The organism is Lentzea sp. NEAU-D7 (assembly GCF_026242055.1).
GTDB lineage: Bacteria > Actinomycetota > Actinomycetes > Mycobacteriales > Pseudonocardiaceae > Lentzea.
Window position 1 is genome coordinate 1 of sequence record NZ_JAPJDL010000019.1, and the last position, 112037, is coordinate 112037.

General features: G+C 69.0%; 112 protein-coding genes, 1 tRNA gene, 1 pseudogene and 2 riboswitches (1 of these 116 running past the window's edge). Of the genes and pseudogenes, 65 read left to right on the forward strand and 49 right to left on the reverse strand.

The window, feature by feature from the left end:
- Positions 1-230 precede the first annotated feature (230 nt).
- A complete protein-coding gene (locus tag ORI60_RS31640; protein WP_266041669.1) occupies positions 231-1181 on the forward strand; it encodes an AraC family transcriptional regulator in 951 nt (316 codons plus the stop codon).
- Here ORI60_RS31640 and ORI60_RS31645 read toward each other — a convergent pair.
- Genes ORI60_RS31645 through ORI60_RS31655 form a run of 3 tightly spaced genes read right to left on the reverse strand, consistent with a single transcriptional unit; the run spans position 1178 to position 4901 of the window.
- On the reverse strand, positions 1178-3205 hold the full coding sequence (locus tag ORI60_RS31645; RefSeq protein ID WP_266041670.1) for a 3-hydroxyacyl-CoA dehydrogenase NAD-binding domain-containing protein: 2028 nt from the start codon (positions 3203-3205) through the stop codon (positions 1178-1180). The two genes, ORI60_RS31640 and ORI60_RS31645, sit on opposite strands and share 4 nt — an antisense overlap.
- A 3-nt stretch (positions 3206-3208) precedes the next feature.
- Positions 3209-4411 (reverse strand): acetyl-CoA C-acetyltransferase, encoded by a 1203-nt coding sequence (locus ORI60_RS31650; protein ID WP_093597132.1) that lies wholly within the window; start codon positions 4409-4411, stop codon positions 3209-3211.
- A 55-nt stretch (positions 4412-4466) separates the two neighbouring features.
- The gene (locus ORI60_RS31655) at positions 4467-4901 is read right to left on the reverse strand and encodes a GNAT family N-acetyltransferase (protein ID WP_266041671.1); all 435 of its coding nucleotides are present in this window, start codon (positions 4899-4901) and stop codon (positions 4467-4469) included.
- A gap of 106 nt (positions 4902-5007) precedes the next feature.
- Here ORI60_RS31655 and ORI60_RS31660 point away from each other — a divergent pair, with 106 nt between their 5' ends.
- The 8 genes from ORI60_RS31660 to glyA all read left to right on the forward strand — a co-directional run bounded on the left by ORI60_RS31660 (position 5008) and on the right by glyA (position 12037).
- Positions 5008-6144: an acyl-CoA dehydrogenase family protein gene (locus ORI60_RS31660; protein ID WP_266041672.1), complete on the forward strand. Its 1137-nt coding sequence runs from the start codon at positions 5008-5010 to the stop codon at positions 6142-6144.
- Positions 6141-7280 (forward strand): CaiB/BaiF CoA transferase family protein, encoded by a 1140-nt coding sequence (locus ORI60_RS31665; protein WP_266041673.1) that lies wholly within the window; start codon positions 6141-6143, stop codon positions 7278-7280. The genes ORI60_RS31660 and ORI60_RS31665 overlap by 4 nt, the downstream gene beginning before the upstream one ends.
- Before the next feature lie 336 nt (positions 7281-7616).
- Positions 7617-7796, forward strand: a complete 180-nt coding sequence (locus ORI60_RS31670; RefSeq protein ID WP_266041674.1) for a hypothetical protein — start codon at positions 7617-7619, stop codon at positions 7794-7796.
- A gap of 164 nt (positions 7797-7960) precedes the next feature.
- Complete coding sequence (locus ORI60_RS31675) at positions 7961-8452, forward strand: transcriptional regulator (RefSeq protein ID WP_090012227.1); 492 nt, start codon at positions 7961-7963, stop codon at positions 8450-8452.
- A gap of 213 nt (positions 8453-8665) precedes the next feature.
- A complete protein-coding gene (locus ORI60_RS31680) occupies positions 8666-9019 on the forward strand; it encodes a hypothetical protein (protein ID WP_266041675.1) in 354 nt (117 codons plus the stop codon).
- A gap of 14 nt (positions 9020-9033) precedes the next feature.
- Entirely contained in the window at positions 9034-9336 is a 303-nt protein-coding gene (locus tag ORI60_RS31685) for a DUF3817 domain-containing protein (RefSeq protein WP_266041676.1), read from the forward strand.
- Positions 9337-9381: 45 nt separating this feature from the next.
- Positions 9382-9472, forward strand: a riboswitch (glycine riboswitch).
- A riboswitch (glycine riboswitch) is annotated at positions 9473-9567 on the forward strand. It abuts the riboswitch before it with no gap.
- A 96-nt stretch (positions 9568-9663) separates the two neighbouring features.
- On the forward strand, positions 9664-10758 hold the full coding sequence (gene gcvT / locus ORI60_RS31690; protein WP_266041677.1) for a glycine cleavage system aminomethyltransferase GcvT: 1095 nt from the start codon (positions 9664-9666) through the stop codon (positions 10756-10758).
- A gap of 13 nt (positions 10759-10771) precedes the next feature.
- Positions 10772-12037, forward strand: coding sequence for a serine hydroxymethyltransferase (gene glyA / locus ORI60_RS31695; RefSeq protein WP_266041678.1), 1266 nt, complete (start codon positions 10772-10774; stop codon positions 12035-12037).
- A 164-nt stretch (positions 12038-12201) separates the two neighbouring features.
- Here glyA and ORI60_RS31700 read toward each other — a convergent pair whose 3' ends face one another.
- Positions 12202-12894: a hypothetical protein gene (locus ORI60_RS31700; protein ID WP_266041679.1), complete on the reverse strand. Its 693-nt coding sequence runs from the start codon at positions 12892-12894 to the stop codon at positions 12202-12204.
- Positions 12895-13033: 139 nt separating this feature from the next.
- Here ORI60_RS31700 and ORI60_RS31705 point away from each other — a divergent pair, with 139 nt between their 5' ends.
- The 3 genes from ORI60_RS31705 to ORI60_RS31715 all read left to right on the forward strand — a co-directional run bounded on the left by ORI60_RS31705 (position 13034) and on the right by ORI60_RS31715 (position 18034).
- Positions 13034-14260 (forward strand): SAM-dependent methyltransferase, encoded by a 1227-nt coding sequence (locus ORI60_RS31705; RefSeq protein ID WP_266041862.1) that lies wholly within the window; start codon positions 13034-13036, stop codon positions 14258-14260.
- Entirely contained in the window at positions 14257-15027 is a 771-nt protein-coding gene (locus ORI60_RS31710) for a DUF1295 domain-containing protein (RefSeq protein ID WP_416234524.1), read from the forward strand. Before ORI60_RS31705 ends, ORI60_RS31710 begins: the two co-directional genes overlap by 4 nt.
- A gap of 958 nt (positions 15028-15985) precedes the next feature.
- Complete coding sequence (locus ORI60_RS31715; RefSeq protein WP_266041680.1) at positions 15986-18034, forward strand: S9 family peptidase; 2049 nt, start codon at positions 15986-15988, stop codon at positions 18032-18034.
- Positions 18035-18101: 67 nt separating this feature from the next.
- Here the strand turns inward: ORI60_RS31715 and ORI60_RS31720 are convergent, their stop codons facing one another.
- The 4 genes from ORI60_RS31720 to ORI60_RS31735 all read right to left on the reverse strand — a co-directional run bounded on the left by ORI60_RS31720 (position 18102) and on the right by ORI60_RS31735 (position 21836).
- Positions 18102-18917 (reverse strand): spermidine synthase, encoded by an 816-nt coding sequence (locus ORI60_RS31720; protein ID WP_266041864.1) that lies wholly within the window; start codon positions 18915-18917, stop codon positions 18102-18104.
- Between the two features lie 29 nt (positions 18918-18946).
- Positions 18947-19342, reverse strand: coding sequence for an adenosylmethionine decarboxylase (gene speD / locus ORI60_RS31725; protein ID WP_030476957.1), 396 nt, complete (start codon positions 19340-19342; stop codon positions 18947-18949).
- Between the two features lie 34 nt (positions 19343-19376).
- Positions 19377-20450, reverse strand: coding sequence for a type III PLP-dependent enzyme (locus ORI60_RS31730; RefSeq protein ID WP_323055962.1), 1074 nt, complete (start codon positions 20448-20450; stop codon positions 19377-19379).
- Positions 20451-20651: 201 nt separating this feature from the next.
- Complete coding sequence (locus ORI60_RS31735) at positions 20652-21836, reverse strand: metallophosphoesterase (protein WP_323055963.1); 1185 nt, start codon at positions 21834-21836, stop codon at positions 20652-20654.
- An 89-nt stretch (positions 21837-21925) separates the two neighbouring features.
- Here ORI60_RS31735 and ORI60_RS31740 point away from each other — a divergent pair, with 89 nt between their 5' ends.
- The 3 genes from ORI60_RS31740 to pabB all read left to right on the forward strand — a co-directional run bounded on the left by ORI60_RS31740 (position 21926) and on the right by pabB (position 25350).
- Positions 21926-22423, forward strand: coding sequence for a SigE family RNA polymerase sigma factor (locus ORI60_RS31740; protein ID WP_266041682.1), 498 nt, complete (start codon positions 21926-21928; stop codon positions 22421-22423).
- The gene (locus tag ORI60_RS31745) at positions 22420-23271 is read left to right on the forward strand and encodes a hypothetical protein (RefSeq protein ID WP_266041683.1); all 852 of its coding nucleotides are present in this window, start codon (positions 22420-22422) and stop codon (positions 23269-23271) included. The genes ORI60_RS31740 and ORI60_RS31745 overlap by 4 nt, the downstream gene beginning before the upstream one ends.
- A gap of 93 nt (positions 23272-23364) precedes the next feature.
- Complete coding sequence (pabB, locus tag ORI60_RS31750; RefSeq protein ID WP_266041684.1) at positions 23365-25350, forward strand: aminodeoxychorismate synthase component I; 1986 nt, start codon at positions 23365-23367, stop codon at positions 25348-25350.
- A 110-nt stretch (positions 25351-25460) separates the two neighbouring features.
- Here pabB and ORI60_RS31755 read toward each other — a convergent pair whose 3' ends face one another.
- Positions 25461-25802 (reverse strand): histone-like nucleoid-structuring protein Lsr2, encoded by a 342-nt coding sequence (locus tag ORI60_RS31755; protein WP_030476951.1) that lies wholly within the window; start codon positions 25800-25802, stop codon positions 25461-25463.
- A 324-nt stretch (positions 25803-26126) separates the two neighbouring features.
- Here ORI60_RS31755 and ORI60_RS31760 point away from each other — a divergent pair, with 324 nt between their 5' ends.
- From ORI60_RS31760 to ORI60_RS31785, 6 genes are all read left to right on the forward strand, one after another.
- A complete protein-coding gene (locus ORI60_RS31760) occupies positions 26127-26408 on the forward strand; it encodes a metal-sensitive transcriptional regulator (protein WP_090067635.1) in 282 nt (93 codons plus the stop codon).
- A 52-nt stretch (positions 26409-26460) separates the two neighbouring features.
- A tRNA-Leu gene (locus tag ORI60_RS31765) sits at positions 26461-26534 on the forward strand.
- A gap of 293 nt (positions 26535-26827) precedes the next feature.
- Positions 26828-28414, forward strand: a complete 1587-nt coding sequence (locus ORI60_RS31770) for a LamG domain-containing protein (RefSeq protein WP_266041685.1) — start codon at positions 26828-26830, stop codon at positions 28412-28414.
- A gap of 256 nt (positions 28415-28670) precedes the next feature.
- Positions 28671-29432 carry a cellulose-binding domain-containing protein gene (locus tag ORI60_RS31775; RefSeq protein ID WP_266041686.1) on the forward strand — a complete coding sequence of 254 codons (762 nt, stop codon included), beginning with the start codon at positions 28671-28673 and terminating at the stop codon, positions 29430-29432.
- A gap of 78 nt (positions 29433-29510) precedes the next feature.
- Complete coding sequence (locus tag ORI60_RS31780) at positions 29511-30125, forward strand: ClpP family protease (RefSeq protein WP_266041687.1); 615 nt, start codon at positions 29511-29513, stop codon at positions 30123-30125.
- The gene (locus ORI60_RS31785; RefSeq protein WP_266041688.1) at positions 30122-30712 is read left to right on the forward strand and encodes a ClpP family protease; all 591 of its coding nucleotides are present in this window, start codon (positions 30122-30124) and stop codon (positions 30710-30712) included. Before ORI60_RS31780 ends, ORI60_RS31785 begins: the two co-directional genes overlap by 4 nt.
- 39 nt (positions 30713-30751) lie before the next feature.
- Here ORI60_RS31785 and ORI60_RS31790 read toward each other — a convergent pair whose 3' ends face one another.
- Positions 30752-31120, reverse strand: coding sequence for a helix-turn-helix domain-containing protein (locus ORI60_RS31790; protein WP_266041689.1), 369 nt, complete (start codon positions 31118-31120; stop codon positions 30752-30754).
- A gap of 127 nt (positions 31121-31247) precedes the next feature.
- Here ORI60_RS31790 and ORI60_RS31795 point away from each other — a divergent pair, with 127 nt between their 5' ends.
- Positions 31248-32039: an SDR family NAD(P)-dependent oxidoreductase gene (locus tag ORI60_RS31795; protein ID WP_266041690.1), complete on the forward strand. Its 792-nt coding sequence runs from the start codon at positions 31248-31250 to the stop codon at positions 32037-32039.
- Between the two features lie 10 nt (positions 32040-32049).
- Complete coding sequence (locus ORI60_RS31800) at positions 32050-32640, forward strand: TetR/AcrR family transcriptional regulator (RefSeq protein WP_266041691.1); 591 nt, start codon at positions 32050-32052, stop codon at positions 32638-32640.
- Here the strand turns inward: ORI60_RS31800 and ORI60_RS31805 are convergent.
- The 3 genes from ORI60_RS31805 to ORI60_RS31815 are packed head-to-tail and all read right to left on the reverse strand — an operon-like array spanning position 32637 to position 35588.
- A complete protein-coding gene (locus ORI60_RS31805) occupies positions 32637-34133 on the reverse strand; it encodes a tripartite tricarboxylate transporter permease (RefSeq protein WP_266041692.1) in 1497 nt (498 codons plus the stop codon). The two genes, ORI60_RS31800 and ORI60_RS31805, sit on opposite strands and share 4 nt — an antisense overlap.
- Complete coding sequence (locus ORI60_RS31810) at positions 34126-34617, reverse strand: tripartite tricarboxylate transporter TctB family protein (protein ID WP_266041693.1); 492 nt, start codon at positions 34615-34617, stop codon at positions 34126-34128. The genes ORI60_RS31805 and ORI60_RS31810 overlap by 8 nt, the downstream gene beginning before the upstream one ends.
- Complete coding sequence (locus ORI60_RS31815) at positions 34614-35588, reverse strand: Bug family tripartite tricarboxylate transporter substrate binding protein (protein WP_266041694.1); 975 nt, start codon at positions 35586-35588, stop codon at positions 34614-34616. Before ORI60_RS31815 ends, ORI60_RS31810 begins: the two co-directional genes overlap by 4 nt.
- Positions 35589-35729: 141 nt before the next feature.
- Here ORI60_RS31815 and ORI60_RS31820 point away from each other — a divergent pair, with 141 nt between their 5' ends.
- The 6 genes from ORI60_RS31820 to ORI60_RS31845 all read left to right on the forward strand — a co-directional run bounded on the left by ORI60_RS31820 (position 35730) and on the right by ORI60_RS31845 (position 40550).
- Complete coding sequence (locus tag ORI60_RS31820; protein WP_266041695.1) at positions 35730-37301, forward strand: ATP-binding protein; 1572 nt, start codon at positions 35730-35732, stop codon at positions 37299-37301.
- Positions 37298-37969: a response regulator gene (locus ORI60_RS31825; RefSeq protein ID WP_266041696.1), complete on the forward strand. Its 672-nt coding sequence runs from the start codon at positions 37298-37300 to the stop codon at positions 37967-37969. The genes ORI60_RS31820 and ORI60_RS31825 overlap by 4 nt, the downstream gene beginning before the upstream one ends.
- Positions 37970-38229: 260 nt before the next feature.
- Positions 38230-38757, forward strand: a complete 528-nt coding sequence (locus ORI60_RS31830) for a DUF4232 domain-containing protein (protein WP_266041697.1) — start codon at positions 38230-38232, stop codon at positions 38755-38757.
- Positions 38754-39245 carry a GNAT family N-acetyltransferase gene (locus tag ORI60_RS31835; protein WP_266041698.1) on the forward strand — a complete coding sequence of 164 codons (492 nt, stop codon included), beginning with the start codon at positions 38754-38756 and terminating at the stop codon, positions 39243-39245. Before ORI60_RS31830 ends, ORI60_RS31835 begins: the two co-directional genes overlap by 4 nt.
- Before the next feature lie 68 nt (positions 39246-39313).
- Positions 39314-39922: a LysE family translocator gene (locus tag ORI60_RS31840; protein WP_266041699.1), complete on the forward strand. Its 609-nt coding sequence runs from the start codon at positions 39314-39316 to the stop codon at positions 39920-39922.
- Between the two features lie 19 nt (positions 39923-39941).
- Positions 39942-40550, forward strand: coding sequence for a LysE family translocator (locus tag ORI60_RS31845; RefSeq protein WP_266041700.1), 609 nt, complete (start codon positions 39942-39944; stop codon positions 40548-40550).
- Here the strand turns inward: ORI60_RS31845 and ORI60_RS31850 are convergent.
- The 4 genes and pseudogenes from ORI60_RS31850 to ORI60_RS31870 all read right to left on the reverse strand — a co-directional run bounded on the left by ORI60_RS31850 (position 40547) and on the right by ORI60_RS31870 (position 47647).
- Positions 40547-42706: an ATP-binding protein gene (locus ORI60_RS31850; protein WP_266041701.1), complete on the reverse strand. Its 2160-nt coding sequence runs from the start codon at positions 42704-42706 to the stop codon at positions 40547-40549. The two genes, ORI60_RS31845 and ORI60_RS31850, sit on opposite strands and share 4 nt — an antisense overlap.
- Positions 42707-42873: 167 nt before the next feature.
- Positions 42874-45323, reverse strand: a pseudogene (locus tag ORI60_RS31860) (bifunctional lysylphosphatidylglycerol flippase/synthetase MprF).
- On the reverse strand, positions 45320-46618 hold the full coding sequence (locus tag ORI60_RS31865; RefSeq protein WP_266041704.1) for an alpha/beta hydrolase: 1299 nt from the start codon (positions 46616-46618) through the stop codon (positions 45320-45322). The pseudogene ORI60_RS31860 and the gene ORI60_RS31865 overlap by 4 nt, the downstream one beginning before the upstream one ends.
- Positions 46619-46708: 90 nt before the next feature.
- Positions 46709-47647, reverse strand: coding sequence for a maleylacetate reductase (locus ORI60_RS31870; protein ID WP_266041705.1), 939 nt, complete (start codon positions 47645-47647; stop codon positions 46709-46711).
- Positions 47648-47748: 101 nt separating this feature from the next.
- Here ORI60_RS31870 and ORI60_RS31875 point away from each other — a divergent pair, with 101 nt between their 5' ends.
- Together ORI60_RS31875 and recQ are read left to right on the forward strand one after the other, a co-directional pair.
- Positions 47749-49599, forward strand: coding sequence for a Xaa-Pro dipeptidyl-peptidase (locus ORI60_RS31875; protein WP_266041706.1), 1851 nt, complete (start codon positions 47749-47751; stop codon positions 49597-49599).
- Positions 49600-49638: 39 nt separating this feature from the next.
- The gene (gene recQ / locus ORI60_RS31880; protein ID WP_266041707.1) at positions 49639-51633 is read left to right on the forward strand and encodes a DNA helicase RecQ; all 1995 of its coding nucleotides are present in this window, start codon (positions 49639-49641) and stop codon (positions 51631-51633) included.
- 5 nt (positions 51634-51638) lie between these two features.
- Here recQ and ORI60_RS31885 read toward each other — a convergent pair whose 3' ends face one another.
- The 4 genes from ORI60_RS31885 to ORI60_RS31900 all read right to left on the reverse strand — a co-directional run bounded on the left by ORI60_RS31885 (position 51639) and on the right by ORI60_RS31900 (position 55302).
- Positions 51639-52217: a hypothetical protein gene (locus tag ORI60_RS31885; RefSeq protein WP_266041708.1), complete on the reverse strand. Its 579-nt coding sequence runs from the start codon at positions 52215-52217 to the stop codon at positions 51639-51641.
- Between the two features lie 166 nt (positions 52218-52383).
- The gene (locus ORI60_RS31890; RefSeq protein WP_266041709.1) at positions 52384-54399 is read right to left on the reverse strand and encodes an NACHT domain-containing protein; all 2016 of its coding nucleotides are present in this window, start codon (positions 54397-54399) and stop codon (positions 52384-52386) included.
- Between the two features lie 147 nt (positions 54400-54546).
- Positions 54547-54741: an antitoxin gene (locus ORI60_RS31895; RefSeq protein ID WP_191302704.1), complete on the reverse strand. Its 195-nt coding sequence runs from the start codon at positions 54739-54741 to the stop codon at positions 54547-54549.
- Positions 54742-54795: 54 nt separating this feature from the next.
- On the reverse strand, positions 54796-55302 hold the full coding sequence (locus ORI60_RS31900; protein WP_266041710.1) for an FtsX-like permease family protein: 507 nt from the start codon (positions 55300-55302) through the stop codon (positions 54796-54798).
- Positions 55303-55431: 129 nt separating this feature from the next.
- Here ORI60_RS31900 and ORI60_RS31905 point away from each other — a divergent pair, with 129 nt between their 5' ends.
- Positions 55432-55797 (forward strand): hypothetical protein, encoded by a 366-nt coding sequence (locus tag ORI60_RS31905; protein WP_266041711.1) that lies wholly within the window; start codon positions 55432-55434, stop codon positions 55795-55797.
- 50 nt (positions 55798-55847) lie between these two features.
- Positions 55848-56543, forward strand: a complete 696-nt coding sequence (locus ORI60_RS31910) for a peptidylprolyl isomerase (protein WP_266041712.1) — start codon at positions 55848-55850, stop codon at positions 56541-56543.
- On the opposite strand, the gene ORI60_RS31915 is transcribed toward ORI60_RS31910, so the two are convergent.
- Complete coding sequence (locus ORI60_RS31915; protein ID WP_266041713.1) at positions 56503-57414, reverse strand: AraC family transcriptional regulator; 912 nt, start codon at positions 57412-57414, stop codon at positions 56503-56505. The two genes, ORI60_RS31910 and ORI60_RS31915, sit on opposite strands and share 41 nt — an antisense overlap.
- 73 nt (positions 57415-57487) lie before the next feature.
- Here ORI60_RS31915 and ORI60_RS31920 point away from each other — a divergent pair, with 73 nt between their 5' ends.
- Positions 57488-58174: an alpha/beta hydrolase gene (locus ORI60_RS31920; RefSeq protein WP_266041714.1), complete on the forward strand. Its 687-nt coding sequence runs from the start codon at positions 57488-57490 to the stop codon at positions 58172-58174.
- Here the strand turns inward: ORI60_RS31920 and ORI60_RS31925 are convergent.
- From ORI60_RS31925 to ORI60_RS31950, 6 genes are all read right to left on the reverse strand, one after another.
- Positions 58163-58711, reverse strand: coding sequence for a TetR/AcrR family transcriptional regulator (locus ORI60_RS31925; protein ID WP_266041715.1), 549 nt, complete (start codon positions 58709-58711; stop codon positions 58163-58165). The genes ORI60_RS31920 and ORI60_RS31925 overlap by 12 nt on opposite strands.
- Before the next feature lie 103 nt (positions 58712-58814).
- On the reverse strand, positions 58815-59975 hold the full coding sequence (locus ORI60_RS31930; protein WP_266041716.1) for an acyl-CoA dehydrogenase family protein: 1161 nt from the start codon (positions 59973-59975) through the stop codon (positions 58815-58817).
- 1 nt (position 59976) lies between these two features.
- Positions 59977-61062, reverse strand: a complete 1086-nt coding sequence (locus tag ORI60_RS31935) for a CaiB/BaiF CoA transferase family protein (protein ID WP_266041717.1) — start codon at positions 61060-61062, stop codon at positions 59977-59979.
- Positions 61059-62177: a Glu/Leu/Phe/Val family dehydrogenase gene (locus tag ORI60_RS31940; RefSeq protein ID WP_266041718.1), complete on the reverse strand. Its 1119-nt coding sequence runs from the start codon at positions 62175-62177 to the stop codon at positions 61059-61061. The genes ORI60_RS31935 and ORI60_RS31940 overlap by 4 nt, the downstream gene beginning before the upstream one ends.
- Positions 62178-62185: 8 nt before the next feature.
- Positions 62186-63283 carry an NAD(P)/FAD-dependent oxidoreductase gene (locus tag ORI60_RS31945; protein WP_416234527.1) on the reverse strand — a complete coding sequence of 366 codons (1098 nt, stop codon included), beginning with the start codon at positions 63281-63283 and terminating at the stop codon, positions 62186-62188.
- A gap of 43 nt (positions 63284-63326) precedes the next feature.
- Entirely contained in the window at positions 63327-64811 is a 1485-nt protein-coding gene (locus ORI60_RS31950; protein ID WP_266041720.1) for an aldehyde dehydrogenase family protein, read from the reverse strand.
- Between the two features lie 81 nt (positions 64812-64892).
- Here ORI60_RS31950 and ORI60_RS31955 point away from each other — a divergent pair, with 81 nt between their 5' ends.
- Entirely contained in the window at positions 64893-65810 is a 918-nt protein-coding gene (locus ORI60_RS31955; protein WP_266041721.1) for a LysR family transcriptional regulator, read from the forward strand.
- 40 nt (positions 65811-65850) lie between these two features.
- On the forward strand, positions 65851-66024 hold the full coding sequence (locus ORI60_RS31960) for a hypothetical protein (RefSeq protein WP_266041722.1): 174 nt from the start codon (positions 65851-65853) through the stop codon (positions 66022-66024).
- Between the two features lie 3 nt (positions 66025-66027).
- Here ORI60_RS31960 and ORI60_RS31965 read toward each other — a convergent pair whose 3' ends face one another.
- The 4 genes from ORI60_RS31965 to ORI60_RS31980 form a co-directional block, all read right to left on the reverse strand.
- Positions 66028-66513, reverse strand: coding sequence for a DUF664 domain-containing protein (locus ORI60_RS31965; protein WP_266041723.1), 486 nt, complete (start codon positions 66511-66513; stop codon positions 66028-66030).
- Entirely contained in the window at positions 66510-66680 is a 171-nt protein-coding gene (locus ORI60_RS31970) for a DUF397 domain-containing protein (RefSeq protein ID WP_266041724.1), read from the reverse strand. Before ORI60_RS31970 ends, ORI60_RS31965 begins: the two co-directional genes overlap by 4 nt.
- Before the next feature lie 13 nt (positions 66681-66693).
- Positions 66694-67527, reverse strand: coding sequence for a helix-turn-helix domain-containing protein (locus ORI60_RS31975; RefSeq protein ID WP_266041725.1), 834 nt, complete (start codon positions 67525-67527; stop codon positions 66694-66696).
- A 278-nt stretch (positions 67528-67805) separates the two neighbouring features.
- Positions 67806-69392: a thiamine pyrophosphate-binding protein gene (locus ORI60_RS31980; protein WP_266041726.1), complete on the reverse strand. Its 1587-nt coding sequence runs from the start codon at positions 69390-69392 to the stop codon at positions 67806-67808.
- A 460-nt stretch (positions 69393-69852) separates the two neighbouring features.
- On the opposite strand from ORI60_RS31980, the gene ORI60_RS31985 reads away from it, so the two are divergent.
- The 4 genes from ORI60_RS31985 (at position 69853) to ORI60_RS32000 (ending at position 72491) form a co-directional block, all read left to right on the forward strand.
- Entirely contained in the window at positions 69853-70209 is a 357-nt protein-coding gene (locus ORI60_RS31985; protein WP_266041866.1) for a PLDc N-terminal domain-containing protein, read from the forward strand.
- Positions 70210-70265: 56 nt separating this feature from the next.
- Positions 70266-70811, forward strand: coding sequence for a hypothetical protein (locus ORI60_RS31990; protein WP_266041727.1), 546 nt, complete (start codon positions 70266-70268; stop codon positions 70809-70811).
- Between the two features lie 204 nt (positions 70812-71015).
- Positions 71016-71837, forward strand: coding sequence for a hypothetical protein (locus tag ORI60_RS31995; protein ID WP_266041728.1), 822 nt, complete (start codon positions 71016-71018; stop codon positions 71835-71837).
- A 42-nt stretch (positions 71838-71879) separates the two neighbouring features.
- Positions 71880-72491, forward strand: a complete 612-nt coding sequence (locus ORI60_RS32000) for an ANTAR domain-containing response regulator (protein WP_266041729.1) — start codon at positions 71880-71882, stop codon at positions 72489-72491.
- Here ORI60_RS32000 and ORI60_RS32005 read toward each other — a convergent pair whose 3' ends face one another.
- Positions 72492-73895 carry a hypothetical protein gene (locus ORI60_RS32005; RefSeq protein WP_266041730.1) on the reverse strand — a complete coding sequence of 468 codons (1404 nt, stop codon included), beginning with the start codon at positions 73893-73895 and terminating at the stop codon, positions 72492-72494. It lies immediately after the preceding gene.
- Between the two features lie 450 nt (positions 73896-74345).
- On the opposite strand from ORI60_RS32005, the gene ORI60_RS32010 reads away from it, so the two are divergent.
- The 5 genes from ORI60_RS32010 to ORI60_RS32030 all read left to right on the forward strand — a co-directional run bounded on the left by ORI60_RS32010 (position 74346) and on the right by ORI60_RS32030 (position 79803).
- Complete coding sequence (locus ORI60_RS32010) at positions 74346-75575, forward strand: branched-chain amino acid ABC transporter substrate-binding protein (RefSeq protein ID WP_266041731.1); 1230 nt, start codon at positions 74346-74348, stop codon at positions 75573-75575.
- Positions 75576-75651: 76 nt separating this feature from the next.
- Entirely contained in the window at positions 75652-76566 is a 915-nt protein-coding gene (locus tag ORI60_RS32015) for a branched-chain amino acid ABC transporter permease (RefSeq protein ID WP_266041732.1), read from the forward strand.
- Positions 76563-78275 (forward strand): branched-chain amino acid ABC transporter permease, encoded by a 1713-nt coding sequence (locus ORI60_RS32020; protein ID WP_266041733.1) that lies wholly within the window; start codon positions 76563-76565, stop codon positions 78273-78275. The genes ORI60_RS32015 and ORI60_RS32020 overlap by 4 nt, the downstream gene beginning before the upstream one ends.
- Positions 78272-79090, forward strand: a complete 819-nt coding sequence (locus tag ORI60_RS32025; RefSeq protein WP_266041734.1) for an ABC transporter ATP-binding protein — start codon at positions 78272-78274, stop codon at positions 79088-79090. The genes ORI60_RS32020 and ORI60_RS32025 overlap by 4 nt, the downstream gene beginning before the upstream one ends.
- Entirely contained in the window at positions 79087-79803 is a 717-nt protein-coding gene (locus tag ORI60_RS32030; RefSeq protein WP_266041735.1) for an ABC transporter ATP-binding protein, read from the forward strand. Before ORI60_RS32025 ends, ORI60_RS32030 begins: the two co-directional genes overlap by 4 nt.
- Before the next feature lie 55 nt (positions 79804-79858).
- Here the strand turns inward: ORI60_RS32030 and ORI60_RS32035 are convergent, their stop codons facing one another.
- Both ORI60_RS32035 and ORI60_RS32040 read right to left on the reverse strand, forming a co-directional pair.
- Positions 79859-81031, reverse strand: coding sequence for a lipase family protein (locus ORI60_RS32035; RefSeq protein ID WP_266041736.1), 1173 nt, complete (start codon positions 81029-81031; stop codon positions 79859-79861).
- Between the two features lie 76 nt (positions 81032-81107).
- A complete protein-coding gene (locus tag ORI60_RS32040) occupies positions 81108-81467 on the reverse strand; it encodes a hotdog fold thioesterase (protein ID WP_266041867.1) in 360 nt (119 codons plus the stop codon).
- On the opposite strand from ORI60_RS32040, the gene polA reads away from it, so the two are divergent.
- From polA to ORI60_RS32060, 4 genes are all read left to right on the forward strand, one after another.
- Entirely contained in the window at positions 81466-84246 is a 2781-nt protein-coding gene (polA, locus tag ORI60_RS32045; RefSeq protein WP_416234528.1) for a DNA polymerase I, read from the forward strand. The genes ORI60_RS32040 and polA overlap by 2 nt on opposite strands.
- A 32-nt stretch (positions 84247-84278) precedes the next feature.
- Entirely contained in the window at positions 84279-84410 is a 132-nt protein-coding gene (locus ORI60_RS32050) for a hypothetical protein (protein ID WP_266041738.1), read from the forward strand.
- A gap of 41 nt (positions 84411-84451) precedes the next feature.
- Positions 84452-85096: a SecDF P1 head subdomain-containing protein gene (locus tag ORI60_RS32055; RefSeq protein ID WP_266041739.1), complete on the forward strand. Its 645-nt coding sequence runs from the start codon at positions 84452-84454 to the stop codon at positions 85094-85096.
- A gap of 331 nt (positions 85097-85427) precedes the next feature.
- Complete coding sequence (locus ORI60_RS32060; RefSeq protein ID WP_266041740.1) at positions 85428-86324, forward strand: Hsp70 family protein; 897 nt, start codon at positions 85428-85430, stop codon at positions 86322-86324.
- Here ORI60_RS32060 and ORI60_RS32065 read toward each other — a convergent pair.
- Together ORI60_RS32065 and ORI60_RS32070 are read right to left on the reverse strand one after the other, a co-directional pair.
- Positions 86305-87522, reverse strand: a complete 1218-nt coding sequence (locus tag ORI60_RS32065) for an aminotransferase class V-fold PLP-dependent enzyme (RefSeq protein ID WP_266041741.1) — start codon at positions 87520-87522, stop codon at positions 86305-86307. The two genes, ORI60_RS32060 and ORI60_RS32065, sit on opposite strands and share 20 nt — an antisense overlap.
- The gene (locus ORI60_RS32070; RefSeq protein ID WP_266041742.1) at positions 87509-87955 is read right to left on the reverse strand and encodes a DUF1453 domain-containing protein; all 447 of its coding nucleotides are present in this window, start codon (positions 87953-87955) and stop codon (positions 87509-87511) included. The genes ORI60_RS32065 and ORI60_RS32070 overlap by 14 nt, the downstream gene beginning before the upstream one ends.
- A 63-nt stretch (positions 87956-88018) precedes the next feature.
- Here ORI60_RS32070 and ORI60_RS32075 point away from each other — a divergent pair, with 63 nt between their 5' ends.
- Complete coding sequence (locus tag ORI60_RS32075; protein WP_266041743.1) at positions 88019-88621, forward strand: TetR/AcrR family transcriptional regulator; 603 nt, start codon at positions 88019-88021, stop codon at positions 88619-88621.
- On the opposite strand, the gene ORI60_RS32080 is transcribed toward ORI60_RS32075, so the two are convergent.
- On the reverse strand, positions 88578-88847 hold the full coding sequence (locus ORI60_RS32080; RefSeq protein WP_266041744.1) for a class I SAM-dependent methyltransferase: 270 nt from the start codon (positions 88845-88847) through the stop codon (positions 88578-88580). The two genes, ORI60_RS32075 and ORI60_RS32080, sit on opposite strands and share 44 nt — an antisense overlap.
- 21 nt (positions 88848-88868) lie before the next feature.
- Here ORI60_RS32080 and ORI60_RS32085 point away from each other — a divergent pair, with 21 nt between their 5' ends.
- Positions 88869-89345 (forward strand): Lrp/AsnC family transcriptional regulator, encoded by a 477-nt coding sequence (locus tag ORI60_RS32085; RefSeq protein ID WP_266041745.1) that lies wholly within the window; start codon positions 88869-88871, stop codon positions 89343-89345.
- On the opposite strand, the gene ORI60_RS32090 is transcribed toward ORI60_RS32085, so the two are convergent.
- Both ORI60_RS32090 and ORI60_RS32095 read right to left on the reverse strand, forming a co-directional pair.
- A complete protein-coding gene (locus ORI60_RS32090; RefSeq protein ID WP_266041746.1) occupies positions 89346-90806 on the reverse strand; it encodes an alkaline phosphatase family protein in 1461 nt (486 codons plus the stop codon). It lies immediately after the preceding gene.
- Positions 90807-90892: 86 nt separating this feature from the next.
- Entirely contained in the window at positions 90893-91339 is a 447-nt protein-coding gene (locus ORI60_RS32095; RefSeq protein WP_266041747.1) for a winged helix-turn-helix transcriptional regulator, read from the reverse strand.
- Between the two features lie 77 nt (positions 91340-91416).
- Between ORI60_RS32095 and ORI60_RS32100 the strand changes: the two genes are divergently transcribed.
- The 3 genes from ORI60_RS32100 (at position 91417) to ORI60_RS32110 (ending at position 94025) form a co-directional block, all read left to right on the forward strand.
- Entirely contained in the window at positions 91417-91929 is a 513-nt protein-coding gene (locus ORI60_RS32100; protein WP_266041748.1) for a GNAT family N-acetyltransferase, read from the forward strand.
- A gap of 24 nt (positions 91930-91953) precedes the next feature.
- Complete coding sequence (locus ORI60_RS32105) at positions 91954-92421, forward strand: hypothetical protein (RefSeq protein ID WP_266041749.1); 468 nt, start codon at positions 91954-91956, stop codon at positions 92419-92421.
- 131 nt (positions 92422-92552) lie between these two features.
- Entirely contained in the window at positions 92553-94025 is a 1473-nt protein-coding gene (locus ORI60_RS32110; protein ID WP_266041750.1) for a hypothetical protein, read from the forward strand.
- 60 nt (positions 94026-94085) lie between these two features.
- On the opposite strand, the gene ORI60_RS32115 is transcribed toward ORI60_RS32110, so the two are convergent.
- On the reverse strand, positions 94086-94583 hold the full coding sequence (locus ORI60_RS32115) for a hypothetical protein (protein ID WP_266041751.1): 498 nt from the start codon (positions 94581-94583) through the stop codon (positions 94086-94088).
- Between the two features lie 45 nt (positions 94584-94628).
- A complete protein-coding gene (locus ORI60_RS32120; RefSeq protein WP_266041752.1) occupies positions 94629-95543 on the reverse strand; it encodes a nucleoside hydrolase in 915 nt (304 codons plus the stop codon).
- Positions 95544-95612: 69 nt separating this feature from the next.
- Between ORI60_RS32120 and ORI60_RS32125 the strand changes: the two genes are divergently transcribed.
- The 6 genes from ORI60_RS32125 (at position 95613) to ORI60_RS32150 (ending at position 100224) form a co-directional block, all read left to right on the forward strand.
- On the forward strand, positions 95613-96878 hold the full coding sequence (locus ORI60_RS32125) for a Gfo/Idh/MocA family protein (protein WP_266041753.1): 1266 nt from the start codon (positions 95613-95615) through the stop codon (positions 96876-96878).
- Between the two features lie 183 nt (positions 96879-97061).
- Positions 97062-98108, forward strand: a complete 1047-nt coding sequence (locus ORI60_RS32130) for a Gfo/Idh/MocA family protein (protein ID WP_266041754.1) — start codon at positions 97062-97064, stop codon at positions 98106-98108.
- A 37-nt stretch (positions 98109-98145) separates the two neighbouring features.
- Positions 98146-98661 carry a hypothetical protein gene (locus tag ORI60_RS32135; RefSeq protein WP_266041755.1) on the forward strand — a complete coding sequence of 172 codons (516 nt, stop codon included), beginning with the start codon at positions 98146-98148 and terminating at the stop codon, positions 98659-98661.
- Positions 98662-98831: 170 nt separating this feature from the next.
- Positions 98832-99035, forward strand: a complete 204-nt coding sequence (locus ORI60_RS32140) for a cold-shock protein (protein ID WP_030476842.1) — start codon at positions 98832-98834, stop codon at positions 99033-99035.
- Between the two features lie 107 nt (positions 99036-99142).
- Positions 99143-99715, forward strand: coding sequence for an AAA family ATPase (locus ORI60_RS32145; RefSeq protein WP_266041756.1), 573 nt, complete (start codon positions 99143-99145; stop codon positions 99713-99715).
- Positions 99712-100224, forward strand: coding sequence for a hypothetical protein (locus tag ORI60_RS32150; protein ID WP_266041757.1), 513 nt, complete (start codon positions 99712-99714; stop codon positions 100222-100224). Before ORI60_RS32145 ends, ORI60_RS32150 begins: the two co-directional genes overlap by 4 nt.
- 3 nt (positions 100225-100227) lie before the next feature.
- Here the strand turns inward: ORI60_RS32150 and ORI60_RS32155 are convergent, their stop codons facing one another.
- From ORI60_RS32155 to ORI60_RS32175, 5 genes are all read right to left on the reverse strand, one after another.
- A complete protein-coding gene (locus ORI60_RS32155; protein WP_266041758.1) occupies positions 100228-100803 on the reverse strand; it encodes a TetR/AcrR family transcriptional regulator in 576 nt (191 codons plus the stop codon).
- A complete protein-coding gene (locus ORI60_RS32160) occupies positions 100800-102716 on the reverse strand; it encodes a YhgE/Pip family protein (protein ID WP_266041759.1) in 1917 nt (638 codons plus the stop codon). The genes ORI60_RS32155 and ORI60_RS32160 overlap by 4 nt, the downstream gene beginning before the upstream one ends.
- The gene (locus ORI60_RS32165; protein WP_266041760.1) at positions 102713-103342 is read right to left on the reverse strand and encodes a hypothetical protein; all 630 of its coding nucleotides are present in this window, start codon (positions 103340-103342) and stop codon (positions 102713-102715) included. The genes ORI60_RS32160 and ORI60_RS32165 overlap by 4 nt, the downstream gene beginning before the upstream one ends.
- Before the next feature lie 78 nt (positions 103343-103420).
- Complete coding sequence (locus ORI60_RS32170) at positions 103421-104341, reverse strand: GNAT family N-acetyltransferase (protein ID WP_266041761.1); 921 nt, start codon at positions 104339-104341, stop codon at positions 103421-103423.
- Between the two features lie 11 nt (positions 104342-104352).
- Positions 104353-105186, reverse strand: a complete 834-nt coding sequence (locus tag ORI60_RS32175; protein ID WP_266041762.1) for a class I SAM-dependent methyltransferase — start codon at positions 105184-105186, stop codon at positions 104353-104355.
- Between the two features lie 179 nt (positions 105187-105365).
- Here ORI60_RS32175 and rpsA point away from each other — a divergent pair, with 179 nt between their 5' ends.
- The 3 genes from rpsA to coaE all read left to right on the forward strand — a co-directional run bounded on the left by rpsA (position 105366) and on the right by coaE (position 109208).
- Complete coding sequence (rpsA, locus tag ORI60_RS32180; RefSeq protein ID WP_053737214.1) at positions 105366-106856, forward strand: 30S ribosomal protein S1; 1491 nt, start codon at positions 105366-105368, stop codon at positions 106854-106856.
- 563 nt (positions 106857-107419) lie between these two features.
- Positions 107420-108037: a hypothetical protein gene (locus ORI60_RS32185; RefSeq protein ID WP_266041763.1), complete on the forward strand. Its 618-nt coding sequence runs from the start codon at positions 107420-107422 to the stop codon at positions 108035-108037.
- Between the two features lie 22 nt (positions 108038-108059).
- Positions 108060-109208, forward strand: coding sequence for a dephospho-CoA kinase (coaE, locus tag ORI60_RS32190; protein WP_266041764.1), 1149 nt, complete (start codon positions 108060-108062; stop codon positions 109206-109208).
- Here coaE and ORI60_RS32195 read toward each other — a convergent pair.
- Both ORI60_RS32195 and ORI60_RS32200 read right to left on the reverse strand, forming a co-directional pair.
- Positions 109184-109525 carry a hypothetical protein gene (locus tag ORI60_RS32195; RefSeq protein WP_266041765.1) on the reverse strand — a complete coding sequence of 114 codons (342 nt, stop codon included), beginning with the start codon at positions 109523-109525 and terminating at the stop codon, positions 109184-109186. The two genes, coaE and ORI60_RS32195, sit on opposite strands and share 25 nt — an antisense overlap.
- Before the next feature lie 265 nt (positions 109526-109790).
- Positions 109791-110300, reverse strand: coding sequence for a DUF402 domain-containing protein (locus ORI60_RS32200; RefSeq protein ID WP_266041766.1), 510 nt, complete (start codon positions 110298-110300; stop codon positions 109791-109793).
- A gap of 50 nt (positions 110301-110350) precedes the next feature.
- On the opposite strand from ORI60_RS32200, the gene ORI60_RS32205 reads away from it, so the two are divergent.
- Positions 110351-111457 (forward strand): DUF5685 family protein, encoded by a 1107-nt coding sequence (locus ORI60_RS32205; RefSeq protein ID WP_266041767.1) that lies wholly within the window; start codon positions 110351-110353, stop codon positions 111455-111457.
- A gap of 66 nt (positions 111458-111523) precedes the next feature.
- On the forward strand, positions 111524-112037 hold the 5' end (the start) of the coding sequence (uvrB, locus tag ORI60_RS32210; RefSeq protein ID WP_323055964.1) for an excinuclease ABC subunit UvrB. Its footprint extends 1649 nt past the window's final position; the window shows 514 of its 2163 coding nt (coding positions 1-514); its start codon is at positions 111524-111526; its stop codon lies off the right edge, out of view.

Consider the following 112037-nt stretch of genomic DNA (forward strand, 5'->3'; position numbering starts at 1 on the left):
GTGCGCATGTTCAGCTGACGCCACGCGCCGTCCGCGTCACCGTTGCGCGCGGACTTCCTGCCCTCCGACTTCGCCCTGGTGAGGTTCACCCCGGCCGAGGCGGGGCCCGGGGGGGGGGGCCCCCCCCCGCGCGCCCCCCCCCCCCCCCCCGCGGGGGCCCCCGGCGGGGGCCCCCCGCCCCCCCCCCCCCCCCCCCCCCCCCCCCCCGCCGGTGGCGTTTACTGTGGGTCGTGCACACCAGGACCGTGGCGATCCACTACGTGCGTGCGGCGCTTCGCGCGTGCCCGGAGCCGTCCGCCGTCCTGCTCGGTGCGGGCATCCCCCAGAGCCTTCTCGCGGACGACCGTGCGCGCGTCACGCCCGCTCAGTACACGAAGTTCATCCAGACGCTCTGGGAAGTCCTCGACGACGAGTTCATGGGCTTCGGGCCGCGGCCGTCCAAGCGCGGCACGTTCGCGATGATGTGCCTGCTGGCCGTGCACTGCCCGGACCTCGAGTCGGCGCTCAAGCGCGGCCTCGCCTTCTACGCGCTCTTCGACGAGCCGCTGGAGCTGTCGCTCGACGGCGGCCGCTTCACGCTGCACGTTCCCAGCGACCCCGACCACTTCCTCACCGAGTCGCTCCTCGTGCTGTGGCACCGCTTCTCGTCGTGGCTCATCGGCCGCCGCATCCCGTTGCAGAGCGCCGAGTTCGGCTATCCGGAACCGGCGCACGCCGCCGAGTACCACCTCATCTTCGGGTGCCCGCTGCGGTTCGGCGCGCGCGCCACCACGATCGAGTTCGACCCGAAGTTCCTGCGCATGCCCGTGGTGCAGGACGAGGCGGCGCTGAAGCGGTTCCTGCGGCACTCGCCGGCGGACCTGCTGTCCCGCCGCGACCACGGCGCGGACACCTCGGGACACGTGCGGCGGTTGCTCGGGCGCGGGGTGACCGGGCTGGAGGCCGTGGCGGCCCAGCTGGGGGTGTCGGCGCCGACGTTGCGCCGCAGGCTCGCGGCCGAGGGGACGTCGTTCCGCGAGGTGCGCGAGCAGCTGCTGCGCGACCAGGCGGTGGCCTCGCTGGTGCGGGGCGGGGAGTCGGTCGAGGAACTGGCGCTGCGCCTCGGGTTCTCCGAGGCGAGCGCCTTCCACCGGGCCTTCAAACGCTGGACCGGGTCCTCACCCGGCTCCTACCGCGCCTAGAACTTGTCGCGCTCCCGCAGCGAGGCGGGCGGGCGGAACCGCTCCCCGTACGTGTCGGCGAGGTAGTCCGCGCGTTCCACGAACGCCTGCACGCCATAGGAGTTGATGAACTGCAGCGTGCCACCGCTCCACGGCGCGAAGCCGAACCCGAAGATCGAGCCGATGTTCGCGTCCGCCACGGACGTCAGCACGCCCTCGTCCAGGCACCGCACGGTCTCCAGCGACTGCACGAACAGCAGCCGGTCGCGCACGTCCTGTTCGGACACCCCGGCGTCGGCCTTCGCGTACCGGGTCGTCAGCTCGGGCCACAGGAACTTCCTGCCGCCCTCGGGGTACTCGTAGAAGCCCGCTCCGGTCGACTTCCCGCTGCGGCCCAGCGACACCATCTCGCGGATCAGGTCGTAGGCCGGGCTCTCCGACACCAGGGACGGGTCGTCGGCGAGCGTCTGGTCGTGGATCTTGAGCTGCAGCGACAGGGTCACCTCGTCCGACACCGCCAGCGGGCCGACGGCCATGCCGGACTTCTTCGCCACGTTCTCGATCACCGCCGGCGCCACGCCCTCGGCCAGCATCGTGATCGCCTCGATCACGTACGTGCCGAACGTCCGGGAGGTGTAGAAGCCGCGCGAGTCGTTGACCACGATCGGCGTCTTCCCGATCTGCCGCACGTAGTCGAGCGCGCGCTGCAGCGTCTCCTCGGACGTCTTCTCACCGCGGATGATCTCCACGAGCCGCATCTTCGGCACGGGAGAGAAGAAGTGCAGGCCGATGAACCGCTCGGGCGCCGTCACCGCCGACGCGAGGCCGGTGATCGGCAGCGTCGAGGTGTTGGACGCGATCACCGCGTCCGGCAACGCCTTCTCCTCGGCCGCGGGCAGCACCTTGTTCTTGAGCTCGCGGTTCTCGAAGACGGCCTCGATGATCAGGTCGCAGCCCGCGAGGTCGTCGTCGGAGTCGGTCGGCGTGATGCCCTCCAGGCCCTGAGCACCCTTCTGCGCACCTTCGAGGCTGACGTCCTTCAGGACCACCTCGATGCCGGCCTTCGCGGACACCTCGGCGATTCCGGCGCCCATCATGCCCGCGCCCAGCACGCCGAGCTTGGCCACGCGACGTCCCGTGGCGGAGGCGCGGCCGTTGACCTCGTTGAGGTTGAACCAGAACGCCGTGATCATGTTCTTGGAGACCTGGCCGGACGCCAGTTCCACGAAGTAGCGGCCCTCGATCTTCAGCGCCGTGTCGAAGTCGACGTAGGCACCCTCGACGGCCGTCGCCATGATCTTCTCCGGCGCCGGGTACACGCCGTGCGACTTCTTGCTCAGCACGGCCGGAGCCGCCGCGAGCAGGCCGTAGCTGGTGGGGTCGCCGAACTTCAGGTCCGGCACGCCCGCGCCCTGCACGTCCCACGGCTGCGTCGGCGCCGGGTTCTCCTTGATCCAGGCGCGGGCCTCGGAGATCAGCTCCTCGCGCGTGTCCACGACCTGGTGCACGATTCCGGCCTGCAGCGCGCGTTCCGGCCGCAGCTGCTTGCCTTCCATGAGCAACGGCAACGCCTTCTGCACGCCCAGCAGGCGCACCATGCGCGTGACGCCACCGCCGCCGGGCAGCAGGCCCAGCGTCGCCTCGGGCAGGCCGACGCGGATGCTGTTGTCGTTCAACAGGATCCGGCGGTGCGCGGCCAGCGCGATCTCGAACCCGCCGCCGAGCGCGGTCCCGTTGATCGCCGCCACGACCGGCTTGCCGAGCTTCTCCAGGCGGCGCAACTGCGACTTGAGCTCCTCGACGCCGTCGAGTGCCTGCGAGGCGTTCTCCGGCGTGATCGCGATGAGCACGTTGAGGTCGCCGCCGGCGAAGAACGTCTTCTTGGCGGACGTGATGATCACACCGGTGATGTCGTCGCCCTCGAGCTTCGAGACCGCGTCGCCCATCAGCTCGCGGTACTCGTCGTTCATCACGTTGGCGGAGCCGGACATGTCCATCGTCAGGGTGACGATGCCGTCCGCGTCCTTGTCGTAGTGGAACGGCATGCCTCAGACCCTCTCGATGATCGTCGCGATACCCATGCCGCCGCCCACGCACAACGTGGCCAGGCCGCGGCGCAGGTCCCGGCGCTCCAGCTCGTCCAGCAGCGTGCCCAGGATCATGCAGCCGGTGGCGCCGAGCGGGTGGCCCAGCGCGATCGCGCCGCCGTTGACGTTGACCTTGTCCTCGGGGATGTCCATGTCGCGCAGGAACTTCAGCACGACCGAGGAGAACGCCTCGTTGACCTCGAACAGGTCGATGTCCTCGACCGAGAGCCCTGCCTTGTCCAGCGCCTTGCGCGCGGACGGAGCCGGTCCGGTGAGCATGATCGTCGGCTCGGTGCCCACGACGGCGACGGACACGATCCGGGCGCGGGGCGTCAGGCCGAGGGCCTTGCCCGTCGCCGCCGAACCGATCAGCATCGCCGCGGCGCCGTCGACGATCTGCGACGAGTTGCCGGGCGTGTGCACGTGGCTGATGCGCTCGACGGTGGGGTAGCGGTCGATGGCGACGGTGTCGTAGCCGAGGTCGCCGTGGAACTGGAAGCTGGGCTTCAACCGGCCCAGGGACTCCACAGTGGACTCCGGACGGATCGTCTCGTCCTCCTTGAGCACCACCGTGCCGTTCTGGTCGACGACCGGCACGACGGACCGCTCGAACCGGCCGTCCTTCTGCGCCTCGAACGCGCGTGCGTGCGACCGGGCGGCCCACGCGTCGACGTCCGTGCGGGAGAAGCCCTCCAGCGTCGCGATCAGGTCGGCCGACACGCCCTGCGGCACGAACGACAGGTCGAAGTTCGTCTGCGGGTCGATCGCCCACGCGCCGCCGTCGGAGCCCATCGGCACGCGCGACATCGACTCGACGCCGCCCGCCACCACCAGGTCCTCGAACCCGGACGCGACCTTGGCCGCGGCGAGGTTCACCGACTCGAGGCCCGACGCGCAGAACCGGTTGAGCTGCACCCCGGCCGGGCGCTGGTCCCATCCGGCGGCCAGCACCGCGGTCCGGGCGATGTCGCCGCCCTGCTCACCGAGCGGGGACACCACGCCGAACACGACGTCGTCCACCGCGGAGGTGTCGAGGGAGTTGCGTTCGGACAGCGCGCGCAGCACACCGGCGGCCAGATCGACGGGTTTCACGCTGTGCAGCGACCCGCGCTTTCCCTTGCCGCGCGGCGTGCGCACCGCGTCGAAGATCAAGGCTTCGCTCATGACACCACGCTAGGCCCGCGTGTCGGAGCTGGCCATGACCGCGAAGGGTGACCGATTAGCTCACCAGGAACTCCATGTGCTCGGGTTCCTCGGCGTCCACGAACCCGAGACGCTCGTAAAGGCGTCGCGCCGGCAGGTTGTGGTCGTGCACTCGCAGCCGCACGACCTTCCAGCCCTCCTCGACCGCCCACGTCAGCACCGTCCTGACCAGGGCTTCCCCGATCCCCTGGCCGCGATGGCAGTCACGCACCCACATCGAGTAGAGGTAGAGGCCCTCGGGTTTCGCGGTGGCGGCGACCAGGGCGGCCGGTCGAGGGGCGAGCGCGACGAGCTTCAGGCCTTCCGCCGCGCGCGAACGCCACTCGTCCTCGCTGAACGACCGCTCGCGGGCCAGTGTGGAGCCGAACTCCTCGGGGTCGCTGGCCAGTGCGTCGAGCCGGATGTCGCGCCAGAGCTCCCAGTCGTCCGGCGTGACCTGGTGGATCTGCATACCCGTCAGTCTGTACGACCGGGGTGGGAATTTCGCTCAGTTTTTCCGGGCTGCGCAGGCGCGGCGGTCATGGCGTGGATCACCACCCGGTGGTTTCGTGGACCGCATGGCAGAGCGTCGATCGCGGTGGATGGACAGTGACCTGGACCAGCTGCGCCAGCTGGCACGCACGTTCTTCGAAAAGGAGGTCACACCGCACGTCGAGCGCTTCGCCGAGCAGAAGCAGGTCGACCGCGAACTGTGGCGCAAGGCCGGTGAGCTCGGCCTGCTGTGCCTGAGCATCCCCGAGGAGTACGGGGGTGGTGGCGGCACCTTCGCGCATGAGGCCGTGTTGCTGGAGGAACAGGCACGCGCGGGCGACAGCGCGTGGGGCAACAGCGTCCACAGCGGCATCGTGGCCCACTACCTCAACTCCTACGGCTCCGAGGAGCAGAAGCAGCGCTGGCTGCCCAAGCTCGCGTCCGGCGATTACGTCGGCGCGATCGCGATGACCGAACCCGGCGCGGGCTCCGACCTGCAGGGCATCCGGACCAAGGCGATCAGGGACGGCGACGAGTACGTCATCAACGGCTCGAAGACGTTCATCACCAACGGCGTGCACGCCGACCTGGTGATCGTCGTGGCCAAGACCGACCCGGCGCAGGGCGCGCAGGGCATCTCGCTGCTCGTCGTGGAGAACGACATCCGGCGCGGCCGCGTGCTCGACAAGGTCGGCATGAAGGGTCAGGACACCGCCGAGCTGTTCTTCGACGACGTCCGCGTGCCGGTCACGAACCTCCTCGGCGACCAGGAGGGCCTCGGGTTCATCCAGCTCATGCAGCAGCTGCCGCAGGAACGCCTGATCATCGGCGTCTGCTGCATCGCGGGCATCGAGGCGGCCGTCGACGTGACGCTGAAGTACGTGAAGGAGCGCACGGCGTTCGGCAAGGAGCTGATGAAGTTCCAGAACACCCGCTTCAAGCTCGCCGAGTGCGCCACCGAGGCGGCTGTGACCAGGGCGTTCATCGACGAGTGCGTGGAGAAGCACCTGAACGGTGAACTGGACATCCCGACCGCCGCGATGGCGAAGTGGTGGGCCAGCGACCGGTTGGGCAAGGTCGTCGACGAGTGCGTGCAGCTCTTCGGCGGCTACGGCTACATGAACGAGTACCCGATCGCGCGTGCCTGGTCCGACGCCCGCGTCCAGCGGATCTACGGCGGCACGAACGAGATCATGAAGGAAATCATCGCGAGGTCCCTGTGACTGCTTCTTCTGGGAAGGGGCCTCTCGCAGGCCTTCGCGTCGTCGAGCTCGCCGGCCTCGCGCCCGCGCCGTTCGGCTGCATGGTGCTCGCCGACCTCGGCGCGGACGTGATCCAGGTGCACAAGCCGGGGAGCGTGCCGACGATCCCCGGCGACTTCCTCGGCCGCAACCGGCGCTCGATCGCGATCGACACCCGCAGGCCTGAGGGCGCCGAGCTGGTGCTGCAGCTGGTGGAGCGCTCGGACGTGCTGATCGAGGGCTTCCGGCCGGGCGTCACCGAACGGCTGGGCATCGGCCCCGCGCAGTGCCTCGCCCGCAACCCGCGCCTTGTCTACGGGCGCATGACCGGCTGGGGCCAGGACGGGCCTCTCGCCGACCGCGCCGGCCACGACATCAACTACATCGCCGTCGCGGGTGCGCTGGAGCCCCTCGGCCGGGCCGGCGGGCCGCCGTCGTTCCCGATCAACCTGCTCGGCGACTTCGGCGGGGGAGGGCTGCTGCTGGCTCTCGGCGTGCTCGCCGCGCTGTACGAACGCGAGAGGTCCGGACGTGGCCAGGTCGTGGACGCGGCCATGGTCGACGGGGCGGCGTTGCTGACGACGTTCCTGCACGGGATGCGGTCCGCGGGCATGTGGGCGGGCGGGCGCGGCGAGAACATGCTCGACGGTGGGGTGCCGTTCTACGACGTGTACGAGGCCGCGGACGGGAAGTACGTGGCGATCGGCGCGCTGGAGGAGAAGTTCTACGCGGACCTCGTGCGCGTGCTGGGGCTGGAGGACGCACCCTCGCGCAACGATCCGGCGAACTGGCCCGAGCTGCGGGAACGCATCGCGGCGGCGGTGAAGACCAGGCCGCGGGACGAGTGGGCCGACCTCGCGCGGGACACGGACGCCTGCCTGGCGCCGGTGCTGAGCCCTGAGGAGGCGGCACGGCATCCGTACAACGAGGCGCGCTCCACTTTCGTGGACGTGTCCGGTTCGCCCCATCCGGCGCCGGCGCCTCGCTTCGACCGCACTCCCGCGGCCGTTCCCACGGCGCCGGTTTCCGCCGGGGCCGACACCGGGGAAGTGCTTGCCGGCATGGGTGTGGCGGACGCCCGCATTAGTGAACTGCGGCGGTCTGGAGTAATTGGATGAATGTTCGGGTGCGCATTAATAACGCCACGAGGGCGTGACGGTGCGTGATGGGGGACGATCGGCATCCGGGTGAGGGCCGGTGCAACAGTCTCTCTTCCAAGCTGTGGGATGCGAGGGCTTCGTGTTCACCTCGTGCCCAGGACATCGGCGCTGCTGACACCCTTCTTTAGCCGCCATTCGGGTGACGTTGGCCGTCGTGCAGGCGTGCGTCGCCGGTGGATCCCGGGAGGAGTTTGGCGTGGTCGTTGTTCATCGCAAGGGTGAATGAGGGACCATGACGGGTGACACGGGCGGTCCGCCGCTCGACCGGTGAACCACACGGACGGAGAGGTACCTGTGAACCTCAAGAAGGTGCTAGTGCTGGCGGGCGTCGCGCTGGTGCTGTTCCTCCTGATCACCCAGCCCGAGCAGTCCGCCTCGGCGGTGCAGCAGGTGCTCGGCTGGCTGCGTCAGGGCGCGGAGTCGATCATCACCTTCGTCAGGAGCCTCTTCGGCACGGCCACCCCGCTCAGCTAGTGACAGCCGGTGATCCTCGGCCGTTCGCGTTGAGCCGGATGGGTGGAATGAGGCCAATCACGCACTGGTAACGGGTGTTCCGGGGATTCAGGGTCTGGCGATTGTCAGACCTACCGAATACCTTCCGCTGCAATGGCCGATCCCCGACCGACGAGGAGGCACATATGGTCGAGGACTCCGGGGTCCACGAGCTGTTGCAGCAGTGGGCGGCTGAACGGTCTGATGACGCAGAGATGCAGGAGGTGAACCGGATCAAGAACGCATGGCTCGCGGAGGCTCCCCCCTCGGCGCCAGGCATCCCCGTGCAGCGGGGAGGCAGGAGCGGGTCGCGTGGCTTGGTCAAGGTCGACTCGGCGGATCCGGCCTACGTGGCCGCGATGCGCAAGCGGGCGCCGGAGGCACCCGAGGCACTGCTCGCCGCCGCGGCGAGCTACTGGCAGCTGGTGGGCGACGTCGCCGAGGCCGAGCAGTGGTGGGACGCGGGCATCAGCCCGTTGGACCAGCGCGCGCTCGACTACCGCGCGGCCGGCCTGTCTCCTGCCGACCTCGGTCGGCGCCTGGGACCGATGACGGTTCTCCAGCACCTTCGCCGCGGTTCCGCCGCAGCCTGGTGCGTCGCACGTCTGCAGAGGCAGCGCCGGGACGGCGTGGCGTAGCGGGGAACGGGCTGTCGGAGGCGGCAGCCCTGCATCCACCCAAGAGCAGGCACGCGCGCTCGCGGAGCGCGCTCGCCGTGTTCGTTCGCCGCGCTTGACCGGGGGCGACCCCCCGGACCCCTGTTGTTCCCATCCCCTCACGGGTGGCCTCCTGCCAGGAGGCCTCACCCAAGTAGTGTGGAGGTCGTGCGCGGCCTCCTTACTCCCCAGCGTGTGCTGATCGCGTTCGCCTGTCTGGCGGCGCTGGTCGCCTGTTGCGGGCTCGCGTGGTGGCAGTGGCAGCGCTTCGAGTCCGCCAGCGGCACGTTCCAGAACCTCGGTTACGTGCTCCAGTGGCCGCTCTTCGGCCTCTTCCCCCTCTTCATGGTGTGGCGCTTCCGCCGTTTGACGCGCCAGAACCGTGACGCGGATCTCGCACCGGAGCCGGTTGCGCCCGCTCCTGCCCCGGTGGCTACCGTTGACGCCGTCAAACCCGCGCCTGTCGAGCACTTCGACGATGAAGAAGACGCGGAGCTCGCGGCCTACAACCGCATGCTCGCGGACCTCAACGCGCGGGACGGTCGTTGAGCGAAGGCGGGCAGATGAAGGGTGCGTTGACCCGGTTCAGGGTCATGGCTTACGTGGTCGGAGTCTTCCTGCTGCTCCTGGTCGTGGCGATGGTGCTCAAGTACGCCGCGGACATGGGTGGCGCGATGAAGGTCGTCGGCCCGATCCACGGCTTCCTCTACGCCATCTACCTGGTGATTTCCGTCGACCTGGCGCTGAAGCTGCGCTGGTCGATCAAGGGCACCCTGCTGGTGCTGATCGCCGGCACGATCCCGTTCCTGTCCTTCTGGGCGGAGCGCAAGGTGGTCGAGAAGACTGCTCAGGGCGTCCCGCTGTGACGTTTGGCCTGCTAGCGTCTGGGGCTGACAACTGAACACGGCCGTCGATGTCGCGCGGAAGAGACCCCTGCAGAAGGGGCGCCGAAGGAGCAATCCCTCCCCGGAATCTCTCAGGCACAGATACCGCACGACGAAGGCAACTCTGGAAAGCAGGCTCATCAGCAGCCTCGCCCACGGTGCAAGTCGCGCTCAGCGCGGCGAAGCTCTCAGGCTCATGACAGAGGGGGAGGCTCGCTCTAGTGAGGAGTCTCCGATGGACCGTGTCATTCTTCTGATGCCTCAGCCGGCCGCGTCCGGCTCTTCGGCGCACCCTGGAGGAGCGTTCTGATGTCCCGCCTCACGCCTCTGAACGCCGAGCACGAGCAGCTCGGCGCGATGTTCACCGACTTCGCGGGCTGGCGGATGCCGCTGCGCTACTCGTCCGAGCTCGCGGAGCACCACGCGGTGCGCAAGACCGCGGGCCTGTTCGACCTCACGCACATGGGTGAGATCGTCCTGACCGGACCGCAGGCCGGTGAGGCCCTCGACTACGCGCTGGTCGGCCACATCTCGGCACTCGCCGTCGGCAAGGCCCGCTACACGATGATCACCCAGGCCGACGGCGGCGTGATCGACGACCTGATCGTGTACCGCCTGGGCGACCAGGAGTTCATGGTCGTCGCGAACGCCTCGAACGCCCTGGTCGTCGCCGAGGCTCTGGTCGAGCGCGCCGCCGGCTTCGACACCGTCGTCGCCGACAGGTCGACCGACTACGCGTTGATCGCCATCCAGGGTCCGAAGTCGGTCGAGATCCTCTCCGGCTTGACCGACACCGACCTGTCGACGGTCAAGTACTACGCCTCGTACCCGTCCACCGTGGCCGGTGTCGACGCGCTGCTCGCCCGCACCGGGTACACCGGCGAGGAGGGCTTCGAACTCTTCGTCGCACCTGCCGACGCACCCGCGGTCTGGGCGGCGCTGCTGTCCGCCGGCGAGGCGCACGAGCTCAAGCCGTGCGGCCTCGGCTGCCGCGACACGTTGCGTCTCGAAGCCGGGATGCCCTTGTACGGCAACGAGCTCACGACGTCGCTCACGCCCTACAACGCGAACCTGGGCCGCGTGGTGAAGCTCGACAAGCCCGGCGACTTCGTGGGCCGCGAGGCGCTGACCAAGGTCGCCGAGTCCGGGGTGGACTCGGTCCTCGTCGGACTGAAGACCCCCGAGCGTCGCGCTCCGCGCCACGGCTACGCGGTGCTCGACGGCGACGAGGTCGTGGGCGAGGTGACGTCGGGCGCGCTGTCCCCGACCCTCGGCTACTCCGTCGCCATGGCCTACGTGTCGAAGGCCAGTGCCGAGCCCGGCACCTCACTGCTGGTGGACGTCCGCGGCAAGAAGCAGCCGGTCGAGGTCGTCGCACTTCCGTTCTACAAGCGCGCCAAGTAGGGAGATCCTCCAGATGTCCGACCAGTTCAACGCTTCCCTCGCGGAGTACGACCCCGAGGTGGCCGAGGCCGTTGCGGCCGAGCTGGCACGCCAGCAGGGCACGCTCGAGATGATCGCCTCGGAGAACTTCACGCCCGTCTCGGTGCTGCAGGCCCAGGGCTCCGTCCTCACCAACAAGTACGCGGAGGGCTACCCCGGCCGCCGCTACTACGGCGGCTGCGAGCACGTGGACGTCGTCGAGCGCCTCGCCATCGAGCGCATCAAGTCGCTCTTCGGCGCCGGTTTCGCGAACGTCCAGCCGCACTCGGGTGCGCAGGCCAACGCGGCCGCGATGTTCGCACTGCTCCAGCCCGGCGACACGATCCTGGGCCTGGACCTCGCGCACGGCGGCCACCTGACGCACGGCATGCGCATCAACTTCTCCGGCAAGCTCTACAACGTCGTGCCGTACCACGTCGCGGACTCCGACGGCCGCGTCGACATGGCCGAGGTCGAGCGCCTGGCGCAGGAGCACCGGCCGAAGCTGATCGTCGCCGGCTGGTCCGCCTACCCGCGCCAGCTGGACTTCGCCGAGTTCCGCCGCATCGCGGACTCGGTCGAGGCCTACCTGATGGTCGACATGGCGCACTTCGCCGGCCTGGTGGCCGCGGGCCTGCACCCGTCGCCCGTGCCGCACGCGCACGTCACGACGACCACGACGCACAAGACCCTCGGCGGTCCCCGCGGCGGCGTGATCCTGTCGAACGAGGCGGACATCGCCAAGAAGATCAACTCTGCGGTGTTCCCCGGCCAGCAGGGCGGCCCGCTGGAGCACGTGATCGCGGCCAAGGCGGTGGCGTTCAAGCACGCCGCCTCGCCGGAGTTCGCGGACCGCCAGCGCCGCACGCTCGAGGGCGCGCGGATCCTGGCCGAGCGCCTGTCGCAGGCGGACGTCGCCGCGGCCGGCGTCAAGGTGCTGACCGGCGGCACGGACGTGCACCTGGTCCTCGTCGACCTGGTCGGCTCGGAGCTGGACGGCAAGCAGGCCGAGGACGTGCTGCACCAGATCGGCATCACGGTCAACCGCAACGCCGTTCCGAACGACCCGCGTCCGCCGATGGTCACGTCCGGTCTGCGGATCGGCACGCCGGCGCTCGCGACCCGCGGGTTCGGCGAGGTGGACTTCACCGAGGTCGCCGACGTGATCGCGGAGGCCCTGAAGCCGGGCGCGGCGATCGACGAGCTGCGTGCGCGCGTCGAGGTGCTGGCGGCGAAGCACCCGCTGTACTCCACGCTCTGACGCTCAACCACAAGGGGCGCCACCGGAGATCCGGTGGCGCCCCTTGCGTTGTGCGACCCGAGAGCGAAACGACGGGAACCCCGGCCCCTTCCCCAGGGCCGGGGTTTCACCGTGTCAGGGTGTTGTGTGTTTCAGATGGACCGTCCTATTGGGATGCTCGGGGGTTACGCAGCGGGCGCCGTGACGCCGGGGGGCAGGCATTCCACGTTGCGCTTGCCGTCGGGCTGGATCACGAACCAGGTACCGCCGACGCCCTGGCCCTTCCAGGCGCCCGGCTTCGGGTCCTGCGAGTACGTGTAGAGAGCCCAGCCGTCGATGGCGACCTGCTTCTTGCCGTCAGCGCGGGTGATCAGCGACACCAGCTTCGCGTCGACGCCCTCGACCTGCGGGATCGTGTCGGCCAGCAGCGGCGGCCAGGTGACGGCGCACTGGTTGTTGCAGTTCGACTTGCCTTCGGGCTTCGGGGTGTCCTTGTCGAAGCGGTAAAGGGTGCGGCCGTCGCCGTCCTGGACCACGAGGCCCATCTTGTCGACGGGCTTGCCGACCAGCTTCAACGTACTCACAGGGGCTGCTGCCGGGGGCTGCGCTGCCGGGGGCTGCGCGGCCGGAACTTCCGGGGCCTGCTGCTGGACAGGGGCTTCGGGGGCCTGCGCGGGCTCCTGGAGTACCGGGGGCTGACCCACGTCGCCGTAGTCACCGAGGACGCCCAGGTCGGTTTCGGTTTGTGCCACCGGCTTGGAGTTCGTGCCACTGCCAGTGGCGCTCCAGACACCCAGACCCAGCACAACTGCCAGTCCCGCGGCGAGCCCGATGGCAATGCGGTTACGTCGGATCACACTCATGTCCTCCTCGTCCATCCGTTCGCTCTATCCAGGCCATACGGCCGGGGTTGCGTCTCGGTTCAGAAACGAACCGAACCTCATCCCGTCTCGAACGTCTGGCGGAGTCAGGTCACGCAGGAGGTGCAGGGTGGTCGTCGCAGGTCAGCTGGCGGGAATGGCCGAACGAGTGCTGGGTGCACCGTTGCCGATCGGATTTCGGGCGTGGGACGGAAGTGTGGCCGGGCCGCAGGACGGGACGGTGCTCGTCATCCGATCGCGTGACGCGCTGCGGCGGCTCGTCTGGAGCCCGAACGAACTGGGGCTCGCCCGCGCGTACGTGAGCGGCGAGCTCGACGTGGAGGGTGATCTCGCGACCGGTCTCTCGCAGATCTGGGGACTCGTGCGCCAGGGCGTCACCCGGCGGCCGCGGCTCTCGGAGGTGGCGAAGCTCGCGTGGCGGTTGAAGGTCCTGGGACCCAACCCGGACGCGCCGAAGGAGGAAGCCCGGCTGCGGGGCGCGCTGCACACGAAGAGCCGCGACCGCGACGCCATTTCGCACCACTACGATCTGAGCAACGACTTCTACCGGCTCGTGCTCGACCCGAGCATGGCCTACTCGTGCGCGTACTTCACGTCCGAGGACGAGCCGCTCGCGCAGGCGCAGCACAACAAGCTGGACCTCGTGTGCCGCAAGCTCGGCCTGGAGCCGGGCATGCGCCTGCTCGACGTCGGCTGCGGGTGGGGTTCGATGATCATCCACGCCGCGAAGCACTACGGCGTGCACGCGACCGGCGTGACGATCTCCGCGCAGCAGCGCGCGCACATCCTCGAGCGGATCGAGGCCGAAGGCCTGACCGGCCGGGTCGAGGTGCGGCTGCAGGACTACCGCGAGGTGCGCGACGAGCCGTTCGACGCGATCTCCACGATCGAGATGGGCGAGCACGTCGGCGAGAGCAACTACCCCGAGTACGCCTCGACGCTGCACCGGCTGCTCAAGCCGGAGGGCCGCCTGCTGCTGCAGCAGATGTCGCGCGGACGCAACGCGCCGGGCGGCGGTGCGTTCATCGAGTCGTACGTCGCGCCGGACATGCACATGCGGCCGGTCAGCCGGACGACGGGCTTCCTCGAAGACGCCGGCCTGGAGATCCGCGACGTGCACGCGTTGCGCGAGCACTACGTGTGGACAGTGAGGGCGTGGGCGCAGACCCTGGAGGAGCGCTGGGACGAGGTCGTCGCCCTGGTCGGCGAAGGCCAGGCACGCGTGTGGCGGCTGTACCTCGCGGGCGGCGCGCTGACGTTCGAGGAGGGCCGGATGGGCGTGGACCAGATCCTCGCGGTGCGCAGGAGCGAGAACGGCCGCAGCGGCATGCCGCGGGTACGTCGTGAGCTGGTGGCCCGGTGAGCTTCCTGATCAGCTTCGTCGTGGTGCTGGCGCTGCTCAGCGCCCTGTTCCTGTACGCGGACTCCCGCAAGCGCTACGACCTGATCGACTCGGTGTGGGGCCCCGGCTTCGCCGTGATCGCGGTGATCACGCTGCTGTTCGCGGAAGGCGAACCAACCCGGCAGTGGGTGGTCACGGTCCTCACCGTCGTGTGGGGCGTACGCCTGGGCGTGCACATCCACTCGCGCAACCGGGGCAAGGACGAAGACCCGCGTTACCAGGAAATCCTGAAGCGTGCCAAGGGAAACCCGCGCCTGCGGATGTACCGCGTCTACCTCCTCCAGGCCGTGCTGATGTGGATCGTGTCGCTGCCGGTCCAGGCCGCACAGCACCTTTCGGCCCCGTTCGGAGTGCTGGATTGGCTGGGCACTGGCGTGTGGATGGTCGGCTTCGTCTTCGAGGCCGTAGGTGACTGGCAGCTCTCCCGGTTCCGCGCGGACCCGGCGAACAAGGGCGCCGTGATGGACCGCGGCTTGTGGCGCTACACAAGGCATCCGAACTACTTCGGCGACTCCGTCGTGTGGTGGGGCCTGTACCTGTTCGCGCTGCACTCGTGGCTCGCCGCGCTCACGATCATCGGCCCGGTGGTCATGACGTGGCTGCTCGCGAAGGGCAGCGGCAAACCGTTGCTGGAGAAGGACATCGTGTCGCGCCGTCCCGGCTACGCCGAGTACGTGCGGCGCACCAGCGGCTTCTTCCCGCTGCCTCCGAAGAGTCGCGTGGGGTAGGGCTGCTGGGGCGCGGTGGCTGGAAGTTGAGGTTCCGGCACTTCGCTGCGTGCCGCGGAGCCCGTAGCCCTTTGCGGACCGTGTCGGCGGTCTCTCCGGCCTGACGGGTGGCCTCCATGGTGTCTCTGCGGCATCTCGCCACGGCGTCGGCGGGCAGCTCGCCCTGTGTCCGCCTGGCGGCGTGCTGACGCCTCGCAACGGCTGCGGCATGCACCCTGCCTCGTGTCCGCCAGGCGGTGTGCCGGTGCGTTGCGTCGGCAGGGTTCGCCCGGCAGAGGCCGGGCGCCTTGCGTGGCGTCGGTGGGCGGCCTGCCACGGTGTCCCTGCGGCGTGCGGAGACCTCGCCATGGGCCTCGGCAGGCAGCTTGCCTTGTGTCCGTCTGGCGGCGTGTTGGCGCCTCGCAACGGCCGCGGCATGCAACCTGCCTCGCGTCCGCCGGGTGGGGTGCCGGTGCCTCGCTCCGGCGCCGGCAGGCGGCCCGCCTCGCACCCACCCGGCAGTGGCCGGGCGCCTCGCGACTGCCTCAGCAGGCGCCAGCCTCACGTCCACCCGGCGGTGTCGGTGCCTTGCTGCGGCTTCGGCTGGCAGCTGGCCTCGTGTCCGCCTGCCGGTGTGCTGGTGCCTAACCGCAGCCTGGGCATGCGGTCTGTCTCGCGCCCGCCCGGCGGTGTGTCGGCGGCTCCGCCAGGCAGCCTGCTCCGTGCCCACCCGGCGGCGTGTCGGCGGCTCCGCCAGGCAGCCTGCTCCGCACCCACCCGGCGGCGTGCCGACGCCTCGCCCCGCCCGAAGCACGCCGCCTGTCCCGCACCCACCCGGACAGCCTGCCGGGCAGCCCGGCCGCGCCCTCCGCGGGCGGCGCGAAGAGCGCCGTGCCCGGCGCCCCGACGGCGGCTGTCGTTCGAAGCAGTGCACGTCACAGCGCCCGTGCGGCACGCGTGCGCGGGTTAATGTTGGAGCGTGGGCAACGACATCTCCTTCCCGCGCCAACAGGCGCGCACCCAGCGGTTCACCGTCGGCGCACCGAGGACCTTCGCGGTGTCGGCGGACGGCGCACGTGTCTTCTTCCTGCGCCCGGCCACGGCCACGAGCCGTGCGAACGGGCTCTGGGAGCTGAACACGGCCACCGGCGTCGAACGGCTGCTCGTCGATCCGGCGACGCTGCTGTCCGATCCGGAGGATCTGCCGGCGGAGGAGAAGGCGCGCCGCGAGCGCACGCGTGAGTCCGGTGCGGGCATCGTCGGTTACGCGCTCTCCCGTGATGCGTCGGTGGCCTCGTTCGCGTTGTCCGGTCGCCTGTTCGTCGCCGACCTGGTGAGCGGTACCGCCCGTGAGCTGCCGACCCGGGGTGGCGTCGTCGACCCGCGCGTCGACCCGACCGGCCAGCGCGTGGCGTACGTCACGAGCGGCACGCTGCGCGTGGTCGAGCTGGGCTCCGGTGAGGACTACGCCGTCGCCGAGCCGGACGGTGAGGACGTGACGTTCGGCCTCGCCGAGTTCATCGCGGCCGAGGAGATGTCGCGCTACCGCGGCTACTGGTGGGAGCCGGACGGCAACCGCCTCATCGCCGCACGCGTGAACAACGCGCCGGTGCAGCGCTGGTACATCGCCGACCCGGCGAACCCCGGCACCGCCGCGACCGAGATCGCCTACCCGGCGGCGGGCACGGCCAACGCCACGGTGTCGCTGCACGTGGTGTCGCTCGACAGCACGTTCGTCCCGGTGCTGCTGGAGTTCGACTACCTCAACGACGTGCACTGGTCGTCCGGCGGCGCGCCGCTGATCACGACGCAGACCCGCGACCAGCGCACCCGCCGGATCTACGCGCTGTCCCCCGACACCGGCGCCGTCACCGAGCTCGCGGTCGAGACCGACCCGACGTGGCTCGAGGTCAGCGACGGCGCTCCGGCGTGGACCCCGGACGGCCGTCTCGTGCGGATCGTCGGCCAGGGCGACGAGTACGCGCTCCAGGTGGGCGACGACGTCCTCACCCACGGCCTGCAGGTGCGCCGCGTGCTCGACATCACCGACGACTCGATTCTGGTGGCCGCCTCCGCCGCCGACCCGACGCAGACGCACGTCTACTCGGTCGGCGAGCACGTCGAACAGCTGTCCTCTGAGGACGGTGTGCACTCCGCTGTTCGTGGCGGTGGCAAGGTTGTCCTCGTATCGGCCACTTTGGACTGGTTCGGCGCGCGGGTGCGGGTAGGTGACCACGTCATCGAGTCGTGGGCGGACACGCCGGTCCTCAAGGCGTCCCCGCGCATGCTGACGCTCGGCGAACGTTCGATCCGCGCCGCGCTCCTGCTGCCCACCGGCCACGTCCCGGGCACCAAGCTCCCGGTGCTGATGGACCCGTACGGCGGCCCGCACGCCCAGCGCGTCGTGTCCGCCCAGAACGCCTTCCTGGCCTCGCAGTGGCTGGCGGACCAGGGCTTCGCGGTCCTCGTCGCCGACGGCCGCGGCACGCCGGGCCGGGGCCTCGCCTGGGAGCGCGCGATCGCGTTCGACTTCGCCGGCGCCACCCTGGAGGACCAGGTGGACGCGCTCCACGCGGCCGCCGCGGTCGAACCGGACCTCGACCTCACCCGAGTGGCGATCCGGGGCTGGTCCTACGGCGGCTACCTGAGCGCCCTGGCAGTCCTGCGCCGCCCGGACGTCTTCCACGCGGGCATCGCCGGCGCCCCGGTGACCGACTGGCGCCTCTACGACACCCACTACACCGAGCGCTACCTGGGCCACCCGGACGACAGGCCCGAGGTCTACGACTCGAACTCCCTCATCGCCGACGCGGACAAGCTCTCCCGCCCGCTGATGATCATCCACGGCCTGGCCGACGACAACGTGGTGGCCGCCCACACCTTGCGCCTGTCCAGCGCCCTGCTCGCCGCCGGCCGCCCGCACACGGTGCTGCCGCTCTCGGGCGTCACGCACATGACCCCGCAGGAGCAGGTGGCGGAGAACCTGCTCCTGCTCCAGGTCGAGTTCCTCAAGCAGTCGCTCGCCTGACATCGGCGGAGAACAGCGGAAGGGGCGCCTCCCGCAACGGGAAGCGCCCCTTCCGGGAAGCCTTCGATCAGGCCAGCGAGTGCCGCACCCGGTAGGGCGGGATGCTGTTGCCCACCAGCGCCAGGTCGTCGATCGACTCCGGCTGGTACCCGGCCGTCTTCAGCCGCTCGACCATCAACGCCGTCGGGTCCTCGACCACGTCCGCGCGGCCGAACAGGTACGCCCACTCGTGCTCGTCCGAGCCGTAGTAGGCGACGGTGTCGAACACCTCGTTGAACCGCTGCCAGGAGCGGATCAGCGTGGTGTTGCGCCACATCGTCTGGCAACCGGACTGGTTGACGACGACGCCGCCGGGACGCAGCAGGGCCTTGCACATGCGCAGGAAGTCCGCGCCGTACAGACGGTTGTGCTGCGCCTCCTCCTCACGCTCGTCGGGCAGGTCCACCAGCACGATGTCGTACTTCTCCGACGTCGTGCGGATGTACTCGAACCCGTCGATGTACTGCACGCGGATGGGGCCGGAACCCTTCTCCGCCTCGGCCAGCTCCTCGGGCGTGTAGCCGTACGGCAGGTGCTCCGCGCACAGCTTCACGGCCTGCTCGTCGATGTCGATGTGGTCGACGACCGTCGCACCGTGCTCGACGGCCATCTGGCACACGACGCCCTCGGAGGAGCCGATGACCAGCACGCGCTCGACGGTGTCGGCCAGCAGCAGCGCCGGCACCATCAGGGCCTCGTGGTAGGTCAGCTGGCTGAACTCCGTCGACTGCCGGTCGTTGTCGCAGAAGAGCGACACGCCCTGCGCCGTACGGGCGATCACCAGGTGCTGGAAGTCGGTCTTGGTGTCGACCAGCACCTCGTCCACCTGCCAGTGGCGGGTCATGCCATCGGCGAGCGGCTCGTTGATCGTGTTCACGCGACATGCTCCTTGACGCCACGAGTGACGAGGTCCGTGCTCACGTGAGCAGCGCCCAGAGCGTCAGCGAGTAGCTGGACGGCCAGTGCGGGTTTCGCACGCGTACCGCAGGTGAAGACGTCGACGAACACCGAACCCACTTCGGGATACGTGTGGATCGACGCATGGGATTCCGACAGCAGAGCCAGCACGGTGACTCCTTGGGGATCGAACTTCTTGGAGATCACCTCCAGCACGGTTGCGTCGGCCTGCGTGAGAACCTCACCAAGGGCGTGCTTCAGGAACTGCTCGTCGTCGAGCAGATCGGCACTCACACCCGAGAGCTCTGCAAGTACGTGCTGTCCCGCGAACAAACCGACGGTCTCCTCGGTCTGACAGGGCGCTTCGGACATCAATCACTCCAAACTATGTGAATTGCAGACGGGCTTAGACGCAGTACGTGGCCAACGGCGGGAAGCCGTTGAAGCACACGGACGAATAGGAGGAGGTGTAGGCGCCCGCGTGGAGGATGTCCACGTGATCGCCCGCCTGCAGGTCGAGCGGCAGGTCGTAGCGGGTGTGCTGGTAGATCACGTCGTCCGCGTCGCACGTCGGGCCCGCCAGCACGATCGGCCCCACGGGGCCGCCGTCGCGCGAGGTCCGCAGCCGGTACGCGATCGCCTCGCCCTCGGTCTCGGCGAGACCCTGGTAGCGGCCGATGTCGACGTACACCCAGCGGCGTTCGTCCGAATAGGACTTCCGGGAGACCAGCACGACGGAGGAGCGGATCATCCCCGCCTCGGCGGAGATCGCCCTGCCCGGCTCGATCATCACCCTCGGGCGGGCGGCGCCGAAGTGCCGCGCGACCGAAGCCTCGATGGCGGTGGCGAAGGCCTCCAGGGACGGCGTGGCCTCCTGGTAGACGGCCGGAAGGCCGCCGCCGAGGTTCACCGTCGACGTCTCGATGCCTTCCGCGCGCAGCTTCGCGGCGATCAGCGCCGCGTCGGCGATGCCGGAGTCCCAGCCCTCGACGGAGAGCTGCTGCGAACCCGCGTGGAACGCGACTCCGAGAGGAACGAGTCCCAGTTCGTGCGCCAGCCGCAAGAGATCCGTCGCCATCTCCGGATCGCAACCGAACTTGTTGCCGAACGGGTAGGTGGAACCCTTGCTGTGGACGAGGATCCGCACCAGCACGGACGAACCGGGCGCGTGGGAAGCGACGAATCGGACGTCCTGCTCGCTGTCCGACACGAACATCCGCACACCGCGCGAGTACGCGTACGCGATGTCGGCGGCCTTCTTGATGGGGTTGCTGTAGGAGATCGACGACGGCTCGGCGCCGCGCGCCAGGCACAGGTCGATCTCCGCGGGCGACGCCACGTCGAAGTGCGAACCCTCCGCGACCAGCGTGCCGACCACGTCGGGCTCCGGGTTCGACTTCACCGCGTAGAAGATGTCGATGGACGGCAGTGCCGCGCGAATCGCCTGGTAGCGCGCGCGAATCGTCTCGAGGTCGATCACCAGACATGGTGTCGACGGGTTCTCCTGGTTCAGGAAACGCCGAATACGAGCCTCTGCCTCGTTGCGCCGATCAACGGCGAAGCTCTCGGTCATTTCCCCAGGGGTCCCCCTTCATCCGCCTCGCGTTCCGTACGCGGGCACGGCCGTCCACTCTACGGCCTGGACACCGGAAGTGCGCAAGCCAGTCCAGGCGAGTGTGATTTACCCAGCAGAACGCAGCTCGATCATCGTGATGTCCGGAGGGGCGCCCACGCGCACCGGCGGACCCCAGAAACCCGCGCCACGACTGGTGTAGAGCCAGGTGCCGTCCACCTTCGACAACCCGGCGGTGCTGGGTTGCTGCAACGGCACGAGGAAGTTGAACGGGACCATCTGTCCACCGTGTGTATGGCCGGACAACTGGAGGTCGACGCCTCGTGAAGACGCGTCGGCCACCTGCACGGGCTGGTGTGACAACAGGACTACGGGGTTGTTGCGATCTCGTCCCGAGAGGGCGCGGTCGAAGTCCGGTCCGTCGTTGTAAGACTTGCCGGTGACGTCGTTCACACCCACGATCTCGATGCCGCCGGCGACCGTCAAACCCTCGTTGCGCAACGGGTTCACGCCGAGCCTGTCGAGCTCCGCGATCCACTGTTCGTGACCGGAGAAGTACTCGTGGTTGCCGGTGACGAAGAAGCTGCCTTGTTTGGACACGAGGTCCCGCAACGGTGCCGCGGCCTCGCCCAGCTCGGCCACGGTGCCGTCCACCAGGTCGCCGACGATCGCGACGACGTCCGCTTCCTGTTCGTTGATCATCCGCACGATCCGCTCGGTGTGCGAACGCCCGAGCAGCGGTCCGAGGTGGATGTCGCTCACGACCGCGATGCGGAAGCCCGACAGCGACGGCCGCAGCTTGTCCAGCGTCACCGGCACGTTCAGCAGCTGCGGGGCGCCCAGCGCCTGCGTCATGCCGTAGCCGACGATCCCGCCCGCAGCGATGCCGGATCCGATCGCCACCGAGCGCGAGATGAACAGCCGCCGCGACGGGTCCGGCACGATCTCGACCGGTTCGGCGGGCGCGGGACCGGCGGCGACGGGCACCGGCGCGAGCGTGGCGCGCTTGAGCAGGATCCGCCGCGGCACCTCCGCGACACCGAGCACGATCGCCAGGTAGAAGAGCACCGCGAGCCAGATGAACCCGGGCCAGGCGAAGAACTTCCCGTACTCCGGTGGCACCCTGCGCGTCACGACCAGCGCGCTCATCAGCATCAGGAACGCGCCGACGATCGCGACCCCGCCGACGCGGCGCCCCAGCGTGCGGGGCCGCGTCGTGTCCACGACCAGCCGCCGCCACAGGTACAGATGGCCCAAGGCGACCGGGACGCCGAGGAGCAAAAGGAAAATCACGACATCAGTATGCGTTTCGAGAACTCCGTGCAACCCCCCAGGCCCCGCGTGGCGTGACTAACCCGGCACCGCAGACAAGGGGAGACCTGATGAGTGACCGGGACGCCGCGTTCCAGGAGTACTTCGCGGCCCGTTCCGACGCCATGCGAGGCACGGCATACCTGCTGTGCGGCGACTGGCATCGCGCGGAAGACCTCGTGCAGCAGGCCTTCACCAAGCTGTACCTGGCTTGGAGACGGGTCGAGCGGCACGAGTCGCTGGACGCCTACACCAGGCAGATCGTGGTGCGGACGTTCCTGTCCGAGCGACGGCGCGGGTGGTTCCGGTTCGAGTCGGCGACGGACGACGTGGCGGACTCGGCCGCCCCGCCCGGCGTCCACCCCGAGGAACGGATGGTGCTGCTGGAGGCTCTGGCGAAGGTGCCTCCGAAGCAGCGTGCGTGCCTCGTGCTGCGGTACTGGGAGGACATGTCCGTCGAGCAGACGGCCGTGGTCCTCAAGTGTTCGGAAGGAACCGTGAAGAGCCAGGCCGCGCGGGGGCTGCAGACGCTGCGCGGCCTGCTCTTGGAGCAGGAGAGGGTTCGATGAACGAACAGGACCTGAAGAGAGCGTTTCAGGACGTGGTGGTGGCGAGCAGCCCGCCGCCCCCGATGGATCCGGGCATCGCGCTGGACCGGGCGCACAAGGCCCGTTCCAAGCGGCGTGCGTCCATCACGGGGGCCGCGGTCGCCGTGCTCGTGGTCGGTGTCGGGCTGGGGTCGGCGTTCGCGCTGAACCCGCAGGGAACGACGGACTACCTGGTGGGCGCGGGGCAGAGCAGCAGCTCCCGCCCCGGCGCGCCGGACACGCAGTGGGGGGAGGACTGGCCGGTGGGGCAGTCCGACCGGACGGCCACCAACGGCCCGCAGGCCGACCGCGGCACGCAGCTGCTGAACCTCGCCAAGGCGTCCGTGCCCGCCGGGTACGAGACGCCCGACCTGAAGTACAAGGACCCCGGCATGCACGGCGGCATGCTCCGCGCACAGGCGCAGATCTCCACCGACAAGGGTGAGACGCCCGAGGTCTGGCAGTACACGGCGTACGTGCCGATGCGACAGGGGGACAAGGTCGGCAAGCTGACGGTGCACGTGTCGATGCCGAGTCCTGAGGACCCGGCTGAACCGTGCGCGCTGGCCAAGCGGTTCCAGGGCATGAACGACGCCGAGTGCAAGATCGTGGACGTCGCTGGGAAGCAGATCGGGGTCGCCTCTCCCGCGAGCCCCGAACGCGGTACCGGCACCTGGGCGTCGTACCGGGCGGCCAACGGCTGGACGGTCACGGTCATGCAGGAGGGGGAGTACCCCTACAGCGGCTACCCGGCGCTGGACGGGCAGCCCTTCCTGTCGCCGGAGCTGGCCGCCCTGGCGGCTGATCCGAAGTTCCTGCTCGGCAGCTGAGTTCGCGTCGCGGGTCGAGGGCGGTCACGATTTGTGGCCGCCCTCTCTCGTTGCTCTTTTCGGGTGTTTTGCCAGGTAGAGTGCCGTCCTGCAATGCGGACTCTGCTCATCGACAACTACGACTCGTTCACGTTCAACCTCTTCCAGCACCTCGCTGAGGTGAACGGCGCCGAGCCCGTGGTCGTCCACAACGACGACCCGCGCTTCCGGCTGGCCTCACTGCGGTCGTTCGACCACGTGGTGATCTCGCCCGGCCCCGGCCGGCCCGGCAACCCCGCCGACTTCGGCATCTGCCGCGCGGTGATCGACCACGCCGAGATCCCGTTGCTGGGCGTGTGCCTCGGGCACCAGGGCCTGTGCCTGTCGTACGGCGCTGTGGTGGGGCCTGCGCCCGTGCCACGCCACGGGATCGTCTCCCCGGTCACGCACACGGGTGTCGACGTGTTCGCGGGCCTGCCCTCGCCTTTCGACGTCGTGCGGTACCACTCGCTGGCGGTCACGGACCTGCCCTCCTCGCTGGAGGCGATCGCGTGGAGCGACGACTCGGTGCTGATGGGTGTCCGCGCTCTCGACCGGCCCGCGTGGGGCGTGCAGTTCCACCCCGAGTCGATCTGCACGGACTTCGGCCGCGAGATGCTCGCGAACTTCGCCGCCCTCACCCCGACCAGGACCGCCGCCGTGCCGGAACCGGTGCTGGTTCGCCCGGCGGCTCAGAAGCGCCCTGTGCACGTCCGGAAGCTCGCCGTGGCCGTGAACGCGGAGGAGGCCTTCGCGGCGCTCCACGGGGCCTCTGAGACCGCGTTCTGGCTGGACAGCGGGGCCGGCGGGCGGTTCTCCTTCATGGGAGACGCCTCGGGACCTCTCGCGCGCGTCGCGCAGTACTCGGTGCAGGACCAGGTGCTCACGCTCGACGGCACACCGCGGCCCTGTCCTTCTTTCTTCTCCTGGCTGGACGAAGACCTCGCGTCGTGGGTCGTCGAGCAGCCGGACGTCCCGTTCGAATTCGCCCTGGGCTGGGTCGGATACCTCGGCTACGAGCTGAAGGCGGAGTGCGGTGGCGACTTCGCCCACCGCGCGGAACAACCGGACGCGTCGTTCGTCTTCGCCGACCGCGCCGTGGTGATCGATCACGCCGGCGATTGCGTCTATTTGCTGTCACTGTCCGATGACGAGTGGTTCGGCGAGGTTTCGGCGGTTCTGTCCAAGCTGACACCATTGGCCGAACCTTCACGGCCGGTCGTCTCCGACGTGACGTTGCGTCATCCGCGCGCGCACTACCTGAAGCTGATCAGCGCCTGCCAGGAAGCGATCACGGCGGGGGAGACCTACGAGGTGTGCCTGACGAACATGATGTCCTGGCGCGCGTCGCTCGACCCGTGGGACACATATCGGCTGCTTCGCGCCGCTAATCCCGTTCCGTTCGGGGCACTGCTGCGTTTCGGTGACCTCTCCGTGCTCAGCACGTCACCCGAACGATTTATCAGGGTGGACCGAGATGGCGTCGTGGAGTCATCGCCGATCAAGGGGACGCGGCCGCGAGGTGTTGATGCGTCCGACGACGAGATGTTGCGCACAACGTTGGCGCGATCTGTCAAGGACCGCGCGGAGAACCTGATGATCGTGGACCTCGTCCGCAACGATCTCGGCACGTGCGCGGAAGTCGGTTCCGTCGAGGTGACGCGGTTGTTCGACGTCGAGACCTACGCGACCGTACACCAATTGGTGAGCACCGTGAGGGCTCGACTTCGGCCGGACAGTTCTGCCGTCCGATGTGTTCGAGCCGCGTTTCCCGGAGGATCCATGACCGGTGCGCCGAAGATCCGGACCATGCAGATCCTTGATGGGCTGGAAGCCGGTCCACGCGGGGTGTACTCGGGAGCGCTCGGTTACTTCTCGCTCAACGGAGCAGCCGACTTCAGCATCGTCATCCGAACCCTGGTCGGCAACGGCGACCAGGTGAGTTTCGGTGTGGGTGGAGCGGTGATCTCGCTGTCCGACCCCGACGAGGAATTCGAGGAGACGGCGGTCAAGGCAACTGCCGTGTCACGCCTGTTCGGAGCGCACTTTCCAGGCCGTTGATCCCGCGTTCCGGGGATGGTGTGAACGAACCGGGATGTGCTGGTTCTTTTGGGTTAACACGTCGGCCGGCGAACCGGCCGACGTGTGGAAACCTCGCGTGTTCGCGCAGGTCAGGAGGCGTGCGCTTCCTGGAACTGCACAACCAGGTTCTGCGGAATGCGACCGCGGTCCGAGATCTGGTGCCCCTGCGCGCGAGCCCAGTCACGAATGCGCTGCGCCTCAGCCTTGTCGGTGGCCTTGACCGTGGACTTGCCGGTGCCCTTGCGCTGCTTGCGGCCACCCGCACGGCGAGCCTTGCCGACGAAGTCCGCCAGCGACTCGCGAAGCCGCTCCGCATTTCCCTTCGACAGGTCGATGGCGTACTCGACACCGTCAAGTGCGAAGGTCACGGTCTCGTCGGCTTCTCCGCCGTCGAGGTCGTCGATGAGTTGGACGACGGTCTGCTGTGCCACTGTTCCTCCGTTGGGTACTCACATAGCACGCGGATCCTCGACGTAACCACGTGCTTCGACAACACCGTAGTACACACGACGAAAAACGGCGAACCTTTCGCAGCTAAAATGTGACCCCAACCCCCCGGTCGGGGCATTTACCCGGTAAACCACACGGGTGTTATGGGTCCAAAATGTGCTGCTAGTCGTCTCACTTCGACCCGTTGCTGGGCTTGCCGGACGCTTCCTCATTCCCGCTGACGGAGCAGCGCCGGACATAACGCACCCCGATCCGGTGCGGGTATCCTCCACATACCCGCCAGGGGTAGGGAAGGTCAGGGGCCGATGCACGGGTACACCGCGGACAAGGACGCATACCTCAAGCGACTGCGCCGCATCGAGGGACAGATCCGCGGTCTCCAGCGCATGGTCGAGAACGACGAATACTGCATCGACGTCCTCACCCAGATCTCCGCCGCCACGAAGGCACTGCAAGCGGTGTCGCTGGGCTTGCTCGACGAGCACCTCAAGCATTGTGTCGCACAGGCCGCCGCGGAAGGCGGTGCCGTGGCCGAGGAGAAGCTGGCAGAGGCCTCGGCGGCCATCGGCAGGCTCGTCAAGTCGTAGGGGTCCCCACCAGAAACTCGCTGGGGTGATCCGCTACAGTTCACCCAGCTACGCCCCCGTAGCCCAATCGGCAGAGGCAGCGGACTCAAAATCCGTCCAGTGTGCGTTCGAGTCGCACCGGGGGCACGACCTTCGGGCGAGGTATGTCTGCGGAAAGCGCAGACCGTACCTCGCCCGTGGTGTTTTCTGGGGGCCGAGCCCCCAGACCCCAGCCGGGGCGCTGCGCCCCCGGACCCCCGCCTGGTCTTCGCTTCGCTCGACCCCACCTGGTCTTCGCTTCGTTTGGTTGGCTTCGTCTTGTGATTCCAATGTGGAATCGGTGAATGTTGTTGTGCTGGTAGGCGGAGCGTGTAAGGCTGCCGCGCATTGACGTTCGCGTGTTGTCGGGGGGCGCGCGCGGATTGCTTGGGGGCTTTGGCTTGAGACGTCTCTTCGGGCTGCGCGTTGGCGTGATCATCGCGGCGGCCGCGCTGTTGCAAGGGGTGGCGGTTCCGGTGGCTGTCGCCGCGCCGGACGCGCCTTCGTACACGTCGTCCGTCTACAAGACCTCCGGCTGTGCTCCCGAGGGGTGCGGCGGGATCGGAGTCGAGGACACGTTCCTGTTCTCCAGCGCCTCGGCCGACGTCGTGAAGTTCCGCTGGGGGTTCACGGAGTTCCCGACCGACGAGGTGGCGGTCGGCGTGCCGGTGCGCTGGGCGCCCGCGGAGGCCGGGCCGAAGCGGCTTCACGTCTACGCGGTCGACAGCGCCGGGGAGTCCACGCTCAGCACGTTCGACTTCTACGTGAGAGCGCCGAAGCCGCGTGAGGCGTACTGGTTCGGCGGTGACGACCCCGCCTTCGACGGGTCGGGGAACGGTCACGACCTGGTGCTGAGCGGGCTCGACGTCGCCAGGGCCGGGCGGACGGTCGGCGGGTCGCCGACGGTCGGGTTCGACGGAGCGGCCGCCGGTGGCGCGACCACCGCGAAGGTGCTCGACACGACCCGGGGGATCACGGTGTCGGCGTGGGTCCGGCTCACGGACGGCTCGGTGGACCGGACCGCGGTGAGCCAGCAGGGCGCGGTGGAGTCGGCGTTCCGGCTCGGCTACGACGCCGGCACGCGCAGGTGGACGTTCGCGCTGGCCGAGAAGGACGCCGCGAACTCCGCCCAGCGGACCGTGCGGTCGAAGGCCCGGGCCGTGACCGGGGTGTGGACGCACCTGACCGGTACCTACGACGACGCGAGCGGTGAGGTCCGCCTGTACGTCGACGGTGTCGTGCAGGAGAAGGTCGCGGTGGTCGAGAAGGGGTTCGCGGCAGAGGGCGAGCTGTGGATCGGCAAGGCGCTGCGCGGCTCCGCGGCCACCGAGGCGTGGCACGGCGAGCTGACGGAGATGCTGGCGTGGAACCGCGCTGTCACTCCGCGGGAAGTGCGGGAGCTGGCCGTGGTCGCCCGGGTCGGCTACTGGTTGTTCAACGACGGCAATGACACGGTGGCGGTCGACTCCACGAACTACGCGCACGACATGACCCTCAGCGGCGCCACGTGGGGACCGGGTGTCGGCTCGTCGGGACTGCGATTCGACGGCGGCGGCTCCGCGCGCACGAGTGACGCCGTGCTCTACACCGACCAGTCGTTCACGGTCGACGTGTGGGCCAAGCTCGACGGCACCGGAACGCCGGGCACGGTCGTCGCGCAGCGCGGGCCGTCCGATGTGGACCCGTTCGCGTTGAGGTACGACGGTGCGCAGTGGAGCGCGGAGATGCCGAACGCCGCGGTGAACCCGACGAAGGTGTGGCGGGCCAAGGGTGACGCCGTCGCGGGCAAGTGGACTCACCTCGTGGCGACGTACGACGCGAACGCGCGCACGCTGAGCCTTTCGGTCGGCTATCAGGACACGCCCGACGTGCAGAAGAGCACTGTCGCGCGGGTGGCCGGCTGGAACTCGGACGGTGTGCTGACCGCGGGCACGTCGTTCGTCGGCGGGATCGACGAACTGAAGGCGCTGCAGGGCGTCGTTTCATAGGAACAGGACTCCGGGCGTTGATCAAGGCCGAACGGTGGATGTGATCGGCGCCCGGAGACCGCTACGGTCGTGCGGGTTGCATGATCGTGCGCGGGAGTCCCTGGTGTTGCGGAAGTCCTTGTCTGTTGTCTTGGTCTTTTTGGTGTGCGCTTGCGCGACCGAGAGTCCGTCGCGTTCCGTGTCCGCTCCGGCGCAGGTGCGTCAGCCGACGTTGGTCAACGAGTCACGCGGAGACGTGCCGGCTGTGGTGCGCGCGGTGGTTGACGGGCGCACGGTCGAGCTCGACAGCGGTGAACGCGTCGAGGTCTCGTTGCTGGCGCAGCCCGCGGCCTGCTGGGCTGCCGGAGCACGTGCGTTCGCTGAGAAGTGGTTGCTGGGCAAGACAGTGCGCGTCACCGCGCTGACGCCCGGCGAGGTGAACCTCCGGCTGGAGGACGGCACCGACTACGCCTCGCTCGCCGTGCGGGAGGGCGTGCTGAGGGCCCAGACCGCGGCCGGGTCGCTCGCGGAGGCGGAACTCGGTGCCGCGCGGGAGGACCGCGGTCTGTGGGGAGCGCCGTGCAACGGCATGGACGCCACGCCGACGACGACCACCACCACTACGACTGCTGCTCCTTCCGCGCAGCGCGTCGAGTCGACGGAGTCCAAGCCCGCGACCACAGTACCGTCTCCCGTGGTGACGACGACTCCGCCGGCGCCGACCTGTGCGGTGGCCTATCGGGTCGAAGGCCAGTGGCAGGACGGGTTCCAGGGCAGGATCACGATCAGGAACACCGGCGGGACGCCGATCAACGGCTGGACCTTGCGGTGGTCGTTCGCCGACGGGCAGAGCGTGCGGCAGATGTGGAACGCCTCCGTGTCGCAGCGGGGCTCGGCCGTCGCCGCGACCGGCGTCGACCAGGCCAGGTCCATCTCGCCGCGAGGTCAGGTGGAGATCGGGTTCCTCGGGACGTTCCGCGACAGGAACACCGCGCCCGCGTCGTTCACCCTCGACGGGACGGCCTGCGCGACCGGCTGACCTGCGCCTGCTGTGAGCTGATCTGCCCTCAGCAGAGAAAGCGGCGAACTCGTCGGGGCGGCGGGCATCGTCGGTGCCATGACGAACAGCGAGAAGCTCTTCAGCCCAGGGCTGCGAGAACGGTTCTTCGGTCAGCGCGTGCTGATTCTCGACGGCGCGCTCGACGACGACAACGGCACGGTGCTGGCGACCCAGATGCTGTCGCTGGCCAGTGAGGACCCGCGCCAGGACATCGCGTTGTGGATCAACTCGCCGGGTGGCTCGGTGCCCTCGATGCTGGCCATCCGCGACGTGATGCGGCTCGTGCCTTGCGACGTGGCGACGCTCGCGCTGGGCCTCGCCTGCAGCGCCGGGCAGTTCCTGCTGTCGGCGGGAACGCCGGGCAAGCGGTTCGCGTTGCCGCACGCGCGAATCCTGATGCACCAGGGAAGTGCGGGCATCGGCGGTTCGGCCGTCGAGGTGGAGGTGCAGGCGGACGACCTGCGGCACACCAGGGACACCGTGCTCGGCCTGATCGCGCAGGACACCGGGCAGCCGTTCGAACGGATCTTCACCGACTCGCTGCACGACAGGTGGTTCACGACGGAGCAGGCCCTCGAGTACGGGTTCATCGACCACGTCGTCAGCGACCTCGGACAGGTCGTCCCCGTCCGCATGCACAAGCTGGGACTGCACTCGGGAGCCGTCGCATGAGCACCTACACCATCCCCAACGTCGTCACGCGGGACGCGCGCGGCGAGCGGATCATGGACGTCTACTCGCACCTGCTGTCCGAGCGGATCGTCTACCTGGGCACCGGAATCGACTCCGGCGTCGCCAACGCGCTGATCGCGCAGCTCTTCCACCTCGAGGCGGACAACCCGGACCTGGAGATCAACCTCTACATCAACTGCGAGGGCGGCGACCCGTCGGCGATGCTCGCGTTGTACGACACCATGCGCTACATCAAGGCACCGGTCGCGACGACGTGCGTGGGGCAGGCGGTCGCCGCGGGAGCGGTGCTGCTGGCCGCGGGCGCGGAAGGACGCCGGTCGGTTCTGCCGCACTCCAGGGTCGTGCTGCACCAGCCCGCGGCGCAGGGGCGCGGCACGATCCCGGACCTCATCCTCGCGGCGGACGAGGTGGTGCGGGTGCGCACGCAGCTGGAGGCGATCCTGGCCAGGCACACCGGCCGGACCGTGGCCGAACTGCGCCACGACACCGACCGGGACCGCGTGTTCGACGCGGTGGGCGCCGTCGAGTACGGGCTCGTGGACCAGGTGCTGGACCAGCGAGCCTGAGCTGTGGAGCGTGCTCGTGACTGGAAGGGCGCGGCGGCCCTAGGCGGCCATCAACGCGCCCACCATCGCCACCGGGCCCGAGGGGCGGCCCGTCGGGCGTGAGGTGTGGAACTGGCTGCCCGTCCGCAGGTGGCCGGACGCGCGGAGATTCCGGACCTGACCGGCGATGCCGATCAGCAGGTCGGCCAGGTCGACGCCCAGGGCGCCGGCGACCGCCGCGATCATCTCGCTCGACGGCTCCTTGCGGCCGCGCTCGATCTCGGACAGGTACTGCACCGAGATGCCCGCGCGGTCGGCCACGTCGACCAGACGGTCGCCGCGCTCCTCCCGCGTCTCGCGAAGCTTGCGGCCCAGGGCTTCACGCCACAGGGGTTCCGGGGTGCGCTTGAAGTCCAGGATCTCCGCCATGTCGTCATGGTGACAGCACGCCGACCACGGGAAAGGGGCGTTCTGCTAGGAGCAGAACGGCATCGGCCCTAGGTAGTCAGATTACGACAGGTTGGCAGTGACTGCCACTCTGGCGTACGGTGTCGACATGGGAGTCGACTTCAAGAAGCAGACGGTGCTGGTCACCGGGGCGAGTTCGGGTATCGGTGCGGAGTTCGCGCGGCAGCTCGCGTCGCGTGGTTCGAGCCTCGTGCTGGTCGCACGCCGCAAGGACCGGCTGGAGGAGCTGGCTGAGCAGTTGCGGGCGGCGCACCGCGTGGCGGTCCACGTCGTGGCGGCGGACCTCGCCGAGCCGGGCGTCGGCGAGCGGCTGGCGGCGGAGGTCGCCGGGTTCGGCGTCACCAGCGTCGTCAACAACGCCGGCTTCGCCACCTTCGGGGCGTTCCACGAGGAGGAGCCCGAGCGGTTGCGGCAGGAGCTCGCGGTCGACGTCAACGCCGTCGTCGAGATCAGCAGGGCGTTCATCGAGCCGTTGCGTGCCAACGGTCACGGCTTCCTCGTCAACGTGGCGAGTATGGCGGCCTACCAGGCGACGCCCTGGTCGTCGGTCTACGGCGCGACGAAGGCGTTCGTGGTGAGCTTCACCGAGGGTCTGTGGGTCGAGTCGCGCGGTACGGGCCTGCGCGTCATGGTGCTGTCGCCCGGTGCGACGCGCACGGAGTTCTTCGAGGTCTCCGGCAGCGAGGACATGGCGGCAGACCTCCGGATGCAGACCGCCGGCGAGGTGGTCGCGACGGCGATGCGCGCGCTGGACCGCCGCGTCACGCCGGTGGGCGTCATCTCAGGCCGGATGAACCGGGTGCTGGCGTTCGCCGGACGTCATTTCGCTTCGCGTGCCATGGGCGCCAGGATGATCGGGCGGATGGTGCGGCAGAGCTAGAGTGGGGTTCATGGAGAAGCCGTCGACGCTGTGGGACCGGTCGCGTCAGGCCGTGGTCGCCGAGATCGTCGACACGGCGCTGAAGTTGTTCGCGGAGCAGGGGTACGAGGCGACCACGATGGCCCAGGTCGCCACCAGCGCGGGAGTGTCGCAGCGCTCGCTGTTCCGCTACTTCGGCACCAAGGAGGACCTGGTCTGCGGCGACCAGGACGCGCTGGGCGACCTGCTGGTCGCCACCGTCGAGGCGCAGCCGCCTGAAGTGTCCACCTGGGACGCTCTGCGAGCCGGGTTCACCACGATCCTCACCGCGTCGAACCACACCCCGCAACGGGTGCTGGAGATCTCCACGCTCATCTTCGAGAACCCGCCGCTGCGCTCGCGGTACTTCGAGAAGCGGCTGAGGTGGCAGCGGGCGCTGGCACCCGTGGTCGAGAAGCGGATGGGCATCGAGTCCGGTGAGATCCCGGACGCCCGCGCGATGGGTGTCATCGCCACGGTGTTCGCGTGCGTCGACACCGCTTCGGAACTGTGGGTCCGCCACGGCGGCAAGGCTGATGCGTTCGAGCTGTACGAACAGGCTCTTGCCGCCGTGCGCGGTTAGACCATCACCTCGGTCTTCTTGCGGCGCAACCGAAGCACGACCGCGACCGTCAGCAGCACGACGAGGATGCCGTAGGCAACCGCCGCGAACGGGCTGGTCACCAGCGCGCTGAGGTCGCCCTCGCTGATCTGCAGGGTGCGCCGGACCTGTTCCTCCGCCATCGGCCCCAGGATCAGGCCGACGACCAGGGGCGCGACCGGATAACCGTGGCGCCGCATGAAGAAGCCGATCAGGCCGATCACCAGCAGCACGATCAGGTCGTCCACGACGAAGTTCACCGCGTAGGTGCCCAGCGCCGCGAAGAGCAGGATGCCCGCGTAGAGGTACGGCCGCGGGATCTGCAGCACCTTCACCCAGATCTTCACCAGCGGCAGGTTCAGCACGAGCAGCATCACGTTGCCGATGTAGAGCGACGCGATCAGCGCCCACACCATCGGGCCGTTGTTGGTGAACAGCAACGGCCCCGGCTGGATGCCGTAGCTCTGGAACGCGGCCACGATGACCGCCGCCGTGGCGGTCGTGGGGAGCCCGAGCGTCAGCAACGGCACCAGAACGCCTGCCGCGGCGGCGTTGTTGGCCGCCTCCGGGCCCGCCACGCCCTCGATCGCGCCCTTGCCGAACTCCTCGGGGCGTTTCGAGAGCTTCTTCTCCGCCGCGTACGACAGGAACGTCGACACGTCCGCGCCACCGGCCGGCACGGTGCCGATCGGGAAGCCGATGAACGTGCCGCGCAGCCACGGTTTCCAGGAGCGCGCCCAGAAACCGCGCGTCATCCACTTGCCGCCCACGGGGATGACCTCGATCGGCCCGTGCCGCAGCCGCGACGCCACGTACAGCGCCTCGCCGACCGCGAACACGCCGACCGCCACCACGACCACGTCGATGCCGTCGGACATCGTCGCCACCCCGAGGGTGAAGCGCTGCTGACCGGTCAGCGTGTCGGTGCCGACGAGCCCGATGAACAGGCCGAGCCCCAGCGACGCCAGGCCGCGCACGGGGGAGGAGCCGAGCAGTGCGGCCACGGTCGTGAACGCCACGACCATCAGCGCCACGTAGTCCGCCGGGCCCAGCTGCACCGCGAGGTCCGCGATGGCCGGCGCCAGCAACGTGAGCAGCACCGTGGCGATCGTGCCCGCCACGAAGGAGCCGATGGCGGCCGTCGCGAGCGCGGCAGCGCCGCGCCCGGCCTTGGCCATCTTGTTGCCTTCCAGGGCGGTCACGATGGACGCCGACTCGCCAGGGGTGTTGAGCAGGATCGACGTCGTGGACCCGCCGTACATGCCGCCGTAGTAGATGCCGGCGAAGATGATCAGCGCCGCCGTCGGTTCCAGCGTGTACGTCAGCGGCAGCAGCAACGCCACCGTCATCGCCGGTCCGATGCCCGGCAGCACGCCGACGGCGGTGCCGAGCGTGACGCCCAGCAACGCGTACAGCAGGTACTCGGGCTGCGCGGCGGTCGCGAAACCCTCCAGCAGCATGGTGATGCTATCCATCGAGGAACGGCACCCCTTCGAAGATCCCGGCGGGCAGCGACAGGCCCAGGCCGTACGCGAACACCACCTGCACGAGCAGCGCCAGCACCACCGCGATCGGCAGTGCCCGCCACCAGGTCGCGCCCAGAGTCCAGGCCGCGCCGAAGAACAGCAGTGCGGCCGCGACCGGCCAGCCGATCACGTCGATGAGCACCAGGTGCGCGACCAGCACGGCCACGAGCTTGGCCACGGTGAGCCAGTCGGTGCGGACGTTCTCGTCGACGTCCTCGGCCTCCTCGGCCTGGCCGAGCTTGCCGCGGGCGGTCGCGATGATCGCCGCGATGCCCGTGACGACGAGCAGAATGCCCACGGCGTAGGGGAACGCGCGTGGTCCTACGACGTTGTCGTCGCGCCCGGCGATCGTGGTCGCGTCGACCAGGGTGAAGACCCCGACCGCCGCGACCAGACCGCCGAACGCGTACTCCTCGACTTTTGCAGCAATCACTTGACGAGCCCGATGTCCTGCAGCGCCGGCTTCACACGGCCGATCTCCTTGGCCATGAACGTGGAGAACTCGCTGCCGGTCAGGAACGTGTCCGTCCAGCCCTTCTTGGTGAGCTCGTCCTTCCACTGCTGGCTCGCGTGCATGTCGGTGACCAGCTTGGTCAGCCGGGCCTTGGCCTCCGCGGAGATCGACGCGGGCGCCACGACGCCACGCCAGTTGATCAGCTCGACGCCGAGCTCCTTGAACGTGGGCACGTTGAGGTCGGGCACCGGGTTCGGGCCGGACGTGCCGAGCGCGCGCAGCTTGCCCGCCTTGATCTGCTCCTTGTACTCGCCGACGCCGGAGATGCCCGCGTCGACCTTCTTGCCCAGCAGCGCCGCCAGCGACTCACCGCCGCCGGAGTACGGCACGTAGTTCAGCTTCGCCGGCTCGATGTTCTTCGCCTTGAGCAGCATCCCGGCGAGGATGTGGTCGGTGCCGCCGGCCGAACCGCCGGTGATCGAGACGCCCTTGCCCTTCTCCGCGACCGCGGCCAGCAGGTCGTCGATCGTCTTGTGCGGCGAGTCGGCGGGCACCACGACGACCTCGTCCTCGGCCGTCAGCCGGGCGATCGGCGTGGTCTCCTCCAGCCGGGCCGGCGACGCGTTGGTCTCCACCGCGCCGACCATGACCAGGCCGGTGATCATCAGGAACGACTCGGAGCGTTCGTTGAGGAGCTTCTGCAGACCGACCGTCCCGCCCGCGCCACCGACGTTGGTGACCTGCACCGAGTTGGCGAGCTTGGCACCGCTCACCGCGGACTGCATCGACCGCGCCGTCTGGTCCCAGCCGCCGCCGGGGTCCGCGGGTGCCATGATCTCCAGCTTCGCGATGGAGTCACCGCTGCTCGCGCTCTTGGCCCCCTGACCGCATCCTGCGAGCACCAGTCCGGCGGCGGCGACCGCCACCACTCGTCTCCATGCCGTGCCCATCGAGTACTCCTCGCTTCGTTGCGAACGTTGGGCGGGGACGCTAGGTAACGGCCGGGCGGCTCGTAAGGGTTAGGTCGTAAGTTCCGTATTGGTCGTTTAGTTCGTGACCTGTTTCACAGCTGATGCGTCAGAATTCCATCCATGTTCCGTCGGTCTGTTTCGTTTGGAGCCCTGCTGCTCGCGTTGCAGGTGGTCATCGTGCTGATGACGACCTGCGCCGCCGGGCTGTTCGCCGCCAAACTGCAGAGCGACCGGATCAGAGACTCCTACAAGGACCGGATGTTGTCCGTCGCGGAAAGCGTGGCGCGGCTACCGACGGTGATCGAGGCGTTCGATTCCGTTGACCCGCCCGCGACGGTCCAGCCGCTGGCCGAACTGATCCGCAAGGCGTCCAACGTGACTTACGTGGTGGTCACCGACTACAACGGAGTCCGCTACGCCCACCCCGACCCGAAGCGCATCGGCGAGCGCGTGTCGACCGACCCGACCAGCGCGTTGTCCGGTGAGGTCTTCGTCGGCACGGAGACGGGCACGCTCGGCACGTCGCTCCGCGCGAAGGTGCCGGTGCGGGCGGCGGACGGGCGCATCATCGGCATGGCGTCGGTCGGCATCTTGGAGAGCCAGCTCTCGGCCGACCTCGCCGAGGACCTGCCGGAGCTGATCGGCTGGCTGGCGGCGGCCGCGCTGGTCGGCGTGCTCGGGGCCGCGTTGATCACGCAGCACGTGCGGCGGCGGACGTTCCGGCTCGAACCGGCCGAGATCGCGCAGCTGCTCGAGACCAGGGACGCGATGCTGCACGGCATCCGCGAAGGCGTGGTCGCCGTGGACGACCAGGAGCGGCTGGCACTGGTCAACGACGAGGCGCTGCGGTTGCTGGGCCTGGACGAGAACCCGAGCGGACGCCCGGCGGCCGAGGTGCTCGACGACGGTCTGCTGGACCTCGCCCGTGGTGACGACGACGTCGCGGACCGGCTCGTCCTCGCGGGGGAACGGGTTCTGGTCGCGAACCGGATGACGGCCAAGACGAACGAACGCGCCGTCGGCGTCGTGCTGACGTTGCGCGACCGGACGGAGCTGCACGACGCGTTGCGCGAGCTCGACGGCCAGCGCACCGTCACGGAGGCGTTGCGCGCACAGGCCCACGAGTTCTCGAACCACCTGCACGTCATCGGCGGTCTGCTGGACCTGGACCGCGGCCCGGACGCCGTCGCCTACATCGAACGGGTCGGCGGCGCCGGCTCGGTCACTGCTGACATCATCGACGGAGCGAACGCCGATCCCGCCCTGGCGGCGTTGTTGCTGGCAAAATCCTCCACCGCGCACGAACGAGGTGTGGAGCTCCGGCTCGATCCCGGCAGCTCCGTCGACATTCGTGCGGGCGACGACGCGTTGACCGTGCTGGGAAACCTGGTCGACAACGCGGTCGACGCCGTGCAGACCGGTGGGACCGTGCGGGTGCTCGTGCGCTCGTCGGTCACCGGGGTGCGGGTGGTCGTGGACGACGACGGGCCAGGAGTCGCGGAGTCGCAACGCGGTCGCATCTTCGACCTGGGCGTGAGCTCGAAGGACGCCCAGGGCGCGCACGGCAGAGGAATAGGTCTCGCATTGGTGTCGAGGGTGGTGACCCGCCGCAGCGGCCGGGTCGCGATCACCGACTCGGAACTCGGCGGCGCGTCGTTCGACGTGTGGCTGCCGGAAACGGGGAACCGATGAGCGTGCGAACGCTCGTGGTCGACGACGACTTCGCCGTGGCGGCGATCCACCGCGGGTTCCTGGAGGCGATGCCCGAGTTCGAGGTGGTCGGCGAGGCCCACCGCGGCGGCGAGGCGTTGCGGGCCGTGGAGGCGCTGCGTCCCGACCTGGTGCTGCTCGACATCCACCTGCCGGACATGTCCGGGCTGGAGGTGCTGTCGCGGCTGCGTGCCCGCGGCGGGCCGCCGGTCGACGTCATCGCGGTGACGGCGGCACGCGAACGGGAGACCGTGCGGCAGGCCATGTCCCGCGGGGTCGACAACTACCTCGTCAAGCCGTTCACGCGCACGGCGTTCCTCGACCGGATGCGGGAGTACCTCGCGCAGCGGATCGAGGTGCAGCGGCTGGGGCAGGTGCTGGACCAGGACGAGGTCGACTCGCTGATGCACCACCGGCCCCGCACCCCGGCCATGCCGAAGGGACTGTCCGCCGTGACGTTGCGGCTGGTGACGGATGCGTTGCGGGCCAGCGAGAACGACCTGTCGGCCCAGGAGGTCGGGGACCGTGCGGGGCTGTCCCGCGTGAGTGCCCGCCGCTACCTGGAGCACCTGGTGACGATCGGCAAGGCGGAGGTGCAGCCCCGGTACGGCATGGCGAACCGCCCGGCGCACGGCTACCGGCTGACCTGAGCGTCCCAGTCGATGCGCACGCCGACCAGGCGCTTGCCGCTCGACCTTATCCGGCCTCTGTTGTCCGCCAGGACCATGCGCGCTGCTCGACGACCATGTGCAGCGACCCGCAGTTGAACTTGACTGCCCAGTGTCCTTGAGCTGTTCGCCCAGCTCGTAGGGGTGCATGAGCCCATCGCGCGATGTGCCGGGCCAGCGGACGTCGCTCCGCTTGTGAAGGTTTCGGCGGAAGATCCAAGACCCGTGGCAGTATCGGTCGCATGAGAACTGGGGGCAGGATTCTCGTCATGATCGCCGTGCTCGCCGGCTTGGCCGCGGGCACAACGGTGTCGCAGGCGGACGAACCGTCGTGCGAGACAGGTCTGCGGTTCACCGCGAACGGCACCAGCGCGGCGATGGGCCTGCGCCTGATGTCGGTCGAGGTGACGAACTGCGGCAGCGAGCCGTTGGAGCTCAACGGGTATCCGCAGGTGAAGGTGCTGGACGCGCAGCACGAGCAGTTGGACGTCGCGATCCTCGAAGGGTCCGGTGGCATCGCGGCGGTCGACGGGTTCGACGCCGCGCCACAGCCGATCACGGTGCCGCCGGGGGAGAGCGCGAAGAGCGCGTTCCTGTGGCGGAACACCCACGCGTCCGAGGAACCGCCGCTGGTCGGCAAGCACGTCGACATCGCCGCGGTGGCGGGGGACACGTGGCAGCCGCTGGTGCCGACGTCGCAGCAGGGCAGCATTTCGATCGATCTGGGCAGCACCGGGCGGATCGGCGTCCAGGCCTGGCACCGCCCGTGATCGAGCTCCGGCGCGCGACCCCGGACGACGCCGCCGCGGTGGCCCGGATCTGGTATCCGGGCTGGTGCGACGCGCACCTCGGCAACGTGCCGCGGCGGCTCGTCGACGCGCGGCCGGAGGAGTCCTTCGAGCCACGCGCGCTGGAGCACGTCGGCGAGACCACGGTCGCGACCGTGAACGGCGAGGTCGCCGGGTTCGTGATGGTCGTCGGTGACGAGGTCGAACAGGTCTACGTCTCGTCAGACCACCGCGGATCCGGTGTCGCGCAGGCACTCCTGGCCGCCGCCGAACAGGAGGTGGCGGCGAACGGGCACTCCCGCGCGTGGCTCGCGGTCGTCGCGGGGAACGTCCGTGCCCGCCGTTTCTACGAGCGGCAGGGCTGGGCCGACGAGGGCTTGTTCGACCACCGGGCGCCGTACCCGGACGGGCCGATCCCGGTCCCGGCCCACCGCTACACCAAGCCCGTGCGGGGAAATCCGGTCTCCTGACCGGACGCCGTCGTGTCGGGTGTGTTAAATCCTGTGGTGGCGCGGCACTTCCGTGTTCTCATGGCGTCATGTCGACCACCGCCCTCCTGAGCTTCACGCTCGTCGCGCTGCTGACGGTCATCACGCCGGGCCTCGAGACGCTGCTCGTGCTGCGCACGGCCCTGCTGGTCGGCCGCCGCACGGCCATGGGCGTCGTGGTGGGCAGCACGCTGGGCTGCCTGGTGTGGGCGGTCGCGGGTCTGGTCGGGCTGACGGCGCTGTTGCAGGCGTCCGAACTGGCCTACGACGTCGTGCGCTGGCTCGGCGCGGGCTACCTGGTCTACCTCGGCGTCAAGGCGTTGTGGCAGTCCAGGCGTCCCGTCGAGGTCGACGAACCCGCGCCCGTGCCGTCGGTGCGCGCGGCCGTGCGGGTCGGCCTGCTGACGAACCTGCTCAACCCGAAGCCGGGCGTCTTCTACATCTCGTTGCTGCCGCAGTTCCTGCCGGTCGGCCAGCCGGCGTGGGGCGCGGTGCTCGTGGCCATCCACCTCGGCATCGGGCTGGTGTGGTTCCCGATCCTGATCACGGCGGCCGGCCGCGCACGTGCTTTCCTGCTGCGGCAACGGCTTCTGCTGGATCGGCTGTCCGCTTCAGCGCTGATCGCGTTCGGCTTGAAAACGGCGGCGGACGCGCGCTGACGTGTGATGTCATGTCCGCATGTCGACCGCCGCACTCCTGAGCTTCTCGCTCGTCGCGCTGCTCACCGTCCTGACGCCCGGCCTGGACACGGTGATGGTGCTGCGCACGGCGTTGCTGAGCGGCAAGCGCGCGGCGATGGGCGTGGTCCTCGGCATCTCACTCGGGTGCCTGGTCTGGGCGGTGGCGAGCCTCGCGGGGCTCACCGCACTGCTGCAGGCGTCCGAGCTGGCCTACGACGTCGTCCGCTGGCTCGGCGCCGCCTATCTGATCTACCTGGGCGCCAAGGCTCTGTGGAACTCACGGAAGTCAGTGTCCCTGGGAGACTCCCGCCCGGTGCCGGGCGCGGGGGCGTCGTTGCGCGTCGGACTGCTGACGAACCTGCTCAACCCCAAGGTCGGCGTCTTCTACCTGTCGCTGCTGCCGCAGTTCATGCCCGCCGGTGAGCCCGCGTGGGGCGCGGCGCTCGTCGCCGTCCACCTCGGACTGGGCCTCGTGTGGCTGCCGATCCTGGTCGTGGTGGCCGGTCGCGCTCGCGCGTTCCTGTTGCGCCAGCGGGCTTTGCTGGACCGGTTGACGGCGTCCGTGTTCGTCGCGCTGGGACTGAAGCTGGCGTTCGAGGCGCGCTAACGCTCTCCGGTGACCGAGCGGTGCCAGGCTGCGAGCGCGACCCTGCTCGGCAGGCCGAGCTTCACCCGGATGTTGACCACGTGCCGGTCCGCGGTGCGCGGTGAGATGAACAGCCGCGTCCCGATCTGCTTCGACGTGAACCCGTCCGCGACCAGCCCGGCGATGGTGAACTCCTGCCGGGTCAGCCCGCCGGGCAGCTGCGGCTTCGCCCGGCGGCGCTCGGAGTCCGGCACCGGTTCGAGCGCGAACGCCATCGCCTGCTCCGGTCGCAGGTCGGCGCCGAGCGTCGAGATCACCTGGTAGTCGTCGCCGAGCGAGCGGCGGACCGTCCGGTCGGCGCGGTCCAGCAGCCTGTGGAACGGGCTCATGCCGCCGAACGAGATCCGCGAGATCCGTTCCTGCGACCGCAGTGCGCCGAGCAAACGCGCCGCGCGGTCGAACGCTCCGAGTTCCGCGCAGGCGCAGGCGAGCAGCCACAGGCTGAACGGCACACCCCACGTGTCGCCGAGCGCCAGCTGGATCCGCAACGCCTCGATCACCGGCGGATGCACCTGTGCCGGGTCGCCGTGCAGCAGTTCGTAGAGGCCGCGATGCCACAGTCCCCAGGCGTGCGACCAGTTCACGCCGTTGCTCTCGGCCTGCCTGGCGAGTGCTGTCGTGGCCTTGTCCGCGGATTCGGCGTCCAGCAGGAAGCACGTCGCCATCGCGTGCATCAGCTCGGTGACGTAGACGTCGCCCGGCGACGCGTACTGACGGCACAGCTCGACGACGTGCGCGTACAACGGCACGCAGTCCGGTGAACCCTCCACGAAGAAGAGATGCGTGGCCTCGGCGAGAACCAGGTGCACGTCGGTGGTCGGCAGCCGCGGCAACGCACGTGCCTCGCTCATCAACGGGAACGCCACCGCCGAATCACCACGCACCTGTGCCATGTACGCGCTGTGCGCCAGCAACGACGTGCGCAGCGGTGCCTCGGTGATCACCTCGCGGGCCGCCGCGAGCATGTCCCACGCCTGCCCGAGCATCCCCGCGAACGACGTGAAGCGCGACCGCTGCACGTTCATCGTCACGACCGCGCCGGCCGCGGCCAGTTCGGGCGTCCGGAGCGCGTGCCCGACAGCGGCGCGGATGTTCGGCCACTCCTCCCACATGCGGCCCATCCACACCGCCTCGCCGGGCGCGAACCACGAGCGGGCGGCCTCTTCCACGAACTCGCTGTAATGCACGGCATGGCGGCGCAACGGCTCGTCCGCGTCCGTCAGCAGACGAGCACCGAACTGCGCCACAGCGTTCGGTAATCGATAGCGGGTCTCACCGGTGACGGGGCTCGTCGTCGTCGCCACGATCGACCGGAGGACCAACGCGGACAACGGTTCCGGCACGTCCGCGACCGCTCTGGCTGCGGCGAGGTCGAAGTCCGCGCGGAACACCGACAACCGCGCCCACAACCGCCGTTCCTCGTCCGTGCACCGCCGCGCCACCCACTCGAGCACCTGCTCCAGCGACGCAGGCCGTTGCGGCACTTCGGACAGCACCGCATCGGCTGGTGACGCGGCCAGGAGCTCGATCGTGAGCGGCAACCCGTCGACCGCCTGGCACAGCGTCGTGACGTCCGGTGAGCCGGGCGGTAGCGCCGCCCGGTCCAGGTACAGCTCCACCGCGTCGTCCAGGCTCAGCGGAGGAACCCGCAGCAACTGCTCGCCGTACACGCCCAGCGGCTCCCGCGAGGTCGAGAGGACCGTCAGCCCCTCGCAGTCGCGCAACAGGTGGTGCGCAAGGTGCCGGACCGCCTCCAGCAGGTGCTCGCAGCCGTCCAGGACGAGCAGCAAATGCTTGTCGTACAAGGCCTCCACAAGCCTGCCGAGCCCAGCCGCCGGAGAGTTGTCGACGATCCGGAGCCCGGCCGCGACAGCGCGGGACAGCCCCGCCGGGTCGTGGAGGTCGTCGAGCCGCACCCGCCACACGCCGTGCTGGAACGCTCCCGCGCGAGCCAGCGCGCGTCCCGTCTCCACGGCGATCCGGGTCTTGCCCGCGCCGCCCGCACCCGCCAGCGTGACCAGCCGGGACCGGCGCAGGAGTGCCCCGGTTTCGGCGAGCACCGCCCGGCGGCCGATGAACGTCGTGGTCTGGGGAGGCAGATCGCCCCGCACGGTCATCGGCGCATCTTCGCCTAGTGGCGCGGGAGTGTGATGACGAGCATCACCTCTCCACCCTTTCGGACTAGCGGCGTGACCCGGAAGGTTGGCGAGGTGATCGGCGTTCAGCAAGGCACCTCGCACCCGTCTGACCGCGAATTCCCCCGGCAACCTTCCGGGCCGCGCCACTAGCGAGTTCGACCGGGCGTGGTCACGCGCTCGCGAGTCCGGATGATCATCTTGGTCGCGAGCCGAAGTCCCTGCCGCGCGTTGAGGTGCGGGAGGTACGCGCGGCTCACCGCGTTGGCGATGCGCGGCAGTGCCGCCGAGTCCGGATACGCCATGAACATCGGCTGGTAGGTCGGCTGGAACTTCGCCTTGAACGCGAACAGCGAGCGGAAGCCGTACACCGGCTCCAGCACCTGCCCGGTGAGGTCCAGGACGCGCTGCAACGCCCGCGGCCGTTCACCGCGGTCCAGCCGCGCGAGCGGTGCCCCGGACAGGCTCAGGAACCTCGCGCCCTCGGCCTGGAGCTGTTGTGCCGCCGAGGCGATCAGGAACTCCATCGAACCGCGGAAGCCGTGCGAGCGGCGGCGCATGAAGTCGAGCGTCCACCCGACGACCTCGCCGTCGGCGTACACCGGCAGCCAGCTCGTGATGCCGTGCACCGTCCGGTCGCCGTCCACCGCCAGCAGGCAGCGGACCCGTCGCCGGCCAGCTCCTCCAGGCCTCCCAGAGTGAAACCCATCTCCGGCAGGCCCTTGTCCGCCACCCACTCCGCCGAGATCGAGCGGATCTGGTCCGTGATCGCGTACGGCGCCTCGGCGTAGGTGCACCACTCGGCGGTGATCCCGGCCTTGGCGGCCTTGTTCAACGCCGTGCGCACGTCCTGCCACTTCTTGCCGGTGAAGCTCAGCTCGTCGAGCTCGATCACCGTGTCCTCGGCGACCTGCACCGCCGACCAGCCGAGCGTCTCCACCGCGGCCCGCGTCTCCGCGCCCACGCTGTAGAGGCACGGCGTCCAGCCGTTGTGCGCGCAGAACTCCGCGAACCCGCGCACGGCGTCCAGCCGCGCCGGCCCGATCGGATCGCCGACCGTCAGCGCGATGGTCGCCACCACGCGGTACGCGATGGCCGTCTCCCCGTCCGGCGTGAACCAGTACTGGTTGCCTCGCCACGTCGTCATGTACGACAACGACGAGCCGCCGTGACGCCGCATCAGCTGACGGGCGTGCTCCGCCGACTCCTCGCACGACGACGGCCACGTCCGCCACGACGCCATCAGCAGACCGGCCAGCACGATCAGCCAGAACACGACGCCGGTGTACTCGAACAGCAGCGTGCCGGCGAACCCCTCGGCGGAGAACCGCAGCGGCACCAGGTCGAGGTAGCCGGGCGGCAGGAACCGCGTCGGCAGGTCCGCGAGCAGCGCGCCGAACCCGGGCTCCGGCGTGAACTGGTCGCGGACCAGGTACCCGCCGAAGACGTACAGCGCCGACAGCGACGCGACGCTGATCGCCGTGAACCGCCAGAACCTCACGACGGCATGCCGAGGAAGACGCACGTCGAAATGCTTGCGCGTCAACAACAGCACCGCGGTGATCGCGAGCGGTGCGAGCATCGGCACACCGAACGAGACCGCCAGTTCCAGCACGCTCGCGTCCGGGAACTGCGCGACGTGCACGACGTACGAACCGATGAACGCCGCGAACGCCACGTTGAACACGAGCGCCGCCCGCCACGCGAACCGCCGTCCGCGCCGCAGCCCTTCCGCCAGCACGAGCAGCAGCAACGCCGGCAGCAACGACATCACGAGCGCGGGGAACCGGCCGTACGACAGCTGGACCACCATCGTCCGGCACAGCTCGACCGCGTCCGAGGCGCACACCGCCTCGACGTCCTCCTGCGACGGCTGTGCGACCGCGACGACGTCCGCGAACCACCACAGCGGCCCGTTCGGGTACGGCGACATCATCGACACCACCGGCCCGAGCGCCGACGCCGCGAGCAGCAACGCCACCAGCACCCGCGTCTCCTGCAGCGAACGCGCCTTGTGCACCGGCCCGCGCTTCAGGAACAACGCCCCGACCAGCAAACCGGCCACGCCACCGGACAGTCGGAGCAGATCTTCGAGCCAACCCGAGTACAGAGTAAGGACCAGCACCGACAAGATCGTCATCAGCCGGACGCGACGCTTCCACAGCGGCGGCATCCGGAACGTCAGAGCGAGTGCGAGCCCGACCCCGCCGATCGACGGCCCCGCCGCCGACTCGCCGATGAGCGACTCCATCCAGCCCCAGTGCAGGTCACCGCCGACCAGCACCAGCCAGAGCCCGAGGAACGAGCCCAGCACGTGCGTGGTCAGGAAGATCACCGCGGTCCGCAGCGCGCCGAACTCGCGCTCCGCCAGCGGTCCGGTGACGGCCAGCAGCACCGTCGTCGCGAGGTAGCCCAGCAGGTCCATCGACCACAGCGCCGAGGTGAGCACCGCCCACCACGGGCTCCCGGTGCCGAACCCGGTCCGCGTGAGCAGCTCGTCGCTCGCGCCGCCGATCGCCCCGGTCAACGCCCCGGCCGTCCAGAAGACGATGAGGAACGCGCACGTCAGAGGTGCGGTGCGGAACAGCCTGGCGATCATCTGACCAACCCTGTTCGCTGCGCGAGCCACGGCAGCGACCCGAAGAGGCCCTCGCGGGCCATGTTCCAGTCGTGGTTGTTCGGCAGTTCTTTCCACTGCACGTCCATTCCGGCCTTCCGGCACGCCTCGAAGACCTCGGCGTCCGCCTTGCGGTACGTGACGTCGTCGCGTCCGGCGACGACCATGCCCGCGGTCTGCGGGAATCGCTGGCGCGCGAGGACGTCCATCGGGTTGACCCGGACGAACGCGGCCTCGTCGCCGCCGAAAGCCGCCTTGACCGTCTCCTGCCGCGTGCCCAGGGAGGGCTCGGGCTGGGGAGCGAGGGCGACGAAGTTGCCGTAGACGTCCGGCGCGCGCACGGCCAGCTGCACCGAGCACGTGGCGCCCTGGGAGAAGCCCGCGACGGTCCACGACTCACGGCGCTCGTCCACGGTCAGCCGTTGCTTGATCCACGCGGGCACGTCCCGCGCCAGGTACGTCTCCGACTGGCCCAGCCTCGAGTCGAGGCACAGCGGGTTCGCGGTCGACGTGCCGAGCTGGTCGACCACCACGACGATCGGCGCGAGCCCGTCGTGCTGACGCGCGTACGCGTCGAGGTTGTCGAGGATCCGTCCGCCGTCGAACCAGTCGCGGGGACTGCCCGGCTGGCCCGCCATCAGGACGATCACGGGCAGTCGCGGGCGCGGGGTCGTGTTGTAGGCGGGCGGCAGGTAGATCCACGCCGGCCGCGCCTTGAACGCGCCGGGGATCTCCGCCTCGGTGACCACGCCCTTGTCCGGGAGGCCATCCGGCCGCTTCCAGACGTCGGCGAGCTTCTGACCCGCGGGCACGTCGACGACACCCGTGGGCGGTGGAGCGGCGTCGTTCAGGTCGACCCTGTTGTTCTTGAAAACGTCCAGGAAGGCACGTGTGGTGGGGTACTGCCCGAAGTGGGCGTTCGTCGCGACCACCGCGCTCGCCGTCACGCTCAGCGCCAGGAGGACGCCGAAGACCCGTCCGCACCACCGGCCGGAGCGCAGCCGCACCGCCGCCAGCGTCAACGCCACCAGCGCCGCGCCCAGCCACACCGCCAGAACGGTCGGCAGCGGCTCCGGCCACGGTTTCCACACGTGGTCGACGACGAGCACGAGCCCGGTCGTCACGAGTGCGCACGTCAGCACGGCTATCGGCAGCACACGGGCCCACCACGTCCGGTTCCTCCGGATCGCCAGGTACGTGAGGGCGAGCACGGCGGCGGCCGTGGCGAGCTTGGGGATCGGTCCGTTTATCAGAGACAGATCCAACGGGCTGATCATGCCCTCGATGCTTCAGGAAGTCTTCAGGAAGCACATCGGATGTTGGTCTCGTTCAGAGCCGTGAACATCAGCCTGAAGAATGACAACCCCTCAGCCGTTCGACGCGTCGCGCCACGCGTTCGTCAGCACCCGCAGGGCGTCCGGATGCTCGGCGATCTCCGCGGCGCGGGACAAATCGGACTCCGCCATCCCCAGTTCCCGCAACGAGGTCGACGCGCCGAACCGGGTGGCCGTCTCGTGGACGCGGGCGGCCAGATCGGACGGTGCCGTGTGGGCAAGCAGCGCCGTGTGGGTGGCGGCGTGCGGCAAACCGAACGTACCGCCCAAAACGTGCGCGAGCTTGTGGTGCAGTCCCATGGGGACGGACGCGAGGCACGTGCCCGCGAGCCACGCCGAGGACAGCAGCTCGGTCCGCGCCTCCACAGTGGACGGGTTTCCGCTCAAAGCGTGCAAAACGCCCTCGATCGCCCTGGTCGCGATGGCGTCGATCAGCGGGTTCTCGTTCCCTCGGGCGGCGACGGCGTGCGCGAGAGAGTTGAGCGCGCTCGTCACCGTGACGTCGAGCGGCAGGTCCAGCGTGAGGTCGACGTCGTAGATCACCGTGTCCGGTTGGATCGCCGGGTCGCGCCGCGTCTTCTTCCTCCCCGACGCCGTCTCGCCGAGCACTTGTGTGACCTCGGAGCCCGCGTAGGTCGTCGGGATGATGATCTGCGGTACGCCCGCACGCACCGAGAGCGCTTTCGACAGCCCGGTGCTCGACCCACCGCCGACCGACACGATGCAGTCCGCGCCGTGTTCGTCCAACGACGCGAGCGCGCGCTCCGTGACCTCGACCGGCGTGTGCATGACCGCACCGGTGAACCGGGTGGCCAGCAGCGGGCCGAGTTCGGCGGCCACCTCGTCGCCACCGTGCCGGGCGATCAACAGCACTCGCCGCGCCCCCAAGCGCTCGGCCTCGGCTCGCACGGAGGAGACGGTGCCGCGGCCGAAGACGACGCGGGTGCGGCCGGGTTCGAAGGTGAAGCTCACGAGGAACGAATATTCGTGAGCGGAGTCCCCGGCGCAACACCGGAGGGTCAAGCCTTTCGGCTCTGACGAGGAGACTTCGTCACTCCTTAGCGTGAATCTTCATGAAGCGTGTTCGTGTTGTAGTGGCGTTAGCAGGGGCCCTGACCCTGACGCCAATCCCTGCCACAGCGGCGACACCAGCGTTCAGCCTGTCCGGAGGCGTGACCACGCCGATCCACTCGATGGCCGACGCGGTCCGCGAGACGGTCTACGTCGACTCCGGGCTCGACCTCGACGGCAACGGCACCCGGGACCGGGTGGCGGCCGACATCATCAGGCCGTCCACGACCGGGCGCGTGCCCGTGATCATGGACGCCAGCCCCTACTACCAGAGCGCCGGGCGCGGCAACGAGAGCGAGGTCAAGACCTACGACTCCGCCGGGGTGCCGGTCAAGTTCCCGCTCTTCTACGACAACTACTTCGTGCCGCGCGGCTACGCGGTCGTGCTGGTCGACTTCCTCGGCACGAACCGGTCGCGCGGCTGCGTCGACGTCGGCGGTCAGTCGGAGATCGCCTCCGGCACGGCCGTGATCGACTGGCTGAACGGCCGGCGCACCGGCTACTCGTCCCTGACCGGCACCACCACGAAGAGCGCGTCGTGGTCGACCGGCGCCGTCGGCATGATCGGCAAGTCGTGGGACGGCTCGATCGCGAACGGCGTCGCGGCGACCGGCGTCGACGGGCTGAAGACCATCGTGCCGATCGCGGCCATCAGCTCCTGGTACGACTGGTTCCGCTCGGACGGCGTCGCCTACCCCGGCTACAGCTCGCCGACCGGCCTGGGTTCGCAGTTCGAGAACACCAACGCGCGCTCACGGTGTGGTGCGGTGCGCACGCAGATGACGAACGGTTCGCCCGCCAACGGCGACTACACGGCGATGTGGCAAGCGCGTGACTTCGTGCGCAAGGCGTCGAACGTGAAGGCGTCGATCTTTGCGATCCACGGGCTGAACGACCTCAACGTGAAGACTTTGCAGTACGGCCAGTTCTGGGACGCGGTGCCCGCGACGGTGCCGAAGAAGCTGTGGTTCTCGCAGACGGCGCACGTCGACCCGTTCGACTTCCGGCGCAGTGAGTGGGTCCCGACGCTGCACCGGTGGTTCGACCGCTGGCTGCTGAACGTGCAGAACGGCATCGAGAACGAACCGCAGGTGTCGGCGGAACGCGCGCCCAACCAGTGGGCGGACGACCAGACGTGGCCCCCCGCGGGCACCGTCAGCACCGTGTTGCGTCCTTCTTCTTCGGGACTCGGCACGACGCCCGGCACGGGTACGTCGGCGTTCACCGACAACGGCAGCGGTACGCCGTCGAACTGGCTTTCCGGCTCGAACACCGGAAGGGCGATCTACTCGACGGCGCCGCTGACCTCCGACCTGCGCATCGCGGGCACGTCCTCGATCACGGTGGGGGTGTCGTCCTCGACGCCGACCGCTCACCTCACGGCGTACCTCGTCGACTACGGGCCGGCGACGGTGCGGACCGGCGAGGGCATCCGGACCCTGACCACGGAGTCGTGCTGGGGAGAGAGCCGCACGGGCGATGACGCCTGTTATCGCGACACGGAGGCGACGACGGGCAACGTCGACGCGCAGATCATCGCGCGCGGCTGGGCGGATCTCGCGAACTACCAGTCCCTCTTGGCTCCGAGCACCATCACGCCGGGAACCAAGTACCGCATGACGTTCCGACTGTCCACAACGGACCATCTGGTCAAGGCGGGACATCGTCTCGGCCTGGTCGTCGGCGGTACCGACTCGACCGCGATCGTGCGGCCGAGCCAGCTGCCGAGGCTGACCGTCGACCTGGCGGACACGTCGGTGCGGATCCCGCTGAAGGGCTCGGTGCCGGCCGCCTCGTCCGCTCCGCTCGTCGCCGACAGCGTTTCCGCTGGTACGAAGGGCGCGTTGGGCTAGCGAACCGGACTGTCGGTGCTGCTCGCTAGCATCGGCGCCATGGGTTCAACCGACGGCGTCGTTCTCGAGGACGCGCTGCAGATCCTGCAGCGCGTCTTCGGGTACCCCGAGTTCCGCGGCGACCAGGCCGCCATCGTCGAGCACGTGGTCGCGGGTGGCGACGCGCTCGTGCTCATGCCGACCGGCGGTGGCAAGTCCCTGTGCTACCAGGTGCCCTCGCTGGTGCGGCCCGGCACGGGGGTGGTGATCTCGCCGCTCATCGCGCTGATGCAGGACCAGGTGGACGCGCTGCGGGCCCTCGGCGTGCGCGCGGGCTTCCTGAACTCGTCGCTGTCCTGGGACGAACGCCGGACGGTCGAGGCCGAGTTCGTGGCCGGCGAGCTCGACCTGCTCTACCTGGCGCCGGAGCGGCTGACGTCCGAGGCGACGCTGCGCCTGCTGGAACAGGGTGAGATCGCGCTGTTCGCGATCGACGAGGCCCACTGCGTCTCCCAGTGGGGCCACGACTTCCGGCCCGACTACCTCTCGCTCACGCACCTGCACGAGCGCTGGCCGAAGGTGCCGCGGATCGCGCTCACCGCCACGGCCACGGAGGCGACGCGCCAGGAGATCCTCACGCGCCTGGAGCTGACCGACGGGCGGCAGTTCGTCTCCAGCTTCGACCGGCCGAACATCCAGTACCGCATCGTTCCCAAGAAGGAGCCGAAGAAGCAGCTGCTGGACCTGCTGCGCGGCGAGCACCAGGGCGACGCGGGCATCGTCTACTGCCTGTCCCGCGCCTCGGTGGAGAAGACGGCGGAGTTCCTGGTCGCCAACGGGATTCCCGCGCTGCCCTACCACGCGGGGCTCGACTCGTCGGTCCGCCAGCGCAACCAGGCCCGCTTCCTGCGGGAGGACGGCCTGGTCATGGTCGCCACCATCGCGTTCGGCATGGGCATCGACAAGCCGGACGTCCGCTTCGTCGCCCACCTCGACCTGCCGAAGTCGGTCGAGGGCTACTACCAGGAGACGGGCCGCGCCGGTCGCGACGGCCTGCCGTCCACCGCCTGGCTCGCCTACGGCCTGCAGGACGTGGTGCAGCAGCGCAAGATGATCGAGTCGTCGGAAGGCGACCTGGCGTTCCGCCGCCGATCGCAGATGCACCTCGACGCGATGCTCGCCCTCTGCGAGACGGTCACGTGCCGCCGCACCAGGCTCCTGGAGTACTTCAACGAGTCCGGTGTCCCGTGCGGCAACTGCGACACCTGCCTGACCCCGCCCGAGGCGTGGGACGGCACGGTCGCCGCGCAGAAGGTCCTGTCCACGGTCTACCGGCTGCGCAAGGAGCGCAACCAGAAGTTCGGTGCCGGTCAGGCCATCGACATCCTGCTGGGCCGCAAGACCGCCAAGGTCATCCAGTTCGACCACGACCAGCTCAGCACCTTCGGCATCGGCGAGGACCTGAGCGAGGGCGAGTGGCGCGGCGTGGTCCGCCAGCTCCTCGCACAGGGCCTGCTGGCCGTCGAGGGCGAGTACTCGACGCTCGTCCTCACCGAGGCGAGCGCCGAGGTCCTCAGCCGCAAGCGCGAAGTCAAGATGCGCAAGGACCCGACGCCCACCCGCTCGACGACGCGCACGGCGTCCTCCCCGTCCGGCGCGGCCAAGGTGAAGATCGACCTCCCGGCCGACGCGGGCCCGCTCTTCGAGGCGCTGCGCGAGTGGAGGGCCGGTCAAGCCCGCGAGCAGGGCGTCCCGGCCTACGTGATCTTCCACGACGCCACGCTGAAGTCCATCGCGGCGTCGCGTCCCGGCTCCCTCACCGCCCTGGGCGCGGTGAGCGGTGTCGGCCAGGCGAAGCTCACGAAGTACGGCGAGCAGATCCTGGAGGTGGTGGCGGCCGGCGGTGCCGCACCGGAAGCCGCCGCGCCTGCCGCGGTCCAGGCCCCCAGGTCCAAGCCGAAGCCTCCGAGTTCCGGCGGTGCCGCATGGGGCTCGGGCGACGCCGTGGACGAGTGGCCGGAGCCGGAGGAGCCGGACGAGCCGATGGACTGGTGACCGGGTCAGGTCACCTTCTCGATCTGCACCCGCTTGATCACGCTCTTCCCCGGCTCGCCGACGAGGTCGAAGGCAGCGCTGTTCAACACGACGCAGGCCGGCCCGACGCCGATCACGCGAACGGTCGTCTGCTTTCCGTTGTCGAGATTGGTGACCCGCACCGAGGTTCCGATCGGGAGCTGCGCCGAGAACGCGCCAGGCGCCCCGCCGACCGCCGACAACCCGACGGTCGCGCCGTCGCAGACGACCTGCCCGACTGTTCCTGAAGCCCGCACCCGAGAAACGGGGGTGCGGGTGGTGGGTACCGGTGCCGGCGCGTTTCCGACGATCTCCACCCGAATGCGCCGGAGAACGCTTTCCGCGTCGCTGGTCTCGGCGGACGAGAGCGAGTCGAATGCCGCTGCGTTCAGAACAGCGCAGCCGGTCGAGCGACCGGTGACCGAGACGGTGATCACCCGCCCGTTGGCGGGATTCGTGACCCGCAGCAGCGTGCCGACGGGGAACTTGTCCGACAGTGCGGTCGCCGGCCCTTTGGCGCTCGTCGTCCTCACCTGCTGCCCACCGCACACCTCTTTGCCCGCCACCCCCGGCTGCGACGACGAGCCACCGGAACCGGCGAGAGCGAAGGCCGTACCCCCGATGGCCGCGACGACCGAGAAGACCCCGGCACCCGCGATCCAGCCCTTCGACCAGCGCATGCGCAACACCCGACCTTTCTTCCAGGCCGTACGGCCCGCAGATCGGGAAGGTTCAACGGCGCGTGGCCCGAACCAGCGCCGTCGGGTCGCACGACGCCAGGTGGTCGCGCAGGGCGACGTGAGGGAAGCGGTACTCGCCGTCGACGCGGGTGAGCAGCAGCCGGTCCTGTGCGAGGTGGAGCAAAGCCTTGCGGCGGAACGACAACTCGCCCAGCGACAGCGGCCGTGTGATGCCCTCGGCGGCGACCTCGGCGAGCGAGTCGAACGGCCAGACGTAGTCGCGGGCGGCGGTCGGGGTGACCAGCAACCCGAGTGCCACCCCCAGCGCGGTTCCCCAGGACCCCAACGCGCCGATCCCGCCCAGCAGACCGACAGTGCCGAGCACCGGGACGGCCGGCTGAACCCACCACGGGCGCCCTTGCCGCATGCGTTGTCGTTGCACCGGGATCACCGTGCGCCACACGCGCCCCACGGCGGCGGCGAAGATCCCGCCCGCCACGCCTGCGGAGAAGCCGACCCCCATGCCCGCCAGCACCACGTACGGACCGGTCCAGATCATCGAGATGCCCGGCGCTGCGGCGATCAGCAGTGCCCACGGCACGGGTGCGTCACCCGGGACGAAACCCAACGCCAAGAAGAACGACGCCACCACCACGAACACGTACGCCACGAGGTAGGGCCACGGCGTGCCGATCGCCCCCAGCCACAAACCGGCCAGACCGACCAGCAGTCCCCCGAACACACCGGCCAGAAATCCCAGCGCGGCGGTCACAATGCCGTGCGCGCGTCCGGGCGGGTGGAAGACACGCGGCACTTTGTTCACCAGCACGAGCAACGAAGAAGCGGCGACCACGAAAACCGAAGCGGGCCACAATCCGAAGCGCAGCGCCGTTATGAACGACACGGCACACACACCACCGGCATAGGCGGCAGGCACCGCGCGTACGAATAGCAACCACAACGGGCGAGTGGGCAGCAGCGGAAGCCACGCACGGCGGTGAGGCATGTGCACCGGCGCACCGAGGTCGGGCCGCCCCAGCCGCGCGAGGAACTTCAACGCCCGGATGGTGGGGCCAGCGCCGCGTTGACCGGAGAGCCTTTCCACGACGAAGGAACCCACGAAGTCGGAGCCGATCGTGTCGACCTGCTTGTCCAGGTGCGTCAGCGCCAGCAGGTTCAACGCCAGAGGCGAGTCCAGCCGCTCCCAGATCTCCGGCGTCAGGGCCGACTCGAGGCTGTCGAGCCGGGGACTCACCGAAGCGATGTACTCGAGCACCTGACCGCGGGTCAACGGCTCGACGAACACCGAAGGCAGGTTGTCGATCGGACCCGTCGAGCTGACGACGGAGGCGAACGGCGCGAGCTCGGACTCGCAGAGCGCGCGGTCGACGCGCGGCACCTCGTCCAGCCCGTCGATGAGCACGGCGACCCGCTCACGGCGCAGCCAGATCGTTCCGGCCGAGCGGCTGATGCCGTAGCGGCGGTTCATCTCGCGCAACAGCCACGCGGTGAACTCGGTCGGCTTGCGCGCGCCGTACGCCCGCCACGTCGCCAGGTCCACGACCACAGGAATCGGCGCCTGCGGGTCGTTGCGCGCCCGTTCGACCAGCGTCAGGCACAGTTCACGCAGCAACGTCGACCGGCCGCTGCCGACCGGTCCGACGAGGACCATGGTGTGGCCGAGGCGGTCGTAGACGGCCTCCAGGTCCGGTGAGGAGATCTCTTCGCCGTCGACCCGCACGGCGATCGCGGGCTGCTTCAGGGCACCGAGCTTGATCTGCGTCTGGGCGGCCAGCGAGGCGGCGAGCAGCGCTTTCACCCGTGACTCGACCCGTGCGAGGGCGGCGGTGCGGTTGCTGGTCTCGTGCCCGCGGCCGCGTTCCCAGAGAGCGAGCCCGACCGCGACGAGGACCATCACGCCGACCGCGGGCCACAACCACCATCCGAGCTCGCCGATGAACCCCGGCACGGCCCCGCCGGTGCTCACGCTGATGGCCGCCGGCAGCAGCAGAACGACGGTGACCAGGCACAACGCAGCCAACGCGGTCAGCCGTGCAGCTCGCGTCACCCCGCTCGGATCCACCTTCACCTCCGCGATCCCGGCGAACGACGGTAACCGTGCCGCCGGGATCGCGGAAGTGAATCCGATCAGGCTTAACTCACACGCGAACCAATCGCCTGCGAAGCCTCAGGAACCCACTCTGAGTAGGTCCCGTCACTGCTGTTGCTGGCCGCCGAAGTTCCGAAGGCCTTCCTTGAGCTTGTCCTCGCCCTTGTCGATGTGCTCGCTGTGCTTGCCACCGGTCTTGTCGTCGGCGAACTGGCCCGCGCGCTCGACACCGTCGTCGACCTTGTCTCCGTGCTGGCCGATGAGGTCCTTGGCCTTGTTCTTCAATTCGTCGAATCCCATGACTGCATTACCTCCCTATGCAGTTCGGGTACCCCGTCTCGTATCCGGTACACGTCACTGGATCGAGTGAAGCGCCGCGACCGGACTGACCCGCGCGGCGCGGCGGGCGGGCAGCAACCCCGCGGCCGCGGTGAGCGCGGCCAGGGCGAGCACCACCGCGGCGACGGGCACGACAGGCACCTGCAGGGGCCATTCGACGCCGAGCGAGATGATCGCGAGCCACGCGTAGGGGATGCCGATGGCGAGTCCGCTCACCGAGCCCACGACCCCGTACAGGCCGGCCTCGGTCGTGACCATGCGGCCGAGTTCCCCGCGGGTCAGGCCGATCGCCCGCAACAGACCGGACTCACGGGTCCGTTCGAGCGCCGACAGCGCCGTGGTCGAGCCGAGCCGGCTCGCGGTGGAGTTCGACAGGATGATCCTGCGTGGCCCCATGTCTGCCAGAGCGCCGGAGTCGACGCGGAAGTCGGTGAGATCGCGGAGCTTGGTCATGTCGAGGTCGGTGGCGCGCATCGTGAGCGTGCTGTTGACGGTGATCTCGGTGCGTCGGTAGGGGAGCACGTCCGTGAGACCGGCGGCTCTCAACGGCCCGGCGTCGACCGGACCGACTATCTCCAGGTCGGCGAAAAAGCACTTGCCATCTCCGCCTTTCCCAGCCCTTGCAACGTGTTCGCGCCCGTGAGCGTCGCGATGACGAGACTGACACCGCTCACCGCGAGCGAGGCGATGGTGCCGCACCGCAACGGAAGGCCGATCAGCCTTAGCACCGGTGAGATCAACGCGGGCCCGAGCGTGATCAACGCGCCGAACGCCAGCGCACCGCTGACGGTGGTGCACAGCAGCAGATCCTCGAGCGTTCAGACCAAACTGGACGCTCGCAACCGCGTCGAGATCGCCGCCTGGGCCCGGGAATCCCGGCTGGTCGGTCAAATAGTAGGACCCACAACCGGTCTGCTCGCCAACGCGCTCGGCAGGATCACGCTGATGGTCAAGCCGCAGACAGGGCAGGCGACGTGCAGGCTCCGCGTGGAGATCACCGAGTCCACGGACAACTGAGTGATCCGTTAAACCTTGCCCGCTCCCTCCTGCTCCACTAGGAAACGCGCATGAGGCGAATCGCAGCTGGACTGGCAGTGGCGGCGCTGGCCGTGGGTTTCATCACGACGGGCACCGCGTCCGCCGAGGTCCAGACGGCCCGGCCCGACTGCGGCTACACCGCGACCCCGGAGGAGCCGGCCGCGCGTCCGGTGTCGATCCCGCGTGACCCGTGGTTCACCAAGGGCAAGGTCCTGGTCAAGGTGAAGACGAACCAGGGCGACGTCCCGCTGCTGCTCGACCGCGCCAAGGCCCCGTGCACCACGCACAGCTTCATCCACCTGGCACACCGCGGTTTCTACAACCAGACCGAGTGCCACCGGCTCACCGCCTACCCGACGCTGAAGGTGCTGCAGTGCGGCGACCCGTCCAACACGGGTGAGGGCGGCCCCGGTTACAAGTACGAGGACGAGCTGCCGACCGACCTGCAGCCCGCGCCGAACGACCCGACCGGCCAGCGCCGCATCTACCCGCGCGGCACGCTCGCCATGGCGAACGCCGGCCCGGACACGAACGGCTCGCAGTTCTTCCTCGTGCAGTCCGACTCGGTCCTGCGGCCCAACTACACCGTGTTCGGCCAGATCCTGCCGGAGGGCCTGAAGACCCTGGACAAGATCGCGGCCGGCGGCATCGCCGGGGAGAACCCGCTCGACGGCCGCCCGAACATCAAGTCGGAGCTGAAGTGGGTGCTTCCCCTCGGGCTCTGACCGAGGCACGCCAAGCACGCGGTGAACTGCCGTAGGCGCGTGTGAACGCACGGCTGAAGGCTGCCTCCGAGTACCCCACGCCTGCTGCGATCCGTCCGACCTGCTCGGTCGTGGTGAGCAGCAGGCGTGCCGCGTGCTCCAGGCGTTGCCGCAGCACGTAGGCGCCGGGGGACTGGCCGAGCACCTCGGTGAATCGGGTGGCGAACGCCGACCGCGACAGCGCGGCGATCCGTGCCAGGTCCTCCACCTGCCAGTCCCGTTCGGGAGCGCGGTGGATCGCGGAGAGCACCGCGCCGAGCGCGGGATCCAGCGCGGCCCTCAGCCAGCCTGGGTCGGTCTGCCTGCCGGAGTCGGACCACAGGCGCAGGGCCTGGATGAACAGCAGGTCCAGCAGCCGCGACACCATCACGCGGGAGCCCGGTCGCGGCTCGTTCACCTCGGTGATCATCAACGTGAGTCCCAGCGGCAGCCATCGGGCGTCCTCCAGGGCGCCGCGCACGACGATCGCGCCGGGCAGCACCCCGAGCAGCGGCGCCGCAGCCACCGGTTCGGCCAGGTACTCGCCGGTGAACCACGACGCCTTGGCGCCGCCACGCACGGTGTGGGCGTCCCCGCGCGCAAGCAGTGCCATGTCACCTGCGGCGAGTTCCACCGGCCCGTCAGACGACTCCACGCGCACGGTGCCGTGTTCGACGAGATGCACCAAGCGCGCGCCGGACGGGTATCGCGCCGTGGTGTCGTAACTGCGGACGACCTCACCGCCCCGCAGATGAATCGACTGCAGGACGTCCGACAGCGCGTCCCGGCCGCCGTGCTCCGACCGGATGAGCGGTTCTGGGGGAACGGCAAAGTTCCTCGGCTTCTCGGTCATATCCGGTACTCCACTGTTCTCATAAGCTCGCACGGCAAGTATGTCCTGTGTGAACGGTGAGGAGACCGACTTCATGTCCACGAAGCCGACCGTGCTGCTGGTGCACGGGTTCTGGGGCGGCGCAGCACACTGGGCCAAGGTCATCGTCGAACTGCGTGCGCGCGGGTTCTCGTCGATCAAGGCCGTGGAGAACCCGCTTACCTCGCTCGCCGACGACGCGGCGCGCACGCGTCAAATGATCAACCAGGTCGACGGCCCCGTCCTCCTGGTCGGCCACTCCTACGGCGGCGCCGTGATCACCGAGGCCGGTGACCTGCCGAACGTCATCGGGCTGGTCTACGTGGCGGCGTTCGCGCCGGACGCGGGCGAGAGCCTGGCGGCGATCAGCGCGGTGCATCCGCCGGCCGCGCACGACGTCGTCGCGCCGGACTCGGACGGCCACTTGTGGATCGCCGAGAACCGGTTCCACGAGAGCTTCTGCCAGGACCTGTCCGAGGACGAGGCGCTGGTCATGGCCGTCACGCAGAAGGCGCCGCTCGGCGTGGCGTTCGGCTCCGAGGTGTCGGAGCCCGCGTGGCGGACCAAGCCGTCCTGGTACCAGGTGTCGACGGAGGACCGGATGATCGCTCCGGAGAACCAGCGCCGCATGGCGGAGCGGATGAAGCCGCTCAGGACCGTCGAGCTCGCGTCCAGCCACGTGTCGCTCGCCTCGCACCCCGCGGAGATCGTCGACCTCATCGAGGAAGCCTCACGCGTCTGAGCGCGCCCAGCCCTTCAACGCGCCGTAGAACGCGTCCGAGAGCCGCCGGACCACCTGTTCGTCAGGCAGCCCGGCGGTTCTCGTCAGATCGAGGATCTCCCGCGAGTCGAACAACGAGTGGTGCAGGAACCGCGCCACGTTCAGCATCGCGTCCGGTAGCGCGAGGTCGATCAGCACGCCGCGCAACGCCGGGTCCCACGCGCTGCACGTCAGCGCCGCTAAGTTCTCGGCGTTGCGCATCCGTTCCAGAACCCCGCGCTGCGACGAGAACCGCGCTATCACCGGGCCGTGCACGTTCTGCAGCTTCACCCACCGCGCAACTTGGTGCTCGAACAGTTCTTTGCCCGTCTTGCGAGACCGTTCGCCGTGTTCGGCCAACGACGCTATGACGTCTTCGTGGTAGGCCGCCACGAGCGCTTCCACGGAGGGAAAGTGCCGATACGCCGTCGCTTGCGAAAGCGCGGCCTTGCGCGCGATCGACTGCATCGTCGCCGTTGCTGGTTCAGCCCGCAGAACGTGCGTCGCGGCATCCAGCAATCGCTTGCGGTTGCGACGCGCGTCACTGCGGCTGTTTGTCTCCTCCGGCAGAACGTCCTCCCACCCGCGAACCCCGTTGCGGAGTGCAGGATAGGGCGAACGATCAACGGAAAGCGGCGATTCCGGTCAACGCGTGGCCGATGGATAGCAGGTGGATGTCGGAAGTGCCCTCGTAAGTCAGTACGGATTCCAGGTTGTTGGCGTGACGCAAGGGCGAGTACTCGAGCGAGATGCCGTTCGCGCCGAGGATGGTCCGGCTTTCCCGCGCGATCGCGATGGCCGACTCGACGTTGTTGTACTTGCCGACGCTGATCTGCTCGGGCTTGAGCGTGCCGGCCTCCTTGAGCCGCGCGAGGTGCAACGCCAGCAGCATCGCGTTGCTGACCTGGACCGTCATGCTCGCGAGCTTGCGCTGGGTGAGCTGGAAGGAGGCAATCGGTTGGTCGAACTGAATACGCGTGCCGGAGTAGTCGAGAGCCGCCTGCAACGAATCCCGCGCGGCACCGACAGCGCCGAACACGATCCCGAACCGCGCCTCGTTCAGACATGTCAGCGGTGCGCGCAAGGAAGTCGCGAGCGGCAGCCGGGCGCTTTCCGGTAGCCGCACGTCCTCGAGGACCAACTCGGAGGTGACGGATGCTCGCATCGACAGCTTCTGTTTGATGTCCCGCGTCGTGAATCCGGGCGTGCCGCGGGGAACGAGGAATCCTCGAATTCCCTCCTCGGTTCGCGCCCACACCGTCGCCACGTCCGCGAGACCACCGTTGGTGATCCACGTCTTGGTGCCGTTCAACACCCAGTCCGCGCCGTCGCGCACGGCGCGCGTGCGCATGCCGGACGGGTTCGAGCCGAAGTCCGGTTCGGTCAGCCCGAAGCACCCGATCGCCTCACCGGCGGCCAGCCGCGGCAGCCACTCCTGCTTCTGTTCCTCCGACCCGTACTTCCAGATCGAGTACATCGACAGCGAGCCCTGCACGGACACGAAGCTGCGGATGCCGCTGTCGACGGCCTCCAGCTCCAGGCACGCGAGCCCGTACGCCAGCGCGGACGTCCCCGCGCACCCGTACCCCTCCAGGTGCATGCCCAGCACGCCGAGCTTGCCCAGCTCCTGCGCCAGTTCGCGCGGCAGGACGCCCGCCTCGAACCACGAGGCGATGTGCGGCCGGACGTGGTCGGAAAGGAAGGCCGCGACCGTGGCCTGGATGTCGCGTTCCTCGTCGCTCAACAACGACGGGATGTCCAGCAGCTCCAACGGGTCCTGCACGTCACTGCTCCAGTTTCGGCGGGCGCAGCCGGTAGGTCACCGGCGTGCGCGACAGGCGGATGGGGTTCGCGACGAGCGTCATGCCGTCGATCGTCGCGGTGGGGCCGAGGTCCAGCGACTCCGCCAGCGCGAACGCGCGCGCGACATCGTTGACGGGGCCACACGGGACACCCAGCGGCGTCAGCGTCTCGAACCAGTGCTGCGCCGGGCGCGCCCGCAGCCTCGCCGCGAGCACCTCGAACAGCTCGTCCACGTTCTCCACCCGGTCGGAGTTCGTGACGAACCGCGGGTCCGTGGCCAGCTCGGGCACGTCCAGCACCGAGCACAACCGGCGGAACTGCCGGTCGTTGCCCACCGCGAGCACGATCGGCTGGTCGGCCGTTGGGAACACCTCGTACGGCGCGATCGACGGATGCCGGTTGCCCATCGGCTTCGGCACCGACCCGGCCAGCGTGAAGCCCGCGCTCTGGTTCACCATGCTCGACAACAACACCGTTAGCAGGTCGAGCTCGACGAGCTGTCCCAGCCCCGTCGCCTCCCGGTGCCGCAACGCCGCCAGGATGCCGACGCACGCGTGCAACCCGGTCAGCACGTCGACCAGTGCCACGCCGGTCTTCACCGGCTCGTACGGACCGGGCCCGGTCACGCTCATCAACCCGCCCACGGCCTGCACGAGCAGGTCGTAGCCGGGCAGGTCGGCGCCCTTGCCCGAACCGAACCCCGAGATCGAGCAGTAGACCAGGTCGTCCCGCCCGAGCGACTCGTAGTCGAGCCCGAACTTCTTCATCGTGCCCGGCTTGAAGTTCTCGACCACGACGTCCGCCCGCGCGATCAGCTCACGCGCCTGCTCCCGGCCCGCCTCGGTCGACAGGTCGATCTGCACCGATGTCTTGTTCCTGTTGACGGACAGGAAGTACGTCGCCTCGTCCTCGTAGTGCGGCGGACCCCAAGCTCGGGTCTCGTCGCCCTTGCCGGGCTGCTCGACCTTGACCACCTCGGCACCGAGGTCGCCCAGCACCATCGTCGCGTACGGCGCCGCCAGCACCCGGCTGAAGTCCGCGATCACCACGCCTTCGAGGGAGCTCATGCGACCCGTCCCCGCAGCTTCATCGCGGCCAGCACGCGTTCCTGCGCCAGCTCACGCGCCGCCACATGTGTCGTGGTGCCACGACTTCGCGCCTCGGCGATGATGGTGACCGCGTTCGCCCTCAGCTTCGAGGACACGGCCTCCAGCACTGTCGCGGGATCGACCGGGAACGGCGAGTACCGCGCGTCCATGCCGAACGCCGCCGCGACCACGCCGCCGGCGTTCGCGATGAAGTCCGGCACGACCGTGATCCCGCGTGCTGCGAGGACCTCTTGTGCCGCAGCGGAAGTCGGCAGGTTCGCACCCTCCACCACCAGGGCGGTGTCGAGCTCACCCGCGAGTTCCGCGTCGATCACGTCCTGCAGGGCGGCCGGCACCAGCACGTCGCACGGCACCCGGAGTTCGGCACCGAGCGCGCGGACGCCGCCGTACTCCTGCACCGCGAGGTCACCGAACTCGCCTCGCAGCTTCAGCAGTCGTGCGACGTCGAGGCCGCCGGGGTCCACCAGCGCCCCGTGCATCGACGACACGGCGACGACGACGGCGCCGAGTTCGGCGAACCGCTTCGCCGCCGCGGCACCCACCGCGCCGAAACCCTGAATCGCCACGCGTTTGCCGCGCAGCACCACCAACTCGTCCGCCACCTCGGCCACGCCGTACCCGGTGACGCCCAGCTCGTCGTACGGAAGACCACCGAGTTGAGCCGGTGCGCCCATCATAGCGCCGCGGTCCGACAGTTCGTCCTGGACGATCGCGGCGTCCCGTTCCGTGAGGCCCATGTCGAGCCCGAGCACGTACTCGCGCGGCACCTCGTTGGAGAGCTTGCGCGCGAACGCCCGCAGCGCCGCTTCCTTGTCAGGAGAAGAAGGATCGAACACGATGCCCGCCTTCGCGCCACCGAAGAACAGGTCGACGCCGGCCCACTTCCACGTCATCACGCGCGCGAGACGGGCGATCTCCGCGACCGTCACGTGCGGGCTCATCCGCGTGCCGCCCTTGCCCATGCCGCGCGCGGTGTTGTCGATGACGAGCACACCTTTCATGCCGGTGCGCCGGTCGGACACGCAGACGACCTTCTCCGGCCCCCACTCGTCCATGAGCTCGAGAACGTCCATCACATTCCTCACACGCAGTTGAGTTCCGGCCGTGCCTTGTCGGCGGCGAACCTGGAGGCGTCCAGACTGGACACGTCGACGAAGGGCTCGCGTCCGAGCACGAGATCGCGCACGACCTCGCCGACCGCGGGCCCCTGCAGGAACCCGTGTCCCGAGAAGCCCGTGGCGTAGAAGAACCTGCCCGCTGAACCGATCAGCGCGTTGTGGTCCGGCGTCACCTCGTACAGCCCGGCCCACCCGTCGCGCACGCCCACGTCCAGCAGTCTCGGTGCCCGCCTGGCGATGGCCTCGGTGAGGCGGGGCAGCCACGCGTCCGACATGTCGAGCTTGAAACCCGGTGTCTCGTCGGGATCGGACATGCCGAACAGCAGTCCCCGGCCCTCGCGGTGGAAGTAGAAGGTGCTGCCGAAGTCGATGGTGAAGGGAGTCACCCGATCGTGTAGCTCCGGCATGGGTTCGGTGAACATGATCTGCCGCCGCAAGGGGGAAACGGGCAGGTCAACGCCCACCATCTGGCCGATCTCCCGCGACCAGGCACCCGCCGCGCAGACCAGAGTCCGCGCTGAAACCGCCCCGCGGTCGGTTTCGACGCGAAAAGTGTCAGACCCCGTCCCTACGATCGATCTCACGGTTGTTCTGGTGTGGAAGCGGACACCGGATCGGCGGGCAGCGGTGGCGTAGCCCAGTACGACGGACTCAGGCGTGCAGTGTCCGTCGTCGGGCGAGAAGGTCGCCGCGAGCAGGCCGTCCGTTTCGATCAGCGGCGAGATCCGCCGGGCCTCCTCGACAGTCAGCATGCGGCTGCGCACGCCGAGGGAGTTCTGGAGATCGACGTTGCGCTCGAACGCCGTGACGTGTTCCCGAGAGGAAAGGAGGAACAGGTAGCCGACCTGGTGCAGATCGATCTCCTGCCCGGGGCGCTGCGGAAAGCGCTGGAACAGTTCGATGGATCGAGCTCCGAGCCTGATGTTCAGTTCGTCGGAGAACTGGGCGCGCACTCCACCCGCTGCCTTGCAGGTGGAGCCGGACCCCAGGTCATCCCTCTCCACGACCACGACGTCCCGGACTCCTGCCTCGGCGAGGTGGAAGGCGATGGATGTGCCCATCACCCCGCCGCCGATGACGACGACCTCTGCTTGAGCGGGCAGCTCAGGCGAGGCGGAAGTCAAGGTTCGCCTCGATCGCGAGAGTGTCCATCTGCGCCTTCTGCAGCTTCCCGGAGTAGTCCCAGTTCATGGACTGCCAGCGGGTGAACTGGTCGAGCACCCACACGCCCGACTGCCGGGAGCCGTTGCCGCTCTTGCCATTGCCGCCGAACGGCAGGTGCGCCTCGGCCCCGGACGTCGAGTTGTTGACGCTGACCATTCCGGCGGAGATGCCGGCGCGGAACCGGAAGGCCTTGTTCGGGTCCGTGGTGTAGATCGAGCAGGAGAGGCCGTAGCCCGGCTTGTTGCCGAGCTCGATCGCCTCGTCGAGGTCCGAGTAGCTCATGACGCCGACGAGCGGGCCGAACGTCTCCTGCAGGAACAGTTCGTCGTCGTCGCGCACACCGGAAACGATTGCGGGGTGGTAGAAGAAGCCGTTCTCGCCAGTGAAACCGTTGCGCGGACTGGTGGCCGAGATGCGGCCGGTCGGGCCGTGCACCACGTGGTGCTCGCCGATCCAGCCGAGGTACTTCTCGTACGCCAGTGCGAACTTCTCGTCCAGCAACGGTCCGTAGAGGACATCACCGGTCGGGTCGCCCACGGTGGCAGTGGCGACGGCCTCGACGAACCGGGTCAGGAACTCGTCGTGCACCGACTCGTGCACGATCGCCGTGCCGAGCGAGGTGCAGCGCTGGCCCGCGGAACCGAAGCCGGCGAACAACGCGCCCTGCACGGCCAGGTCGAGGTCCGCGTCCTCGGTGACGACCATCGGGTTCTTGCCGCCCAGCTCCAGGCACGGTGTCTGGAGGTGGCGTCCGCACAGCTCGCCGATGCGCACACCGACCTCGCTGGACCCGGTGAAGCCGACCTTGTCGACCAGCCCTTGCCGCAGTGACTGTTCGAGTCCGTCGTAGGTCTCCGAGCCCTCGGCGAAGACGATCTCGAACACGCCGTCCGGGATGCCGGCGGCCTGGAACACGTCGTAGAAGGCCTGGGCCGACGCGGCGGAGTACTCGGCGGGCTTCCAGACGACGGAGTTGCCGCACAGCAACGCCGGGATGATGTACCAGGACGGCACGGCGACCGGGAAGTTGCCCGCGGTGATGATCGCCGCGACACCGACCGGGTTGCGGAACGTGAAGAGCTGCTTGTCCGCCATCTCCGAGGGGACCGTCTGCCCGTAGAGGCGCCTGCCCTCGCCGACGAAGAAGTTCGCGGTGTCGACGATCTCCTGCACCTCGCCGCGGGCCTCCGCGATCGGCTTGCCGATCTCTCGGGTCACGAGCTGGGAGAGGGGCTCGAAGTTCGCCTCGACCAGGCGGCCGATGTTGCCGATGACCTGGCCGCGCACCGGCGCGGGTACGCGTGCCCACGCGCGCTGGGCGGCCTTGGCCCGCTGAGCGGCGTCGACGAAGTCGCGGCTGGTCCCGAGCTCGATCTCGGCGACCACGTCGGAGGTGTTCGACGGGTTCGTGGAGATGTAGGGCATGCATCCACCCTGGTCGGTGGGCCGTGGATGCGCCAGAGGTCGCAGAACGAAACCTCGCGACGTCGAGCATAAGCTGGCCTGGTGCTCAACCCGGTCCATCTCCGCACGCTCGTCGAGGTCGTGAAGACGGGCTCCTTCGCCGAGGCCGCCCGCCGCCTCGGCTACACGTCGTCGGCCGTGTCGCAGCAGATCTCGGCGTTCGAGCGGGCGGTCGGCGTGACGCTCTTCGAACGTGAGGCGCACTCGATCAGGCCGGCCGCCGCCGCTCTGCTGATCGCCGACCGCGGTGGCGAGTTGCTCGCGGCGTTCGACGGGTTCGAGCACGAGGTGAAGGCGATGGTGCAGGGCCTGCGCGGGCGCCTGCGGATCGGCACGTTCCCCACGGCCAGTGCGCGGGTCGTGCCGAAGGCGCTGGCGAAGCTGCAGGCGGAGTTGCCGGGCGCCGAGATCCGCCTGGACGAGGCGGAGCCGGACGACGTGCTGCCGCTCGTGCTGTCCGGCGACCTCGACCTCGCGCTGGTCTACGCGTACGACCTCGTGCCGCGCACGTGGCCGGAAGAGCTGACCGTGCTGCCGTTGCTCGACGAGTCCCTGCTGGTCATGGTGCCGGCCGGGCACCAAGCGGCGAAGAACAACGTCAAGCTCGAAGACCTCAAGGACGAACGCTGGATCGCGTCACGCGACGGGACCTCCGGTGCCACCTGTCTCACGCGCCTGTGCGCGGCGGCGGGCTTCGCTCCCAAGATCGCTTTCAGGAGCAACGACTACGAGGTTGTGCAGTCGCTGGTGGCGGCCGGTGTCGGTGTCGCACTCGTTCCCGCGCTCGGGCACAGGAAGCTGTCCGGCACGCATGCGATGCCGTTGCGCCACAAGCCTTTGCGCAGGCACGTGCACGTCGTGCACCGCACGGCGAACACCAATCCCCTGCTGCGCGACGCGGTGAACGCACTCCAGGAGGTGTGCCGGAACGCCGTGGCAGGTCACCTGTACCAGCCGTGAAGGAGAAAGGCGGCCAGACGTTCTCATGAAGCGTGGGCTGGTGTTCTTGATCGTGATCGCCGTCTGGTTGGTCACGAGCCTGGTGTTGTGGTTGCGGACCACCTTCTGGGTGGCGTTCGCGTGGTTCGTCGGCCAGTTCGTGCTGATGTTCGTCGGTGCCGTGGTCGTCGAGTTGCGCGACCGGTGGCGGGCCCGCCGGGCCCGCGCCGACTGATCTCTACTCGCCGGTCTGCCCGTCCGCGAGTTCGCGGAGGAGGTCCAGATGGCCCACGTGGCGCGCGGTTTCCTGCGCCACGTGGGCCAGGATCCACCGCACGGTGCGTTCGCCGTCGGCGGCCATCGCGTCGGGGGCCAGCTTCTTCAGCGCCTCGGCGTTCGTCCATTCCTCGCGGTAGGCCTGGACGAGCGACTCCGGGGTGTCGTCGTCTTCGAGCTCCCAGGACGGGTCCGGGTCGCCCTCCCACAGCGACGGCAGGTCGAGGCCCGCGCCCGCGATGCACAGCCAGTACCGCTCGACGGCCGTCAGGTGCTTCAGGACGCCGAGTGCCGTCAGCTTCGGGGACGTGGCGATCGGGGCCGCCGCGGCCTGGTCGCGGGTCAGGCCGTCGACCTTGAGCACGGCGGTCTTGCGGAGGAAGTCGAGGAACTCCCAGGCGAGCACGCTTTCGTCGGTGGCGCGCTTCTCGGGCCAGGTTCGGGTCACCGGGCGAGTTTGTCAGCCTTCGCCGCCGCGAGGAACGCGGACCAGGCGTCCGTCCCGAGCGCGATGTGGGCGGCCGGAGCCTTGCTGTCCCGCAGCCCGACGCCGCGTCCGATCTCGACGCAGTCGGTGCCGTTGGGGCTGTAGCTGCTCTTGCGCCATTCGGTCATCGCGATCGGCTCCTCAGGAGATGATGCTGGCGATCAACTCCTGCGATTCTTCCACGCTCAGCGCGGTCTGATCGAGTGACTTGAGGATGCGCGAGTAAGCCTCGATGGAGGCCTTGTCGTCCAGGTAGACGCCGTGGTTCTCGGCGTCGATGAAGACGACTGATTCCAGTTTGTCGAACTTGAGGAAGGTGAACGAGCCTGCTGTGCCCGCGTGGGCTCCAAGAGACGTGGGCACGATCCGATAAGTGATGTACGGCCGGAGCCCCATGGTCATGAGGTGATGCAGCTGATCCGACATCAGCTCAGAACTGCCGACGGGAAGGTGCAGCGCCTGTTCGTGGATGAAGAAGGTCATCACGCACCGCCGGTTGATCAGCTGTTGCTGGCGCGCGGTTCGGGCTGCGACGCGTTCGTCGGCTTCTTTCGCGGGCGAGTTCGGGTTCCCCTCGATCAGCGCGCGCAAGTAGTCCGGGAGTTGGAGCAGGCCTGGGATGAGGTGCATGCTCCAGCACAGCAATTCGGTGGCGACTTTCTCGTTCTCGCCGAGAGTGCGCGGCCAGCCGGGAGACCTCTCGCCGTGCACCTGGAGCCAGCCTGAGCGGTCGGCCTCGCGGAACATCGTGAGCAGGTGGTCAGATTCCTCCAGCGGTGTGCGGCACACGCCCAGCAACCGGATGAGGTCGTGTTCGCTGATGCCGCCCTTGCCGTTCATCAGGTCGGACAGCTTGGCGGGGTCCCAGCCGGCGAGTTGCGAGGCGCCGCGTCCGGTCAGGCCCGCTTTGTCGATGGCCGCGCGTATGCCCGCGCCGAACTCACGTCCTCGTACCGTGGAGTCTCTCTTTGGCATGAAATGAAGCTAGAGCCACACATCGTGTGATTCCACCAGGTTCGGCCGAATTCAGCCGAAGAGGGGTTCGTGTTGGAAGTGCTCCAACGTCCTAAGTGGCCGGTGTTCTTCCAGTGGTGCTGGCGGAGCTTGGGGCAGACGGTTTCCCATGGTTCCGTTGGTGTCGTTCAACGAGTTTGCAGTCGTGGCGGGACAACCATTCCTGGGCTTGGCGTGCTCCTGGTGGCCGGGACGAACGTCCACGTCCCCTGTGCGGACGGTACCCGGCGCGTTCCTGATCAGGAGGCGGATTTGCGGTACCAGCGCGGGGAGGTGTTGATCGGGGGCTTGAGGCTCGCGTTCACCACGATCATGGTGGGGCCGTCGGCGGCGGAGAGGGCGGACCTGAGGTCGTCGAAGCCGTCGAGGGTGACGGCGGGGATGCCGAAGCTCTCGGCGAGCTTGGCGAAGTCCGGGCGGGTCAGGTCGACGCCGCTGATGGCGTGGTTCGCGATCTGCTGGTCGTAGCGGAGCATGCCGTAGCCGCCGTCGTCGACGAGCACGATGGTGAGCGGCAGGCCTTCTTGCTTCAACGTCGCGAGGTCGCCGCACGCGAAGAGGAAACCTCCGTCGCCGACGACCGCGATCGTGCGGTGTTCGACGGCCGCGCCGATGGCCGCCGGGAAACCGAAGCCGAGCGTGCCCCAGCCGACCGGGTAGGCGAGGCCGCGCGGTCTGGTGACGTGGTGGAAACCGCCGATCCAGTAGCCGGGGATGCACATGTCGGCGACGATCGTGGCATCGGTGTCTTCCAATGCCCGCAACAGCTTCGCGGCTTCGGGGGAGTCGGCTTCGGCCAGTGCGCGCACCTCCGCGTTGACGGACTCGATGTCGACGCTGGCCGGCTTGGCCATCACCGTTGCGGCGAGGGCGGTGGTGACGGCGGCGGCGTCGCCTTCGAGCGTGACGTCGGCCGGGTAGTTCTTGGTCGCCTCGGCCTTGTCGATGTTGATGGCGAGCAGGGTGCGCGGCTTCGGCTGCAACCAGTTCTGGGTCATCATGCCGTCGAAGTCGGTGCCGACCGCGATGACGAGATCGGCGTCGTCCCACAGCTTTCCGACGGGCGGTGCGTGCACCGGACCTCGCACGACGTAAGGGCTGTCCGTCAGGCCGCGGGCGCCGTACGTCGTGATGATCGGTGCCTGAAGCTTGGCGGCCAACGCACCGATGGCTGCTCCTGCGCCTGAACGCGCCGCACCGCCGCCGGCCCAGATCAGGGGCCTCGACGCCCCGGCGATGAGCTTCTCGGCCTCGGTGAGGTCGGGGACGAGGTGCGCGGGCTCGGCCTTCGTCACGGTGTGGTGCGGAACGTCGGCGGACAGGAAGTCCGTCGGGACGCCCAGGTACACCGGGCCGTGCGGGCTTCGCGTGGCCTGCTGGACGGCCTTGTCGGCGTACGCGCCGAGATCCTGGGCGGACGGCACGTCGAACGACGCCTTGGTGACCGGCGCGAACATGGCCTTCTGGTCGCGCGTCTCGTGCAGCACGCCGCGGTGCACGCCGGGCCGCCGCAGCGTCGAGGGGATGTCCGTGGCGATCACGAGCACCGGGCTCCCGGACGCCCATGCCTCGCCCGTGGCGCCCAGGGTGTTCGCCGCGCCGGGGCCGGTGGTCACGACCGCCACACCGAGCTTGCCGGTGGCGCGTGCGTAGCCGTCTGCGGCGTAGACCGCCGTTTGCTCGTGGCGCACGCCGATCATGCGGATGCCTGGGTGCTTCCGCAGTGCCTCCCAGATGGCGAGGTTGTGCACGCCGGGCAGTCCGAACACCACCTCGACGTCGTGCGCGGCCAGCACTGCCAGCAAGCTCTCGGCACCCTTCGGCATGGCCTCGACGCTAAGGGCCGCTTACCGCGGCGGCAACGGGCGTGCAGCAGTTCTGGTGCTCAGCGTCAGCTCCACTCACGAGTTCAGTCCAACTGGGACGGTGTGAACGTTCCGGTCCGCGAAATCTCGATCGATTCCGCTGAAACGCAATTGAGGTGTGTGCGGAGACTTGTCGATTTTCGACGCGTCACCGCGCCTTTTCGTCCTGAAGGGCGATTTGGCTGGGCGGCTCGGCCGTCAGCGCGGGTGGACCTGACGGCCGAACGGGGCGTGGTGCGCGTGAGGTTCGGTCTGGTGCGGACCTCGCGCGGCGGGACGGCATTTCCGGCCTTCTCGCGCCTTTGTTTCGGCGGATTCACGGCTTCGTGAATTGGCCTCGAGATGATTGACGAGTGAACTGTGTTCAGGGAGTGGCCCCTTGTGCCACCATGTGCGGCGACCGCGCGACCTGGGGGTGGAGATGCTGTACTTCGGTGGGCTGTTCGGAGTGCTGATGATGGGCCTGTTGATCTTCGCTGTCGTGGATGTGATCACGACCGACGAAGGCTCGGTTCGCAATCTGCCGAAGATGATGTGGCTTCTCCTGGTCTTGCTGTTCCCGTTGGTGGGATCGATCGCGTGGCTCGTTGCGGGCCGTCCGGTGGTGGGGACTGGACGCGCGCGATTCGGAACGCATGAACGAGGTGCTCCCGCTTTTTCCGAGTACGACCGGCCGGGACGGTTCTCGGCCACCGATGCCGACGACGATCAGGAGTTCCTGCGCCGCTGCCGTGAGCGCGCGGAGGAACAACGACGCAAGGGACGCGAGAACCAGTGAGGATTGTCCTGCTGTTCTTGGTTTTACTGCTCGCCGGTTGTGGCGGAAACGCGCAAATGGCGGCACAACCCCCCACCTCTCCATCGTCCACTTCGGACAAGCTCGCGCCGGCCGACTTCCAGGCGCGCTGGTGGACCTGGGCCTCCCAGCCCTCGGGCACCAACCCGGTGTCCGACACCTCCGGGCGTTTCTGCATGCGGGACCAGCCCGTCGAGGTCTGGCTGCTCGCCGGGACGCTCGGCGAGGAGCCGGTCGAGCGGCAGTGCCGGGTCCCCGCCTCCAAGCCGTTGCTCGCCCCGGTCGTGAACCTCGCGAGCGACGTCGCGTCCTGCGAGAAGTTCATGAAGAGCGCGCAGGGCGAGGTGCTGCTGGACGGCTCCACCCAGGCGCTCACGAAGGTGCCCGCCACGCCGTTCACCTACGAAGCGCGCGCGGGCAACCCGTACGGCACCTCGGCCGGGCGGATCAACTCCGTCGGCTGCGGTCTCTACGCGTGGATCTCCGCGCCCGCCTCCGGTGAGCACGAGCTCGTGATCCGCGGCTCGGCGCCCGGCGGTGTCGAGGTCGACGTGAGGTACAAGCTCATCGTGGGAGCCGACTAGAGCGGAAAACCAGGTGCGCCGGTCCGGTAACGTGGTGGGTGGCGTCCGAGCAGACGTGAGGCTGGAGCCGCTCCCCGGCAGTGAGCGGCACTCTCCGCCGCAGTGTTCAGCAACTCCTGCTCGCCGAAGCGAACTGACCACGTAGACGCGTGACACATGCGTCCTTGTCGGCCGAGCCGGGCGGCGGAAACGAGGACTGCTGTCATGGCACGTCTGTCCACCACGGACCAGCTCGCCGATCTGCGGCGCACCTACACCGGCGAGAACCTGTCCCAGGTGGTCCCGGCCGTCCGCGACGGGGACTCGGTGCTGCCCGACGCCACCACCGGGTCCCAGCAGCGGTTGGAGGCCGAGGTCCTGACGGCTGGGTGTGCCGCCGCGAGCGTGCTCCAGCTGATGCCGCCCGCGAGCATCATCAGGCCCGCCCACGCGTTCCAGACGGTGGAACCGGGGGAGACGTTGCGGCTGCACCTGAGCGACAGGGCTCTCGGCCCGCTGCTGTTCGAGCTCCTGCCGCGCACCGAGGGCGGCTTCGGCATGGGCGTCGCCGGTCTCGAGCACCGGCAGTACCGCAGGTCGTCCGAGCTGACCACCGGTGACGCCGGTGTCGTGCTGGCCGGGGTCGACGAGCAGGCGTGGGACCTCGGCATGCGTTACGTGCGCTGGATGCACGAGTTCCGCGGTGTCGAGTACACCGACGGCGGCGGCAACGACGACGAGATCGCGGAACCGGCCACTGGGAGCGCTCTTCTGCGCCGGGTACACCTGTGGCATGAAGCCAGCTGGTTGCGAGCACTCCCGATGGGCGGGGCCTGGTTCGTCGAATGGGCCGGCGGTCCGGCCGAGGACGAGATCCGGCAGAAGCTCGGCCACCCCGACTTCGGAACCACCCGCGCCGTCACGTTGCGCCGCATCGACGCGCCGACCGAGGACGTCGAGGAGGGCATGCGGACCTATCCGTGGCCGGAGGAGTTCGTGTCTGCCGTCACGGCTGGTCAGCCCGATCAGCGGCCCGGCCGCCGGTAGACTGCGCTTTCGCCCGCAGGAACGATCGTCAGGAGGACCCCGGTGACCCAGCAGGCTGCCGAGGCCCAGTCCGATGCCACGCGCAAGGCCCCCCGCGTGCTCGTCGCCGAGGACGAGGCGTTGATCCGCCTCGACCTCGTGGAGATGTTGCGCGAAGAGGGCTACGACGTGGCGGGCGAGGCCGCAGATGGCGAAGAGGCCATCAAGCTCGCGACCGAACTCGACCCCGATCTGGTGATCCTGGACGTCAAGATGCCCAAGGTCGACGGGATCGAAGCGGCGCAGCACATCGCGGGCAACCGGATCGCGCCGGTCGTGATCCTCACCGCGTTCAGCCAGCGCGACCTGGTCGAGCGCGCCCGCGACGCGGGTGCGATGGCCTACCTGGTCAAGCCGTTCGCCAAGCGGGACCTCGTGCCCGCGATCGAGCTGGCGATGAGCCGGTTCAACGAACTGGCCGCGCTGGAGCAGGAGGTCGCCGGGCTCACCGAGCGCCTGGAGACCCGCAAGGTCGTGGAGCGGGCCAAGGGCATTCTCATGACCAAGCAGGGTCTGAGCGAGCCGGAGGCGTTCCGCTGGGTGCAGCGCACCGCCATGGACCGCCGCACGACGATGAAGGCCGTCGCAGAGGCCGTCATCGAGAACTTCGGCTGATCAGCGTCTGAGTTCGAGCAGCACGGAGTCCGTCTGCCGTCCCGGATCCTCGGGGCGCAGGCGGACTTCGGCGTTGTGGCTGCCTTTCAGCGAAAGCAGCAGCTCGTGCCTCCCACCTATGCCACCCGGCATCGGCACGGTCGCCGCGAGAGAGCCGTCCACGTACACCTCGAAGCCCGCTATCGGCGCCACAGAGCGCGCGGAGGCCGCGTCGAGGGTGATCACCAGTCGTGCGTCGTTCGGGTCCGCAGCGGCGAACTCAGCGGTCATGACGGGCAAAACGGGCGGCGGCTCGCCCGGAGCGTTCTCCAGCTTCACCTCGGACCGGCCGGGGACCTCCAGGTAGCTCTCCAGCACCTGGGCCTGCGACGCGCCGGGCATCCGCAGCACTAACGGCGTCAGCGCGTTCGGCCCGGACTCCCCGAGCAGCTCGGCGGGCACGTCCCCGACCAGCGTCAACTCGCTGTTCTCCGCCGACGACCAGCCGCTCACCGCCGGCCGCAACGGCAGCCGCGCCGGCCCGAGCTGCGCGACCAGCCCGTTCGGGTCGCCGCCGTCACCGAAACGCACCGTCGTCCGCAGACGCGCTGAAGGCGCCGTGCGCAACGGTGCGCGTGCCACGCCGATGCCCGGCGCCTCCTCCTCGGGTTCGAGCACGCGCAACGTCCCCGCCACCAGCTGTGTCTCGATCACCTCGTCGGCCGGGCCGCGTGAACCGGTGATGCCCACGGCGTCGATCTCCACGCGTCCGGGGTAGCCGGGCGGCGGCGTCACGCTGACGAGCACGCTCGCCTCGCGCCACCTCGGCACGACCGGCAGCGTCGCGATCTCGGCGCCATCTTGCACAACGCGCACATCGTTATCTGTCAGCACCGCTTCGAATCGATGCAGAACGCCCGCGCCGCGCGTTCCCGGCGCCACGGAGTCGTCCACCACCACGCGGATCGCATCGGCAGGAGGAATGGGTCCGAGGCGATCGGGGGTTCCGGGGACCAGGTCGAGCACGAGCTTCCCGCGCGGTCCGGCCGCGTCCGTCACCACGGCCACACGGCCCAGTTCGCCCGACTCGTTCAAGCTCAGAAGCGTCCTCGCGCGCAGCACGGCCGTGTCGTTGCCGCACGGCATGTCGAGCACCAGGCGGCCTCCCGAGCCGGAGCCGGGGTTCACGCACCCCCGCCGCCCGCTCAGGTGGTAGCGGCGCTCCAGGAACGTGTCGTCGAAGTCGTCGATCCAGCCGTTGATCTTCCGGCGCCAGCTGTCGTCGCTCGGGCGTTCCTCCGCCCTGACCGGCCGGGACCGCTGGCCGAAGGCGTCGACGGCGCGCACCTCGGGCCTTCCGGAGCCCGCGACCTCGGGCGACGCGACGAGTTTCCCGGCGACCTCGTAGCCCGCCGCGCCTTCCACGGGAGTCCATTGGACTCGTCCGTCACTGCTCCAAACGGTGGACGGGGGGCCGGGCTGCGCCGGCGGCGACGAAACCTTGACGAAATCTGCTGTGTACTTAGTTAAGCGAATGGCCTCTGAACTGGGCTTCTTCGAGGCATCATCGGTAGCGCGCAGAACCAGGACCGAACCGACCAGAACCGCGACGATGCTCATCGCGGTGATCACCCGACGACGCGGAGTCATACGTCCACGTTATGGCAGCCGTCCAAAGAGTGAACGAAGGCTACGGTCTGTGACATTGCTTAAGTAAAACATAACGCCGCGTTGCGTTATGGTCACGAGCCCATTGGCTTTGATGACTGCGGTCACAGTCATCGCCTAGGTTCCGGCCATCCCTCAGGAGAGGGTGATGGAGCGGTGCGCGGAGATCTCGCGTAGCCGGGAGCAGGGATATAGGAGGGACATCACGTGCGTAAGCACTCTGTGAAGTCCGCAGCGATCGTCGGCGCCTCGCTGCTTGTTCTTGCAGCCTGTGGCTCGAACAAGACCGAGGGCGGCGGCACCACCGGGGGCAGCTGCGACACGTCGAAGGGCACTCTGACCGTCGGTGTTGTCGCCCCGTTGTCCGGGAACCTGTCCGCTCTCGGCGTCGGCATCAAGCAGTCCGCCGAGCTCGCCGTGGACGAGGCGAACAAGAAGTGCACGGTTCCGGGCTTCAAGCTGACCGTGTCCGCCCAGGACGACGAGGCCAACCCCGCCAAGGGTGCCCAGGCCGCCACGAAGCTGTCGACCGACCCGAACGTCGTGGGTGTCGTCGGCACGCTGAACTCGTCGGTCGCCCAGACCGTGCAGCCGATCCTGCGGGACAAGAAGATCCCCCAGGTGTCGCCCGCCAACACGAACCCGTCGCTGACCAGGGGCAATGACTTCCTGACGGCCCCGAAGCGCCAGTTCGACAACTACTTCCGCGTCTGCACCACCGACGACCTGCAGGGCCCGTACGCGGCCAACTACCTCGTCGAGAAGGCCGGCAAGAAGAAGATCGCCATCATCACCGACGGCAAGACCTACGGTGAGGGCCTCGCGGCGGAGCTGCAGAAGCAGGTCGCCAAGAAGGGTGGCACGATCGTCGGCTCCGAGAAGGTCGGCGAGAAGGACACCGACTTCTCCGGCGTCATCGCCAAGATCAAGGCCCTCGGCCCGGAGGCCGTCTACTACGGCGGTGAGTACCCGGTCGCCGGCCCGCTGTCCAAGCAGATGAAGGACGCCGGTCTCGACGTTCCGCTGATGGGCGGCGACGGCATCTTCGACGGCAAGTACATCGAGCTCGGCGGCAAGGAGGGCGACCTCGCCACCTCCGTCGGTGCCCCGACCGAGTCCCTGGCCACGGCCAAGGCCTTCGTCGACGCGTACAAGGCCAAGTTCGGCAAGGAGGACTACGCCGCCTACGGTGCGTTCTCCTACGACGCCGCGAACGCGATCATCGGTGCCCTCGGCAAGACCCTCGAGGGCGGCGCCGCGTGGGACGACTCGAAGCGTGACGCCATGCTGACCAACGTCGGTGCCTACTCCGGCTCCGGTGCCACTGGTGAGGTCAAGTTCGACCAGTACGGCGACAGCACGAACAAGGTGCTGACCGTCTACCAGGTCACCTCGGCCAAGTGGAAGGACGTTCAGACCGGCACCTTCACCGGCTGACGACTACCGAAAAACTGATTGAGCCACGGCGGGGGCGGGCGTTCTTTGCTCGCCCCCGCCGTCTACGGAGGTAGTCGTGTCAGTCCTGCTCCAACAGCTGGCCAACGGGGTCATTCAGGGTGCGTTGATCGCCCTGATCGCCCTCGGGTACACGATGGTGTACGGCATCATCCAGCTGATCAACTTCGCCCACGGCGAGGTTTTCATGGTGGCCTCGTACGGAGGCCTTGCCACGTTCACGCTTCTTCCTGACGACCTCAAGAAGTCGCCTGCCGTGGCCCTGCCGCTCATGTTCGTCGGCGGCATCTTGGTGGCGGTCGTCGTCGCCGTGATCATGGAACGGTTCGCCTACCGGCCGCTGCGCAACGCGCCCCGGCTGGCGCCGCTCATCACAGCGCTCGGCGTGTCCGTGTTCCTGCAGGAGGCCGTGCGCGTCTTCTACCCGAACGCCAAGTCCAACCTGCCCTACCCGAAGGTCTTCCCCGAGGGCAACCTCACGATCGGCTCGGTCAACATCTCGTGGACCGGTGTGCTGCTCGTCGTGCTCTCGGTCGGCCTCGCCGTCATCCTGCAGACCTACATCAACCGCTCCCGCATGGGACGCGCGATGCGGGCGACCGCGCAGGACCCCGACACCGCGAAGCTCATGGGTGTCAACCCCGACCGCGTGATCGTGCTGACGTTCATCATCGGCGCTGTCCTCGCCGGTGTCGCGGGCATCATGTTCGGCGGTTACCTGAACAACATCAACATCGACATGGGCTTCCAGAACGGCATCTTCGCCTTCACGGCGGCCGTCCTGGGCGGCGTCGGCAGCATCCGCGGCGCGGTCATCGGCGCGTTCATCATCGGTCTGATCAAGACCGTTGCCGGTCAGTACATGCCGGGCGGCACCCAGTACGACTACGTGTGGATCTTCGTCGTGTTGATCCTCGTGCTCGTCTTCCGCCCGCAGGGTCTGTTCGGTGAGCCGGAAAGGGTGCGCGCATGAGTACGGTCGACACTTCTGCGAAGCGTTCCGCGCTCGCACCCCTCGGCAAGCCGTTCGCGGCCGCCGGCGGCGTCCTGGGCATCGTCGCGGCGTTGCTGCCGTGGGTCACGTTCGGTCTCAACGACGGCAACTGGCCGGACAAGTCGACGCTGCAGTTCTTCGACGCGCCGTTCCTCGTCACCGGGTTCCGCTGGCACGTCCTGCTGCTGGGCGTCCTCATCCTGGTCGCCGCGTTCGCGCCGGTCCCGTCCAAGGGCCGCGTCGTCCGGGCGCTCGGCTGGGGCCTCACCCTCGTGTCGTTCGTCAACGCCGCGTACATCACGGTCAAGGGCGGTGGCCTCGGTGCCATCACGGCCCTCGACGGTGCCACCGCGTTCGGTGGCGTCGTCGGCCTCGTGGCCGGTGTGCTGGCGATCCTCGCGGGGTACGGCATCGGCATCGAGCCGGTGGGCGAGTGGAAGTTCAAGCTCTCCACCCCGCTCGCGTACCTGGTGCTGCTGCTGTCGTTCGGCGCCGTGCTCTACGCCGTCGCCGCGATGCTGACCACCGGTGGTGTCGGCTCGGCCAACCCGTACGCGGGTGCGATCTTCCTGTCGTTCCTCGGGTTCGCCGCGGGTGTGCTCGGCGCGCTCAGCGGCGTCGGCTACATCCGCTGGCTCTCGGCGCTGTCCGAGCAGCACCGCGTGTTCAGCGTGGTCGTGCTGGCGGCGTGCGCGCTGCTGCTGCCGTTCACCGAGGCGGGCAACGAGTACTGGATGACCGTCGCGGCGAACATCGGCATCTACGCCGCCACCGCGATCGGCCTGAACATCGTCGTCGGTCTCGCGGGTCTGCTCGACCTCGGGTACGTGGCGTTCATGGGTATCGGTGCCCTCGTGGCAGCGAACTTCTCCGGTGCCGCCACCGCGTACTTCGGCTTCGACCTGCCGTTCCCCGTCGCCGCCGTGATCGCGGCCGTCGTGGCCGGCATCTTCGGCGCGATCGTCGGTTCGCCGACGCTGCGGGTCCGCGGTGACTACCTCGCGATCGTGACGCTGGCGTTCGGTGAGATCTTCACCCGCTCCGCGCAGAACGACATCGGTGGCTTCACCAACGGCTCCAACGCCATCCCGGGCATCCCGGCGCTGTCGTTGTTCGGAGCGGAGTTCAACAAGTCGTTCACGATCGGCGCGGTGAAGCTGCCCGCCGGTGTCCTCTACTACATCCTCATCGTGCTGCTCGTCGCGGCGACGATGGCGGTGTTCGCGAACCTCAAGTTCAGCCGCATCGGCCGTGCGTGGATCGCGATCCGGGAGGACGAGGACGCTGCCCGCGCGATGGGCATCCGCACCGGCAAGATGAAGATCCTCGCGTTCCTCATCGGTGCCATGCTCGCGGGTCTCGCGGGCGCGGTGTTCGCGCACAAGAACGGCACCGTCTCGTACGAGTCGTTCAAGTTCCTCGAGTCGGTCACGCTGCTCGCGGCGGTCATCCTCGGCGGCATGGGCTCGATCCCCGGTGCCGTTCTCGGTGCCGCGCTGCTGTTCGTGCTGCCCGAGAAGCTCCGCGACTTCGAGGACTACCGCCTCATGATCTTCGGCCTCGCGCTGATCCTGATCATGCGGTTCCGCCCGGTGGGGCTGATCCCCGATGCGCACAGGCGCGCTGAGATGGTCGAGCGCGCTGATGAGAACGCCGAAGAGGCGCATGTGGAGGCGAAGAAGGCATGAGCACGCCTGTACTGGAAGCGCGTGACGTCTCGATGGTCTTCGGTGGCCTCAAGGCGTTGAAGGGCGTCACACTGACGCTCGAAGAAGGCAAGATCGTCGGCCTGATCGGTCCGAACGGCGCGGGGAAGACGACGTTCTTCAACTGCCTGACGGGTCTGTACACGCCGACCACGGGTGAGGTGCTGCTCAAGGGCAACGTCCTGCCCGGCGACCCGGCGAAGGTGACGGACGCGGGCGTGGCCCGCACGTTCCAGAACATCCGCCTGTTCCCCAGCATGACCGTGCTGGAGAACGTCATGGTCGGCCGCCACGTCCGGATGAAGCAGGGCCCGCTGGCCTCGCTGTTCCACGGCCCGGCCTACCAGCGCGGCGAGAAGGCGGCCCGCGAGCGGTCGCGGGAGCTGCTCGCGTTCGTCGGCCTGAACGGCGTCGAGGACGAGCTCTCGCGCAACCTGCCGTACGGCGACCAGCGCCGTCTGGAGATCGCGCGCGCGTTGGCGACGGACCCGGCGGTTCTGCTGCTGGACGAGCCCACCGCGGGTATGAACCCGCAGGAGACGGAAGCGACGCAGCAGCTGATCTTCCGCATCCGCGACACGGGTGTGTCCGTCGTGGTCATCGAGCACGACATCAAGTTCATCTTCGGGCTGTGCGACTCGGTCTCCGTGCTCGTGCAGGGCGAACTGCTCGTCGAGGGCAGCCCCGAGGTCGTGCGGGCGGACCCGCGGGTGGTCGAGGCCTACCTCGGCAAGCCGCCGGAGGAAGTCCAGCACGACGTCGAGGCCGCTGCTGCAGCTGAGGAGGAGCAGGCATGACCGCGCTGCTCGAAGTCCGCAACCTCTCGGTCGCCTACGGCGCCATCGAGGCCGTCCGCGACATCTCGTTCACCGTCGAGGCCGGCCAGATCGTGTCGCTGATCGGCTCGAACGGTGCGGGCAAGACCACGACCCTGCGCACCATCTCGGGTCTGCTGCGGCCGAAGTCCGGCGAGATCCTGTTCCAGGGCAAGCCGATCCACAGCGAACCGGCGCACGCGATCCTGGGCATGGGCATCTCGCACTCGCCTGAGGGCCGTCGTCTCTTCCCGCGGATGACCGTGGAGGAGAACCTGCAGCTCGGTGCCTACGTCCGCAAGGACGACGGCGTGCAGGCCGACATGCAGCGCGTGTACGACCTCTTCCCCGTCCTGGGGGAGCGGCGGCACAACAAGGCCGGGCTCTTCTCCGGTGGTGAGCAGCAGATGCTGGCCATCGGTCGCGCGATGATGTCCAAGCCCCGCCTGCTGATGCTCGACGAGCCCTCGATGGGTCTCTCGCCGATCATGACGCAGCGGATCTTCGACACCATCAAGGAACTGCAGTCGCTGGGCACCACCATCCTCCTGGTGGAGCAGAACGCCCTCGCGGCGCTGGCGTTGTCGGACCACGGCTACGTGATCGACCTCGGCAAGACCACTCTGGACGGTCCGGGGCACTCGCTCCTGGCCGACCAGCGGGTGCGCGACGCGTACCTGGGTGAGGCTCACTGAGGTTCGGTTTTGCGGGAGCGGGGCGGAGGGACTTTCCCTCCGCCCCGCTGTCGTTCTACGAGCGGTCGAAGTCGGCCAGGATCCGGGGCAGGGCCAGCTTGGCGGCCCTGCCGTGGTTCACGTCCGCGCCCAGGTCGACGAGCGTGCTGCGGGCGTGGTGCCGCTTCAGGCGCTGGTCGCAGTAGGCGGAGGTCTCGAGCAGCGTGTCGCGGTCCCCCGCCGAGGAGTAGATCGTCACCGGGACCGCGGGGCGCCAGTCGCAGTAGCCGTCGGCCTCGCGGAGCTTCGCGCGCAGGACGCCCGACGGGTGCTTGACGCGCTCCAGGTAGGACTCGGTCAGCAGTTCGGCCATGGTCGCCGGCAGGTGCCGGAAGATCTCCTCGTTGCGGTGGTCGCCGTCGAAGAGCGCCTCGACCGACGGGTCGCGGAAGGCCTCGGCGGGGTCGTCGTAGAGGTGGTGCAGGCGGTTCCAGGCCACCGTCCAGTACGCCATGTACGCCACGCCGTTGGCGATCTCGTCGTTCATCGCCCTGGCCACGAGCAGGCTCGGCTTGAACGGACCGCCGATCGGGGCGAGAGCGCCCACTTCCAGCCGCGGGTCGGCGCCGCGGTGCAGGGCCTGCCCCAGCGCCATGGCGGCGTGGCCGCCCTGCGAGTGGCCGGTGATCATGACGCGCGGGTCGGGGCGGAGGCCTCGGCGGGCGGCGAACTCGCGGGTGGCGCGCAGGGCGTCCACCGAGGCGGTGACGGTCGACGGGGCGTCGACGTACGGGTGGTGGCCGGGGCCCGTGCCCAGGCCCAGGTAGTCCGGAGCCGTGGTGAGGTAGCCGGCGGCGGCGAAGAGGTAGGTGGCGGCTCTGTCGTTGCCGTCCGCCACCGACGCCACGGAGCCCCGGTAGCCGGTGGTGCCGTGCAGCCAGGTGACCTGCCGGGGCGTTCTGTCCTCGTTGCGCGGCAGGGCGATCAGGGCGCTCGCCGTCGTCGGTTTCCCGAACGCGTCGACGGTGCGGTAGGTGATGCGCTTCGCGTCCACGGCGAAGCGGACGCGCGAGGCGTCCAAGGCGTGGTCCCCCAGGTATGTGACCAGCTGGTTGGTGTCCATCGTGGACACCGGGACGACGTCGAGGAGGCTGCCGCGGACCGGGCGGGCCGAGGCGGTGGCCGGGACCGAGGCCGCGACCACCGCGCCGCACAGGACTGCTGCTGTCAGTCGAGTCGTGAGGGTCATGCGGCCAACGATGTCGCGCTGATCTTGGTCGCACACTGGGGCTGACCGCACAACAGGGGTGTGGTTTACCCCAGTACTAGGCGCCGGGAGGCTTCGGGCGGATGAGGCACGTGAGGCGGGCGGTGCAGGTGCGCTTGCCCTCGTCGTCGGTCACGACGATCTCGTACGTCGTGGTGCTGCGGCCCAGGTGGATCGGGCGCGCCACGCCGGTGACGGTGCCCTCGCGCGCCGCTCGGTGATGGGTGCAGGACAGCTCGAGCCCGACGGCGATGCAGTCGAACTGGGAGGCGTGCATCGCGGACGCGACGGAGCCCAGCTGTTCGGCGAGGACCGCGTTCGCGCCGCCGTGCAGCAGGCCGAACGGCTGCCGGTTGCCCTTGACCGGCATGGTGCCGATCATCTCCTGCACATCCCATTGGGTGATTTCGATGCCCATGCGGACGTGCAGTTGCTCGTCGGCGAACTCGATAGGCAGGTCGGGGGTCACACGTGCTCCAAGGGCTCAAGCAAAACTGTCAGACCCCCACCCTAGACTCGGGCCCGTGACTACCTCAGACGTGAAGCGGCTCCTGCTCATCGACGGTCACTCGATGGCCTACCGAGCGTTCTACGCCCTGCCCGCCGAGAACTTCGTGACGAAGACGGGCCAGGTCACGAACGCCGTGTACGGGTTCACGTCCATGTTGATCAACATCCTGCGGGACGAGAAGCCGACGCACGTCGCGGTGGCGTTCGACGTCTCGCGCAAGACGTTCCGCTCCGAGCAGTACCCCGAGTACAAGGCCGGTCGCTCCAAGACGCCGGACGAGTTCCGCAGCCAGGTCTCCCTCATCCAGGACGTGCTGGCCACGCTCCGCATCCCCACCATGGAGAAGGAGAACTACGAGGCGGACGACATCATCGCGACGCTGACCACGCAGGCCGTGGAGCAGGGCGTCGAGGTGGAGATCGTCACCGGCGACCGCGACGCGTTCCAGCTGGTCAACGACAAGGTCACGGTGCTGTACCCGGTCAAGGGCGTCTCGGAGATGGGCCGCTTCACCCCGGCCTACGTCGAGGAGAAGCACGGTGTGCGGCCCGACCAGTACGCGGACTACGCGGCGGTGCGCGGCGACTCGTCGGACAACCTGCCGAACACCCCCGGTGTCGGCCCCAAGACGATCATCAAGCTGCTCAACCAGTTCGGCGGCCTCAACGAGCTCGTCGACCGCATCGACGAGGTGCCGGGCAAGGTCGGCGAGGCCCTGCGCGGCAACCTGGCGAACATCATCATGAACCGCCAGCTCACCGAGCTGATCAAGGACGTCGAGCTGCCGTACACGATCGACGGGCTCGAGGTGCAGCAGTGGGACCGCGACGCGGTGCACCGCCTGTTCGACGAGCTGGAGTTCCGCGTCCTGCGCGACCGTCTGTTCCAGACGCTGTCCACCGCGGAGCCCGAGGCCGAGGAGGGTTTCGAGGTCTCCGGCGGCGCGATCCCCGCGGGCACGCTCGCGAAGTGGCTCGACCAGAACGCCCGCAAGACGCGGGTCGGCGTCGCGCTGCGCATCACCACCGACCTGGAGGGCGTCGCGCTGTGCACCGCCACCGGCGAGGGCGGGTACGTCGCCGTCGAGGAGCTGAACGAGGCCGACGAGCAGGCGCTCGCCGCGTGGCTGGCCGACGAGTCGGTGTCCAAGGCGGGCCACGACCTGAAGCTGCCGTTGCGGCGCGTGCGCGCCCGCGGGTGGAAGCTGCGCGGCCTGTCCTCCGACACGGCGCTGGCCGCCTACCTGGTGCGTCCCGGCCAGCGGTCGTTCGCCCTGGACGACCTGGCGCTGCGCTACCTCAAGCGCGAACTGCGGGCCGAGGAGTCCGGGGACGGTCAGCTGTCGCTGCTCTCCGACGAGTCCGAGGAAGCCCAGAAGGTCGCCACCAGCACGATCCTGCGCGCGCGTGCCGTCGCCGAGCTCGCCGACCGCCTCGACGAGGAACTGGTCACGATCGGCGGCGCCGACCTGCTCGCGAACCTCGAGCTGCCGCTGATGAACGTGCTCGACGAGGTCGAGGCCATCGGCATCGCGATCGACGTCGACCACCTCTCGGAGCTGGAGGCGCACTTCGCCGCCGGCGTGAAGCAGGCGGCGCAGGACGCGTACTCGGTCATCGGCAAGGAGATCAACCTCGGCAGCCCGAAGCAGCTGCAGACGGTGCTCTTCGACGAGCTGAACATGCCGAAGACGAAGAAGACCAAGACCGGCTACACCACGGACGCGGACGCGCTGCAGAACCTGTTCGAGCAGACCGAGCACCCGTTCCTGCAGCATCTGCTCTCGCACCGCGACGTCACGCGCCTGAAGTCCACTGTGGACGGCCTGCTGAAGTCGGTGGCCGACGACGGCCGCATCCACACGACGTTCCACCAGACGATCGCGGCCACCGGCCGGCTGTCCTCGACGGACCCGAACCTGCAGAACATCCCGATCCGCACGGACGAGGGCCGCCGCATCCGCCAAGCGTTCGTCGTCGGCGAGGGCTACGCGGAGCTGATGACTGCGGACTACAGCCAGATCGAGATGCGGATCATGGCGACGCTGTCCGGCGACGAGGGCCTGATCGCGGCGTTCAACAGCGGCGAGGACCTGCACACCTACGTGGCCTCGCAGGCGTTCTCGATCCCCACCTCCGAGGTGACGGGGGAGATGCGCCGCCGCATCAAGGCGATGTCGTACGGCCTCGCGTACGGCCTGTCGGTGTTCGGTCTGTCGCAGCAGCTGCGCATCCCGACCGAAGAGGCCCGCGAGCAGATGGAGGCGTACTTCTCCCGCTTCGGCGGCGTGCGCGACTACCTCAACGAGATCGTGGAGAAGGCCCGCAAGGACGGCTACACCGAGACGGTGCTCGGCCGTCGCCGCTACCTGCCGGACCTGACGTCGGACAACCGCCAGCGCCGCGAGATGGCCGAGCGCATGGCTCTCAACGCGCCGATCCAGGGCAGCGCCGCGGACATCATCAAGGTGGCCATGCTGGGCGTCTACCGCGCGCTGGAGTCGTCCGGCCTGCGCTCGCGGATGCTGCTGCAGGTCCACGACGAACTGGTGCTGGAGGTCGCCGAGGGCGAGCGCGAGGCCGTCGAGGCGCTCGTGCGCGACCAGATGGGCAACGCCTACCAGCTCCTGGTGCCGCTGGAGGTCTCGGTCGGCGTGGGTCGTTCCTGGGACGACGCCGCCCACTAGGGCCACAACGCGAAGCAGCCCGTCCGAGCCGAGTGCTCGGGCGGGCTGTCGTGGTGAAAGCCGGGGAATCATCTCCCTCGCTGTCCGAGCAGGCAGCCAAGAACGCCGTGCAGGTGCGTGCGGACGGTGCGAGAGTCGCGGCGGAACGGCTGATGGCGCTGTGATTCGCCAGATCCGGGCGGTGGCCGCGTGGTATGTCAACGGTATGAAGATCCTTGCCGTGGTGCTGCTGCTCCTCGCCATCGCCGCCTGCACGCCCACCCCGCAGGGTGAGCCGAAGCAGGAAGCGTGGCTCACGGGCAAGCTGACCTTCCGCAAGGTCGAGAGCGTCACGCCGGGGTCCGCCCCGACGCCCTCCCCGTCATCCGGTCACCCCGTGCCCCGCAGCGAGGCCGGCGACCCGGCCGTCCAGACGGTGCGGGCGACCCGGCAGAGCCCGGACGCCACCGTCCGCGAGCTGGCGCTCGGCACGCTGGACTGCGCCGCCCCGGATCCGCTCGTCGGCAACGACGACGCGGCCGCCCCGCTGGTGACCTGCGACGCCGAAGGGGCCAAGTACGACCTCGGCCCGGTCTTCCTCGACGGTGACCGCGTCGTCAAGGCCAAGGCCAGCCCCAGCGAGTACGGCGGCGGCCACGTGGTGACGGTCGAGTTCGACGACGGGGGCGCACGCACCTGGAGCGACTTCACGACCGCCAACGTGGGGAACCAGGTCGCCATCCTGATCAACGGACGGGTGCTCAGCGCGCCCAGCATCCAGTCGCCCATCACCGGTGGCACCACGCAGATCACCGGCCGGTTCACCGCGGACCAGGCCGATCAGCTCGCGAGGCAACTGGTCGGCCGATGATCCAGGACAGCGGAACTCGTTGTGCGTCTGGGGCGTCGACCTCCTCGCCGAGGTGAGCGCGACTGGACGCGCTGATGCCCCGGCTTCACAACGGCGGCGAGAAGAACTGAACCGCGCGAGCTGGGACGTACGTGTTGTGGGTGTCCGCAGTGAGGGGTGACCCGCAATGTCGTACCAGGTTGGGCTCGATCTCGGATCCGCAGGCACCACCGTCGCCACCAGCAGTGGCGTCACGACCAGCAGTCGCCGGCAGCAGGCGCAGGCAGGGGAAGTCGCGTGCGTCCTGGACGATTTCACGCATCGGCACGGGGAGCCGCCTAGCCGCGTCGCCATGACGCATCCCCTGTGCTGGCCGCACGAGCACCTTGAGCAGTTGCGCCAGGACCTCATCAACGAGGGGCGCGCGGACGTGTTGTTCGTGCCCGCGCCGCACGCCGCCGCCATCGCGTTCGACGCCGACGTGCAGATGCCCGAACACAGCACGGTGGCGGTGTTCGACTTCGGTGCCACCGGATGTGACGTCACGCTGCTGCGCAAGCAAGGCGTGCTGTTGCTGGCCGGGCAGCCGGAACGGGTCGAGGTCGGCGGCTTCGACCTGGACGAGCTCGTGGCGGAGCACGTGATCGCGAAGATCGGCACGCACAGCCGTGAGCTCGTGCGGAGCTGCGTCGAGGCGAAGGAGCTGCTCGGCAGCTATCCGGAGGTGCGGATTCCCTATGTCGCGACGAACGGTGAGGTGCGCGAGGTCCGGCTGAGCCGATTGGAGTTCGAGGCGATCATCCGGCCGTCGGTTGAGATGGCGATCGACGCGCTGGAACGCGTGGCGGGCAGTGCGGGGCTGTGCCTGCCGGACGTCATCCTGCTCGTGGGCGGGTCTTCGCGGATCCCCCTGGTGGCGAGGGAGATCACGGAACGGCTGCGCATCCCGGTGATGAGGGCCCCGGACGGTGCGGCCGCGACGGGTGCCTATCTCGAAGCCAGGCAGCTGGAACCAGAACCCGCCGAGCAGTCCACCGTCGAGGTTCCCCTGCCGCGCCAGGAAGACCAGGAGAAGCGGATCCCGACCACGCCGTTCATCGCGGCGGGGTTGCTCGTGCTCGTTCTCGGAGGAGGGTGGTTCGCGCACGACGCGATGAACCAGCCACAGGTGAGGATGGAGAACACCAGCGTGCAGTTCGAACCGCCGGGAACGGCCGAGCTGCCCCGCATCACCGAGCCAGGGCGCTGATCTCCCGCACCGTCCGGTCGATCTCGTCCGGGGTGTTGAGGATCGACGTGCCGACTCGTGCGTACGGGATCCGGTAGGACGCCGTCGTGATCTGGATCTGCTTGCGCGCCAGCAGTTCCACGACCTGGGGACCCGTGTGGCCGGTGACGTCGAAGCACACCATGCCCGCGGACGTCGCCGGGTCGCGTGGAGTGTGCACGACGACGCCGGGGACCTCGGCCAGCCCGTCGGAGAAACGCCCGGACAGCTCGGCGATCCGGGACGCCACGCGGTCGCGGCCGAGGCGTTGGTGGAACCGCACCGCCGCCTGCACTCCGAAGTACTGCTCGAACGCGTGGAAGCCGCCGGGGCCGAGCAACGCGGTCTCGCTGCGGTCGCTCAGGCTCGGCAGCATCGGCACGATCTCGCCGCGCACCTCGGGATTCACCCACACCATGCCGGTGCCACGCGGCCCGAACAACCACTTGTGCGTACCGGAAACGAACACGTCCGCACCCATGCGCGCCGCATCGTCGTGCACGGCCGCCAGTCCGTGCACGCCGTCTACGACGAGGAGACAGCGGTCTTCCTGTTTGCGGCCCTTGTTCGCCTCGGCCACGACCTGCGCGCAAGCTCGCACAGGCATGCGCAGACCCGTGCTCGACTGCACCCACGTGATGCCGACGGCACGGGTCCGCGGCGTGATCGAGTTCCGCAGCCGGGTCGCGATCTCGTCCTCGGTGGCCTTCGCCGGGTTCTCGTAGAGCGTGCCGATCCGGACCCTCGCACCCATCCGCCCCGCCGCGAGCCTCGCCGCCTGCTGGTGCCACGCGTGGTCCTGGTCGCTGAGCAGCAGCTCCTGGTCCGAACGCAGCTTCAGCCCGCCGTAGACGATCGAGAGCCCCATGGTCGTGTTCGGCACGAACGCGATGTCGTCCGCCGCGCCACCGACGTACTGCCCGAGCGCGACGGCGACCTCCTGCGCCTGCTCGGGCATCAGGTCGTGCGAGTTCGCGTCGAGCCGGCGCTTGAACTCCTCGACCGCGTCGCGCACCTCGCGCGGGTTCGACGCGAGGTAGAACAGCCCCAGGTTGGTGAGGCCCGGGTCCAGCCGGAACTCGCGGCGCACGGCGGACCAGTCCACTTCCCGCGCGGCGGACGACGCGGTCGGCGCGACGGCGAGCAGCCCTGCACCCACGAGGAAGTCACGACGTTCCATGCCCGCCATTGGACACCCGTTCCGGCGCGAACGGCAGGCCACTGGTCAACGCTTTCGCGCCCACGGCGCACAGCTCGCCGAGCATGCTCACGCCGATGGAGAGCTGCGTCGGCGCGTGGTGGTCGAGCAGCGCCACGAAGCCGAAGCTCGCGCCGATCGACGCCACCCACACGAGCAAGGTCCACGGCGTGTACCGCTGCCACAGGTGGCCGTCGCGCTCGAACAGCCTGATCGTCATCCCCCGGAGCGCGCCGAACGCGAAGCCGGCGGCGAGCGGGAGCAGGTAGGCCAGGTGGAACTCGTCGACCGCGCGGATGCCGAAGAACAGCAGGAACGCGGGCGGCGCCAGCAGGTCTCTGGCGTTGAGCGGTTCTCCCCTGAAACGGCGCACGAGCACGTACAGCACACCGGCCGCGATCAGCAGATACGTCATTGCTTCCCCCTAAGTAGCATGACCCTGCTACTTAAACTAGCAGGGTCATGCTAGAAAATGGAGGTGTCACCGAGAGTCGTGGATCCCGCCGCACGCCGCCAAGCCGTCGCGGAGGCGGTGTTCCGCGTGGTGGTGCGCGACGGCGTCGAACAGGCCTCGCTGCGCAACGTCGCGGTGGAGGCGGGCCTCGCGATCGGCTCGATCCGCCACTACTTCGACAGCCACGACGACATGATCATCTTCGCCGTCGAGGCCCTCATCCACTCGACGGACCAGCGTGTCCTCGCCCAGGTGCAGGCGTTGCAGGACCGCGGTGACCCGCGCCGGCCGGCTGAACGCGTGCTCTCCGAGGTGCTCCCGCTCGACGACCGCCGCCGCGACGAAGCCGTGCTGTGGCTGGCCTTCGTCACCGCCGCGCGCACCCGGCCGTCGCTCGTGCCGCACGCCGAACGGCTTTACGACGGCCTGCGCATGCTGTGCCGCCGCGTGCTGACGGTGATGGCCGAGGCCGGGACCGTCGAGGCCTCGCACGACCTCGGCCTGGAGTCCGAGCGGCTCGCGTCGCTGCTCAACGGCCTCACCGTCGACGGGGTGCTGCACCCGGACCGGATGACGCCGGAGCTCACGGTGTCGTTGCTGCGCCGGCACCTCGACTCGCTGCGGTAGCTTCCACCACCCACACCGGCAGCTCGGGCACGCCGTCGACGCCGCTCAGGACGACCACGTCCCGCAGCGCCACCAGGAGACCGGGACGTTCGTCCGGTGGCAGGCAGTGGAACGACGCACTCGCCAGCACCGTGCCGAACTCACCCGTGAACGTGGAGCCGACGACCCACTCGACGCCCTCACCGCGCGTGCGGGCGATCTCGATCGCGGTCGGCGCCATGTCCACGCGTGCCTCACCGAGGAAGGAGTGGCGGCGCTGCGGCCGGAGTTCGCACTGGAGCCACCGACCGAACTCACGCCTCTCGACGAGCAGCTCCTCGCCGCTCTCGAAGCCGACGGCCGCGCGGGTTTTGCCGAGCTCGCCGCTCGGGCCGGCGCCTCCGAGTCGACCGCCCGGAGGCGCGTCGAGCACCTCAGGAGAACCGGGGTGCTGGAGCTGCAGCTGGACGCCGACCCGGTCCGGTTCGGCTTCGCCACGCAGGCCAGGCTGTGGATGCGCGTGCAGCCGCGGCACCTCGCCGCAGCCGGAGCCGCCCTGGCCACCCATCCCGAGGTGTGCTTCGCCGCTGCCACGACAGGCCCGGCGAACCTGGTCGCCGGCGTGACCTGTCGCGGCAGCGGCGATCTCCACCGCTACCAGACCGAGCGCGTCGGAGTCCTCGGCGGGGTGGGGGAGCTGGAGACGGCTCCGGTCCTGCGCACCCTGAAGCGCGCCTTCGCCTGACTACGAGACGCGCGGGGCGTCGACCGCCCAGTACCAGTTGTTGCCGGCGTCGAAGAGGCGCCAGGAGACGCGGGCCGTGCGGGCGCCCGCGGGGACGGTCACGGTCAGCGAGACCTGCTGCGCGATACCGTCCGCGTCGTGGGTGCGGACGACCTGCGCCGGGCCGCCGTCGAACGACACGCTGACCGTGCCGCGCTGGGTGCCCTCCTGCCGGTAGTGCGAGAAGTAGTCGAGCTTCACGCTCGCCCTGCCCGTCACGTCGTAGGCGGGCGAGGTCAGCGTCGAGTCGAACTTGCCGAGCGCGGACGGCGAACCCTTGTCGTCCCACTCGTCGGGGTCGGCGACCGCGAAGACGCCGCGTGCGCGCACGTTCGCCTCACGCCACTGAGAGGGAGCGGTGCGGGTCCAGAAGTCGTCGGTGGTGAACGACCAGCCCTGCCACTCCGCGACGCCCTGCGGCATCGACGAGGCGGTGGTCACCGACCAGCCCGCCGGACCCTGGTGCGTCCAGCCGAGGACCGAGGCGGGCACACCGGTCTCGTCCTGCCGCGGCTTCAGCGTCACCGAGTCGAACGGGTCGACCGGCGCGGTGCCCAGCGCGTGGCCGTCGAGCGACGCCGGGACGTTGAGGTGCCGCAACGCCGACGCCGCCACGTCGACCAGCTTCGGTGCCACGGCGGGGCGCGCCGGGCCCGTGGAGATCACGAACGTCATCCGCTCCTCGGGCGAGTCACCGCCGTGGCCACCCGCCGCCGTGTGGCCGTGGTCGGTGGTGATCATGATCAGCCAGTCCTCGGACGCGTACGACGGCCGCGACTCGATCGCCTTGACCAGACGGCCGATCTGCGCGTCGTTGGTGCGCATCGCCGCGGCGTACTGGGAGGAGTCGGCACCGCTGTTGTGGCCAGCGATGTCGATCTGGCCGAGGTAGACGAACGACGCGTCGGCGGCATCGGTCCGCAGGTGCTGCTCAGCGTCGACGGTGATCTTCTCGTCCGAGCCGGTGTAGCCCGCCGTGTCGCCGTCGAGGACGTACTTGCGGTCCTGGCCGGAGCGCAGGACCTGGTCGCTGATCGGCTTCCAGTCCACCGCCGCGTACGTCGAGAGGGCCGGGTTCGCGGTGTTCGCGCGCTCCAGCCAGCTCGGGTAGGACGTGAGGGCGTTGCCGGCGAACGAGTTGTCCTTGACCTTGTGCTTGTCCGGCCAGACGCCGGTGAGGACCGTCGACCAGCCGGGGCCGCTGGAGGTCTGGGCCATGCCTGACCCGTACAGCGCGCTGCGGGCGCCGTAACCGCGGTTCAGCAGCGCCTTGATGTTGGGGGTGTCACCGTTGATCAGCTTGTCGTAGCGGGCGCCGTCGAGCCCGATCACGAGCACCTTGGGCGTCTTCGCCGGCGCCGCGACCGCGGCCGGGGTCACCAGCAGGAGGGGCAGGAGTACCGCAAGAGCAGCTCTTGTCATGACAGGCAGACTTGCGGCCTGCAAACGTCTTCAGCAACGGTTGCGGCCTGGTGTTCACCCGGGCTTCGGCAGTTGTCAGTACAAGTTCACTGCTTGGCCGTCACCTGCACGTCGCGCGCGGTCAGCTCGGCGGCGCACTCAGTGCACTCGACCTTCGCCCGCACGCCTCCGCCGCAGTCGCGGTGGTGCAGGTGGAACGACTCCTCTTCTTCTGGAGCCATCCACTTCTCGCCCCACGTCCGCAGCGCCATCAGCACGGGGTAGAGGTCGCGCCCCTTCTCCGTGAGGCGGTACTCGTGCCGTGTGCGGCCATCCTCGTGATAGGGCACGCGCTTGAGCACGTTCTCCTGCAGCAACACGTTCAGCCGGTCGGTCAGGACGCTTCGCGAGATGTCCATCGTCGCCTGGAAGTCCTCGAACCGGCGGGTGCCCAGGAAGATCTGGCGGAGCAGCAGCAGCGTCCAGCGCTCGCCCAGCAGCGCCGCTGGGCGGCTCAGCGTGCAGGGCATGCTCGCGAAACTCGAGTACGGCATGGGACAAGGATATCCCTTGCGTTCGATTTTCGAACTCAGCTACAGTTCGGATTCCGAACTCAGAGGGGTCGATCCTCATGCGCGTCACCGAGCTCAACCGCGACACCGCGCCGGAAGCTGTCGACGCGGTGTTCGAAGGACTGTCCGCGCGAAGCCGCTACCTGCGGTTCCACTCGCCGACGCCTCGGCTGACCGCGTCCGCGCGCCGGGTGCTGACCGACGTGGACGGCGAACGGCACGCGGCCGTGTGCGCGACGGTCGGCGGTGATCCGATCGGCATCGCGAGGGTCATCAAGACCGGCGAGTGCGGCGCGGAGATCGCCGTCGCCGTGATCGACCTGTGGCAGCGCCGCGGCGTCGGCCGTCTCCTGCTGGAGGAGCTGACGTCGATCGCGGCCCGGATGGGCGTCGCCGAACTGCACGGCAACGTCCTGCCCGACAACCGCGCGATGCTCGCGCTCGTGCGCAAGGTGCTGCCCGGTGTGCGGCTGACCAGGGAGGTCGACACGATCGAACTGAGCTACCCGCTCGCCTGGGTCACCGCCGAGATCAGCGACGCCGACCTTGTAGAGAGTTTGCAGGGAATTTAGAGATCCTGTCCCGACCATGGCCGCGTGATCACCGCACGTGTCGCCGGCCGCCTGATCCGCCGTTCCGAGATCGTGGAGCGTGCGTGCTCATGGCTGCGTGACTCGGTCCCGTACAGCCAGAAGAGGTTCCACCAGAACGAACACGGCATCTACCGCGCCGACTGCTCGGGCTTCGTGTCCATGGCGTGGGGGCTGCCCGGCAAACCGGAGGACCGGCACGGCGGCTTCGACACCCCAGGCCTCGTCCTGGTGAGCGGCCTGATCCCCGCGCACGAACTGCGGGCGGGCGACGTCGTCATCCGCGCGGACGGCACGAACCTGACGCGGCACGTGGTGATCTTCGCGGCGTGGGCGGAGGAGCCGGGACGGTACTGGGCCTACGAGCAGGCCGGTGGGCGCAGCACGCGTTTGCGCGTCCTCACCTATCCCTATGAGACCGGGGCGGAACTGTACGTGCCGCGCCGGTATCTGAGCGTGCACGACGAAGCGTGACGATCGTCCACACGGGCCCAGCCGCGCGTTCACCGTTGACCGTTTGCGCGGCGCCGAAAAGCCAGGAGGGGCCGGAAGATGGGACGTTCGACCGGACCAAAACTTCACATCGTCTTGCTACGGTGACCGGCATGAGATCGTGGGGGATGTTGGCGGTCGCCGCGGCGGCCATCACGTTCGGCTCGACGCTGGCCATGCCGGACGTCGCGGTCGCCGCTGCCGAGGGCGGGGTGGTCTGCGGAACGTACGAGGCCAACTCGAAGATCACGCGCAGCGAGGTCCTGGCCCGCTCCCGGACGTGGATCAGCGCCCGCGTGCCCTACAGCCAGAGCGACTGCTTCGGCAACAAGTACGGCGCCTACCGCACCGACTGCTCCGGCTTCGTCTCGATGGCCTGGGGCCTGCGCATCTCCTACACCACGCACATCCTCGAGCAGGTCGCGCACCGCATCGACTGGGAGGACCTCCGTCCCGGCGACGCGCTCAACGACCGCGAGAACCACGTCGCGCTGTTCATCGGCTGGGCGGACGCGGCCAAGACGCGGCCCATCGTGCGCGAGCAGGCCGGGCCGGACGGCAGCAGGCCGGTGCAGCGCGTGTGGAGCGCCAGCACGGCTCGCCGGTACGTGCCCCTGCGTTACAACAACATCCTCGAAGCCGGTGGCGGTGGCGGCACCACCAGCGAGACGCCGGTGACGGACAAGCTCGTCGTCAGCGCCGGCCCGCAGATCTCGAACACCGGCCAGCAGCGGCTCGAGATCTTCACGCGCGACACCGACGGCACGATCGCCATGAACTTCCACAAGTCGAGCCGCTGGAACGGCTGGCAGCAGCTCGGCCCCGAGCTCTTCGCCGGCGACCCGGTCGCGCTGATGAACCCGCAGACCAAGCTCGTCGAGGTGTTCGCGCGCGGCACGGACGACAAGATCTACCGCCGCGTCGACGGCAAGTGGCTCGCGCTCGGCGACACGGCCGTCGCGGGCGAGCCGACGCTGTTCTGGAACGACAAGACCAAGGCCGTCGAGGTCCTCGCCCGCGGCGCGGACGGCCTCCTGCTCCGCTTCACCGACAGGTGGGCGCCGGTCGGCGACCGCAAGATCGAGGGCAACCCCGCCGTCGCCGACAAGGACGTCTACGCGCGTTCCGCCGACGGCAAGCTCGTGAAGTGGGATGGCACCACCTGGGCGGACCAGGGTGACAAGAAGATCGTCAGCGACCCCAGCGTCGCCGTCGACCAGGTCTTCGTGCGCACCGAGTCCGGCAGCGTCGAGCAGTACGCGGCGGGCGTCTGGAAGTCGTTGGGCGGCAAGGGCACCGGCGCGCCGTCGGCGGTCTTCAACTCCACGACCGGGTCCATCGACGTCGTGCAGCTCGGTGAGGGCGGCGTCGTCGAGCACTCCCGCGCGACCGACGGCGGCTGGTCCCCGTGGGCCAAGCTCGGCACCACCAAGGTCTCCGGGACGCCGACCGCGATGTACCACGCGCAGACGAAGACCGTCGAGGTCTTCGCCCGCACCGACGACGGCGAGCTGATCCGCCGCTTCTACAAGGAGAAGGCGGGCTGGAGCCAGTGGGCCAGGCTCGGCGACAAGGCCGGTTCCTGATCTGGACGAACGGGGCGGCGACTCGGATGAGTCGCCGCCCCGTTCCGTCTCAGCCGGAGATCAGCACTCGACGAGCAGGCTCTTGATCGCCGCCTCGCCCTTCGTCTCGTCGTTGGCGACGAGCGCGGACTTGATCTCCTTCGCCGCGTCCCTGCACTTCTGCGAGCTCACCGCGTCGGCCTCGGCCTTCTTCTGCGCGGCCACCGCCCGGTCGGTGTCCTCCGCGCTGTTCTCGGCCTTCTTGGTGAGGTCCGTGATCTCGCGGTCCTTGCCCTCGACCTGCTTCGACAGGTCGGCGGAGCGGTCCTTCTCCTGGAAGAAGAGCACGCCGAACGCGGCACCGGCGCCGAACAGCAGCACGACGAACAACGACAACACGACGATGCCGGTCTTCTTCGGCTTCGGCGCCACGGGTGCCGGCGCGACGGGCTGCTGCTGCAGTGGCGGCGCGAACGCGGGAGGCGTGTACACCTCGAACTCCGGCCCGGCGGGCACGCTGTCCCGCTGCTGCACGGTGGTGTCCGCGGACTGCTGCGGATCGAAAACAGGATTGGTCATGATTTCCCCCAAGGAAGTCCCCCTGGGCTTGTCATCGCCCGGCCGTCAACGCTGTTGCGTGAGCCGGGACACGGCATCGACCACCAGTGGGAAGAACCGGTCCACGTCGAGCCCGACGGCCACCCGCGCGTTCGGCTCCCGGCCGAGCCTGCCGTGCAGGTCCACGACCGTCGCGCCGCGGGTGAACGTCCCCGCGGTCTCGATTCCCACGAACGCCTCGACGCACGTCACCAGCGTCGGGTCGATCACCCGCGCCACCGCCACCGGGTCGTGCAGCGGTGGTGCCGCGAACCCGAACACGTCGCGGTAGGTCGCCGCGAAGAACGTCATCAGCTCCCCGCACGTCCGCCCGAGCGGCCCCAGCGCGTTCAACTGAGCCACGATTTCCGGCGTCACCAACGCCTGGTGCGTCACGTTCAGGCCGACCATCGTGATCGGCACGCCGCTGCCGAAGACGATCGCGGCCGCCTCCGGGTCGACGTGGATGTTGAACTCCGCGTACGGCGTGGTGTTGCCGCGCTCGGTCGACCCGCCCATGAGCACGATCTCGCGCACCGCGGCAGGCCCGTACCGCCGCAGGTACATCGCCACGTTCGTCAGCGCGCCGGTGGCCACCAGCGTCGCCGGCATGTGGGCGTGCATCACGTCGATCGCGTGTTCTTCGACCACGCCGACGGTCAGCGGGCCGGGCGCCGGGCCGTCCATTCCGGACTCCCCGTGGATGTCCTCCGCCACGTGCAGCGGTCGCACCAGCGGTTGTGCGCACCCGCGCGCGATCGGCACCGAGATGCCCGCGGCGGAGCAGATCCGCCGGGCGTTCGCGGTGACCTTGTCCAGCGTCTGGTTCGCGGCCACGGTGGTGATCGCGCGCAGGTCGATCTCGGGTGAGCCGGCCGCGAGCAGGATCGCGATCGCGTCGTCGTGGCCGGGGTCGCAGTCGAGCACCACAGGAGTCGGCATGTCCTCATCTTGACGAGGTCGTGGCCGGTGCCGCTAGCGTGGAGAAAACGTTTGCAGGGGAGGCTGGGGATGGCGCGCAGGCGGTACGCGGTGGTCGGCACGGGCTCGCGGGCGGAGCGGCACGTTCACGCCATCGCGGTCGAGCACGCCGGCACCTGCGAGCTCGTGGCGTTCGCCGACGTGAACCGGACCAGGATGAACGTCCACAACGACCGCCTCGCGGAACAGGGGGTCGAGCCGGTCCCCGTCTACGACGCCGAAGACTTCCTGAAGATGCTCGACGAGCAACGGGTCGACGTGGTGGTGGTGACCACCGTCGACCGTTTCCACGACACGTACATCGTCGAGGCGTTGGACGCCGGTCGTGACGTCGTGACGGAGAAGCCGATGACGACGGACGTCCCGTCGGCCGGCAAGATCCTGGACGCGGTGCACCGCAACGAAGGCAGCGTCACCATCACCTTCAACTACCGCTACAACCCGATCCACGAGAAGGTGCGCGCGCTGCTCGCGGACGGCGCCGTCGGCGAGATCGGGTCCGTCCACTTCGAATGGCTGCTGGACACCCGGCACGGCGCCGACTACTTCCGCCGCTGGCATCGCGACAAGGCCAACTCCGGCGGTCTCATGGTCCACAAGGCGACCCATCACTTCGACCTGCTCAACTGGTGGGTCGGCTCGGTTCCCGAAACCGTGTACGCGCAAGGACGGTTGTTCTTCTACGGCAAGGAGAACGGCGAGCGCCACGGTTACACCCACGACGACAGGTTCGACATCGAGCTTGAGCGGAACGCCTGGCTCAAGAAGCTCTACGTCGACGCACGGCACGAGGACGGCTATCGCCGCGACCAGAACCCGTTCGAGCCCGGTGTGTCCATTGAGGACGACATGGCGGTGCTCGTCCGCTACGCCAGCGGCGCGAACCTGACCTACCACCTCACGGCCTACTCGCCGTGGGAGGGCTACCGGCTGATGGTCAACGGCAGCAAAGGCCGGCTCGAACTGGAGGTCGTGGAGAACTCCTGGGTGTCGGGCCAGGACCCTTCGGTGCACGGCGTCAGCGCCAGCCCCGAACGGGGATGGGCGAAGGTCTCGGTGCAACGGCTGTTCGCCGAACGCGAGAACATCCCGCTGCAGTACGACAGGGACGGGCACGGCGGCGCGGACCAGCGCATGGTCGACGCGCTGTACGGACCTCCAGGACAGCGGGACCCGCTGGGTCGCAAGGCGACGCACCGCGACGGCGTGCTCTCCCTGCTGACCGGGTTCGCCGCCAACCGCAGCTTCGAGACGGGGCAGGCGGTCCGCGTCGCCGACCTCATCGACCTCCGATAGCGGTCACCGTGCTCCCGGCGCCATTGCCCGTTCGGGTGGCTGTGTTGACGCTTCGGATGCCGTTGGTACCGGGATGCTGTCGCAAACGAGTCTTGGTTGGCGCGGCGCATTGAAATTACCGGCACCTCGCCTGATGCTGGTGGCCGCGTTGGTGGCGGAGTCCGCCCGAGAAGGGTGATCGCGATGCGTGTTGCGCTGGTCGGTGCTCGGGGACACGGGGCGCGGCACGTGGCGAACCTGGTCCGGCTCGGCCACGACGGGCTCGCCACGTTCGTCGGGGTGGTCGACGTGGCGGACGTCGACGTGCCGGTGCCGTCCTACCCCGACCTGCCGTCGCTGGCCGCCGAGCTCCACCCCGAGGTCGTCGTGGTCTCCTCGCCGCCCTCGACCCACCGCGACCTCGTGCTGACGGCGTTCGAACTGGGCTGCGACGTGCTCGTCGAGAAGCCGGCGGTGCTGTCGGTGGCCGACTTCGACGAGATCTCCGCGAAGGCGCTGGAACGGGGCCTGGTGTGCCAGGTCGGTTTCCAGACGCAGGGCACCGGCTCGTACCGGCGGCTCTGCTCGTTGATCGGCTCCGGCGCGCTGGGCGACATCACGGGCATCGGCGCCGCCGGGCGCTGGGTGCGCTCGGACTCCTACTACGAGCGCTCCGAGTGGGCGGGGCGGCAGGGCGAGGACGGAACGCTCGTCAACCCGTTCGCGCACGCCCTGCAGAACGCGCTGCTGCTCGCCGATGTCGAGGAACGCGCTGACATCACCGTCGAGCTGGAGCTGTACCGGTGCCGCGACACGATCAGTGCGGACGACACTGCCTGTGTCCGAGTCACGGCTGATGGTGCGCCACCGGTCGTAGTCGCCACCACGCTCTGTGCCACGACATCGTTGCCACCGGTCGTCCTGGTGCACGGAACGCTCGGGCAAGCGGTCTGGTGGTACGACGACGACAGGCTGACGGTCAACGACCACCGCATGGCCGTGGCGCCGCCGGCCGACCTGCTGGAGAACCTCATCCGGCACCGGCAGACCGGCGAGCCCCTGGTCGCGCCGCTGGCCGCCGCACGGGCGTTCACGTCGATCGCCGAGCAGTGCGGCAAGGCCGACGTGCCGCTGGTGTCCGCCCGCCGCGTCGGTGAACGGGTGGTGCTCGACGGCATAGACGAGGTCGTCGTGCGGGCGGCCGAGAAGATCGCGACCTTCACGGAGCTGGGCTGCGGTTTCGGACGGTAGTGTGCCGCGCAGTTCGCCGCGTTCGGGGAGAGTTGCGTTGGACACCTACATCGACCTGAAGGACGTCCGGGTCACCGGTTACGTCAGCACGGGCCTGATCGCGCTGGTCGTCGCCGAGTCGATCTGGGGCACGATCAACGACTGGCGGGGCGGCTCGTCGACGTGGAGCTTCCTCGCCATCATGCTGATGGTGCCCGCGGGTGTGGCGTCCGTCATGTGGTTCCGCGGTGTGACCCACAACGCCGAGGCGATCGCGCTGCACGGGGTGCGGACGGTCTCGCAGGTGTGGAAGGCCAGCGACCCGGCGCAGCGCGAGGTGCCGTTCGCCCAGCGCGTGGCGAGCCCGTTGATCAGGCCCTGGCAGTACGCGTTCCTCGCGATGGTGCTGAGCGACGTGGTCGAGTCGCTGCTGCTCGACACCCCCTTCTACGTGGTGTTCTCCACTCTGTCGACGCTGTGCGCGATCGGCGCGGGCGGGCTCGCGTGCTTCCTCGTCCTCCGCATCTCGCTCATGCAGCAGCGGTTCGCGGTACCTCAGCGCAAACGCGGCTGAGTTGGGGTATAGTTCTTCGTTGGTTGCAGTTTCGTGTTCGTGTCTTTCACGCTCGCCAAACTTCAGTTGCGAGCGCTTCTCCTTCTTCACGGTTGGGGCAAGGCTCATGACCAACCACGGAGCGGCTGCACAGTGCGGCTCGCTCTTCAGTAATCAAGGAGAAGCAGTACATGGCAAACGGCACCGTCAAGTGGTTCAACGCTGAAAAGGGCTTCGGCTTCATCGCCCCCGAGGACGGCGGCGCTGACGTCTTCGTCCACTACTCGGCCCTCAACGGCGGCGGCTACCGCAGCCTCGAGGAGAACCAGAAGGTCTCGTTCGACATCACGCAGGGCCAGAAGGGCCCGCAGGCGACGAACGTCACCGCTCTCTGACTTTGTCCCACCCCGAAGGGCCTCCGGAGTTCCGGGGGCCCTTCGGGCTTTTCCAGGGCCGCTCCGCACACGTGTCGTGATCATGGGGTTTTCGCTAGCCTGACCCGATGCCGTTGCTCGGACCAGCTGATCCGCTGCCGCACGTGCCCCGGCGCATCCTCGTCGCCGGCAACGCCGGATCCGGCAAGTCGACGCTCTGCCGGCGCATCGCCGAGCAGCACGCGCTGCGGCGGGTCGAGCTGGACAGCCTCTACTGGGGTCCACAGTGGACGCCGCGCCCGCAGTTCTTCGCGGAGGTCGCCGCGTTCGCGCAGGAGGACCACTGGGTCACCGAGTACCAGTACAAGGCGGCGCGGCCGGTGCTGCTCGCCAGGGCGGACACGGTGGTGTGGCTCGACCACCGGTTCCCGGTCGTGATGGGACGGCTGGTGGGTCGCACGATCAGACGTCGCGCGGCAGGCGTGGAGTTGTGGAACGGTAATCGGGAGTCGTCGCTGTGGTCGGCGTTCACCGACCCCGGGCACATCCTGCGCTGGGGCTGGAAGAGCTTCCGGCGCAACCGGGCCAGGGTGCTCGCCCTGGTCGACGACGTGGTGGTCGTGCGGCTGCGCGGGCAGGGGCAGGTGGAGCGGTGGCTCTCGGGACCGCTCGCCTCGGTCGGGGAGGAGCGTGCTCGGTGAGAACGGCGCTGGTGCTCGGAGGCACAGGCATGCTGACCGGTTGCGCGGGCCAACTCGTGGCACGCGGATGGCGGGTGGTGCTGCCGTCGCGCACGCAGCCGCTGATGGCCGACGACGGCCCAGGACGGGCCGCGAGGGCGTCGATCTCGAGGGGCCATCGGCCGACGTGGGTGAGGGCCGACTGGGCCGAGCCCGCCAAGCTCGCGTCGGAGGTCGAGTACGAGCTCGACGGCCACCTGGTGAACCTGCTGGTGGCGTGGGTGCACGACAGTTATCGCGTGAGCGTCCTCAATGCCGTGCGGCACCTTCTCGCAGAGGGAGCGCCGGTGGTGGAGGTGCACACGTGCGCGCCGGTGCCGGACCCGGTGCTCCCGCACCCGACGCAGCAGGTGTTGCTCGGTCACTTCGCCCACGACGCCACGCTGCGCACGAACCGCGCGGTGCTGAAGGCCGTCGAACGAGGGCTGGAAGGCCGGGCGCCCTCGTTGCACCACGAGGACGCCCACTGACGCTCACCGAGCCGAACGCATCCCCCGCACCAGCAGCATGACCGACTCGCGCACCTCCGCCCGCGACCGCTCCGGCTGGAACACCTGCCAGTCCAGCGCGATCACGAGCAACGTGCCGAACAACGCCGCCGACGCGGTGCCGACCTCGACCCCTTCGGGCAGGCGGCCCGCGTCGGCCAGGCGCTTCATCTGACCGCGCACGATCGAGACGATGTCGTCGCGCAGCAACGAGAGAGTGCCGTGCCATTGGCCGGGCGTGCGCCACAGCTCCGAGACGAGGAGCTGGCCGAACGCCGGGTACTCGGCCCAGAAGCCGAGCATCTGGTCGACCAAGGCCTCCAGCGAGTCCTCGGACCCCTCCGCCGACCGCAGCCGGCCCGCGAGGATCTCCACCCCGTGGTGCAGCAGCGCTTCGACCAGGGCGTCCTTCGAGGCGAAGTTGTAGTAGATCGTGCCCTTGGCGACGCCCGCCTCCGCGGCTATCTCGTCGACCGTCACCGAGGCCGCGCCCCGTTCGCCGACCAGCTTCAACGCCGCGTCGAAGAGCTTCTGCCTGGTCGCCGTCGTCCGCGCGCTCACAGCACGAGCTCCGGCTTCAGCTTGGACGCTGTCCACACGCGCTGCTTGTAGGCCGCCACGGACGTCAAGGCTAGGGCTCCGAGGAGCCAGGCGAGAAGGATCAGGGCGTCCTTTCCGACGCTGCCGAGGTCACCGCCGTACATCAGGTGCCGCAGGCCGTCGACCGCGTACCCCATAGGCAGGCCGTAGTGCAGCGGGTACAGCGGCACCGGGATCGTCTGCCACGGGAACGTGCCACCTGCGCTGACCAGCTGGAGGATCAGCAGGATCAGGCCGAGGAACTTGCCGACGGCACCGAACGCGGCGTTCAGCGCGTGCAGGATCGCCACGAACGTCAGCGACATGAGTGCGAGGAATCCGAACGTGCCGATGGGGTTCGACGGCTCGATGTCCACCACGAACCGCACGACCGTGAACATCACGAGCACCTGCACGATGCCGAGCAACGCGCCGGGTAGCCAACCGCCCACCGCGACCCTCAGCGCTGACTGACCGGCGGCGAGAGCACGGCGTGAGAGCGGGCGCAGCAGCAGGAACAGCACGAACGCGCCGATCCACGTGGCCAGGCCCAGGAAGAACGGAGCGAGGCCGGCGCCGTACGTGGCGGCCTTCGTCTGGGACAGGCCGCGCACCGCCACCGGGTCGCCGATCGCCTGTGCGATGGCCGCCCGCGTCGGGTCGTCCTGGTTCGGGATCTTGTTCACGCCGCCGGACAGGCCGTCGCGCAGCTGCGCCGATCCGTCGGCGATCTTCGCGGCGCCGTCCCTGAGCTGCGGAGTGCCGGTGGCCGCCTTCTGCAGGCCGTCGCGGAGCTGGGCGTTGCCGTCGGCGAGCTTGGTCGCGCCGTCGTCGAGCCTGCCGATGCCGGCGACCAGGCCGGGCATCTTGGACGAGAGCTGCTCGGCGCCGTCGGCCACCTGGTCCGCGCCGGTCGCGAGCTTGCGGAGATCACCCGCGGCGCCCTGGACCTTGCCGTTGGCGTCGTCCACCGGCTGGCGCACCTGCCCGATCGTCGTCAGCACGCGCTGCACCTGCTCCTCGGTGAAACCCAAGGCGCGCAAACGGTTCGCGATGTCGCCGTTGGCCTGGTCGAGCACGCCGACGAGTGCCTGCGCCTTCTTCGCGTACTCCTCGGCCTGCGTCGCGGCGGTCTCGTTGCCGGTGGCGACCTGGCGCGCGCCGTCGGCGATCTTCTGGGCGCCTTCGGGCAGCGGCGCGGTCTGCGCACGGAGTTCATGCGTGCCGTCGCGGAGCTGTGCGGCGCCGGTGGCCGCCGTCACCGCACCCGTGGAGAGCTGCTGGACGCCGCTGTCGAGCTCGCCGAGCTTGTCGCGCAGCGTCGTGCTGCCGTCCGCGAGCTGCGTGGCGCCGTCGACGGCCTTGGTGGTCTCCTGGCGGATCGTGGAGAAGCCGAGCAGCAGCCTGTCGGCGGCCTCGGTGGAGACCTTCGCCGTGACGGCCCGGCGCACCTCGCTGACGACCTGGTTCGCGATCGTGCTGCCCAGGTAGTTGTTGGCGTCGTTCGTCGTCAGGGTCAGCACGCCCTGGCGCGGCTTGTTCTGCTCCGCGGACGTCAGCGCCTCGGAGAAGTCCTCCGGCAGGGTGAGCGCGAAGATGTACTCGCCCTTGCGCACGCCCTCGTCGGCGTCGTCGACGACCTTCCAGTTGAACTTCTTGCCGGTGAGCAGCTCGTCCGCGACGTCCTTGCCGGCGTTGAGGTCCTTGGCGCCCTTGTCCTTCACGACCAGCGCGGCGGGGACGTGGTTGAGGTTCGCGTACGGGTCCTTGTTGGCGTACAGGTACAGCGACGCGTACAGCAGGGGCACGAGCGCCAGAGCCAGGACGGCGAGCTTGGGGAGCTTGCCGGAGGTGACCCGGCGGAGCTCGTTGAAGGCCATGCGAAGGGCGCTCATGCGGTGATCTCCATCTTGGTGTCGTTGTCCTCACCAAGGCGCGCGTGCGGGATGTCGAGGATGTGAGCGGAGGAGTTCGAGCACAGGACGACGACGGACCGTTCGGGGGTCACGTGGTCGTGGGCCAGTGCGAGCCACTCGCGCGGGTCGGGGTGGTAGCGGTCGGGGCAGTCGAGGACCAGCCCCGTCACGCCAGGACGTGAGGCGGCCAGGTCGAGCAGCACCGCGCACCGGGTCTGCGCCGGGACGTGCTCGAAGCGCTTGTCCGCGTGCTCATCGGCGGCGTGCTCCACCAACCAGTCGTGCACCGCCTTCTTGCCGGACGGCATGCCGTTCATCGCGAGCTCCTCGCCGACGACGGCGGACAGGCTCAGCGCTTCCTCCGGTTCGTTCACCTCGGGGGCGTCGACCAGGACGACGCGCTTGCGCAGCGTCTTCGCGTCCGGGGACACGGTGCCCGTGGAGGGCTTCATGCGGCCGGACAGCAGCAGGCCGAACGCCGTGTGACCGGTGCCGGGCTCGCCCGCGACCAGGGTCAGCTCTCCGGGCTTCACGGTCAGCGAAGTCGGCCGGAGCAGGGGACCATGGCCCCCGTTGACGCCTGCGCGACTTGCGTGGATCTCCACGTCTTTACCTTCCGTTTAAACTGACCGGTCAGTACAAATTCTCGCGCAGTCGTCGGCGCCCTGCAACTCGGACATAGGTCACCTAAGGGCGGCGGCGGGGCGTACTTCCCAGACGGTCCACAGCGGCCGGTAGCCCTGACGAGGCCAGAACACGCTGCTCAGCGGGTTCGGCGGGTTGTAGTAGAGGTACGTGCCGACCGTGCCCATCCGGTGAAGTTCCTGGTGGGCATAGGCGAGGAGCTGCTGGCCGATGCCGGAGCCGCGCGCGCCCGGCAGGACCGAGACGCAGTTCACATAGCCCCAGCGGCCGCGCGGCAGCCGTGCCGCCGCGGGCGTGCCGGGCTCGGACGACACGATCGCGCACTCGGCCAGCGCGACCGCGATGCCGTCGCGCTCGGCGAGCCAGATGGGACTCGCGTTCTTGAGGCGCTCGACCAGCGCGCGGCGTTTCACGTGGGCCGCGTTCGGGCGCACGATCGTCGAGCCGACATAGGAGGAGTACTCCAGCTCGGCGAGCGACAGCTCGAGCACGGTCTCCAGGTCGTGCGGGGTCGCACGGCGCATCGTGAGCGTGCGGGAGATGTGCTGGGCCGGCGTCCGCAGGCGCACGGCGAGCACGGACAGCGGGACGAGTCCGTGGTCCAGGAACGCCCGTGCGGCTTTGACGTCGCGGCTCGGCCAGTGCACGACGCACGCCGTGTCGTCGTGCAGTTCCTGCGTGTCGAGATGACGGCGGAAGCGGGTGAGCAGCGCGTCCATGCCCTGCGAGTCGCCGACGAGCGGCAGCATCTCCCACACCTCGGCGGCCGACCACAGCCGCGTGGTCGTGTGCGGCTCGAAGCTCTGGTGGCTGACGACCCCGGCCACGCGCGTGCCGTCCGCCAGCGCCGCCGTGAGGACGTGGCCGTCCGAGGGCGGTTCGGTGGCGGGCGGGAGCAACGGGTCCAGTGAGGCGAAACGGGCTGACTGGGCCGCCACTAGTCCGCGTGCCGTGGTCATGGCACGTGAGATTACGACGTCAGGCGGGTCCGGAAGATCGCGGTGCCGGGGAAGAGCTTGCCGCGCAGCGGGCTCCACTGGCCCCAGTTGCGGGTGTGGCCCTTCGGCCACTCGGGCTCGACCAGGTCCTCGAGCACGAAACCGGTGCTCGTGAGCGCCCGGACGTAGTCGCCGAGCGTGCGGTGGTGTTCGACGTAGGTCGCCTTGCCCTCCTCGTCCACCTCCACGTAGGGCGTGCGGTCGAAGTACGACTGCGTGACGGTCAGACCGAGAGGGCCGGGGTCGTCGGGGAAGATCCACCTCATCGGGTGGTTGACCGCGAACACCCAGGGCGCGCCGGGCCTGAGCACGCGGGCGACCTCGCCGAAGACCTCCTGGACGTCCGCCACGAACGGCACGGCGCCGAACGCGCTGCAGGCGGCGTCGAAGGAGTCGTCGCGGAACGGCAGCTGGTCCGCGCTGGCCTGGACGAGCGGCACGTCGATGCCGGTCTCGGCGTTGTTGCGGCGGGCGTGGCGGAGCATGCCGGCGGAGATGTCGAAGGCGGTGACCTCGGCCTTGTGGTCCTTGAGCCAGCGAGCGCACATCGCACTGCCGCAGCCCACCTCCAGGACGCGCTGACCAGCGACGTCACCGAGGAACCGGGCGTCGGCCTCGCGCAGGCCCTCCGGGCACCACACGAAGTCCGCCGCGCCGAGGAACTCGCCGTGCGTCTCGTGGTAGTCGTCGGCGTCCGCGTCCCACCAGATCCGGTTCGCCACGCGCGACTCGGCGGCGTCCGCCCCGCGCTTGACGATGCCTGCGGTGCCGAGCGCTTGTTCCGCGCTCGCGTGCTGGTTGGACACACTGCTCCTTCACATGGGGGCTGGTTTGCTTGCGCGTCTCGCGGCCGCGTACGATATCGCGTGCGTAGTGGGTTAGTGCTGCCCATGATCCAGACCCGCCGGATTCCAGGTCGCTGCGACGCTGCGCGCGCACCACTACCAGCCAATCAATGCCAATCCGTACCGGAGCCACCTACCTAATGTCCACCGACACCACCACCGCCCCCGTTGCCGCTGCTCCCAAGCAGGTCGCGATCAACGACATCGGGACGGAGGAGGACTTCCTCGCAGCTATCGACAAGACGATCAAGTACTTCAACGATGGCGACATCGTTGAGGGCACGATCGTCAAGGTCGACCGGGACGAGGTCCTGCTCGACATCGGCTACAAGACCGAGGGCGTCATCCCCTCGCGTGAACTGTCGATCAAGCACGACGTCGACCCCAACGAGGTCGTCAAGGTCGGTGACGAGGTCGAGGCGCTTGTTCTCCAGAAGGAGGACAAGGAAGGCCGTCTGATCCTCTCCAAGAAGCGCGCCCAGTACGAGCGCGCGTGGGGCACCATCGAGGCCCTCAAGGAGAAGGACGAGCCCGTCAAGGGCACGGTCATCGAGGTCGTCAAGGGTGGTCTCATCCTCGACATCGGCCTCCGCGGCTTCCTCCCCGCCTCGCTCGTCGAGATGCGTCGCGTCCGCGACCTCCAGCCGTACGTCGGCCGTGAGCTCGAGGCGAAGATCATCGAGCTGGACAAGAACCGCAACAACGTGGTCCTGTCCCGCCGCGCGTGGCTGGAGCAGACCCAGTCCGAGGTCCGCAGCGAGTTCCTCAACCAGCTGCAGAAGGGCCAGGTCCGCAAGGGCGTCGTGTCCTCGATCGTCAACTTCGGTGCCTTCGTGGACCTGGGTGGCGTCGACGGTCTCGTCCACGTCTCGGAGCTGTCCTGGAAGCACATCGACCACCCGTCCGAGGTTGTCGAGGTCGGCCAGGAAGTCACCGTCGAGGTCCTCGACGTCGACATGGAGCGCGAGCGCGTGTCGCTGTCGCTCAAGGCGACGCAGGAAGACCCGTGGCGTCAGTTCGCCCGCACCCACGCGATCGGTCAGATCGTGCCGGGCAAGGTCACCAAGCTGGTTCCGTTCGGTGCGTTCGTCCGCGTGGACGAGGGCATCGAGGGCCTGGTCCACATCTCCGAGCTGGCCGAGCGCCACGTCGAGATCCCGGAGCAGGTCGTCCAGGTCGGCGACGACGTCATGGTCAAGGTCATCGACATCGACCTCGACCGTCGCCGCATCTCGCTGTCGCTCAAGCAGGCCAACGAGGGCTTCACGGTCGACACCGAGTTCGACCCGACCCAGTACGGCATGGCCGCCGAGTACGACGACCAGGGCAACTACATCTACCCCGAGGGCTTCGACCCGGAGACCCAGGAGTGGCAGGACGGCTTCGACAAGCAGCGTGAGGAGTGGGAGCGCCAGTACGCCGAGGCGCACACTCGTTACGAGGCCCACATGAAGCAGATCCGCAAGGCCGCCGAGGCCGAGGAAGAGGCTTCGGCCGAGGGTGCGGGCAACTACACCTCCGGTGGCGACGCTCCTTCCACGTCCGTGGGCGCGCCGGCTCAGTCCGGTGGCACGCTGGCTTCCGACGAGCAGCTCGCGGCTCTCCGCGAGAAGCTGTCGGGCGGCATGTGAGTCGCTAGCTAGACCTTCGAAGGCCCCTGCACCCTTTGGGTGTGGGGGCCTTTGTCGTTTGGCTTTGTGGGTGGCGGGCGGTGGCCCGGTGGGGCGCGACCTTGTGGGTGGTCACCTTGCGGGCGGCGACCTTGGGTTGCGTGCTTTCCCTGGGGGCGCTGCCCCCAGACCCCCGGCAATCTGATCAGGGGGCCCGCGCCGTGCGCGGGTTGATGGCACGCCTGTTGCGTTGGGCGGCTGCCTGTTGCGTTGCTGGGTGCGTTGGCGGTGGGGTCCCATCACGAGCCGCACCAAGAGCGGGCCACACCTGAGGGGTGGGGTCAAGTCGACGAAAAGCGTGTCGACTTGACCCCACCCCTCAGGTGCAGCAAGTGCTGTGGCGCGACTCGTGATGGGACCCCACCGCCTTTGCCTTGTGGAAGGACGGCTCGCCTTCGGCTTCGCTTGGGTGGGCTGCTGCTCGTCTTTGCTTCGCTTGGGTGGCTTGTCTTTGTCGCGCTGTCGGGTGCTTGTTGTCCACTCTGTGGTGGAGGCTGAACCTCGTTGTGTAGGTTGCTAAACCTATGCGTGGGAACAAATTCTTCGTGGCACTGGGCGTGGGTGTGCTGGCGGTCTGCGCCGCCTGCTCGGCTGCCGCGCCGCAGACTCAGGCGCCGCCGCCCCAGATTCCGAAGATCACGCCGTCCACGACTCCCTCTCGGGTGCCTGTGATGGTGGACCGGGCTTTGCCCGACGACTGTGAGCTCGTGGTGCCCGTCGACGTCATGAATGCGACGCTCGGGCAGGAGCTTCCCGGGGAGCCTCGGATCATCGTCGGCATCAAGGAGCCTGCCATCGGGCGGACCGGGAAGATCGATTGTTACTACGGCATTCCCGAGAAGAAGGGGCTGCCGGACGCCAAGATCGTCATCGGGCTGTCCACCTACAACGACGATCTGACGGCTCGTACTCGTGTCACCGAGAGCGTCGAGGCCGAGCGGGGCGAGGGCGCGAAGATCACCGAGGTCGACGTCGGCAAGCAGAAGGGGACGTTGGTCGAGGGCAAGGACGAGCAGCTGTTGATCGGGTCGCTCGGGAAGTCGACGTTCGTGGTGCGCAACCGGCACAACTTCATCCCCAAGGAGAAGCTCATCGCGATACTGCCGGTGCTGGCCGTGCAGTCGATGACGCCGCCGGTGTGAGTGTCCGGCTAACCTGACCCGCATGCTCAGGGTGGGGTTGACCGGGGGGATCGGGTCCGGCAAGTCGACGATCGCGCGGCTGCTGGCGGAGAACGGTGCCGTTGTCATCGACGCGGACAAGCTTGCCCGGGAGGTGCTCGAGCCGGGTACCGACGGGCTTGCCGAGGTCGTCAAGGCGTTCGGTGAGGACGTGTTGAACGCGGACGGCACGCTGGACCGGGCCGCGCTGGCGGCCAAGGCGTTCGCCACCGAGGAGGCTCGGCAGACGCTCAACGGGATCACGCACCCGCGGATCGGTGCGCTCACCGGGCAGCGGATGTCGGAGGCCCCCGAGGACGCCATCGTGGTGCACGACATCCCCTTGCTGGTGGAGCGGGACATGGCGGCCGTCTACCACCTGGTGATCGTCGTCTTCGCCGACTCGGCCACGCGGCTGGAGCGGCTGGTGACGAGTCGCGGGATGGACCGGCGGGACGCCGAGAACCGGATCGCCGCGCAGGCCACCGACGAGCAGCGGCGGGCCGTTGCGGACGTGTGGCTCGACAACAGCGGTGAGGTTCCGGACATCACGGCGTTGTGGGATCGGCTGGTCGGGTTCGAGAAGAACCTGCGCACGGGGTCGTACGCGTCCGGGTCGCCGCTGGTCGTGCCCTACGACGAGCGGTGGCCCGCCGAGGCCCGGCGGATCGCTCGGCGGATCAGCGTGGCGGCGGGTGGCCGGCGCGTCGAGCACATCGGGTCCACGGCGGTGCCGGGGCTCGCGGCCAAGGACGTGCTCGACTTCCAGCTCGCCGTCGAGGACATGGAGACCGCCGACGAGCTGCGGGAACCGCTGGCTCAGGCCGGTTTTCCGTACGTCGGGCCGTACGTGGACACGCCGCGCGGGGAAGGCGACTGGAGCAAGCGGCTGCACGCCGGGGCGGATCCCGGGCGCCGGGTGAACCTGCACCTGCGCGTGGAAGGTGCCGCGAACTGGCGGTGGGCGATCGACTTCCGGGACTGGCTGCGGCACGACACCGCGGCGCGCGACGAGTACGCGAAGGTCAAGCTCGAACTGTCACGACGGTTCGCGGCCGACGGCAACGGGTTCGCCTACGGCGAGGCCAAGGAGCCGTGGATGGAGGCGGCCGCGAGGCGCGTCCAGGCCTACAGGGGCGGCCAGGAGTCGTAGATGCCGTGCCACGTCAACCACGACGTCAGGTTGTGGTTGACGTTGCTGAGCTCTTCGAGGGTGCGGTGGACGGTGCGCAGCGCCTGGTCGGCGTCGCCCGGTCGCAGCACGCGGCCAGCGACCGCGGCGGCGAAGTCCTCGCTGCGCACGATGCGTGCCGTGGTGCCGCCGGGGACGGCCAGGCCCAGCAGCAGGTCGGTGGTCTGCCAGTGGCGGTGGTCGCGTTCGACCCGCACGGCGGACAGCACGCTCGGGCTGCTGCGCGCGTGCCGGGAACGCGGGCGGTAGGTGGTCAGGCGCAGGCCCAGTTCGGGCATCAGCCAGGTGACCTCGGAGTCCGAGAAAGGATCCTCCGGAGTGGGGTGCTCGATTCGCAGACCCCACCGTTCGGCATAGCACGAACTGAGAGTTCGCGAGCCGCCCGACGAATACGAGCGCACGCCCGAAATGGTGTCGACGACATCGACCAACTGAGGTGTAGTGACCGCTCCCACGCCGCCGAGCGTAGTCAAATATGTGCTCCCAGTTACACGCCGGGTCGATTTGTTACGTCACGGTCAGGTGACGAACACGCTCTGTGTATCAGCGCCAGGTCGTGGGACAACCCGAATAGGTGAGCCACCTGACCACATCGTGACCGTGCGCTGAAATACCGGACACCGCCGAGTAGGTGGTTTCCAGCGCCCATTGCGCGCGTTCCGCCGAGATCAGGTTCTGCTGCACCGCGGAGATCAACTCGTCGGTGTCCAGAACTGTCACGCTGTGCCCCGTCCGGACTATCAGGTCGAGGTACAGGTCGGTCGTTTTCCAGACGCTGCCGATCGCGTTGATCTCCACCACGTCGACGTAGAAGTCGAAGTCGATCTGGTGGCCGGGGTGCCAGGACTGGCGCGTCACGCGGATGTTGAGCTTCGGCAGGAACCAGCTCTCGAAGTGGCTGATCTTCGGATGCCCGGCGAGCGGCCGGAACATGTAGAGGCCCGTCGGTGTGAGCCGGAACTCGTCGACCCTCCTCAGCTGCCCCTTGGGGTCGGTGTTGCTCTTGGCGTCCAGGTCGAAGTACTCGATCTTCGGCGGATGGATGTGTGCCACGTCCGCGATACTGCCATCGCCGGGCGCCGCGGCCACTTAGGATGCCGCGCATGTTCGGGATCATCCGCCCCTGTCGCAACAGAATGGGCGCTGAGCTGCGGTCCGCGTGGCTCTCACACCTTTGTGGAATGTGCCTGTCGTTGCGCGACGAGCACGGTCATCTCTCGCGCCTCGTCACCAACTACGACGGGCTGATGATCTCGGCCGCGGTGGAGGCGCAGTCCGGCGTCTCACGGCGGACCGCCGGGCCGTGCGCGCTGCGCGGCATGAAGTCCGCGGACGTGGCCATCGGCGACGGAGCGCGGCTGGCGGCCTCGGTGTCGCTCGTGCTCGCGTCGTTGAAGATCCAGGACCACGTGGACGACGGTGACGGCCTCGCGGGCCGGCTCGGGTGGGCGGGGCGCGCGGTGGCGCAGCGCTGGGCCTCCAAAGGCCTCGGAACGGCGTCCGACCTCGGGTTCGACGCGTCGGTGATGGTGGACGCGGTGCGGCGGCAGCCCGAGGTGGAGGCCGGAGCGGGGCTCGGCAGCTCGGTGCTGGTGGTCACCGAACCCACGGAGACCGCGACCGCGTTCGCCGTCGGGCAGACCGCGGTGATCGCCGGGCGGCCGCACAACGTCGAGCCGTTGCGCGAGGTGGGGCGGCTGTTCGGGCGGGTGGCGCACCTGATCGACGCCGTCGAGGACCTGGAGGAGGACCGCGCCTCGGGGGCGTGGAACCCGCTGCTCGCCACCGGGACGCCCGTCGACGAGGCACACCGGCTGTGCCTGGACGCCGTGGCGGGGATCAGGCTGGCGCTCGGCGACGTCGAGTTCACCGACGCGCGGCTCGTGCACAAGCTGCTGGTGCACGAGCTGGAGGAGTCGATCATCCGGGTGTTCGGCAAGCGCAAGCGGCACGACTACCCGCCGGGCAAGCCCCGCTGGTCGGACCCCGGCAGCGGGCTGTGGTCGTATCCCCGGCTCAACTGGCAGCGGCAGCCGCGCGGGTGCTTCGAGGGCTGCGGCGCGTTCCTCTACATGTGCGGGACCTGCCAGTTCTGCTGCCGCGACCCGTTCCCCGGGCCGTGGAGCGACAAGCGGCGCGACGGCTGCGACCCCGGTCCCGACTGCGGCCCGAACTGTGACTGCGACTGCAACTGCTGCCCCTGCGACTGAGGTTGCCGGAGGGGTCTGACCAGGCACAATCGGAAATTGTCAGACCCCCGGCGTACCGTGCTTCCCGTGGCTTTCGCAACCGAGCTCCCGCCAGAGGAAAGCACCGTCAAGGCGCACTCCGAGCACCGTCCCGTCGGCGACATCGTCCGCTCCGACGGGCAGTTCCGCGTGGTCAGCGAGTACCAGCCGGCGGGCGACCAGCCGGCGGCGATCGCCGAGCTCGAACGGCGCGTGCGCTCCGGTGAGCGCGACGTCGTGCTGCTCGGCGCCACGGGTACCGGCAAGTCGGCGACCACGGCGTGGCTCGTCGAGAAGCTGCAGCGCCCCACCCTGGTGATGGCGCCGAACAAGACCCTGGCCGCCCAGCTGGCGAACGAGCTGAAGGAGCTCTTCCCGCACAACGCGGTGGAGTACTTCGTCAGCTACTACGACTACTACCAGCCCGAGGCGTACATCCCGCAGACGGACACGTACATCGAGAAGGACTCCTCGATCAACGAGGACGTCGAGCGCCTGCGCCACTCGGCCACGATGTCGCTGCTGACCCGGCGCGACGTCATCGTGGTCGCGTCGGTGTCGT

Excerpts from the sequence above, each read along its gene's own strand:
- ORI60_RS31645 (WP_266041670.1), bottom strand. The coding sequence starts at position 3,205 with ATGCCGTTCCACTACGACAAGGACGCGGACGGCATCGTCACCCTGACG.
- ORI60_RS31650 (WP_093597132.1), bottom strand. The coding sequence starts at position 4,411 with ATGAGCGAAGCCTTGATCTTCGACGCGGTGCGCACGCCGCGCGGCAAG.
- ORI60_RS31655 (WP_266041671.1), bottom strand. The coding sequence starts at position 4,901 with ATGCAGATCCACCAGGTCACGCCGGACGACTGGGAGCTCTGGCGCGAC.
- ORI60_RS31660 (WP_266041672.1), top strand. The coding sequence starts at position 5,008 with ATGGCAGAGCGTCGATCGCGGTGGATGGACAGTGACCTGGACCAGCTG.
- ORI60_RS31675 (WP_090012227.1), top strand. The coding sequence starts at position 7,961 with ATGGTCGAGGACTCCGGGGTCCACGAGCTGTTGCAGCAGTGGGCGGCT.
- ORI60_RS31685 (WP_266041676.1), top strand. The coding sequence starts at position 9,034 with ATGAAGGGTGCGTTGACCCGGTTCAGGGTCATGGCTTACGTGGTCGGA.
- gcvT (WP_266041677.1), top strand. The coding sequence starts at position 9,664 with ATGTCCCGCCTCACGCCTCTGAACGCCGAGCACGAGCAGCTCGGCGCG.
- glyA (WP_266041678.1), top strand. The coding sequence starts at position 10,772 with ATGTCCGACCAGTTCAACGCTTCCCTCGCGGAGTACGACCCCGAGGTG.
- ORI60_RS31700 (WP_266041679.1), bottom strand. The coding sequence starts at position 12,894 with ATGGACGAGGAGGACATGAGTGTGATCCGACGTAACCGCATTGCCATC.
- ORI60_RS31705 (WP_266041862.1), top strand. The coding sequence starts at position 13,034 with ATGGCCGAACGAGTGCTGGGTGCACCGTTGCCGATCGGATTTCGGGCG.
- ORI60_RS31720 (WP_266041864.1), bottom strand. The coding sequence starts at position 18,917 with ATGACCCGCCACTGGCAGGTGGACGAGGTGCTGGTCGACACCAAGACC.
- speD (WP_030476957.1), bottom strand. The coding sequence starts at position 19,342 with ATGTCCGAAGCGCCCTGTCAGACCGAGGAGACCGTCGGTTTGTTCGCG.
- ORI60_RS31740 (WP_266041682.1), top strand. The coding sequence starts at position 21,926 with ATGAGTGACCGGGACGCCGCGTTCCAGGAGTACTTCGCGGCCCGTTCC.
- ORI60_RS31745 (WP_266041683.1), top strand. The coding sequence starts at position 22,420 with ATGAACGAACAGGACCTGAAGAGAGCGTTTCAGGACGTGGTGGTGGCG.
- pabB (WP_266041684.1), top strand. The coding sequence starts at position 23,365 with ATGCGGACTCTGCTCATCGACAACTACGACTCGTTCACGTTCAACCTC.
- ORI60_RS31760 (WP_090067635.1), top strand. The coding sequence starts at position 26,127 with ATGCACGGGTACACCGCGGACAAGGACGCATACCTCAAGCGACTGCGC.
- ORI60_RS31780 (WP_266041687.1), top strand. The coding sequence starts at position 29,511 with ATGACGAACAGCGAGAAGCTCTTCAGCCCAGGGCTGCGAGAACGGTTC.
- ORI60_RS31785 (WP_266041688.1), top strand. The coding sequence starts at position 30,122 with ATGAGCACCTACACCATCCCCAACGTCGTCACGCGGGACGCGCGCGGC.
- ORI60_RS31790 (WP_266041689.1), bottom strand. The coding sequence starts at position 31,120 with ATGGCGGAGATCCTGGACTTCAAGCGCACCCCGGAACCCCTGTGGCGT.
- ORI60_RS31795 (WP_266041690.1), top strand. The coding sequence starts at position 31,248 with ATGGGAGTCGACTTCAAGAAGCAGACGGTGCTGGTCACCGGGGCGAGT.
- ORI60_RS31800 (WP_266041691.1), top strand. The coding sequence starts at position 32,050 with ATGGAGAAGCCGTCGACGCTGTGGGACCGGTCGCGTCAGGCCGTGGTC.
- ORI60_RS31805 (WP_266041692.1), bottom strand. The coding sequence starts at position 34,133 with ATGGATAGCATCACCATGCTGCTGGAGGGTTTCGCGACCGCCGCGCAG.
- ORI60_RS31815 (WP_266041694.1), bottom strand. The coding sequence starts at position 35,588 with ATGGGCACGGCATGGAGACGAGTGGTGGCGGTCGCCGCCGCCGGACTG.
- ORI60_RS31820 (WP_266041695.1), top strand. The coding sequence starts at position 35,730 with ATGTTCCGTCGGTCTGTTTCGTTTGGAGCCCTGCTGCTCGCGTTGCAG.
- ORI60_RS31825 (WP_266041696.1), top strand. The coding sequence starts at position 37,298 with ATGAGCGTGCGAACGCTCGTGGTCGACGACGACTTCGCCGTGGCGGCG.
- ORI60_RS31830 (WP_266041697.1), top strand. The coding sequence starts at position 38,230 with ATGAGAACTGGGGGCAGGATTCTCGTCATGATCGCCGTGCTCGCCGGC.
- ORI60_RS31840 (WP_266041699.1), top strand. The coding sequence starts at position 39,314 with ATGTCGACCACCGCCCTCCTGAGCTTCACGCTCGTCGCGCTGCTGACG.
- ORI60_RS31845 (WP_266041700.1), top strand. The coding sequence starts at position 39,942 with ATGTCGACCGCCGCACTCCTGAGCTTCTCGCTCGTCGCGCTGCTCACC.
- ORI60_RS31850 (WP_266041701.1), bottom strand. The coding sequence starts at position 42,706 with ATGACCGTGCGGGGCGATCTGCCTCCCCAGACCACGACGTTCATCGGC.
- ORI60_RS31865 (WP_266041704.1), bottom strand. The coding sequence starts at position 46,618 with ATGATCAGCCCGTTGGATCTGTCTCTGATAAACGGACCGATCCCCAAG.
- ORI60_RS31875 (WP_266041706.1), top strand. The coding sequence starts at position 47,749 with ATGAAGCGTGTTCGTGTTGTAGTGGCGTTAGCAGGGGCCCTGACCCTG.
- recQ (WP_266041707.1), top strand. The coding sequence starts at position 49,639 with ATGGGTTCAACCGACGGCGTCGTTCTCGAGGACGCGCTGCAGATCCTG.
- ORI60_RS31895 (WP_191302704.1), bottom strand. The coding sequence starts at position 54,741 with ATGGGATTCGACGAATTGAAGAACAAGGCCAAGGACCTCATCGGCCAG.
- ORI60_RS31905 (WP_266041711.1), top strand. The coding sequence starts at position 55,432 with ATGACGAGACTGACACCGCTCACCGCGAGCGAGGCGATGGTGCCGCAC.
- ORI60_RS31910 (WP_266041712.1), top strand. The coding sequence starts at position 55,848 with ATGAGGCGAATCGCAGCTGGACTGGCAGTGGCGGCGCTGGCCGTGGGT.
- ORI60_RS31915 (WP_266041713.1), bottom strand. The coding sequence starts at position 57,414 with ATGACCGAGAAGCCGAGGAACTTTGCCGTTCCCCCAGAACCGCTCATC.
- ORI60_RS31920 (WP_266041714.1), top strand. The coding sequence starts at position 57,488 with ATGTCCACGAAGCCGACCGTGCTGCTGGTGCACGGGTTCTGGGGCGGC.
- ORI60_RS31935 (WP_266041717.1), bottom strand. The coding sequence starts at position 61,062 with ATGAGCTCCCTCGAAGGCGTGGTGATCGCGGACTTCAGCCGGGTGCTG.
- ORI60_RS31940 (WP_266041718.1), bottom strand. The coding sequence starts at position 62,177 with ATGGACGTTCTCGAGCTCATGGACGAGTGGGGGCCGGAGAAGGTCGTC.
- ORI60_RS31945 (WP_416234527.1), bottom strand. The coding sequence starts at position 63,283 with ATGGGCACATCCATCGCCTTCCACCTCGCCGAGGCAGGAGTCCGGGAC.
- ORI60_RS31950 (WP_266041720.1), bottom strand. The coding sequence starts at position 64,811 with ATGCCCTACATCTCCACGAACCCGTCGAACACCTCCGACGTGGTCGCC.
- ORI60_RS31970 (WP_266041724.1), bottom strand. The coding sequence starts at position 66,680 with ATGACCGAATGGCGCAAGAGCAGCTACAGCCCCAACGGCACCGACTGC.
- ORI60_RS31975 (WP_266041725.1), bottom strand. The coding sequence starts at position 67,527 with ATGCCAAAGAGAGACTCCACGGTACGAGGACGTGAGTTCGGCGCGGGC.
- ORI60_RS31980 (WP_266041726.1), bottom strand. The coding sequence starts at position 69,392 with ATGCCGAAGGGTGCCGAGAGCTTGCTGGCAGTGCTGGCCGCGCACGAC.
- ORI60_RS31985 (WP_266041866.1), top strand. The coding sequence starts at position 69,853 with ATGCTGTACTTCGGTGGGCTGTTCGGAGTGCTGATGATGGGCCTGTTG.
- ORI60_RS31990 (WP_266041727.1), top strand. The coding sequence starts at position 70,266 with ATGGCGGCACAACCCCCCACCTCTCCATCGTCCACTTCGGACAAGCTC.
- ORI60_RS31995 (WP_266041728.1), top strand. The coding sequence starts at position 71,016 with ATGGCACGTCTGTCCACCACGGACCAGCTCGCCGATCTGCGGCGCACC.
- ORI60_RS32020 (WP_266041733.1), top strand. The coding sequence starts at position 76,563 with ATGAGTACGGTCGACACTTCTGCGAAGCGTTCCGCGCTCGCACCCCTC.
- ORI60_RS32025 (WP_266041734.1), top strand. The coding sequence starts at position 78,272 with ATGAGCACGCCTGTACTGGAAGCGCGTGACGTCTCGATGGTCTTCGGT.
- ORI60_RS32030 (WP_266041735.1), top strand. The coding sequence starts at position 79,087 with ATGACCGCGCTGCTCGAAGTCCGCAACCTCTCGGTCGCCTACGGCGCC.
- ORI60_RS32035 (WP_266041736.1), bottom strand. The coding sequence starts at position 81,031 with ATGACCCTCACGACTCGACTGACAGCAGCAGTCCTGTGCGGCGCGGTG.
- polA (WP_416234528.1), top strand. The coding sequence starts at position 81,466 with ATGCGGACGTGCAGTTGCTCGTCGGCGAACTCGATAGGCAGGTCGGGG.
- ORI60_RS32040 (WP_266041867.1), bottom strand. The coding sequence starts at position 81,467 with ATGGGCATCGAAATCACCCAATGGGATGTGCAGGAGATGATCGGCACC.
- ORI60_RS32055 (WP_266041739.1), top strand. The coding sequence starts at position 84,452 with ATGAAGATCCTTGCCGTGGTGCTGCTGCTCCTCGCCATCGCCGCCTGC.
- ORI60_RS32060 (WP_266041740.1), top strand. The coding sequence starts at position 85,428 with ATGACGCATCCCCTGTGCTGGCCGCACGAGCACCTTGAGCAGTTGCGC.
- ORI60_RS32065 (WP_266041741.1), bottom strand. The coding sequence starts at position 87,522 with ATGGAACGTCGTGACTTCCTCGTGGGTGCAGGGCTGCTCGCCGTCGCG.
- ORI60_RS32070 (WP_266041742.1), bottom strand. The coding sequence starts at position 87,955 with ATGACGTATCTGCTGATCGCGGCCGGTGTGCTGTACGTGCTCGTGCGC.
- ORI60_RS32090 (WP_266041746.1), bottom strand. The coding sequence starts at position 90,806 with ATGACAAGAGCTGCTCTTGCGGTACTCCTGCCCCTCCTGCTGGTGACC.
- ORI60_RS32095 (WP_266041747.1), bottom strand. The coding sequence starts at position 91,339 with ATGCCGTACTCGAGTTTCGCGAGCATGCCCTGCACGCTGAGCCGCCCA.
- ORI60_RS32100 (WP_266041748.1), top strand. The coding sequence starts at position 91,417 with ATGCGCGTCACCGAGCTCAACCGCGACACCGCGCCGGAAGCTGTCGAC.
- ORI60_RS32110 (WP_266041750.1), top strand. The coding sequence starts at position 92,553 with ATGAGATCGTGGGGGATGTTGGCGGTCGCCGCGGCGGCCATCACGTTC.
- ORI60_RS32115 (WP_266041751.1), bottom strand. The coding sequence starts at position 94,583 with ATGACCAATCCTGTTTTCGATCCGCAGCAGTCCGCGGACACCACCGTG.
- ORI60_RS32120 (WP_266041752.1), bottom strand. The coding sequence starts at position 95,543 with ATGCCGACTCCTGTGGTGCTCGACTGCGACCCCGGCCACGACGACGCG.
- ORI60_RS32125 (WP_266041753.1), top strand. The coding sequence starts at position 95,613 with ATGGCGCGCAGGCGGTACGCGGTGGTCGGCACGGGCTCGCGGGCGGAG.
- ORI60_RS32130 (WP_266041754.1), top strand. The coding sequence starts at position 97,062 with ATGCGTGTTGCGCTGGTCGGTGCTCGGGGACACGGGGCGCGGCACGTG.
- ORI60_RS32140 (WP_030476842.1), top strand. The coding sequence starts at position 98,832 with ATGGCAAACGGCACCGTCAAGTGGTTCAACGCTGAAAAGGGCTTCGGC.
- ORI60_RS32145 (WP_266041756.1), top strand. The coding sequence starts at position 99,143 with ATGCCGTTGCTCGGACCAGCTGATCCGCTGCCGCACGTGCCCCGGCGC.
- ORI60_RS32160 (WP_266041759.1), bottom strand. The coding sequence starts at position 102,716 with ATGAGCGCCCTTCGCATGGCCTTCAACGAGCTCCGCCGGGTCACCTCC.
- ORI60_RS32170 (WP_266041761.1), bottom strand. The coding sequence starts at position 104,341 with ATGACCACGGCACGCGGACTAGTGGCGGCCCAGTCAGCCCGTTTCGCC.
- rpsA (WP_053737214.1), top strand. The coding sequence starts at position 105,366 with ATGTCCACCGACACCACCACCGCCCCCGTTGCCGCTGCTCCCAAGCAG.
- ORI60_RS32185 (WP_266041763.1), top strand. The coding sequence starts at position 107,420 with ATGCGTGGGAACAAATTCTTCGTGGCACTGGGCGTGGGTGTGCTGGCG.
- coaE (WP_266041764.1), top strand. The coding sequence starts at position 108,060 with ATGCTCAGGGTGGGGTTGACCGGGGGGATCGGGTCCGGCAAGTCGACG.
- ORI60_RS32195 (WP_266041765.1), bottom strand. The coding sequence starts at position 109,525 with ATGCCCGAACTGGGCCTGCGCCTGACCACCTACCGCCCGCGTTCCCGG.
- ORI60_RS32205 (WP_266041767.1), top strand. The coding sequence starts at position 110,351 with ATGTTCGGGATCATCCGCCCCTGTCGCAACAGAATGGGCGCTGAGCTG.